Annotated in this window: 103 protein-coding genes, 1 other RNA gene and 1 pseudogene (1 of these 105 only partly in view); 60 read left to right on the top strand and 45 right to left on the bottom strand. The window is 47.1% G+C overall.

Annotation, left to right across the window (positions count from 1 at the left end):
* The 3 genes in view from ACMVP2_RS17755 to ACMVP2_RS17745 are tightly spaced (each overlapping or abutting the next) and all read right to left on the bottom strand, a layout consistent with a single transcriptional unit that may run on beyond the window.
* On the bottom strand, positions 1-2,248 hold the 5' portion of the coding sequence (locus tag ACMVP2_RS17755; protein WP_416864445.1) for an ABC transporter permease. It extends 344 nt beyond the left edge of the window; 2,248 of the gene's 2,592 nt are visible here — the first part of the coding sequence; it begins with the start codon at positions 2,246-2,248; its stop codon lies beyond the left edge, outside the window.
* Positions 2,241-4,847, bottom strand: a complete 2,607-nt coding sequence (locus tag ACMVP2_RS17750; RefSeq protein ID WP_416864444.1) for an ABC transporter permease — start codon at positions 4,845-4,847, stop codon at positions 2,241-2,243. The genes ACMVP2_RS17755 and ACMVP2_RS17750 overlap by 8 nt, the downstream gene beginning before the upstream one ends.
* Positions 4,844-5,125 (bottom strand): PadR family transcriptional regulator, encoded by a 282-nt coding sequence (locus ACMVP2_RS17745; protein WP_416864443.1) that lies wholly within the window; start codon positions 5,123-5,125, stop codon positions 4,844-4,846. The genes ACMVP2_RS17750 and ACMVP2_RS17745 overlap by 4 nt, the downstream gene beginning before the upstream one ends.
* Before the next feature lie 66 nt (positions 5,126-5,191).
* Here ACMVP2_RS17745 and ACMVP2_RS17740 point away from each other — a divergent pair.
* Both ACMVP2_RS17740 and ACMVP2_RS17735 read left to right on the top strand, forming a co-directional pair.
* Positions 5,192-6,270, top strand: a protein-coding gene (locus ACMVP2_RS17740; RefSeq protein ID WP_416864116.1) for an IS3 family transposase whose coding sequence is annotated in 2 segments (ribosomal slippage) — positions 5,192-5,444 and positions 5,444-6,270 — 1,080 coding nt in all. Because the reading frame shifts where the segments join, the coding sequence is not laid out codon by codon here.
* Positions 6,267-6,527, top strand: a complete 261-nt coding sequence (locus tag ACMVP2_RS17735; RefSeq protein WP_416864442.1) for a hypothetical protein — start codon at positions 6,267-6,269, stop codon at positions 6,525-6,527. Before ACMVP2_RS17740 ends, ACMVP2_RS17735 begins: the two co-directional genes overlap by 4 nt.
* A 143-nt stretch (positions 6,528-6,670) precedes the next feature.
* On the opposite strand, the gene ACMVP2_RS17730 is transcribed toward ACMVP2_RS17735, so the two are convergent.
* The 6 genes from ACMVP2_RS17730 to ACMVP2_RS17705 form a co-directional block, all read right to left on the bottom strand.
* Entirely contained in the window at positions 6,671-7,228 is a 558-nt protein-coding gene (locus ACMVP2_RS17730) for a Uma2 family endonuclease (RefSeq protein ID WP_339793145.1), read from the bottom strand.
* A gap of 57 nt (positions 7,229-7,285) precedes the next feature.
* Positions 7,286-9,886: an FtsX-like permease family protein gene (locus ACMVP2_RS17725; protein ID WP_416864441.1), complete on the bottom strand. Its 2,601-nt coding sequence runs from the start codon at positions 9,884-9,886 to the stop codon at positions 7,286-7,288.
* Positions 9,887-9,892: 6 nt separating this feature from the next.
* Positions 9,893-10,228: a PadR family transcriptional regulator gene (locus ACMVP2_RS17720; protein WP_416864440.1), complete on the bottom strand. Its 336-nt coding sequence runs from the start codon at positions 10,226-10,228 to the stop codon at positions 9,893-9,895.
* 115 nt (positions 10,229-10,343) lie between these two features.
* Positions 10,344-12,911 (bottom strand): ABC transporter permease, encoded by a 2,568-nt coding sequence (locus ACMVP2_RS17715; protein ID WP_416864439.1) that lies wholly within the window; start codon positions 12,909-12,911, stop codon positions 10,344-10,346.
* 79 nt (positions 12,912-12,990) lie between these two features.
* A complete protein-coding gene (locus ACMVP2_RS17710; RefSeq protein WP_339793149.1) occupies positions 12,991-13,314 on the bottom strand; it encodes a PadR family transcriptional regulator in 324 nt (107 codons plus the stop codon).
* Between the two features lie 154 nt (positions 13,315-13,468).
* Positions 13,469-14,167 (bottom strand): hypothetical protein, encoded by a 699-nt coding sequence (locus ACMVP2_RS17705; RefSeq protein WP_416864438.1) that lies wholly within the window; start codon positions 14,165-14,167, stop codon positions 13,469-13,471.
* Positions 14,168-14,397: 230 nt separating this feature from the next.
* Here ACMVP2_RS17705 and ACMVP2_RS17700 point away from each other — a divergent pair, with 230 nt between their 5' ends.
* Together ACMVP2_RS17700 and ACMVP2_RS17695 are read left to right on the top strand one after the other, a co-directional pair.
* Entirely contained in the window at positions 14,398-15,678 is a 1,281-nt protein-coding gene (locus ACMVP2_RS17700) for an aminotransferase class V-fold PLP-dependent enzyme (RefSeq protein ID WP_416864437.1), read from the top strand.
* Between the two features lie 84 nt (positions 15,679-15,762).
* Positions 15,763-16,605 (top strand): gliding motility-associated C-terminal domain-containing protein, encoded by an 843-nt coding sequence (locus ACMVP2_RS17695; RefSeq protein WP_416864436.1) that lies wholly within the window; start codon positions 15,763-15,765, stop codon positions 16,603-16,605.
* Between the two features lie 56 nt (positions 16,606-16,661).
* Here the strand turns inward: ACMVP2_RS17695 and ACMVP2_RS17690 are convergent, their stop codons facing one another.
* The 5 genes from ACMVP2_RS17690 to ACMVP2_RS17670 all read right to left on the bottom strand — a co-directional run bounded on the left by ACMVP2_RS17690 (position 16,662) and on the right by ACMVP2_RS17670 (position 21,382).
* On the bottom strand, positions 16,662-17,747 hold the full coding sequence (locus ACMVP2_RS17690) for an alkaline phosphatase (protein ID WP_416864435.1): 1,086 nt from the start codon (positions 17,745-17,747) through the stop codon (positions 16,662-16,664).
* A 6-nt stretch (positions 17,748-17,753) separates the two neighbouring features.
* Positions 17,754-19,676: a tetratricopeptide repeat protein gene (locus ACMVP2_RS17685; protein ID WP_416864434.1), complete on the bottom strand. Its 1,923-nt coding sequence runs from the start codon at positions 19,674-19,676 to the stop codon at positions 17,754-17,756.
* A 241-nt stretch (positions 19,677-19,917) separates the two neighbouring features.
* Positions 19,918-20,178: a hypothetical protein gene (locus tag ACMVP2_RS17680; RefSeq protein WP_339793155.1), complete on the bottom strand. Its 261-nt coding sequence runs from the start codon at positions 20,176-20,178 to the stop codon at positions 19,918-19,920.
* 266 nt (positions 20,179-20,444) lie between these two features.
* Positions 20,445-21,173: a porin family protein gene (locus ACMVP2_RS17675; RefSeq protein ID WP_416864433.1), complete on the bottom strand. Its 729-nt coding sequence runs from the start codon at positions 21,171-21,173 to the stop codon at positions 20,445-20,447.
* Between the two features lie 89 nt (positions 21,174-21,262).
* Complete coding sequence (locus ACMVP2_RS17670; protein ID WP_152000514.1) at positions 21,263-21,382, bottom strand: 30S ribosomal protein THX; 120 nt, start codon at positions 21,380-21,382, stop codon at positions 21,263-21,265.
* A 190-nt stretch (positions 21,383-21,572) separates the two neighbouring features.
* On the opposite strand from ACMVP2_RS17670, the gene ACMVP2_RS17665 reads away from it, so the two are divergent.
* Both ACMVP2_RS17665 and ACMVP2_RS17660 read left to right on the top strand, forming a co-directional pair.
* Complete coding sequence (locus ACMVP2_RS17665; protein WP_416864432.1) at positions 21,573-22,166, top strand: PepSY domain-containing protein; 594 nt, start codon at positions 21,573-21,575, stop codon at positions 22,164-22,166.
* Between the two features lie 50 nt (positions 22,167-22,216).
* Complete coding sequence (locus ACMVP2_RS17660) at positions 22,217-22,693, top strand: hypothetical protein (RefSeq protein ID WP_416864431.1); 477 nt, start codon at positions 22,217-22,219, stop codon at positions 22,691-22,693.
* Here ACMVP2_RS17660 and ACMVP2_RS17655 read toward each other — a convergent pair.
* Positions 22,679-23,230 (bottom strand): GNAT family N-acetyltransferase, encoded by a 552-nt coding sequence (locus ACMVP2_RS17655; protein WP_339810528.1) that lies wholly within the window; start codon positions 23,228-23,230, stop codon positions 22,679-22,681. The two genes, ACMVP2_RS17660 and ACMVP2_RS17655, sit on opposite strands and share 15 nt — an antisense overlap.
* Before the next feature lie 84 nt (positions 23,231-23,314).
* Here ACMVP2_RS17655 and ACMVP2_RS17650 point away from each other — a divergent pair, with 84 nt between their 5' ends.
* The 7 genes from ACMVP2_RS17650 (at position 23,315) to ACMVP2_RS17620 (ending at position 26,580) form a co-directional block, all read left to right on the top strand.
* Entirely contained in the window at positions 23,315-23,482 is a 168-nt protein-coding gene (locus ACMVP2_RS17650) for a hypothetical protein (protein ID WP_193217949.1), read from the top strand.
* Positions 23,483-23,509: 27 nt separating this feature from the next.
* On the top strand, positions 23,510-23,743 hold the full coding sequence (locus ACMVP2_RS17645) for a hypothetical protein (protein ID WP_416864430.1): 234 nt from the start codon (positions 23,510-23,512) through the stop codon (positions 23,741-23,743).
* Between the two features lie 62 nt (positions 23,744-23,805).
* Positions 23,806-23,903: signal recognition particle sRNA small type (gene ffs, locus ACMVP2_RS17640), an RNA gene on the top strand.
* 68 nt (positions 23,904-23,971) lie between these two features.
* Positions 23,972-24,628, top strand: a complete 657-nt coding sequence (gene fsa / locus ACMVP2_RS17635; RefSeq protein WP_152000509.1) for a fructose-6-phosphate aldolase — start codon at positions 23,972-23,974, stop codon at positions 24,626-24,628.
* A 45-nt stretch (positions 24,629-24,673) separates the two neighbouring features.
* Positions 24,674-24,877: a fructose-6-phosphate aldolase gene (locus ACMVP2_RS17630; protein WP_152000535.1), complete on the top strand. Its 204-nt coding sequence runs from the start codon at positions 24,674-24,676 to the stop codon at positions 24,875-24,877.
* A 2-nt stretch (positions 24,878-24,879) separates the two neighbouring features.
* On the top strand, positions 24,880-25,593 hold the full coding sequence (locus ACMVP2_RS17625) for a cell division ATP-binding protein FtsE (RefSeq protein ID WP_317490196.1): 714 nt from the start codon (positions 24,880-24,882) through the stop codon (positions 25,591-25,593).
* 87 nt (positions 25,594-25,680) lie between these two features.
* Positions 25,681-26,580, top strand: a complete 900-nt coding sequence (locus tag ACMVP2_RS17620) for a radical SAM protein (protein ID WP_416864429.1) — start codon at positions 25,681-25,683, stop codon at positions 26,578-26,580.
* Here ACMVP2_RS17620 and ACMVP2_RS17615 read toward each other — a convergent pair.
* The 3 genes from ACMVP2_RS17615 to ACMVP2_RS17605 are packed head-to-tail and all read right to left on the bottom strand — an operon-like array spanning position 26,568 to position 29,759.
* Entirely contained in the window at positions 26,568-27,686 is a 1,119-nt protein-coding gene (locus ACMVP2_RS17615) for a sensor histidine kinase (protein WP_416864428.1), read from the bottom strand. The two genes, ACMVP2_RS17620 and ACMVP2_RS17615, sit on opposite strands and share 13 nt — an antisense overlap.
* On the bottom strand, positions 27,683-28,135 hold the full coding sequence (locus tag ACMVP2_RS17610) for a response regulator (RefSeq protein WP_416864427.1): 453 nt from the start codon (positions 28,133-28,135) through the stop codon (positions 27,683-27,685). The genes ACMVP2_RS17615 and ACMVP2_RS17610 overlap by 4 nt, the downstream gene beginning before the upstream one ends.
* Entirely contained in the window at positions 28,125-29,759 is a 1,635-nt protein-coding gene (locus ACMVP2_RS17605) for a CHASE3 domain-containing protein (RefSeq protein ID WP_416864426.1), read from the bottom strand. Before ACMVP2_RS17605 ends, ACMVP2_RS17610 begins: the two co-directional genes overlap by 11 nt.
* Before the next feature lie 661 nt (positions 29,760-30,420).
* Here ACMVP2_RS17605 and ACMVP2_RS17600 point away from each other — a divergent pair.
* Positions 30,421-32,616, top strand: coding sequence for a DUF5916 domain-containing protein (locus tag ACMVP2_RS17600; protein WP_416864425.1), 2,196 nt, complete (start codon positions 30,421-30,423; stop codon positions 32,614-32,616).
* Positions 32,617-32,664: 48 nt separating this feature from the next.
* Here the strand turns inward: ACMVP2_RS17600 and ACMVP2_RS17595 are convergent, their stop codons facing one another.
* Complete coding sequence (locus tag ACMVP2_RS17595; RefSeq protein ID WP_416864424.1) at positions 32,665-34,017, bottom strand: SPFH domain-containing protein; 1,353 nt, start codon at positions 34,015-34,017, stop codon at positions 32,665-32,667.
* 464 nt (positions 34,018-34,481) lie between these two features.
* Between ACMVP2_RS17595 and ACMVP2_RS17590 the strand changes: the two genes are divergently transcribed.
* The 10 genes from ACMVP2_RS17590 to ACMVP2_RS17545 all read left to right on the top strand — a co-directional run bounded on the left by ACMVP2_RS17590 (position 34,482) and on the right by ACMVP2_RS17545 (position 42,030).
* Positions 34,482-35,234, top strand: a complete 753-nt coding sequence (locus ACMVP2_RS17590; protein ID WP_416864423.1) for an SH3 domain-containing protein — start codon at positions 34,482-34,484, stop codon at positions 35,232-35,234.
* A 62-nt stretch (positions 35,235-35,296) separates the two neighbouring features.
* Entirely contained in the window at positions 35,297-35,836 is a 540-nt protein-coding gene (locus ACMVP2_RS17585) for a hypothetical protein (protein WP_416864422.1), read from the top strand.
* Positions 35,837-36,251: 415 nt separating this feature from the next.
* Entirely contained in the window at positions 36,252-38,054 is a 1,803-nt protein-coding gene (locus ACMVP2_RS17580; protein WP_416864421.1) for a hypothetical protein, read from the top strand.
* Between the two features lie 186 nt (positions 38,055-38,240).
* On the top strand, positions 38,241-38,840 hold the full coding sequence (locus tag ACMVP2_RS17575) for an RNA polymerase sigma factor (protein ID WP_416864420.1): 600 nt from the start codon (positions 38,241-38,243) through the stop codon (positions 38,838-38,840).
* A 4-nt stretch (positions 38,841-38,844) separates the two neighbouring features.
* Positions 38,845-39,123: a hypothetical protein gene (locus ACMVP2_RS17570; protein ID WP_416864419.1), complete on the top strand. Its 279-nt coding sequence runs from the start codon at positions 38,845-38,847 to the stop codon at positions 39,121-39,123.
* Positions 39,120-39,602 carry a hypothetical protein gene (locus ACMVP2_RS17565; RefSeq protein ID WP_339793114.1) on the top strand — a complete coding sequence of 161 codons (483 nt, stop codon included), beginning with the start codon at positions 39,120-39,122 and terminating at the stop codon, positions 39,600-39,602. Before ACMVP2_RS17570 ends, ACMVP2_RS17565 begins: the two co-directional genes overlap by 4 nt.
* 43 nt (positions 39,603-39,645) lie before the next feature.
* The gene (locus tag ACMVP2_RS17560; RefSeq protein ID WP_416864418.1) at positions 39,646-40,470 is read left to right on the top strand and encodes a YHYH protein; all 825 of its coding nucleotides are present in this window, start codon (positions 39,646-39,648) and stop codon (positions 40,468-40,470) included.
* Positions 40,457-41,053, top strand: coding sequence for a toxin-antitoxin system YwqK family antitoxin (locus ACMVP2_RS17555; RefSeq protein ID WP_416864417.1), 597 nt, complete (start codon positions 40,457-40,459; stop codon positions 41,051-41,053). Before ACMVP2_RS17560 ends, ACMVP2_RS17555 begins: the two co-directional genes overlap by 14 nt.
* The gene (locus ACMVP2_RS17550) at positions 41,025-41,705 is read left to right on the top strand and encodes an SCO family protein (protein ID WP_416864416.1); all 681 of its coding nucleotides are present in this window, start codon (positions 41,025-41,027) and stop codon (positions 41,703-41,705) included. Before ACMVP2_RS17555 ends, ACMVP2_RS17550 begins: the two co-directional genes overlap by 29 nt.
* 10 nt (positions 41,706-41,715) lie before the next feature.
* Positions 41,716-42,030: a Spy/CpxP family protein refolding chaperone gene (locus ACMVP2_RS17545; protein ID WP_416864415.1), complete on the top strand. Its 315-nt coding sequence runs from the start codon at positions 41,716-41,718 to the stop codon at positions 42,028-42,030.
* Positions 42,031-42,176: 146 nt separating this feature from the next.
* Here the strand turns inward: ACMVP2_RS17545 and ACMVP2_RS17540 are convergent, their stop codons facing one another.
* The 5 genes from ACMVP2_RS17540 to ACMVP2_RS17520 all read right to left on the bottom strand — a co-directional run bounded on the left by ACMVP2_RS17540 (position 42,177) and on the right by ACMVP2_RS17520 (position 47,683).
* Positions 42,177-44,582, bottom strand: coding sequence for a PAS domain-containing protein (locus tag ACMVP2_RS17540; protein ID WP_416864414.1), 2,406 nt, complete (start codon positions 44,580-44,582; stop codon positions 42,177-42,179).
* 323 nt (positions 44,583-44,905) lie between these two features.
* Positions 44,906-45,976: a hypothetical protein gene (locus tag ACMVP2_RS17535; protein ID WP_416864413.1), complete on the bottom strand. Its 1,071-nt coding sequence runs from the start codon at positions 45,974-45,976 to the stop codon at positions 44,906-44,908.
* Positions 45,977-45,986: 10 nt separating this feature from the next.
* The gene (locus tag ACMVP2_RS17530; RefSeq protein WP_339793121.1) at positions 45,987-46,538 is read right to left on the bottom strand and encodes a hypothetical protein; all 552 of its coding nucleotides are present in this window, start codon (positions 46,536-46,538) and stop codon (positions 45,987-45,989) included.
* Complete coding sequence (locus tag ACMVP2_RS17525) at positions 46,531-47,154, bottom strand: RNA polymerase sigma factor (protein ID WP_416864412.1); 624 nt, start codon at positions 47,152-47,154, stop codon at positions 46,531-46,533. The genes ACMVP2_RS17530 and ACMVP2_RS17525 overlap by 8 nt, the downstream gene beginning before the upstream one ends.
* A gap of 76 nt (positions 47,155-47,230) precedes the next feature.
* Positions 47,231-47,683, bottom strand: coding sequence for a hypothetical protein (locus ACMVP2_RS17520; protein WP_339793123.1), 453 nt, complete (start codon positions 47,681-47,683; stop codon positions 47,231-47,233).
* 218 nt (positions 47,684-47,901) lie between these two features.
* On the opposite strand from ACMVP2_RS17520, the gene ACMVP2_RS17515 reads away from it, so the two are divergent.
* The gene (locus ACMVP2_RS17515) at positions 47,902-49,545 is read left to right on the top strand and encodes an amidohydrolase (protein ID WP_416864411.1); all 1,644 of its coding nucleotides are present in this window, start codon (positions 47,902-47,904) and stop codon (positions 49,543-49,545) included.
* 16 nt (positions 49,546-49,561) lie between these two features.
* Here the strand turns inward: ACMVP2_RS17515 and ACMVP2_RS17510 are convergent, their stop codons facing one another.
* Entirely contained in the window at positions 49,562-52,003 is a 2,442-nt protein-coding gene (locus tag ACMVP2_RS17510) for a TonB-dependent receptor domain-containing protein (RefSeq protein WP_416864410.1), read from the bottom strand.
* Between the two features lie 189 nt (positions 52,004-52,192).
* Here ACMVP2_RS17510 and ACMVP2_RS17505 point away from each other — a divergent pair, with 189 nt between their 5' ends.
* Positions 52,193-52,927, top strand: a complete 735-nt coding sequence (locus ACMVP2_RS17505) for a ceramidase domain-containing protein (protein WP_339793126.1) — start codon at positions 52,193-52,195, stop codon at positions 52,925-52,927.
* On the opposite strand, the gene ACMVP2_RS17500 is transcribed toward ACMVP2_RS17505, so the two are convergent.
* From ACMVP2_RS17500 to ACMVP2_RS17480, 5 genes are all read right to left on the bottom strand, one after another.
* A complete protein-coding gene (locus ACMVP2_RS17500) occupies positions 52,906-53,598 on the bottom strand; it encodes a tetratricopeptide repeat protein (RefSeq protein ID WP_339793127.1) in 693 nt (230 codons plus the stop codon). The genes ACMVP2_RS17505 and ACMVP2_RS17500 overlap by 22 nt on opposite strands.
* Positions 53,599-53,750: 152 nt before the next feature.
* The gene (locus tag ACMVP2_RS17495; RefSeq protein WP_339793128.1) at positions 53,751-55,163 is read right to left on the bottom strand and encodes a CCA tRNA nucleotidyltransferase; all 1,413 of its coding nucleotides are present in this window, start codon (positions 55,161-55,163) and stop codon (positions 53,751-53,753) included.
* Between the two features lie 87 nt (positions 55,164-55,250).
* Positions 55,251-57,161 (bottom strand): ATP-binding protein, encoded by a 1,911-nt coding sequence (locus ACMVP2_RS17490; RefSeq protein ID WP_416864409.1) that lies wholly within the window; start codon positions 57,159-57,161, stop codon positions 55,251-55,253.
* 138 nt (positions 57,162-57,299) lie between these two features.
* Positions 57,300-58,379, bottom strand: a complete 1,080-nt coding sequence (locus tag ACMVP2_RS17485) for a dipeptidase (RefSeq protein ID WP_416864408.1) — start codon at positions 58,377-58,379, stop codon at positions 57,300-57,302.
* Positions 58,380-58,435: 56 nt separating this feature from the next.
* Positions 58,436-59,401, bottom strand: a complete 966-nt coding sequence (locus ACMVP2_RS17480) for a S41 family peptidase (RefSeq protein WP_416864407.1) — start codon at positions 59,399-59,401, stop codon at positions 58,436-58,438.
* An 85-nt stretch (positions 59,402-59,486) separates the two neighbouring features.
* Between ACMVP2_RS17480 and ACMVP2_RS17475 the strand changes: the two genes are divergently transcribed.
* The 4 genes from ACMVP2_RS17475 to ACMVP2_RS17460 all read left to right on the top strand — a co-directional run bounded on the left by ACMVP2_RS17475 (position 59,487) and on the right by ACMVP2_RS17460 (position 62,073).
* Complete coding sequence (locus tag ACMVP2_RS17475; protein ID WP_416864406.1) at positions 59,487-61,013, top strand: arylsulfatase; 1,527 nt, start codon at positions 59,487-59,489, stop codon at positions 61,011-61,013.
* A 113-nt stretch (positions 61,014-61,126) separates the two neighbouring features.
* Positions 61,127-61,594, top strand: a complete 468-nt coding sequence (locus ACMVP2_RS17470; RefSeq protein ID WP_416864405.1) for a hypothetical protein — start codon at positions 61,127-61,129, stop codon at positions 61,592-61,594.
* Positions 61,595-61,617: 23 nt separating this feature from the next.
* Entirely contained in the window at positions 61,618-61,914 is a 297-nt protein-coding gene (locus ACMVP2_RS17465; RefSeq protein WP_416864404.1) for a putative quinol monooxygenase, read from the top strand.
* Between the two features lie 9 nt (positions 61,915-61,923).
* The gene (locus ACMVP2_RS17460) at positions 61,924-62,073 is read left to right on the top strand and encodes a hypothetical protein (RefSeq protein ID WP_416864403.1); all 150 of its coding nucleotides are present in this window, start codon (positions 61,924-61,926) and stop codon (positions 62,071-62,073) included.
* A 25-nt stretch (positions 62,074-62,098) separates the two neighbouring features.
* Here the strand turns inward: ACMVP2_RS17460 and cysM (ACMVP2_RS17455) are convergent.
* Positions 62,099-62,293 (bottom strand): annotated as a pseudogene (gene cysM, locus ACMVP2_RS17455) (cysteine synthase B); the annotation flags it as partial.
* 276 nt (positions 62,294-62,569) lie between these two features.
* On the opposite strand from cysM (ACMVP2_RS17455), the gene ACMVP2_RS17450 reads away from it, so the two are divergent.
* Together ACMVP2_RS17450 and ACMVP2_RS17445 are read left to right on the top strand one after the other, a co-directional pair.
* Complete coding sequence (locus tag ACMVP2_RS17450) at positions 62,570-64,753, top strand: PAS domain S-box protein (protein WP_416864402.1); 2,184 nt, start codon at positions 62,570-62,572, stop codon at positions 64,751-64,753.
* Positions 64,750-65,154 carry a response regulator gene (locus ACMVP2_RS17445; protein WP_416864401.1) on the top strand — a complete coding sequence of 135 codons (405 nt, stop codon included), beginning with the start codon at positions 64,750-64,752 and terminating at the stop codon, positions 65,152-65,154. Before ACMVP2_RS17450 ends, ACMVP2_RS17445 begins: the two co-directional genes overlap by 4 nt.
* Positions 65,155-65,343: 189 nt before the next feature.
* Here ACMVP2_RS17445 and cysM (ACMVP2_RS17440) read toward each other — a convergent pair whose 3' ends face one another.
* Both cysM (ACMVP2_RS17440) and ACMVP2_RS17435 read right to left on the bottom strand, forming a co-directional pair.
* Entirely contained in the window at positions 65,344-66,222 is an 879-nt protein-coding gene (cysM, locus tag ACMVP2_RS17440; protein WP_416864400.1) for a cysteine synthase CysM, read from the bottom strand.
* Positions 66,219-67,058 carry a serine O-acetyltransferase gene (locus tag ACMVP2_RS17435; protein WP_339793388.1) on the bottom strand — a complete coding sequence of 280 codons (840 nt, stop codon included), beginning with the start codon at positions 67,056-67,058 and terminating at the stop codon, positions 66,219-66,221. Before ACMVP2_RS17435 ends, cysM (ACMVP2_RS17440) begins: the two co-directional genes overlap by 4 nt.
* 178 nt (positions 67,059-67,236) lie before the next feature.
* On the opposite strand from ACMVP2_RS17435, the gene ACMVP2_RS17430 reads away from it, so the two are divergent.
* On the top strand, positions 67,237-67,704 hold the full coding sequence (locus ACMVP2_RS17430) for a hypothetical protein (protein ID WP_416864399.1): 468 nt from the start codon (positions 67,237-67,239) through the stop codon (positions 67,702-67,704).
* Between the two features lie 8 nt (positions 67,705-67,712).
* Here ACMVP2_RS17430 and ACMVP2_RS17425 read toward each other — a convergent pair whose 3' ends face one another.
* On the bottom strand, positions 67,713-69,452 hold the full coding sequence (locus tag ACMVP2_RS17425) for a family 43 glycosylhydrolase (RefSeq protein ID WP_416864398.1): 1,740 nt from the start codon (positions 69,450-69,452) through the stop codon (positions 67,713-67,715).
* 110 nt (positions 69,453-69,562) lie between these two features.
* Here ACMVP2_RS17425 and ACMVP2_RS17420 point away from each other — a divergent pair, with 110 nt between their 5' ends.
* Positions 69,563-70,000 carry a PH domain-containing protein gene (locus tag ACMVP2_RS17420; protein ID WP_416864397.1) on the top strand — a complete coding sequence of 146 codons (438 nt, stop codon included), beginning with the start codon at positions 69,563-69,565 and terminating at the stop codon, positions 69,998-70,000.
* A gap of 90 nt (positions 70,001-70,090) precedes the next feature.
* Entirely contained in the window at positions 70,091-71,710 is a 1,620-nt protein-coding gene (locus ACMVP2_RS17415; protein ID WP_416864396.1) for a sulfatase, read from the top strand.
* 9 nt (positions 71,711-71,719) lie between these two features.
* Here ACMVP2_RS17415 and ACMVP2_RS17410 read toward each other — a convergent pair whose 3' ends face one another.
* A complete protein-coding gene (locus ACMVP2_RS17410; RefSeq protein ID WP_416864395.1) occupies positions 71,720-73,006 on the bottom strand; it encodes a hypothetical protein in 1,287 nt (428 codons plus the stop codon).
* A 189-nt stretch (positions 73,007-73,195) separates the two neighbouring features.
* Between ACMVP2_RS17410 and ACMVP2_RS17405 the strand changes: the two genes are divergently transcribed.
* Entirely contained in the window at positions 73,196-73,876 is a 681-nt protein-coding gene (locus ACMVP2_RS17405; RefSeq protein ID WP_416864394.1) for a DUF6962 family protein, read from the top strand.
* Between the two features lie 103 nt (positions 73,877-73,979).
* On the opposite strand, the gene ACMVP2_RS17400 is transcribed toward ACMVP2_RS17405, so the two are convergent.
* Positions 73,980-74,495, bottom strand: a complete 516-nt coding sequence (locus ACMVP2_RS17400) for a hypothetical protein (RefSeq protein ID WP_416864393.1) — start codon at positions 74,493-74,495, stop codon at positions 73,980-73,982.
* A gap of 219 nt (positions 74,496-74,714) precedes the next feature.
* Here ACMVP2_RS17400 and ACMVP2_RS17395 point away from each other — a divergent pair, with 219 nt between their 5' ends.
* The gene (locus tag ACMVP2_RS17395) at positions 74,715-75,548 is read left to right on the top strand and encodes a TIM barrel protein (RefSeq protein WP_416864392.1); all 834 of its coding nucleotides are present in this window, start codon (positions 74,715-74,717) and stop codon (positions 75,546-75,548) included.
* 96 nt (positions 75,549-75,644) lie between these two features.
* Here ACMVP2_RS17395 and ACMVP2_RS17390 read toward each other — a convergent pair whose 3' ends face one another.
* The 3 genes from ACMVP2_RS17390 to ACMVP2_RS17380 form a co-directional block, all read right to left on the bottom strand.
* Complete coding sequence (locus tag ACMVP2_RS17390; RefSeq protein WP_416864391.1) at positions 75,645-78,122, bottom strand: TonB-dependent receptor; 2,478 nt, start codon at positions 78,120-78,122, stop codon at positions 75,645-75,647.
* Positions 78,123-78,159: 37 nt separating this feature from the next.
* Positions 78,160-79,065, bottom strand: coding sequence for a FecR family protein (locus tag ACMVP2_RS17385; RefSeq protein ID WP_416864390.1), 906 nt, complete (start codon positions 79,063-79,065; stop codon positions 78,160-78,162).
* A 66-nt stretch (positions 79,066-79,131) separates the two neighbouring features.
* Positions 79,132-79,647, bottom strand: coding sequence for an RNA polymerase sigma factor (locus tag ACMVP2_RS17380; protein WP_416864389.1), 516 nt, complete (start codon positions 79,645-79,647; stop codon positions 79,132-79,134).
* Between the two features lie 87 nt (positions 79,648-79,734).
* Here ACMVP2_RS17380 and ACMVP2_RS17375 point away from each other — a divergent pair, with 87 nt between their 5' ends.
* The 7 genes from ACMVP2_RS17375 (at position 79,735) to ACMVP2_RS17345 (ending at position 87,575) form a co-directional block, all read left to right on the top strand.
* The gene (locus ACMVP2_RS17375; RefSeq protein ID WP_416864388.1) at positions 79,735-81,210 is read left to right on the top strand and encodes a DUF4382 domain-containing protein; all 1,476 of its coding nucleotides are present in this window, start codon (positions 79,735-79,737) and stop codon (positions 81,208-81,210) included.
* A 37-nt stretch (positions 81,211-81,247) separates the two neighbouring features.
* Positions 81,248-82,102, top strand: a complete 855-nt coding sequence (locus ACMVP2_RS17370) for a DUF4382 domain-containing protein (protein ID WP_416864387.1) — start codon at positions 81,248-81,250, stop codon at positions 82,100-82,102.
* Between the two features lie 298 nt (positions 82,103-82,400).
* Entirely contained in the window at positions 82,401-83,849 is a 1,449-nt protein-coding gene (locus tag ACMVP2_RS17365) for a hypothetical protein (RefSeq protein WP_416864386.1), read from the top strand.
* 231 nt (positions 83,850-84,080) lie between these two features.
* Positions 84,081-84,884 carry a DUF1444 family protein gene (locus ACMVP2_RS17360; protein ID WP_416864385.1) on the top strand — a complete coding sequence of 268 codons (804 nt, stop codon included), beginning with the start codon at positions 84,081-84,083 and terminating at the stop codon, positions 84,882-84,884.
* Between the two features lie 529 nt (positions 84,885-85,413).
* Positions 85,414-85,881, top strand: a complete 468-nt coding sequence (locus ACMVP2_RS17355; protein ID WP_416864384.1) for a hypothetical protein — start codon at positions 85,414-85,416, stop codon at positions 85,879-85,881.
* Between the two features lie 173 nt (positions 85,882-86,054).
* On the top strand, positions 86,055-86,822 hold the full coding sequence (locus tag ACMVP2_RS17350) for a hypothetical protein (RefSeq protein ID WP_416864383.1): 768 nt from the start codon (positions 86,055-86,057) through the stop codon (positions 86,820-86,822).
* 231 nt (positions 86,823-87,053) lie between these two features.
* Complete coding sequence (locus tag ACMVP2_RS17345; protein WP_416864382.1) at positions 87,054-87,575, top strand: hypothetical protein; 522 nt, start codon at positions 87,054-87,056, stop codon at positions 87,573-87,575.
* Between the two features lie 259 nt (positions 87,576-87,834).
* On the opposite strand, the gene ACMVP2_RS17340 is transcribed toward ACMVP2_RS17345, so the two are convergent.
* On the bottom strand, positions 87,835-88,605 hold the full coding sequence (locus ACMVP2_RS17340) for a family 16 glycosylhydrolase (RefSeq protein ID WP_416864381.1): 771 nt from the start codon (positions 88,603-88,605) through the stop codon (positions 87,835-87,837).
* Between the two features lie 301 nt (positions 88,606-88,906).
* Between ACMVP2_RS17340 and ACMVP2_RS17335 the strand changes: the two genes are divergently transcribed.
* The 4 genes from ACMVP2_RS17335 (at position 88,907) to ACMVP2_RS17320 (ending at position 94,374) form a co-directional block, all read left to right on the top strand.
* Positions 88,907-89,968 (top strand): sialidase family protein, encoded by a 1,062-nt coding sequence (locus tag ACMVP2_RS17335; RefSeq protein WP_416864380.1) that lies wholly within the window; start codon positions 88,907-88,909, stop codon positions 89,966-89,968.
* A 353-nt stretch (positions 89,969-90,321) separates the two neighbouring features.
* Positions 90,322-91,305 carry a hypothetical protein gene (locus ACMVP2_RS17330; RefSeq protein ID WP_416864379.1) on the top strand — a complete coding sequence of 328 codons (984 nt, stop codon included), beginning with the start codon at positions 90,322-90,324 and terminating at the stop codon, positions 91,303-91,305.
* A 438-nt stretch (positions 91,306-91,743) separates the two neighbouring features.
* Positions 91,744-93,261, top strand: a complete 1,518-nt coding sequence (locus ACMVP2_RS17325; protein WP_416864378.1) for a TolB family protein — start codon at positions 91,744-91,746, stop codon at positions 93,259-93,261.
* A 27-nt stretch (positions 93,262-93,288) separates the two neighbouring features.
* Entirely contained in the window at positions 93,289-94,374 is a 1,086-nt protein-coding gene (locus ACMVP2_RS17320) for an amidohydrolase family protein (protein WP_339793077.1), read from the top strand.
* Positions 94,375-94,455: 81 nt separating this feature from the next.
* Here ACMVP2_RS17320 and ACMVP2_RS17315 read toward each other — a convergent pair whose 3' ends face one another.
* Genes ACMVP2_RS17315 through ACMVP2_RS17305 form a run of 3 tightly spaced genes read right to left on the bottom strand, consistent with a single transcriptional unit; the run spans position 94,456 to position 97,362 of the window.
* The gene (locus ACMVP2_RS17315; protein WP_416864377.1) at positions 94,456-95,901 is read right to left on the bottom strand and encodes an NAD(P)(+) transhydrogenase (Re/Si-specific) subunit beta; all 1,446 of its coding nucleotides are present in this window, start codon (positions 95,899-95,901) and stop codon (positions 94,456-94,458) included.
* A gap of 7 nt (positions 95,902-95,908) precedes the next feature.
* Positions 95,909-96,223 carry an NAD(P) transhydrogenase subunit alpha gene (locus ACMVP2_RS17310; protein ID WP_339793075.1) on the bottom strand — a complete coding sequence of 105 codons (315 nt, stop codon included), beginning with the start codon at positions 96,221-96,223 and terminating at the stop codon, positions 95,909-95,911.
* Positions 96,223-97,362: a Re/Si-specific NAD(P)(+) transhydrogenase subunit alpha gene (locus tag ACMVP2_RS17305; RefSeq protein WP_416864376.1), complete on the bottom strand. Its 1,140-nt coding sequence runs from the start codon at positions 97,360-97,362 to the stop codon at positions 96,223-96,225. The genes ACMVP2_RS17310 and ACMVP2_RS17305 overlap by 1 nt, the downstream gene beginning before the upstream one ends.
* A gap of 450 nt (positions 97,363-97,812) precedes the next feature.
* Between ACMVP2_RS17305 and ACMVP2_RS17300 the strand changes: the two genes are divergently transcribed.
* From ACMVP2_RS17300 to ACMVP2_RS17285, 4 genes are all read left to right on the top strand, one after another.
* The gene (locus tag ACMVP2_RS17300; protein WP_416864375.1) at positions 97,813-100,317 is read left to right on the top strand and encodes a cation-translocating P-type ATPase; all 2,505 of its coding nucleotides are present in this window, start codon (positions 97,813-97,815) and stop codon (positions 100,315-100,317) included.
* Between the two features lie 112 nt (positions 100,318-100,429).
* Positions 100,430-100,822 carry a DUF302 domain-containing protein gene (locus ACMVP2_RS17295; protein WP_339793071.1) on the top strand — a complete coding sequence of 131 codons (393 nt, stop codon included), beginning with the start codon at positions 100,430-100,432 and terminating at the stop codon, positions 100,820-100,822.
* Positions 100,823-100,989: 167 nt separating this feature from the next.
* Entirely contained in the window at positions 100,990-101,355 is a 366-nt protein-coding gene (locus ACMVP2_RS17290; RefSeq protein WP_416864374.1) for a type II toxin-antitoxin system RelE/ParE family toxin, read from the top strand.
* Entirely contained in the window at positions 101,352-101,663 is a 312-nt protein-coding gene (locus ACMVP2_RS17285; RefSeq protein ID WP_339793069.1) for a helix-turn-helix transcriptional regulator, read from the top strand. Before ACMVP2_RS17290 ends, ACMVP2_RS17285 begins: the two co-directional genes overlap by 4 nt.
* Positions 101,664-101,736: 73 nt before the next feature.
* Here the strand turns inward: ACMVP2_RS17285 and ACMVP2_RS17280 are convergent, their stop codons facing one another.
* Positions 101,737-104,013 (bottom strand): BamA/TamA family outer membrane protein, encoded by a 2,277-nt coding sequence (locus ACMVP2_RS17280; protein WP_416864373.1) that lies wholly within the window; start codon positions 104,011-104,013, stop codon positions 101,737-101,739.
* A gap of 4 nt (positions 104,014-104,017) precedes the next feature.
* Positions 104,018-109,036, bottom strand: coding sequence for a translocation/assembly module TamB domain-containing protein (locus ACMVP2_RS17275; RefSeq protein ID WP_416864372.1), 5,019 nt, complete (start codon positions 109,034-109,036; stop codon positions 104,018-104,020).
* A 346-nt stretch (positions 109,037-109,382) separates the two neighbouring features.
* Between ACMVP2_RS17275 and ACMVP2_RS17270 the strand changes: the two genes are divergently transcribed.
* From ACMVP2_RS17270 to ACMVP2_RS17235, 8 genes are all read left to right on the top strand, one after another.
* Entirely contained in the window at positions 109,383-109,712 is a 330-nt protein-coding gene (locus ACMVP2_RS17270; RefSeq protein WP_350094023.1) for a metalloregulator ArsR/SmtB family transcription factor, read from the top strand.
* Entirely contained in the window at positions 109,705-110,196 is a 492-nt protein-coding gene (locus ACMVP2_RS17265) for an SRPBCC family protein (RefSeq protein ID WP_416864371.1), read from the top strand. The genes ACMVP2_RS17270 and ACMVP2_RS17265 overlap by 8 nt, the downstream gene beginning before the upstream one ends.
* A 119-nt stretch (positions 110,197-110,315) precedes the next feature.
* The gene (locus tag ACMVP2_RS17260; protein ID WP_416864370.1) at positions 110,316-110,729 is read left to right on the top strand and encodes a VOC family protein; all 414 of its coding nucleotides are present in this window, start codon (positions 110,316-110,318) and stop codon (positions 110,727-110,729) included.
* 25 nt (positions 110,730-110,754) lie between these two features.
* Entirely contained in the window at positions 110,755-111,129 is a 375-nt protein-coding gene (locus tag ACMVP2_RS17255) for a hypothetical protein (RefSeq protein ID WP_416864369.1), read from the top strand.
* A 34-nt stretch (positions 111,130-111,163) separates the two neighbouring features.
* Positions 111,164-111,610 carry a YdeI/OmpD-associated family protein gene (locus ACMVP2_RS17250; protein WP_416864368.1) on the top strand — a complete coding sequence of 149 codons (447 nt, stop codon included), beginning with the start codon at positions 111,164-111,166 and terminating at the stop codon, positions 111,608-111,610.
* 196 nt (positions 111,611-111,806) lie between these two features.
* Entirely contained in the window at positions 111,807-112,310 is a 504-nt protein-coding gene (locus ACMVP2_RS17245) for a hypothetical protein (RefSeq protein WP_339793061.1), read from the top strand.
* Between the two features lie 11 nt (positions 112,311-112,321).
* On the top strand, positions 112,322-112,660 hold the full coding sequence (locus tag ACMVP2_RS17240) for a PadR family transcriptional regulator (protein WP_339793060.1): 339 nt from the start codon (positions 112,322-112,324) through the stop codon (positions 112,658-112,660).
* Complete coding sequence (locus ACMVP2_RS17235; protein WP_416864367.1) at positions 112,657-115,287, top strand: ABC transporter permease; 2,631 nt, start codon at positions 112,657-112,659, stop codon at positions 115,285-115,287. Before ACMVP2_RS17240 ends, ACMVP2_RS17235 begins: the two co-directional genes overlap by 4 nt.
* The last annotated feature ends 56 nt before the right edge of the window (positions 115,288-115,343 follow it).

The following is a 115,343-nucleotide window of genomic DNA, read 5'->3' as shown; positions in this document are numbered from 1 at the left end:
TGATGGCCAGGCTGGCGAAATACCCGGACAAAGTACTCACCCTTTTCTCAGCTTGATACTGCCCCTGATAGTCCTGATCAAGGAACCGGGGCTCAAATGGGAAACCGGGGTTGAAGCTGGTATGAAGCTCGGCGAGTCTGCCTACTACCTCCTTTTCTCTGCCCGCCGCAATTTTGACCATGAAGCTTTCACCATCCTCGCCTGTGAGTATAAAGAAAACCGGCTTTATTTCTGAGTGAAGAGATTCGAAATGAAAGTCTTTTACCACGCCAATTATCTGCCGGTCTTCACCCCAAAGCTTGATGGTCTTTCCCAGGGGGTTTTCAAGGCCCATGTAGCGGATGGCGGTTTCATTGAAAATAATTTTGGAGCTGTCGGCACCAAAAGACCTGTCGAAGGTACGGCCTTCTCTGAGCTCTATTCCAAGCGTTTCCATCAGGTCATAATTGACGGGCAGGTTTTCAAACTCAGACCTATCGTTCGGATCTTTTCCTTCCCAGTAAATCCCTGAAGTTCCACTGTTATGGCCTGTCATGTCGTGGTCCGTGCTGGAGCCATTGATAACTCCGGGTATGTTTTTCACTTCAGCCAGGAAGGTAGTCGTCGCCGAAATACTCTCAAGCTTTCCTTCCCTTGGGAAGATGAGCACCTGGTCTTTGTTGTAGCCAAGGTCTTTTGATTGAAGCATGTCCATTTGTTTGTACACCACTAGCACAGAGGTGATGAGCACTATGGTAATCGCAAACTGAAAGATGACCAACCCCCTCCGTGCCCATAGTTCACCAATCGAGCGATGCAGCTGCCCCTTCAGCACCGTCGACGGATTGAATCCGGACAGGTAAAAGGCAGGGTAGCTACCAGCCAAAAAGCCTGTAACAACGGCTATGAGCAATGCCCCGGCGACCATTTTTAAGTCAAAATCAATGACCATTTGTTTGCCCGTGACGACATTGAACTGAGGCAAAAGGAGATAGGCCGTCAGCAACGCAAGCATCAGAGAAATGATGGCAACCAAAATTGACTCGCCCAGGTACTGATAAATCAGTGCCGTACGACCCGAGCCCATAGCTTTTTTAATGCCCACCTCTTTCATCCTTCGTGACGCCCTGGCGGTGCTTAAATTGGTGAAGTTGATGCAGGCGATCAGCAGAATAAACCCAGCGATGATGGAAAACAGCTTTACATAGGTAATTCTCCCTCCCACCATCTGTCCATTCTCATACTTTCCGTGCAGGTAATAGTCCGGATACAGTGCCACAAACGCCGTCCGGTTGGTCTCTCCGTTGACCTTGCTGGCAATATATCCTTCGAGCTTTTTATTGAGTTCGTCTGCGTCAGTTCCGGGCTTAAGGAGCAGATACGTCTTCACAAATGTGTTATTGTAGTTCCAGACACGTGCGTACTGGTCTTTTATCAGATCAATAGAAATGATGATATGATGCTGAAATGAAGAGGTGAGCGGTGCTGTTTCGAAAACACCAGACACCGCAAAATCCTGTTCGTGCTCGAAGCGAATAGTTTTACCGACAACGTTGCTGGCGTCGCCGAACAATCTTTCGGCCATATCGGCCGATATTACCATGGAGCTTTTATCTGCTAACACATGATCAGCCTGACCTTCCAGCAGCGTGACGGAAAAGACTTTGAAAAAATCCTTCCCCGCATATATGTAATCACTCTTGATATTTTTCTCCCCTACCGTCAGCGTGGCTTTGCCTCTTGAAGCCACTCCAGTCACGTATTCAACCTCCGGAAAATCTGCCTGCATGTCTGCAGCCATGGGCCCCGAGTTGGTTTCAGCCGTCCATATTCCGTACGATTGCTCCCTGTTTTCGAAAACCTGATACAGGCGATCGGCATGTTTGTAAAACTTGTCGACACTCAGCTCATGATTCACCCAAAGATAAATGAGCAGCACACAGGTCAAACCTGAGGTCAACCCGGCAAGGTTGATAAGAAATGTAGTTTTGTACTTCCTGAAGCTGCGGAAAGACAAAATAATGGTGTGTTTTAACATCGCAGTATAATTTGAGCTTTGACTTTTACTAAATGATCTGATATTTCTCCACCGGAACGACTTCATCACATCCCACACAAATCTCCTTCTGGCTTTTTTCGGCGACTTCTCAGCCCGCTTTTCAAAGAGCTCAATAAGGTCTCCTTCTATCTCATCGAGGTAGTCTTCCCTGCAAAACCAGCGCAGGAAGCGGAGGGGCCAGGCAGGCGGTGTACTTTTATTACTATTCATCCATCAGGCTGTTTACTGGGTTGGCAATGGCTGAGCGAATAGTAACCACTGAAACGATGGTCATTAGAATAAGCCCTGAAACCAACGTGGCTGCCAGAAAGGGCCACGGGCCAGGCGAGATATGATAGGCAAAAGAATCAAGCCATTTCATGCTCAGGTACCAAGCCAGCGGTAATGCAAAAATTAGCGCCACAACAAAAAGACGGACATAGCCTTCGGTCATAAGGTACCAAAGTTGACTCACCCTGGCTCCAAGCACTTTGCGAATAGCGATCTCCTTTCGCCTTGACAGCGTTCCGTTTACCAGCAAGCCCAGCTGCCCCAGGCAGCTAAGAATAATGGCCACAACTGCAAAAACAGTTGATAGTTTACCCTGTCTTATCTCCTCCAGGTGAAATTTTTTGAAATGCTCATCAAAAAACTTGGCATCTACCACCCATTGCTGATCCAGCTTTCCCACTTCTTCTTCAATAGCGGAGATGACCTCCAAAACGTCACTGGTTTTTGCCTGTACTACCAGAAAGTTGTACCCCATCCAGTCGTATGGTGAAAACTGAAACAAGGCAGGCGCTATTTTCTCTTTAAAAGACTCGAAATGGAAGTCTTTGGCGATGCCTATAATCTTCCCTTCCTTCAGTTCTTCACTGCCAAAAAAGATCGTCTGACCAATAGCACTCTCTGGCGAATTAAAACCCAGCATCCTGGCACATGTTTCATTCACAACGAACCCAGCTTGTTTGTCGGAAGCAAGGCTTTCATTTAGCTGACGGCCTGCCACAATTTGGTATGACATCAAGTCGAGGTAATTGCCTGTGATGACAAAGTTTTCTGTTTGTAAAGGGTCGCTCCCAGGGCTTAGCCTCACCGGCCAGCTGTCGCCATAGAAACCAGGCACATGAGAGCTGGCACCTACGTCAAGAACTGACGGATGCCTGACCAATTCCGATTTCAAAAGGTCGAATTTTTCAGCCAGGCCAGAATTGAGAGGAATCACAAGTGTGCCTGCTTCAGAACTCCCTTCTATCGAAGACTCCACGAACTGTAACTGTCTGAAAATAATAATACTTCCCACCAGCAGTAGCACCGACACGGCATACTGAAAAATTAACATCAGGGACTTGCCAGCTCTCCACCGGCCGGCCTCCACGACTTTGTTAGACTTCAGCGACTGCACAGGTGTCATTCCGGTGATTCCGAGCGCAGGCACAATACCGGCTCCCAGTGTGCAGACGGCTAGTAGAACAACTACTGTCACCACAGTTTCCTTTTGCAACAGCCATTCCGGTGTGAAATCTTTACCTGTGAGATCGTTGAAGAGCGGAAGAAACAGCACCAGAAGCACGCAAGCGATAATTAGAGAAAAGGCAACGACAAGGAATGCCTGAAAAAGTAATTGAAGGACAAGGCCCGACCTGCTGGCTCCCATCACTTTTCGGATGCCCATTTCCCTGAGTCGCACCAGGTAACGGCTTGAAATGAGGTTCACGAAGTTAAAGACACTTACCAGCAACACGGTGAGTGCTATTACTCCAAACATGAGCAGCGACGACCTGCTTCCCTTCGTATCAAGCTCTCTGTTGAGTCCCTCTTGAAAGTGGACATCGGCGAATGGAGTCACAGTCAGCTTATAGTCACCTCTTTCAATATCGGAAACGTAAGACTGCTTGATCATGTCCAGCTTGGCTTCAAAGCCGGGTACATCGGTGCCGGGATATAGGGCTACGTAAGTGTAGTTGCCCGGCATTTGCTGCCAGAGGTCTGATAGCCAACTGTAAAGCTTCTCCAGAGTGCTGTACGACATGACCAATTCGAACTGGAGCTGTGAATGGGATGGTACGTCCCTGAAGACGCCTGTTACCTGCGAATCGTAGTTACCTGAAGAGCCTATTGTTAGTTTTTTGCCCAATGGATCCTCATCTTTGAAGTACTTTCGGGCCAGGGTTTCGCTAATGACAACTGAGTTTGGCGCTTCCAGCACCGTTTCAGGGTTTCCCTGCAGAAGTTCAAAATCGAACATCTTGAAGAAGTCAGCGTCGGCTGAGTTCACAGTTTCAAAAAAAGCAGCGTCTCCATTGCGAACGGTCAACCGGCCATTGCTGCCGAACCTGCTCATGAATTGAACTTCTGGAAAATCCTTTCTCACAGCAGGGCCAATGGGGTAACTAGTGGTAGCGTAGGGCCCAAGATCAAGGTATTCGCCAAAAGCTAGTCTGTAAATATTGGTTCTGTTTGAATGAAAGCTATCGAAAGAGGATTCTTCAACGGCATACCAGGCAAAGAGTATAAAAAACAAGGCACCAATCGCCAGGCTTGTAAAGTTCAGTAAAGAGTAGCCCTTTTCCCGGGCGATATACCTGAGGCTTTGGCGGAATGATAAATTGTAGAATAGATTTGGCGTAATAACACGCTTTTTTAGGTTTCTCAGCCGGAACGACTTCATCACATCCCATACAAACCTCCTTCTGGCTTTTTTCGGTGACTTCTCAGCCCGCTTTTCAAAGAGTTCAATCAGATCTCCTTCTATCTCATCGAGGTAGTCTTCCCGGCAGAACCAGCGGAGGAAGCAGAGGGGGTATTTGGGAGGGCGAACTACGTTCATCCGAAGGATATTTTGGGAATTTGCTGATACAGGCTGGTGCGCAAGGAATACTGAGTGTCGAGCGTCTTTTTGCCCAGAGCAGTGATCACATAATACTTCTTTCTGCGACCGCCCCGCTCACCAGTAATTCCGCCATACCTGGAAATGACAAAGCCTTTGTCTTCCAGTCGCTTCAGCGTTACGTGAATCGCACTTATGTTGACTTTCTTGTTTTGCTTTTCTTCCAGGTTTTCGAGGATTGTGACCCCATAGGCTTCGTCGTGCAGGGCTGCTACCATTGTAAGCTCCCCTGAAGTTCGACCATTTAAAAGTTGAGAAAAAATAATCAACTTTAAATGGTAGATATGAAAAAGTCACGATTCACAGAAACACAGATTGTAAGTGCGATTAGAGCGCACGAAGCAGGGCGTAAGGCCGAGGACATTTGCCGGGAAATGGGCGTCACCACAGCGAGCTTTTATAAATGGCGTCAACGTTATGGAGGCATGGAACCCAGTGATGTAAAGAAGATGAAGGATCTTCAGGAAGAGAATGCACGCTTGAAGCGCATGTTTGCTGACCTTAGCCTGGTGCATGAGGCTTTGAAAGATGCTGTTTCAAAAAAGCTCTGACGCTTGATGAAAAAGGCGTACTGGTTCAGTTCATGGTCGAAGCGCATGGAGTGAGTCGGCGTCAAGCGTGTAAAGCAGTGAGTATGCCGAGAAGCACATACAGCTATGTACCCAAATTTAGGGATGACGGTGCGGTGATAAGAGAGCTGGAAGAACTGGTGAACAAGCACCCTTCGATAGGTTTTTGGCAATCCTATTACAGGATCAGGAAGAAAGGCTATGTATGGAATCACAAGCGTGTTTACCGAGTCTATACCGGGCTGCATCTTAATATTCGCCGCAGGTATAAAAAGCGGATTCCAGCCAGGGTAAAACAAGCTTTGTATAGGCCAGAAGGTATCAATCAGGTTTGGTCTGTAGACTTCATGAATGATAGTTTATGGGATGGTCGAAGGTTCAGGCTTTTGAATGTGATGGATGACTATAACCGGGAAGTACTAGCACTGGAAGCCGACACATCACTTCCAGCATCCAGGGTAATCAGAGTGCTAGAATACCTGAAAGAGTTCCGGGGCCTACCTAAAATGATCAGAGTGGATAATGGCCCCGAGTTTATCTCCAATCAGTTGGATCAATGGTGTCGGGGTCATCAGATCAACCTTACCTTCATCCAGCCTGGTAAGCCTATGCAAAATGGCTATGTCGAGCGATGTAACGGCAGCATTAGGAAAGAGTTACTAAATGCCAACGTCTTCCATAACCTCACAGAGGTGAGATATAAGATTGAAGAATGGCTCGATGATTACAACCGATACCGCCCCCATGAGTCACTTGGGTATCGATCTCCTGTCGAGCTATTACAAACAATATGAATACTATTTTTCCTTTTCAGCCGATGATCATTACCAAGGTGAATGCGCACAGCCTGTCAAGACCGGTTGATGCCATTGAAAATAAACAAAAATCAACCGCCTGCTTGGTCTTGACTGGCTGCCAGCAGGCACCTATTTTTGATCAGCCGGTGAAACGGAAAAGTCAACTTTTGAGTGGTCCAATTTTAGGGGGAGCTTACACCATCAGCAGCACCAGCTCTTCAAATTCACCTAATGATTGCTCTTTCATTTCATGATTTATTTACTTAACAAACGTGAATATAATATATTAGTTTCAGTTTTGTTAAGTAAATAATCATAAAAAATTATAGCCTCATGGTGAGGCTATAAATCACTTCCGGGGAGGAATGGCTTCATTACTTCTGTAGCCATATGAACCTCAAATCATTATTTCACTAACAGGTATTTCCATATCAATGAATGAAAGGGACACTTTGCTATCCTTATTTTTGACTGAACTTGTTCGGTATCTGCCTTTTTCCGGATCGCTATAAATTTCCAGAACGTTTTCTTTCAGATTAATAACCCAATAATCGGGGATGCCCGCTAGTGCGTATGTAACGCTTTTCACGTCCCTGTCAAACTGAAGTGAACTATCAGCCACTTCGATAATAAGTAAAGCATCATTAGGCCCTGGAAATTGATCAGCATAAAAGTCGCTTCGGGGCTTCAGCAAACAAATATCAGGCTCTGGTTCATTTCCCTCATTAATTCTAATTGGGTTCTGCACACTGACAATCACACTTTTCAGCAAGACCTCTTTCAAAAAATTACTGACCTTATTAACAGCACTATAGTGCTTATTTCCTATTGGACTCATCTCATATATTTCTCCATTGATTAATTCCACACGATCACCCGGCTTTAATATGCCCACCTCTGCCATCTTGTAGTACTCGTCTACATTAATCAACCGCTTCATTACTTCTGTAGCCATCGCTATACGCTTTTTCTAGTGAAATATACAAATTTTTAACCTTCCGGGAAGGGAGAGCTACTCTGTTCTCAACGACTTCACCGGGTTAGCGGTCGCAGCCTTCAAAGCTTGAAAGCTTACAGTAGCCAGGGTAATCAGCAAGGCAATGGCACCAGTGACGGCAAAAACCAACCAGCTGATGGTAGATCGGTACACGAAGCTATCCAGCCAGCTGTCCATGAAATACCAGGCCAATGGCATGGCGATAAAGCAGGAAATGACCACAAGCACCACAAAGTCTCTGGACAGCATTTGCCAAAGGTTCGCTACTGACGCACCCAACACCTTTCGAATGCCAATTTCCCGAATGCGTTGCTCCGCCACAAAAGCCGACAGCCCCAATAATCCCAGGCAGCTAATCAAAATGGCCAAACCAGCAAACACAAACCCCAGTTTGCCGATTCGCTCTTCTTCCTCAAATTTTAAAGCGTAAGCTTCATCAGCAAAGGTGTAGTCGAAGGGTGTAGATGGGGTGAGTCTTGCAAACACTTCCTGAATTTTCGGGAGGGCTTCGTGCATGCTTACGGCAGGATTGAGGCGGATATACAGCCAAGACATATCAAACTCCCCTAAGAAAATGACCGACGGATCGGTGGGTTCGTAAGGCGAACCTTTCACCATATCTTTTACTACGCCCAGAATGGTATAGGAACCTCTGTCCTGCCAAGCTAATTCTTCGCCAACTGGGTTTTCGAGTGCAAATAGCTTAGCGGCTGACTCGTTGATGATGATGCCACTTTTATCGCTTGTTATGTCTCTCGAGAAATCTCTGCCATCAACGAATTGCAAACCGACGGTTTTGCCATACTCATACGTCACAAAAATAGTATTGAATGTCTGCTCATATTTTTCTCCATGCCAGGCAAATCCACCATTCCAACCACGGGTGTCGGTCACCGAATAGTTTGCTTCGGCAATTTCCTCCACCATGCCTGTTTGCTTCAGTTCATTTCTTAGCACCAGGTACTTTCCTTTGAACTCCTTCGAAGCACTCCTCAGCGAGATCAAACCATCCCTGGAGTAGCCAACGGGCAGGCTCTTGGCGTATTCCAGTTGCTGATATACTACCAGCGTGCCAATGATCAGGCTGATCGATACTGTAAATTGGATAACCACCAATACTTTCCGTGGCAACGATGCCAAACGACCGGCCTTGAACGTACCCTTCAGTACCTTTACCGCACTGAGTGATGAAAGGAAAAGAGCAGGATAGCTGCCTGCCAACACTCCGGTCACCAGCACAATCGACAACACAGCCAGCCAGAAGAGGGGGCTTGCCCATGGGAATACCATGGCTTTGGCTGCCACCGAATTGAACCAGGGCAGCGTCAGCACTACTAAGAAAATGGCTACTATAAAGGCAAGCAGGGTGACCAGCATGGACTCTCCGAAAAACTGCTGTATTAGCTGACTGCGGTGCGAACCAAGGGCTTTGAGTATCCCGACTTCCTTGGCACGTTTTTCGGACCGGGCTGTGCTGAGGTTCATGAAATTGATGCAGGCCAGCAACAACACGAATGCGCCAATGATGCCGTTGTACCAAACAGCTTTCAGCCTCTGGCTTGTCACCGGCTTGCCGTTCTCAAATTCCGAATAAAGATGCCATTGGCTCATTGGCTGAAGAAATATTCTCGGCTCTGACTTTGCTGTTTCCTCGTCAACATGAGGCATCATTGCCTCAGCTATGGTAGCTGATATCTCATCAAACGAGTGCTCTGGTTTGATTTGGAGATAGATGTAGGTAAAATAATTATCCCACACATTGAGTGTTGTCCAGCCATTTACATATAGCTCGGCAGGTGCCAGGTAGGACGGTTCACTGAATTCAGTGTTTTTCGGAAGGTCTTCGTACACACCAGTCACTTGCAGGCTGGTGGTGGCATCCATGGTCACCATCTCCCCAACAGGGTCTGCCTCGCCGAAAAGCTTGCCAGCAAGTGAGGAAGACAGCATAATGGAGTTCATTTCTTTCAAGCCGCCCTGGCTGCCGTACTTCATATTCAGAGTAAGGATTTGCGGCCCGCCGTCCTGCATAAAATACCCGCTTTGCGAAAACTTCTTTTCTCCAACAGCAATAACCCGTTCCTCCAGCCTGGCTCTCACAAGTGCCACATCCTCAAAAAAATCTCCATAGTCGGTCTTGAGCACAGAGGCAAGCCCCGGCGCATGAACTGTATTGGCGAAACTGTCAAATTTATTGGTACGGTAGACTTTAGCGATCGTGTCGTAGTTTATGTGATACTTATTAAAAGAGAGTTCGTCGTAAATCCACAGGCTGATGAGGATGGCTACCGTCATCCCGACCGCCAATCCACCAATGTTGATGAAAGAGTAGCCCTTGTTCCTGAGAAGGTTCCTCCAGGAGATTTTGAAATAGTGCTTAAACATGGTTGTATAATTTGAGTTTGACCTTATTATTCTTTTCAGTGCAAATGGCCTCAGAAAATGAAGCACATGAAACCAGTAGAAAAGGCTCTTTTTCCAGTGGGGTTGATCTGCCAGCTCAGTGTGGTATTCATACAGGTCTCCTAGGATTTCGTCCAGCAAGTCGTCTTTGATGAACCATGCAAGAAATCGCTCTGCCGACCTTGGGGGTTGTTGATTTTTGAATGCAGTCATGGGCAATTAGCCTAGCTTGTTGATGGCCAGTTCTGGAATCTGCATCCAAAGGTTGACCTTCACATCCCGGCTTCTTTCCAGCACCTTTTTACCAGAGGCAGTGAGACTGAAAATCCGCTTGTGCCTCCCTCCTCTTGCCTCGGTGGCGCCACCAAGTCTCGATTCGATAAAGCCCTTGCTCTCCAGGCGGTTCACTGTGCCGTGCACTGCACCAATAGTAACGGTGCGGCCAGCTTGTTCCCTCAGCGCCTTTCTAATAGCCAGCCCATAAGCATCTTCTTTGAGCATCACTATCAGGAGCAGCACCAACTCTTCCAATTCACCGATGTATTCCTTTTCCATTTGCCATTAGTTATATATAGTATAACAAATATACGGAAAGAATTGACATATGTTATATAAAGTATAACATATGTCAATTATACCTTTGTGGCAGGAACGACAATAATGTAGTAGCCTATTCTCTTCTCAGCGATTCCACAGGATTAGCTGTCGACGCTTTGATAGCATGATAGCTCACCATCAGGCATGCCAGTAGCAATACAAGCCCGCCAGCCAGCGCAAAAATCCACCACGAAAGCTCTATCCTATAGTCAATATTGTCCAGGCCGGTATCTAATAGCCATCCTGCAAGGGGAGCTGCGAGGAGAAAGGATAAAAACACCGGTTTTAGGAAGTCCAAAGAAAGGGCAATGCTGATATTTGAAATGGTAGCTCCCAGCACTTTACGAATACCTACTTCCTTTCTACGTCGCTCAGCTACGTAGGCTGAAAGGCCAATTAATCCCAGACAAGCAATAAAGATGGCTAGTCCGCTGAATAGTGTAGCCATTCCCCGCATAGATCGGATTGTCGCAAATCGCTTTTGATACTCGTCTTTTGTGAAATGAACTTCGAAAGGATAAGTAGGGAAATAGCTGGCAAATATTTGCTCTACCTGGCCGAGTCTATCCTGCCAGGCCTGGTCGTTTTGGAAGCGTATGAAAATGTGTTTGATTTGATTTGTTCCAAGATAAATAACCAGAGGTTCCGGCTCGCTGGTAGGGTCGTTAAATACAAAATCCTTTACGACACCGATAATATAGCTATTGCCACCTATATGGGTGCCAACAGGTTGCTCCAGCCTCATGCGCCTGGCAGCAGTTTCATTGATCAGGCATGCCAATGAGTCGCTGCCGTATGCCTGGCTAAAGTCTCTTCCCTCGGCAATGGCCAAACCAGTTGCCTCTATCCAATCGTAGTGAACCCAGGTAATATTAATGGGGAAGTCTTCATCGGGGCCTTTTCCCGGCCATTGAAATCCTGTGAGGCCACCACCAACCTTGAGGAGGTTGTCTCCTCCTGCAGACATCGCCGTTACGCCCGGCACCCGCAGAATGTCGTTCTTAAATACATCAAACTCCTTTCCCATATCCCCACGCACTGGCAGCTCAACCAGGTTCTCCTGGTCATATCCTAATGGTCGGCTCTGCACGTGTTCCAATTGGACATAAGTTACAATAGTGGCTATAATCAGGAAAATGGAAACGAAAAACTGAAACGTTACAAGAACACGCCGGAAAACAGACGCTCCTTTGCCTGCGCTGCCCAGCCCCGTCACGGCCTGTACAGGCTTGAAACTACTGAGGAAAAATGCAGGATAGCTCCCGGCCACCATCCCGGTGACCCAGCCAAGCAGCAACACTGATGACCACAGCCGCCAGTTGGCCAGCGACATTGAAAGGTCTTTGCCTGTAAGTTCATTGAAAGACGGCAACAAGAGTTTGACTGCCACAACGCTCAGGAACAGCCCCAAAAATGTGATCACCATTGCCTCGGTCAAAAATTGCCCCACAATGATTCTTCGCTGTGCCCCTATCATCTTCCTGATCCCTACTTCCTTTACCCTCCGTTCGGAGCGTGCCGTGGCCAGGTTCATAAAGTTCACGCAAGCAAGGAGCAAAATAAACACGCCAAGCGCCCCCACGAGGTAGACGAAGTCTATTTTGCCACCATCGGGCTTTCCGTTGGCAAAGTGGTTGTAGAGGTGCAGGCGTTCGAGGGGAAAAGCAAACAAATGAACTTCTTCGTTGTCCAAATGCTCTTCAACCATGCCATCTATTTTTTCATTAAAAGCAAGCAAATCTGTGGACGGAGCAAGCAGTATCCATGTCTGGAAGGAATTATTGTCCCACTTAAGCTGTCTGTTTTGCTCATAGGTGCTGAAAGGAATAACGATATCAAATCGGATCGAGCTATTGGTTGGGACGTCCCGGATAACGGATGCTACCAAAAATTCGTCGGTATTATTAACTGTGATCGTCTTTCCTATTGGGTCTGCGTGCTCAAATAGCTTTTTGGCAGTTCGCTCGGTAATGACTACGCTGCCGGGAGAATTTAAAGCTTCTATGGCATTCCCCGTAACAGACGGGAAGGTCATTATGTTAAAAAAATCGGGATCCGCATAAAGTACCGCTTCATAGGTATTTTCGTGCCCTGCGTTCACCAGCTGTTTACCAGCCCCAAGCGTACGAGTCGCATAAACTACTTCGGGCATGCCACTCTTGAGGCTCGGCCCCAATGGCGCAGGGGTAACATCGCCTGTGAAGTATTCACCGCTCATTACCTCATGGCGCATCAACTGGTAGATGTTTGACTGGTTTTTATGGAAAGTATCGTAACTCAGCTCATGCGAAATCCACAATAGGATCAGTATACCACAAGCCAGGCCAACGGCCAGCCCGGAAATATTGAGCAATGAGTAAAGGCGGTTGACCCGGAGGTTCCGCCACGAAATGGTTAAATAATGATGAAGCATCGTTGTATAATTTGAGTTTGACCTTTTCTTTTCAAGTGCAAATGGCCGAAGTGCACTTAGCACATCGAACGCATAGTAAATGTCCGCCAGGAGTTCCCCCTTTTTCTCCCTCCGCTTTTCATACAGCTCATACAAGTCCCCTTGGAGTGTTTCCAGCACGTCTTCAGAGCAGAACCACTGCAGGAAGCGGTCAGCGAGGCGGGGAGGGTGTATTTTTCTATTTGACATGGCTCTTTCTATAAATCGTGCCGCCAGCTTATGACTGAACTGACAGCGAAAAAATCTGATGTGTCGCTGTGGGCTCGACTTACTCCGTGCTTAAGTTGAGCCCGGGCACCTGGCGGGCAAACTCCATTCGCAACTGGTTGGCTTCCTCCAGCATGGTAATGCCATAGGCCGTCAGCTTATAAAATTTCTTCCGGCGACCACCCCGTTCCGTTGTTGCACCGCCCTCCTCAGATGTTACACAGCCCTTATCCTCCAACCGGTAAAGAGCGGAGTGTAGCGCACCAATGCTGGGGTTCTTACCCATTTTCTGCTGAAGTGTTTCCTTTACAGTAACCCCATAGGCCTCCTCGCCAAGCGAACCTACCGCCAGTAATACCAATTCTTCAAATGCTCCTAACTTCATAGTCTACGTATTATATTCCTAAAACCAAATCTAATGTAAGCAGATTTGATTCCTAAAACCAAATGATATAGAAACTATTTATTTCCTGTTTGCAAAGGAAATGAGGAGAACAAGTGAAGTGTACCTAGCTGAAAAGAAACGATGCTGTGTTAGCCTAGAGAGAATTGTAATACTGAAAAAAGCTGATCAGCTCCCTCTCATTTTTAGGAGATATCTTTTCCTTTTTGGCGAAAGCACTGAGCTCTTCCTGTTTGTCAGGAAACTCTTCGATCAATTTCTTGATACTGCCGATTTTCATTACCCCACCATCTCCTATTTTGTAAAAGTACTGATCTGGCATCTTCTGATACCTGGCCGGGGTAGACGCCGCCTGCATGGCCTGAGCCGGCTGAGCTTCTCTGAACGACACCGCTTTTTTCATCAACAACTGGGCCTTGCCGCTGTCAAGCCGAAGATAAAAGCTGTTATTCATCTTCCCGATTATTTCTCCTTTTTCTACCACAAACACATTTTCGCCTATCACCACTTTCTTTATCCTCGGCTCAGGGTCAAGTGCGTATACTGCCTCGTCCTGGCTGAATTCAATCACATCTGTATCAATATTGTATCGCAACGGCACCTCGGTATAATTCCCCTTGCTGGTGTACACCTCACCTTCTGTAAACTCTGGGTTTAAGTAGGGAGAGCCATCGACAGGATATTCCTGTTTGTACAGGCTTTTGTCCATGATCTTGATCAGCATATGATCGGCAAGGTTTCGTCCGTTAAAAGATTGCGAAATAGCCGGAGAAAAAAGGAAAGCCAGAAGTGCCGTAAAAAGCAGCTTGTTAAGGTTCATAATGATGTAGTTCAAACAGGAAAAATATTTTGAAATATAACGCAATATCATTTGCGAAAGATATGTCTTTGCAGAAACTATCAGGCAAAAAAATACCACCCGCTAATGCATGGGTGGTATTTATACAGAAAACAAGAAACCTATGTATTTCTTGGAAAGTAACTATAAGACAAACTTTCTGCGACATACCCCTAAACGACTGTGCTTACCTCAGCAGAATTTGCTTTATTGAATAAAAAACATTCATGATTGACAGGCGATCGTTCTTAACAAAGACGGGTGAGGCGGCTTTCGTCGCCACTTTCCTTCCACTGGCAAGTTCACAAAAGACCTGCGCCACGCTGAAAAAGCCAATAAATAAGTCTGATGCCGATCTGGTGGCAGACGAATCGTTTTGGTATCAGGTGCAGCAATGCTACGTTCAGAACCCTCATTTTATCAACCTGGAGGCTGGCTATTTTAGCCCCGCTGCCAATGTGACCCTGGAAGATCAAATTAACAATGTCCGGATGATCAATGAGTCGCCCAGTTTTTATATGAGGCGCAGGCAGTTTGAAGAAAGAGACGACCTAAGGAAACAGCTGGCGGGCTTTGCAGGCTGTGGCGCCGATGAGCTCATCATGACCAGAAACACCACTGAATCTCTTAACATCATCATTCAGGGGCTAAAGTTGAAAGAGGGCGAGGAGATTCTCCGCACCAACAGAGAGTACCCGAGCATGATTCAGGCGCTGGATCAACGGCAAAAGAGATTTGGCACGTCGGTAAGGGTGGTCTCACTTCCATTGGTTCCCGATTCGCAGGAGCAAATCGTGCAGCTTATAGAGAAAGCTGTTACCAGCAAGACGAAAGTGATTCTGGTATCGTTCATGACCTACCTGACAGGCCAGGTGCTGCCAATCAAGGAAATTTGTACCATGGCACACAAAAAGGGCATTGAAGTGATCGTAGACGGAGCGCATGCATTTGCCCATGTGCCGTTCAAAATTACCGATTTGGACTGCGATTACTTTGCCTGCAGTTTGCACAAGTGGCTATGCGCACCTTTGGGTAACGGCCTACTCTATGTAAAAAAAGGGAAGGCGAGCAATGTTTGGCCACTTTTTGGCGACACCGATTTTGCCGAAGACGACATCAAGAAGTTGGAGCACTTCGGTACGCAACCATGCGCCAATCAACTATCGATAGCTGCTGCCATCAGGTTCCACGAGAGTATAGGCAGCGGCCTGAAGGCGTCACGACTGAACTACCTCAAACACTACTGGGTGAGCAAGGTAAAAAGCTTACCCAAAATAAAAATTAACACACCATTGGGAGAAGGTCAGTCTTATGCCATTTGCAATCTGGGCGTTGAAGGCATGTCTCCGACTGAATTAGTAGATACTCTTTATTCCGAATACAAGATATTAACTGTGGCTATCGACAACGATGACATACATGGTGCCAGAATTGCTCCGCATTTGTATACCACCATTAAAGAGCTCGACAAACTGGTAGACGCTTTGACCAATATAGTTTCAAATTAAGCTTAATTTCTGTTTACCTTTAGGTAATTGTGTAGAGCCAGAAATTGTCATTGAATTAAAAAGCCACGGGCCATATTTAACTGAATGAAAAACCTGGTATTGTTATTATTTGTTTGCATGTTTCAACAGTCCGGCTGGGCTCAGCTGGTCAACAACAAATCATTTGAAGGAGCCAATCGCCCCAACAGACCACCTGCGTTTTGGTACCCGTGTTCATCCGAAAGCACACCAGATACGCAACCATTCTCGTATGGAGTGACTTTACCAGCCGATGATGGCAAAACCTATATGGGCATCGTTACCCGGAGCCTTCCTGTCGAACCGTTCGAAGTACGGGAGGACATGGAAACCAGACTCAACCTTCCGATGATTGCAGGTTTTCCTTACTTGATCAGCGTAAGCCTGGCTCATGCCGATGACATGGGATACGATGATAACAACACTTTCATATGGGTGAACCGGCCAATTAAGTTGACAGTTTACGGAGGAACGGAAAGCTGCCTTACAGAGGAGCTTTTATGGCAATCCCCCTTGGTGGATAACACAGATTGGATTCATTTTGAGGAAGTAATCCGGCCTGAAATGGACAACTTGAGGTACCTGGTGTTTGTGGCAACCCCTGGCGGCAATCGTGCAACCAATGGCAATATCCTTATAGATAATTTTGACTTGATTGAGGAACCACTGATTATTCCCTCAGCTTTTACGCCTAACGGCGACGGGTTCAATGATCAGTTTTTTATCAAAGGAATCAAGCCTTCGTCTTCTCTTAAGGTAGTGAGCAGAGATGGCGACATGGCCTTTGAAACTGACGACTATCAAAATGACTGGGCTGGCGGAGACTGGCCGTCAGGTGTCTACTTTTATACGCTTACCAATTCGATAAAGGGTAAAACGTGGAAAGGCGAAGTGAGTATTATCAGGTAAGAAAATGTTTTGAGCTTCCGGTGAAGATGTGCCAGAAGCTCAAAACATTTTGCAAGTTATTGCCAGCCGTAGGCCTTCATCATCTTGTGGTAAATCTCCGTGTTTTGGTAGATGCCAGCAAAATCTTCCGAACCGGCTCCGAAAGCATACACAGGAACCATAGTAGCTGTGTGATGCCCGGTAGTGAACTTGGGCTCAAACTTCCATGGATCTTCTGACTCGGTGAGCGAATAACCGCCCGTTTCATGGTCAGCAGTAATCACCACAAGCGTATTACCATCTTTTGCTGCGAAGTCGAGCACTTTGCCTATGGCGTTGTCAAAGTCAATCATCTCGGAGGTGATATAGTCGGAGTCGTTGGAGTGGCCACCCCAGTCAATCTGAGAACCTTCTACGACCAAAAAGAAGCCCTCTGGGTCGCTGGCTAATTTTGGAAGCATCGCCTCTACCGCATCGCTCAAGATCGGCCCTCTGCCTTCAGCCACGGGAGCAGGCTCCCCGTCAGCTATGAAATAGCCAATTTTCTCCGATGCACTGCTCTTGAACGCTTCAAGGCTTTCGACAAAACTGAAGCCTTTTTCCTCCAAAGCAGGTAATATACTGCTGCTGTCTTTGCGAGCGGCGAAGTACTTTCTTCCGCCACCAACAAAATAGTTGAGAGGTGAATCGATCATGTCGGAAGCGATTTCTTCATGCATGCTTCTTGACGGCTGGTGGGCATAAAAGGAACCCGGAGTGGCATGGGTGATGGTACATACCACAGCAAGACCAGTGGCAAGCCCCCTGGCTCCGGCAGTTTCCAAAATTGTTTCTCTGGAAGTTGAGTCGGGCATCACACCGATGGCTCCGTTATAGGTTTTCTCACCAATAGAAAAAGCAGTGGCTCCGGAAGCTGAATCAGTAACCAAAGCATCGCTCGAAAACGTTTTGCTTAATCCCACATACTGCACCCGCTCAAGGTTGAGCTTAAAGTTGTTGGCGACAAGACCAGCGGTCACCTGGGTTAATCCCATACCGTCACCCACCATGAAGATTATATTCTTCACCGCCTTTTTCTCAGGTTGAGTGGAAACCTCCTTTGGAGGATTGCAGGATGCCACTATTACCAACAGCAGCACAAGAATTCTTTTAGCTAGATACATTGATGTTTATTTGTTTGAATTGGAAGTTACTTTTTCAAATGACACGAAAAATTCGGCACCATTTCCTTTTGTGCTTTCACACCACACCTCTCCGTTCATGGCTTCAGTGAATTTTTTCACCAGCGACAACCCAAGTCCGATGCTTTCCTCCCCACCTGTTGGCTGAGCACTTAGTCTCTGGTATTTTCCGAAAACTCTTGTCATATCTTCTTCACTTAGCCCAGGCCCTTCGTCTTTCACCGAAGTGACCACTTTGTCAGCTTCAAACCGAAGGATCAACTTGATCTCTTTTCCTTCGGGAGAGTACTTCAGCGCATTGGAAAGCAGGTTCTCTATTATATTCCGGTAGATATTTTTATCAACCCTGGCGCAAGCTGGGTTACCCACCAGTTCAGTAGTCAGTATTAATTTCTTCTTATCGGCATATAACCGGTAATTCTTCTTCTCCTCTTCAATAATTTCGCACAGGTCGACATTTTCAATATCCATATTGAAAGTCGAGTTTTCTATTGCTTCCGCATCAAGAATCTCGCTCACCATGAATTTCATTCTCGTCGTAGCCCGTTCCATAATACTCAGATAGGAAACCATATCGTCGGAAAAGGCTTCCTTTTCATAGTGCATAAGGTTAACCACCGACATGACCTGGTTGATCGGGGCTCTGAGGTCGTGCGCTACCATGCCAATGATCTCATTTTTTTCTTCATTGATAATTTTCAGCTGTCGGTTCTTTTCTTCCAGGCTTTCGGTCTGGTGTTTGATTTCCTCCTGCTGAGCAATCAACTTGTTGTTTACCCTTTGCTTTGAAATGTAGTTTCTATAAAACACCAGTGCCAAAATGATCAGCAGTATAACCGCTGTAATCAGCCATTTGAGCTGAACAGACTGTGTTTCAAGTTCTGCTTCTTTCAATAGTATTTCACTGTCTTTCTTCTCCGATTCAAACAAAAACTGCAGTTCCGATATTTTGCGAACAGACCTGACGTCGAGCAGTGAGTCCTGAAACTTGGAATACAACATATGACTTTCAAGCGCCTTGTCATACCTGCCCACCCGTTGGTACACCTCCGCAAGGCTGTAGTAGGCTTCCATAAGCTCCTCAGTAAGCCTGATTCTGCCGCTTACCGTGGCTGCCAGCTTGGAGTAAAACAAAGCAGTTTCCAGATCGTTTTTTGCAGCATAAGCCCGGCCCAGTTTATTGAGGTTGTCTGCTACCTCCAGCTGGTTATTCATTGACTCAGCCAGCCTCAGTGCACGATTATAATACGATATGGCCTGGTCATAGTCCGCCAGATAGAGATACACATCGCCCAGGTTATTATAACCATCGGTTACGCCATATCCATTGTTTATTTTCAGATCAATTTCGAGTGCTTCGTTATACCGAAGAATTGCCGCATCGTAGTCTTTTTGATCCCTGAAAACGTCTCCAAAATTGTTGATATTCTCCGAAACGAGTGCCGAGTCCCCTATTTCGGTGGCTAACGCAAAGGACAAATCGTAGTTTCTGCTCGCCTCCTTGTAGTTCTTTTGCCTCCTGAAAACGTCACCAATGCTATTATAACACTCAGCAACACTTTTTTTGTCTTTCTGAGCATCATGAAGTTGAAGCGATTCGTAAAAAGTCCTGTAGGCTAACTCAAGCTGACCTCTGTTTTGATAGTAGTTACCCTGTAGAAATAAAGCCCTCGCAACGCCTGCGGTGTAGTCGTACTGTCGGGAAACTTCCAGTGATTCGGTGATTAATGCCTGGGCGGAATCAGGTTCCGTTCTAAGAAAAACACTGGCAAGATGGTTAATGCTGTCGACAAGCGAGACGTGATTGTGAGATGGTTTCGCCGGTTCCTGATAAAAGTGTCTTCCGAACAAGGGGGGCACCGACCCGCTCATTAAGAACAGTAGTATAAAAAGTATCTTCCTTCCTTTCATTGAAGCATGGGTGCGCCTAAAATCACTAACAGAACAAAAATAGCAATTATGATACAGTACGTAACAGAACTGTGATTAAAGGTTTGTGAATTCCTGGGATGGGAAGTAAAGAAAAAGCTGTTTCAAAGGTAGTTGCCTGACCAACCTGACTGAAAGGTAGGCTCGCTCTTAAAATTTGACATTTGGTTTACGCCAAACTCGCAACCGCCTATTGAAACAGCTCTGTAAGTAGCAAAAAAGTTTATTTCGTTTTCAATGCCTTTTCAAGCTCATCAATCATTTTCTTGGTAATGGCTTTGGGTTTGTCTTTTTTATATTTCACAAGAGCCTTTAGGGCCTTTGCTCCTATCTCATACAATCCGGACGAGTTTTGGTCATTCCTGAAACTTCCAAGTACCCAGTCCAGCTCTGCTTGAATTTTCTCTTCAATCCCAAGTTGTGCGAGTTTCTCACGTGCCTCAACGCAAGCCATCTCAATTTTCTCATTAGCTGAAGTAGCCATAATAGTAATGCTTAATAGAGTGATGATATTTTTATTAATTACGCACAAAATTAATCATTTCATTAGATAATATACAAAAAATAATAAATAATGTTAACACAAATTTAATTCAGCAAACGATTTCGTAGCCATTTACAGGCTCACTTTTGCTTTAGAAATTTTCAGCAGGGTAAAAAAAGGAGATTGTAACGAACCAGCCGCAAGTCCCGACAGCCTGCCGGGATGCTCTGTTCTTGATGCTTGCGCTTTAGATTGAAAACCTAGGATTACTGTCCGGCAGTGTCAGGCTTTTTGCCTATGGGAATCATGTAGGCCAAAGACACAAAGCCTACCAGGTGCTTGGAGCTGTCGGGGATAGTAGAAATGAGCCTGTTTGAAAAAATCATATCGCTGATGGTGACCTCTAGGCCGCCCTCCAGTTGTAGCAGCCCGAAGCTGAAAAGTCTATTGAGCCCTCCCGATGCTCTCAGCCCATAGCCAATGGTGCGATCAACATTCGGGTCAAACCGATAAAACTCTTCACCATCTTTTACCACTCCCTGCAGTTCGTCCTTCTGATTAAGGAATATCTCCAGATAGGGACCCATGTTCACAAAAAATTGAGTCTTTTGCTTTCCAAGGTAGGCATTCATCAGCAAGGGAATCTCCAAATAATTCATTTTGGTGGTGTAAAAACCTGAGTCGAGGAGCTGTTTGTAACCCTTCTCGATGTAGTTCACTTCCATTTGAATGCCCGCATGTTCCGCCAGAAAGAGTTTTCCTACAGCGCCATATTGCTTACCGTAAACAAAACTAGTTTGCATAATCACAGGCCTGAACGTGTCGCTGAAAAGCACTTCACTGAAATGCGCACCTCCACGCAAGCCAAAATAGCCCCATGCGCCTCCTTTACTGCTGCCAGTGGGCGCTGTAGCCGTTTCATCAATTTCCTGGCCCGATACAGAAACCCCGGACAGACAAGCCGCAATGAAGATCAAAATCCGAAAAAACCTCATTTGGATTCCTTTTAAATTAAAATGTCTCAAAGGCAAGATTTATTGTCTTTCCCATGAGACATTCATACGTACCAAAACCTGTAAAGACCTTACGACTCCTTAGGACTTTGGATTTTGGTTTTCTCATTCTTCTCTTTAGCTGGCCTGGAATTGCCGTGAGAAGCAATTGTAATTTTTCCTTTTCTCGTCTTTTTATCTCCTCTTCCCATTGTAATTATGTTTTGCGGTGCAAATTTAAGTTGAAGTGCAATATTAGCAAATTTTAGTGGTTCCTTCACGACGAATGTACCATTGCCGGTTTCCAGCCATGAACTCGCAACATCCTTTCACAATTTCCATAGCCGGAAGGGAATAAATTCTCGTATCCGATAGTTTCGCAGAAACAGAAAGGAAATTAAAATGAGCAACTCCGAAGCCAACGCATCCCGCAAGGCGCAAGCAAAAGTGTTGAGAGTTTTCCGAAAGGTGCATCGCCTAACTGGCGCATTCCTCTTCGTATTCTTCTTCTTTGTTTCCATATCAGGCCTGGTGCTCGGGTGGAAAAAACATTCGGGCGATTTGATCCTGGCCAAAACCCGAACCGGGCAGTCAGCCAACCAGCAGAAATGGAAACCAATGAGTGAAATAATGGCAATTGCCCAAACCTACCTTCACGACTCCATAGATGCCTCGCTTTCCCCTGCTATTGACAGACTTGACATCCGGCCCGACAAGGGGATAGTGAAAATCTTGTTTACTGATCATTATAAAAGCCTTCAGATCGACTGCACCACGGGGGAGGTACTGCACACCGAAACCAGATTATCAGATTTGATCGAGCACATCCACGACGGTTCTATTGTCGACGATGCTTTTGGCTGGCAAAAAGGCCTTTTTAAGCTCACATACACTACAGTTATCGGCCTGGCTCTCCTCGTGTTCACAATCACCGGTTTTTGGCTTTGGTATGGGCCGAAAGCCATGAGAAAGCAAACAAATAAGGCGCACGCTTAGTTAGCAAAATCTCGGGGAGATGATTAAATTTTCCATCAAAAAAGAGAAGAATGGCTAAAGCAAATGCGGCCCTGATTCAGGCGATTCGTCGGACGGCCGAAAAACTAAAAAAGGGCAACGACTATATGTGGGGCCATATGGGAAGCTGCAACTGCGGCAATCTGGCTCAGGAAATCACTCAGCTAACCAGGGCCGATATCCATGCCTATGCGATGAGAGGCCACGGCGACTGGTCGGATCAAATCAACGACTTCTGCCCCACCAGCGGCATGCCAATGGACTTGCTTATTAGCGAAATGCTGAGCGCAGGGCTTGACAGAGAAGACCTTGTTCACCTCGAAAGGCTTTCTGACCAGGAAGTGCTTGGCATGCTTCCCCTGACGGAACGGAACCTTCGCCACAACCACAGAGACGATGTGGTGAAGTACCTGATGACCTGGGCATCCGCTTTGGAGGATGAACTACTCGACAAAGTGAATATTTCCGATGCTACTCAGCCCTCGCTGCAAAAGCTATCTCTTCTTTAACGGATAGTAAAAAAAGAAACAGTCTTTGCTCTTGAATTTTTGATTGGGAAATATGGCCCAGTCGGCAATTCGCCCTTCAAATTGAAGTCCAGCCTTTTCCAGCACCCGCTTCGAGGCGGTGTTGTCCACATCGCAGCAGGCCCACAGGCGATACACCCAAACCTGGGCGGCAAACCAGGGCAGCATTTCGTTCAGCACCTCCACAATAAAGCCCTTACCCCAAAAAGCCGGCCCAAGAATATAGCCAAAAGACACTCTGCCCTTTTCATTGATAAAGCCAATTGAGCCAACAGGGGTGCCACTCAGGTCAAAAATCAGGTAAGTGAAGTCAGTGCCTGCATTCCATGCTTGCAGCGCATAGTCTACAAAAGGCAGCGTATCTTTTTCTACGGACTTGTGAGTAGGCCACGATATGTACCTTGTGGATTTTTTAACGGACGCATAAGTATTGAACACATGGGGCGTGTCAGTGGGCACAATCTTTCTTATTTTCAGTCTTTCTGTCTCAAACTGTTCCTTCACTTGAGGTGTGGTCATTGTTACCAATATTTCACTTAAGATTAAAAAATAATTTCGATAGTTGTAAACCACCAACCATACCTTGCTTCCAAACAATAGCACATGGAAGCAGAAAGAGAACTCGACGATTTATACTTTGACCTGTGGGACAACACATACGAAAAGACGGTGGTTGTAACCAGCGAAGACACGGACGATGAAGACGACGACACATTTTACGATGTGTCGGTTAGCCGAGAGAGCAGTTACAGAAGAATAGACGATCTGTAGTTTCCATTTCATACCTTTACCCCAGGTATGAAAGACATCATTCATCAATATTATAAAAAGGAGCTTGAGGGCTTCAAAATACTGGTTCAGGTCAACCCGGAGAGCTTTAGAGGCACGGAACTCATTGTCCATACCAATGGGCAAATAGAAAAAACCAAAAGGGTATTCGACAAAGATATTTTCGAAGACCTGGCGGCGGATGAATTCAAAGAAGGCAGCCCTCTCGAATTTAATCTGTACCTCAAAGGCCTGGTGGAATAAGGCAATCCCATCAAAGTTTGTTTTCTATTTGATTTTACCATTAATAATTCCATAACTTTGCAGCGGCAAATCGGTACGACCAGCTCCTGCTGAATCCCCCAGGTCCGGAAGGAAGCAAGGGTAAGCGGTTGTAGCGGTGCGATATTCGGTTTGCCATTTTTTATTTCCCTCCTTACAATTTAGCAGAGATTAACTAGCTTTGTAAGCATTCTTAAACCCCCTCATACTATGCAATTTTTCATCGATACAGCGAACCTTAGCGAGATTAAAGAAGCCAACGACCTGGGCGTGTTGGATGGTGTAACCACCAACCCAAGCCTGATGGCCAAAGAAGGCATTACAGGCAAAGAAAATATTCTGGCTCACTACAAGGCCATTTGCAAAATTGTGGATGACAACGTAAGCGCCGAAGTTATCTCCACCGACTTCGAAGGCATGATGAAGGAGGGAAAAGAGCTTGCCAAAATCGATGATAAAATTGTAGTAAAAGTGCCGATGATCCGTGACGGCGTGAAAGCCATCAAAGCTTTCTCTGCTGAGGGCATAAGAACCAACTGCACATTGGTATTTAGCTCAGGCCAGGCTATTCTGGCAGCCAAAGCCGGCGCCAGCTATGTGTCTCCTTTCATCGGAAGACTCGATGACATCTCTCATGACGGGCTTGACCTGATTGAGCAAATGGTGCAGATTTACACCAACTATGCTTTTGAAACGCAGATCCTGGCTGCATCGGTTCGCCACACCATGCACCTGATCAAATGTGCAGAAATAGGCGCCGACGTGGTTACCTGCCCGCTGAATGTTATAACAGCGCTGCTGAAGCACCCGTTGACTGACAGCGGTCTGGAGAAATTTCTGGCCGACTACAAAAAAGGCAACTCCTAACAAATGAGTGTCTCAGCAGTTGTATCTTCATCTACCATTGAAGATATGTATATTATCAAAGTAAAAGGCAAGGCCAAAATTCCAGACTACATCCAGCTGAGGGATGATAATTTTGTGCTTATTGCCTATTTCAGGGCTGACAGGCCTTTGAAAAACATTGAAAAGTACGGATTGGAGGGGAAGGAAGAAGCACTTCAAAAATTGATCACTGAGCTGCCTTTTGGCAAGCTCCAAAAGCTAAGCCTCTGAAAATGTCATTTAGTTCTGAACCCGTTGTTGCGATAAGTAATGCTACTGTGTTTCAGGAAAACAGCACGGTGCTAAATGACATTACGTTTGAGATTGAAAAAGGCGAGTTTGTTTACCTGATTGGAAGAACAGGAAGCGGAAAGTCATCTTTGCTAAAAACCCTCTACGCCGACCTTGCTTTAAGACTTGGTGACGCCACAGTGGCAAGTCACTCAATACGAAACATCAAAAGCTCAAAAGTACCTTACCTTCGCAGGAAAATAGGCATCGTGTTTCAGGACTTTCAGCTTTTCAGCGACAGAACGGTGTCGGAAAACCTTAACTTCGTGATGAAGGCCACCGGGTGGACTGACCGATCGAAAATGAAGGCCCGTGAGTCGGAAGTGCTGATGAAAGTAGGCCTGGGGTCAGTTGGCAACAAAATGCCTCACCAGCTTTCGGGTGGCGAACAGCAGCGGGTAGTGATTGCCCGGGCGCTGATCAACGAGCCTGCTATACTGCTGGCCGACGAGCCCACAGGTAACCTTGACCCAGACGTTTCTGATGGCATTTTCAAACTTTTTCTGGAAATCAACAACAGCGGTACCGCCATTCTGATGGCGACTCACAACCACGCCTTTCTGAAAAAATACCCCGGCCGGGTACTCAAATGTGAGGCCGGGCGCCTGCTCGATTCCAAAAAAGACAGCTTTAGTCTCTCCACAGAAGACTTCTAGACAAGCCTGAATTGCTTACTTTTAGCAGTTAGTTTCTGCGTCCAAATAGTTGGGGACAGAAGAAGTAATCAATGTATCCCAAGGCCCATGCCACAGCTTATCCAGGCAAAAACCATCCTCAACAAAACCAAAAGGCGTGACCCCTGGTTTCTGGACGACTACACTGTCAATCCCTACAGCGGCTGTTCTTTCAACTGCCTCTACTGCTATATCAGAGGTAGTAAATACGGCACGCACATGGAGGAAAAGCTGGCTGTAAAGGAAAATGCAGCGGCACTGCTTGATAAGGCCCTGGCGCTGCGAGCCCGAAAAGGACAATACGGCTACATAGTACTTTCTTCTGCAACAGACCCCTATTTACAAGCAGAAAAGACCTTTAAATTGACCAGAAGCCTGCTTGAGGTAATCTTAAAGTACAGGTTCCCCCTGCACATAATCACCAAGTCGGATCTTATCTCCAGAGATATTGATTTGCTGGAGGAAATAAAATGCAAGGCTATTTTGCCTGATGACCTCAAAGACAAAGCTCCCTCGGGCCTGCTGATTACCTTTTCATTCTCGACAGTTAATGACCAGCTCGCACATATTTTTGAGCCTGGCGCAACACCACCATCGAAAAGGCTCGTCACTCTCAGCGACTGCCTGAGCCAGCAATTTCATGCGGGTGTGAGCCTCATGCCGCTACTACCCTACCTGTCCGATACTGGCGAGCACCTTCATGAAATGATGGCTGCCTTTCGAAAGGTGGGTGCCCGGTACGTGATGCCAGCTAGCCTGACGCTGTTTGGCAATAATGCTGCTGATAGCAAGGTACTTGTGATGAAAGCCATTGCACAGCACTTTCCACATCTCACTGAGAAGTATTTGCGCTTCTTTGAGCACCGAAATGAAATGCCGAAATACTACACGGAAGCGCTTAATAAAAAAATGAAAGAACTGGCAGCAATGTACGGCCTGCCTGATCGGATTATTCCTCAACCTGCGTGATTGGGGATTTGTATGGTCAGCTTAGTGCCTTTATCAGGCTCTGAACTCAAAATTATGCTGCCCTTCAGCCGATCTACAGTTTCCTTTACAATGTACAATCCAAGACCAGCACCCGACTCAGATGTTTTGAAAAACATATTGAAGATCTGATTCCGGTATTCGGGGTCAATACCCACTCCGTTGTCTTCCACAGAAAAGATCGCCTTTTCTTCATCAACTACAGCCGATATTTTTATAAAGCGAGGCTCATCTGATAGCTTTTTCGAAAACCTGATAGCATTGGATATGAGGTTATCAAAGATAAAAGTGAGCCTCAGCGCATCAGAATGAAAGGGAATATCTTGTTTGATGTCCTTCTGAATGTCAATTGACTCAAACCTCTCCAGGTACCTGAAATTGAATATGCTTTCAGTAACAACCTTATCGAGATCGACCGCCACATACTCAAGGGTTTTGCGGGTGTTTTGAGAATAATCAAGTATGCCTCGTACAGTATTATCAAGCTTGACTATGCTTTGCTCCATCAAGCTCAGGTATTTCTCTACCTCAATTTGAGACACCCCATTTAGCTTTGATAACTGAATAAGGCCTAGCACCGAAGTAAGCGGCGCCCTGAGATTGTGTGACACCCGATAAACAAAACTATCCAGCTCTCCATTGATTTTCTTCAGTTGCCGGTTCTGCTTTTTCAAGTTATCCTCAGCTTCCTTGCGTTTTCTTTCTCCTTCCTTTTGATTAATGGCATTGTAAATAGCTGAAGAAAGGCGTGCCAGGTTATTCTTAAGTATATAGTCGTCGGCGCCCTGCTTGAGGCACAGCACGGCAAACTCTTCCGATACCGTACCAGTCACAAGTATGAAGGGTATATCTCCCAGCTTTTCTCTGCAAACTTTGAGCGCCTCAGTAGAATCAAACTGAGGAAGCAAGTGATCGGACAGCACCAAGTCCGGTTTGAAGTCAATCAGTTGGGTTACATAATCATCCCTGTTGTCCACCACAACGTCTTCAAATACAACGCCTTGCTTCCTAAGATTTATCTTTAAGAGATCAGCGTCCTCTTCAAAATCCTCCAGGATCAATATTCGCAAAGAACTGGGCTTGTTCATTGGTCAGTTAGGTTGTGATTGCCCGGATAGTAGTTGGTTCTCAGCCAGAAATCGCCAACGCACAGCATCTCCTGTTTGAATCTTTCAAACTGCACGTGTTTCCTCACAAAACCGTTCACCCCGAGGGAGTAAGACTCCCGAACCACGTTATCGTCGCCACAAGATGACATGATCACGATAGGGATGTGTTTTTTCAGCTCGTCTTGTTTTATTTTTCGTAAAACTTCCAGCCCACCCACCTTTGGCATGTCCAGATCCAGCAACATGAGAATAGGAGGCCTTCTGAATGAAGCTGAAAAGAAATAATCAAGAGCCGCCGCTCCATCAGAGAAATGCACAACACTCGTGATCAACTTTCCTGATTTGAGCACCCTGGTGGTGAGCTCGGCGTCTTCTTCGCTATCATCCACAATCACCAGATATCGTTCTTCCTCTGTTTCAGATATCATCTTTCATATTTTTTATCGGTAAACTGAAGTAAAATGTTGATCCTTTGTCAGGCATAGACTCTGCCCATATCTCCCCCCCATGCCTGGTAACAATCCGATGGCTCAAAGCCAACCCAACACCAGTGCCCTCATATTCCTTTGGGCTGTGCAGTCGCTGGAAAACTGCGAATAGTTTATCATAGTAGGCCATATCAAAGCCTACACCGTTGTCCTTTATAAAGTACACTTGCCGGTGTGATTCGGAATAACAGCCAAATGTTAGCTCAGCCCGGTAAAGTTTGGAGGAGTATTTGATGGCATTTGAAATAAGGTTGTTCCAAACCTGCCGTATCGTTTTTTTATCCCCCCAGGCATCAAGAGCTATTTCATTTTTCAAGAAAATCTTGGGATCATCGTTCCGCACCTCCATTTCTTCCAGCACACTTTGCACCAGCAATTTCATGTTAAAGGTAGACTTGATCAGCTCCTTCCGGCCCAGACGTGAAAAATCAAGCAGGTCGTCGATAAGCCGTGACATCCGGGCAGCGTTTCGCAGCACAATATTGATCAGTCTTTTACCCTCGTCGTCAAGTTTGTCGTTGTACTCTTCCGCAATAATCTTCGTATAACTATCAATTGACCGCAAAGGCGCCCGTAAGTCGTGCGAAACTGAGTAACTAAACGCTTCCAATTCCTCATTCAAAAAATGGGCTTTATCTTCTGCCTGCTTTCTGGCAGTGATATCGAAGATAGAAGCACGGTCTTTAACAAATTTTTTATTTTCATCGACTACAGCCGTTGCATTCAATATAGCCGGGAAAGAAGTACCGTCACTTCTAACAAGCTCGAATTCAACAGCATCCGCCCTCCCACCTTCTTTGAACAATTGGAAATTCGATCTGAAAACCTCCCGCTCTTCCTCCTTCAATAAATCTGAGAAATTCTTCTTGTGTAATACCTCCTCCTTGCTGTAGCCCAGCCAGCGCACCAGCGTGTTGTTTATCTCAATAAAGTTACCCCTATCATTAAGAGAATGATAGCCGCAAGGTGCATTGTCGTACAAATCCCTTATTTCCTCGGAGCGTTGCCGTAGTGCATTTTCAGCAACCTGACGCTCCTTCATCCGGCCCCGAAAAATATACAATGTAATCATAATGATCACCAGAATAATCAACCCAAAGGCGACATACAATTGGTAGAACTGGCGGTTGGCAGCGTTAGCAAGACCTACCCGTCTGCTTAGCAAATCTCTTTCACGGCTTTTCATTGCCTCCGACACTTTTCTGATGGCATCGGTAAGCCGCTTGCCAGTCAGCGAATTTCGATTCGGCGGAGTTGGCAGTTGGTCAATACCCGCACTTTCTATGGTTCCCAATGCAATCTTTTGTGCTATCAACTGCCCCAGAGTATCCAAGCTTCCAAGCTGCCCGGCATTATCGGCGACCAACTTTTTCAGGCTATCCAGGTGTACGGCAATATCCCTGCTTCTCTGTTTGTAGGTATCCTCAAAGGATTTATCCCCATAGATGATAAAGCCTCGCCGGCTCGACTCAATTTCAAGCAGATTTGAATAAATCTCTTCAATTTGAAAAAGCACTTCGTGTGTGTGCGACACTTCAAAGGTGATGGAACGAAATTGTGACATATTCCGGTAGGAAAAGAACATGGTGACAACCAGAAGCAAAAAAGCCGTCGCAAATCCCCCAATAATACGTTTATCAACTTCTGATAGCATTTTGTCTTCTCATAAAGGCTGCGGAATGAATCAGAAGCCACAGCCCACTTTTCTGTTATTTTGTCATAATTATTAATCTTTCAAAAAGCCAATCCACACCACAAAAAGTCGGCTAGAAGTGATATGGGGTAATTATTTATAATAAAAATTGCAAAATACCAACAAATAAGATAAATATTACCAGACTAAAAACACCGAATTACTTCTGACACCTGTTATAAATCTATAGAATTTACAGAAACAAGTTCCAACCACCCATCAATTAAGACAATGCGTTTCATTTCATAATATTGAATACCAGCCACTAACACGAATAACTTTTTTTTATATAAAAAGTAATAATCTTCAATATTTGCCTTGAAAAAAATGCAGCCTCATTGCAGCTAAATATGACTAATGCCGATGGAGGTAATGGCTTTAAAAAAACATGGAACTTGTTATCTCTCATGCGAACGAAAATGCTTTCAGGTTCCGTAATCAACTGACTTATGGCCGCTGGTCAAATCCGTCGTTCAAAACTTGAAATAAGGTTTTACTTTTGCCGGAACCTCTTAAACAATACCCCTACTACGTGAAGTATTTTTTACTCCTGGTTACGCTGTTGAGTTTAACACGGCATGTCACCTTTGCTCAGAAAAAAAATGAAGACTATAAGCTCCACATCCAAAAGGCATCTTCACCAATAGTTATCGACGGTGCCATGGATGAGCAGGCCTGGCTCGACGCCGACGTCGCTACCGACTTCTTTAGTATCCTGCCCATGGATACCAGCTTTGCCAGGGTGCGCACCGATGTGCGCATGACCTACAACGACCACACCCTTTATCTGATAGCCACTTGTTTTCATGGGCCAATAGAAGGCCCGTACTACGTGGAGTCACTGCGACGGGATTTTAGCTTCGGGAAGAACGACAACTTCCTGCTGTTTATGGATCCTTTCGATGATCAGACCAATGGTTTCAGTTTTGGTGCCAATGCGGCCGGAGCACAATGGGATGGCATTATGTACAATGGGGGTTCGGTAGATCTAAGCTGGGACAACAAATGGACGTCCGCAGTAAAAAACTACGACGACCGCTACGTGTTCGAAATGGCCGTGCCTTTCAAAAGCATCCGATACAAAAATGGCATTACCAACTGGGGCATCAATTTCAGTCGTCTCGACCTGAAAACAACCGAGAAGTCGAGTTGGGCGCCTGTGCCACGACAGTTTCCCAGTGCTTCGCTGGCTTACACCGGCATACTCGTTTGGGATCAGCCGCCACCGGCTGCCGGCCCTAACATCTCGGTGATTCCCTATACACTCGGTCGTGTGACGAAGAACTATGAAGAAGACACCGACGCCGACGTGACTGGCGATGTGGGGGCCGATGCCAAAATAGCGCTCACCTCATCCCTCAACCTCGACTTTACTATCAATCCCGACTTCTCGCAGGTTGATGTAGACAGGCAGGTAACCAACCTCGATCGCTTTGAATTGTTCTTTCCTGAGCGCCGACAGTTTTTTCTGGAAAACGGTGACCTCTTTGCCAATTTTGGCTATTCTTCCATTCGCCCCTTCTTTTCCCGGAGAGTTGGGCTGGGAGTGCCCATTCAGTTTGGTGCCAGGCTCAGTGGAAGAATTAACCGCAACTGGCGGATAGGATTGATGGATATGCAAACGGGAAAGGTGGAAAAGACCGCCCTTCCATCGCAAAACTTTGCCGTGATGGCGCTGCAACGGCGGGTGTTTGCCCGTTCTAATATAGGCTTCCTGTTTGTGAACAAAGAGTCGATCAACTACACGCCTGACCTCAGCTCGGATAAGCCGGTTTACTCGCAGTACAACCGCAACATGGGGCTGGAGTATAACCTGGCCACGTCAAACAACAAGCTGACCGGCAAAGCACTCTTCCTCAAGTCGTTTAGCCCCGACGTGAAAGGGCAGGACTTCACCCAGGCGGCCAACCTGCAGTATTCCGGGAGGAAATTAACCGTTGCCTGGCAGCACGAATATGTGGGCAAAAACTTTACTGCCGAGGCAGGCTACGTGCCCCGCAAAAACTTCGTTAGACTGTCGCCACAGGTGAGCTACAACTTTTTCCCGAAAGGCAAGCTACTGCTCAGCCACGGGCCTACATTGGGCACCTACACCGTGTTCAAACCGGACTTCTACCTGACCGACAACACCACCTTCGGTAGCTACAATTTCGTTTTCAGAAAGCAGGAGAGATTTACCGTGTGGCGGGGCTACGATTATGTGGAGCTGTTATTTCCATTTGACCCCACCAACTCAGGCAAGGACAGCCTGCAAACAGGCAGCAAGCACAATTGGGCCTCGTGGGGCACCGAGTTTAGCAGTCGGCCACAAAGTGTTTTTACCTACGGGTTCAGCACCCGCTACGGTGGTTACTATAACGACGGCATCCGGTTTAACTTCACCACCGATATTGGCTACCGGTTCCAGCCATACGTAAGCATTGCCCTCAGCTCGAGCTACAACAAGATTGTGATGTCAGAACCATGGAACACCACCAAATTCTGGCTGATTGGCCCACGCCTTGACGTGACCATGACCAACAAGCTTTATCTCACAGGCTTTTTGCAGTACAACGACCAGCAGGACAATGTGAACCTGAATGCACGGATTCAGTGGCGCTATGCTCCGGCGTCAGATTTGTTCATTGTGTATACCGACAATTACCTGCCCACGCCTTATGAGCCGGGGCTGTTCAATGTAAAAAACAGGGCCATCGTACTGAAGTTTACTTACTGGTGGAATATTTAACCCAACAAAAAAGCCGGCTGTTACACCGGCTTTTGTTTTGCCTTAACCCTAGTTTTTAAAACTATTCGGCTGCGTTAGCTGCTTCGACATGGCCGCCCCAATGAGTGCTTCCAGAGGTGTGCCGCCTTTACCGTCGTTCCCCATAATCATTGTTTGAGGGAAGTTTAGCTTGGCTATTTCACCTGCCACACCAATGGCAGTCTTGTATTCCCATTCGGCCCTTTCCTGTGGCGTAAGACCAGCCGTTACCAGTTTGGCGTTTTCGTAGGCCTGTGCATCGGCTGCCACTCTTCGCTGCTCGGATTTCAGCCTTTCAGTCTCGAGAGCAATGGCCGCCAGCTCTTTATTGGTGCGCTCCTGCTTCAGCTTGGTTTCTATCGAAATCAGCTGCTTCACCTGCTCCTTTTCCTGCGTAACCCGCTCGGCTGACTTGTCTCTTTCACCCTCGGCAATGATCCTCGACTGTGCGGCTTTGGCAGTTTCTACCTTTTGCTGCTCAATCTGCCGCTTGGCCGATTCGTCACGCTGGGCCTCCAACCGCTGCTTAAAGGTGGGCTCCAGCTCCACGTCATCCACAATCACCTGAGAAACGATGATGTTGTTTTCTGTCAGCTCATGTGGAATTCGCTTTGGCACCCCATTTTCCAACACTTTCTCCACTGTGTACCTGGCACGTATTTCCTTGATCGTCCGGTCTTCTCTGTCCATCTGTATTTCGTTGAAAACAGTATCCTTCGATTCTATCTTGATCACCGCATACGCTCCATCTTTTAGTTGCTCGTCCAGCGTCTGCCTGAAGCTTTGTGCCTCACCCGAGATGTAGTCCTGCGCAGCGAACATATAGCCAGTGTTGTTGGTCTGCTCCCTGATGGTCGGTATCAGTGTGTTCTGCACCAGGTTCTCCATGCTTCGGTATTTGATAGCGATGTTGATGAAGTCCTCCTCGTTAGAAGGCAACTGAAACCGGCCTGAGATCATTACAGTGGCTGTTACCTGATCGATAAAGCGGATAGGTATCGGACGCATTACACCCTCTATCTCCTTGCTGTCGGCGCCTTCAGCTAACACCTTCACGTCAATGAACTTTTGCCAGGGAGTGATTTTCGCAAAACCTCTCCATTTTATACCCTGATCCATTTCCACCCCGGTGTTGCCTGTGGGGTAGACCAGGAAGTACTGATAACCCGGCTCTGCCCAGAAAAACATGTAGGGGATGGCGACCAAAAGAGCGCCTGCCAGAACGGTGGCCAATGCTGTTCCCCGTGAAAAGAGCATAAAAAAAGCCGGTAACCGGCTGTCTGAATTTGGATCGCTAAATGACGACATTCGCCCCGACAGCGCAGATTTAAAGAAGAGCATCAAAAGCCCGAAGATAATTGCCAAAATTCCCAATATTGTCATAGTTTTATGGTTTTAAGTTTAACATTCATTTCAATATATTATACTGAATATTGAATATAAATGTTACTATAATTTCGACGAACTGATATTTTTAAACGATTATTCTGAATATTTAAAATATAATAGAATTTTATCTCACAGACATATTACACTGAATATAAGCATATTACAATATGACTTTTCGAAGGTAACCCCTTGTAAAGGAATATTTCTTCTTTTGACAAAACCGGGGCAGGCCTTGGCGTTCATCATCGGCAGAACGCCTGATTTGGAGCGCAGTACTTTCCTGGTGTAGCCTATTTTCGCTGCCTTTGCATAGCGTCATGGGCATACTAGTATTTCAATCCAATTGATCTGGCCGTAGTTTTTGTACGGATTTTTTAGAATAGATGATTCATTACATCTTAATTATTTCTATTTTGAAGGAATAATTATCTAACTATTACAACCAAACCAACCTAACTATGAAAAAGATAGCATTCTTTTTTCTGTCAACCTTTCTCCTGGGAGCATGCTCACAAACAGAAAAAACTTCCGCCAGCGATGAGGCTACAGTGGAAGGCGTGGCCAGCTCCGACGAAAGCGAAGCAGGCGCACAGCCACTCGCCGCAGTTTGCGTATGGGACAATCTTTCCGTAAGAGCTGAGCCTAACTCGAAAAGCAAGTACATCACCTCGATCAGCATAGGGGAAACACTGACCCTGCTGGGAGAATCCGCCGTTGACTCTGCCGACAACAACCGGGCATATGCCAAGGTAAGCCTTGCCGATGGCAAGGAGGGCTGGGCACAGAGCCTGTTGGTGATTGAAGGAGGTACTGCGGCTGTATTTACAGATGATGTTTCTATATACAAAAGACCCGATCTACTCACCAAGTCCGACAAAAGCTTCAGCCAAATGGACATCGTAGCCATCAAAAGCCTACAGGACGACTGGGCGGAAGTTGTTGGCAAACGCAACGAAGGCACCTGGATAGAAACAGGCTGGGTGAAAAAAGAGAATTTGTCGCCAAAGCCTGTTGATATTGCTGCCGCCAAATTTGGCAGGATCGCACTCAACGAAAAAGACATGGAAAAAAGAAAGCAGGCCATTTCCGACATTATAAACAACCCTGATTTCTCTGGCTCCACGTTTATTCCCAGGCTGGAGGGCGAGTTGGAAGGAATGGATATTGACCCACTGGCTGAGCCAGCAGACAGTGCTAGCACACAGCAGTAATTCCCACTTTTATATGGCTCGCTCTACCGGGCGGGCCACATATTTGCTTCTTTTGTGGAGTGATGCAAAAGCTATATACCTCAGGCGATTGGTCGTTCTTCCTCAGTGAAGTATTCCACCCCAGGTTTCTGGCTCCCACCGGACACTACGTGCAATGGAAACTCGCCAACGAGTGGGACGACTACAATGAGCTGACCCATGCTACCCGTTTTTTTGATGAGGCGCAAAAGAAAGCGCCCCTGGAGGTAGATTCACACTTGCTAATGAAGGGAGAAGAACTGAAGGGCGCTCTTTTCATAATACATGGCGACCTGCCGTCCGTTGAATCCAGGTATCCGATACAAGAGCCGGAAAAATCCCTTATTCTCAAATACTTCCACATCATGGAGCGGGGCCAGGGCATTGGGCAACAGTGGCTTAAAGAAGTAGTGATGCCCGTCTACGGAACACTGGGTTACACTGACATCTACCTTAGCTCCAGCCACCCAAAATCATTTGGTTTCTATGAGAAGTTTGGAGAGGAAATAGCCAGCTACACCTCCCCGAGCGATAATGGACTATTTACAAGGGAGGGGAAATGTTTTAGGATAGCGATTGAATGACAACGGGAAGCCGAAAAGCCTCCCGCCCAACGTCATTCTTGCCTGCTGAAATGAAAAATAGGCATGGTCGATCCGACGATGGGGGAAAATTCCTCATTCCAGTTAAGTGCTAACCTGAAAGGAATAAGTAGAAGTGGTGTACGCCGAAGTAAGAAACCAGCAAGAAGGACACATCGGCGGAGGTTATGTGCCTCAGACTACAAAAGCTCAGATGAGCCCATAAGGACTCTCTTAAGTAACCCAGGTTTAATAGGCTACTGCGCTACTTGAGTAAATTTTCGTAGTCTAAGCGTCCGAGCCGAGGCAAAGTTCACCCTACTGTAACGAATACTCATCCACCCCGGGCACTTCCTCATTTACTGAGATTAGTGACTAAACCTGCCCTATTTTAGTTTTCATAAACATCATCCGTCTTATGAAAACCAACGTATTGAGATTTTTTGTCATGCTTCTTCTGCTGGCAGGTTGCCAGGAACAGATCGAGCTCATCGAGCCGCAGGACATCAACCTGCTGACCGAGGCTTTGACCGACGACGACCTTGAAATGAACGACCAGGGCATCCCCACCGTGGTCTTCAGAACGACCAATAAAGGCAAGCACAAAGTAGTGGTTAGAGACTACTCGGTGGTGCCCGACGAGAAGGGAAAAACGGTGCTTACGATCAGCTCCAAAGACAATCATGGAGGAAGCGAGCACCTCACCTTAAACTTCGGGAAAATTGACACACAGTACTCCATCCCCTACACCCCGGCCAGCAATGGCTACGAGGGCTCTGTGATCACTATCGACTTGAAGTATTATGACAGCAAAGGCAACCTGGTGCAATCACATCAATACGATGCCTATGTGGATGAAAAAGGCAAAACTACCTTGCAGGCGCCCATCCTTGGTGACCTAACTATTCTCAGCACAGGTGCCAGCGGCAAAGAGGGCTTCCAGCTAGCTGTATCCATTCCCATTTACAACGACCCGGCAAGCGTGGTGAGCAAGATAGACATCGCCTTCACGGAATCCATGAGCGGCATGAAGCCGCCGGAGAAGATTACACTAAGCGAGCTACAGAAAAAACTTGGCACAGTAAACAGTCTTGTCTGGACACCCACTGATCCTACAGGCGGCATCTTCAACACTACTGTGACCATGGCCGACTTGGAAGGAATAATTATCGGGGAACCAGGTGGCGGACAAACCACCATTCAAAAAGCCGATTTCACAGGCCGTATCAAAAGAATCAGGATCAGAAAGCGCCGTGAAGACAGTTACTTCAGAACGTCTGTGGTGCTTGATGGCAACGGTGCTTCAAGCATCGTAGAACACGTCGATTTCATGGTCAAAACTGAAAACGGTGTGATAGAGCAGGTTGCCTACCCCACAGCCCAAAGCATTGATAACGATGAAAACGGTGGCACTACCTACGTGGCCAAAGGTGCTGGTGACATGTTGGAAACCGACAAGGCTTACAGCGTAACGGCGATCCTAATGGGCTTCGATGGAAAACCTTTGAGCGCCTTTACTGAATATGTGGTGGTGGAAGGGCCCTGCTGCGGCCGGATTCGCAGGATAAGGATCAGAGAAAACAACAGCGGCACTAATTTCAGGGTCATTGTTGATGAAAACGCCGACCCAACGAATGAGCCCGCTTCCTATGTGCAAGTGAAGTTCAACAACTTATACGGTAATCCGGCACCCACGCCCGAAACAGCTATCCTAACCTTAACCAAATCCAACTCTGAAAAAGGACTCAACACCTATGTGTATAAGCCGCTCACTTTTGAGGGCAAAGCCAGGCCAATTGAGACAATCTATAGCATTACTGCTACCATGCTTCGTGCCGACGGTAGTGCCACTGGCGAGCCTTATACAAGTGATGTGATAGTGGAGGAAAAGGAGCAGGAGATTTCCATTATCACCACCACAACAGACGGAGGAAAAACATGGGACTTTCAAATGGAAATCGCTGGTTTTAATCACAATGAAGATGTTTTGAAAGTGGGTTTTGAGCAACCATACCCAGGCCCTGAGCCCGTTCAAAACACCGTTTCCTTTGTGAAACAGGTAAATTCAGACAACCGCAAGGTTTACGTATTGAACGGATTTGAATTCAAGGGCGACGCCACAGGCACCGAATACCCAGTAGTGGTGTACCTCAACAAACATCCTATCGGATTAAAGTTGGGCATCAGCAAAGGCTGGGAAAGCAACTGGTACGGCGGATGAGCAGGTTTTATTCGAATAAAATCTACCAGATAAATAAAGGCCTCAATAAAAAGGTAATTACAATAAACAAGTTGGCAGCACAGGTAAACCCCGTATCATTTTGATGCGGGGTTTTTTATTTGCCTCCCCTTTTAAACTCTGTCATAAATTATCCATCTTAACGCCAAATCACGTGAAAAGCGGTGAATGGTTGATGAAAAAAAATGGCTGGAGGAGATAGCAGGCGGCAGCGAGGAAGCACTGGAATTGCTGTACCAGCACTACTCGAACCGGGTTTACAACACCATCATCAGCTTCACCAAAAGTGCTGAAGACGCCGAAGAAGTGCTTCAGGATGTGTTTGTCACCGTTTTCCAAACGGCAGCTGGCTTTCGGTTCGACTCGTCGGTCAGTACCTGGATTTACCGCATTGCCGTTAATAAATCTCTCGATTTTCTCAGAAAAAAGAACAGCCGCAAGCGCCTCGGCATCTTCAGTTCCATCTACATACGTGATTCAGCAGAGGTCAAGCATGATATCGCCGACTTTGCGCATCCCGGCGTCAAAATGGAGAATGCCGAAGAGAGTAAATTACTCTTCAGGGTGATCGACGAGCTGTCGGAAAATCAACGAACAGCTTTCATCCTTACGCAAGTGGAGGGGCTGCCTCAGCAGGAGGTGGCTGACATTATGAACGTGAGTCGAAAATCAGTGGAGTCGCTATTGCAGCGGGCAAAAGCCAATTTGAGGGTTGCTTTAGAAAAATATTACCCCGGCCGAGGGAATTCAAACAAAACAACGTCATAACGATATGGAAGATTGGAAAGACAAAATTATGAACAGCCTGGAGGGCTTGGAGAAAGCCCAGCCACCTGCCAATGCTTTTTCAAAAATTCAGCAAAAAATCCATGCGCTTTCACCAAAGAAAAAGCAGCGAAGCGACAATTGGATGGCGGTAGCAGCAGCGATAGTGTTGATGGTTTGCAGCAACATATTCTTCATTTCCAGTTATGTCAGCAGCACCGAAACCAATAGTCAATTGCAAAGCTATACGGATTTGATTTCGAGCTATAATATTTACGCAGAATGAACACCCACAGAATTTACCAGATAGGCCTTTTTGTTATGCTGGCGATGAATATCATCCTTCTCTTCCTCATGTTCAGAGGGCCTAAGTTTCCGCCTCGCCCTTTAGGTAAAGAAGATATGATGAAAAGGATCAGCCAGCAGTTAGCCCTTACAAGCGACCAGGAGCAGCGCTATTTCAAAATGGCGCAAGGCCATCAAATGGCCATGATGGATATTGAAAGAGAGCAGCGGTCACTATTGAAAGCTTATTTCTCTAACCTCAGGGAGGCGTCTTCTGACTCACTTACCCAGGCAACCCGGATGACACAGCTATCAGCGCTGGAAGAAAAAAAAATTACTTTGACCTATCAACATTTTGAAGCGCTAAAGGCCCTGTGTACACCAGCTCAGTTAACTCATTTCGATGATATTACCGAAAAAATAACTCAGGTGCTGACCGGCGCTGAAAAAAACGCTCCCCCTCCTCCGAGGGATTTCTAAAAGGTTTGCGTCTATAGCTGAAGTACAAAAAAAAAAACTAAATATGCACTTGATTAAACTGAATGTCTTCACCCTCGCCCTAAGTGGGGCAATTTGTGTCTCTTGCGGAAGCAATGACTCGTCGGGTACCGACCCTAAGGGTGCCACGGTAGAGCTGCACGCAGCCTTTGCGGCTTTCGACACCGACAATACCACCATCATGCTCGATGGTGAAGAGGTAATCATAGAGTCGAACGGGCTACCCAATCACACGTCGCCCTACTGGTCCAACACCACTACCCGCACGGCAATAGACCCGATGGGCAACACTTTAACAACCCCTGCTGCAGCGGTAAATCATCCGCTGTTTGTGGAGCCTACAGTCACTTCTTACAAGCAAATGGCTCCCGGCAACATCGACGATTTCAATGGTTCGTACACCCTTACGGTGCCTGCTGTTCCTGCCAAAGCTTCCAGGTCGTCGGCCACCGGCCTCGGGGCGATAGGTATTGCTGTGAGCGGCGCCATGATTTACAACGACGAGGAAGGGCCAAATGTGCCGCTGGATGGTGCAGCTCCTTCGCTCGACTACAATGGCGCACACACCGGCCCTCAAAGCTATCACTATCACCTGGAGCCCGTGGCCTGGTCAAAAGATGACGACAACCTGATAGGTATCATCTCCGACGGTTTCTTCCTTTATGGCAGAAAGTGTACCTCCACCGGCACTTACCCAGCTGATTTGGATGCTTCGGGTGGGCATACCAGCACCACAAAGTACAGCAGTGATGAAGAGTATCACTACCACATTCAAAACGAACTCTACCTCAACAAGTACTATATCCTTTTCCCTGGCGACTATCAAGGCACAGCTAATGCCATTAACTAGCATTCATATCCTTCTGATCATTGCTGGTCTGTTGTCGGGCCAGTCGATGAAAAAAAGCAATCACACTGCGAGTGCAAACAGCGGGGTTGAAGTAGCCGATGAATTGGTGACCCTGCATGCCAATGAAGGGATGGTGTATTACAAAGGCACTCCCTTCACAGGCATCAGCGTGGCGCAATATCCCACCGGCAAGACAGCTGAGAAAGTCTCCTACGTCGAAGGCCGCAAGGAAGGCCTTCAGCGCAAGTGGTTTCCTGATGGCACCCCAAGCTATGAGGCTCAGTACCACGCCAACAAACTTCACGGAACGGTGAAATCGTGGTGGGCCAACGGACAACTGCGCACAGTATCCCATTTCAATGAAGGAAAAGCCCACGGCCTGCAGCAACAATGGTTCGCCAGCGGCAGTCTCTTCAAAGAGCTCAATATGGTTGACGGCAAAGAGGAAGGGCTTCAGCGTGCCTGGCGTGAAAACGGCAAAATCTACGTCAACTACGAGGCAAAGAACGGACGAATATTTGGTCTGAAACGAGCCAACTTATGTTACGAGCTAAATGATGAAACTATTCAATACAGTGAATAAGGCACTTCACTTTTCGGTTCTGATATTGTTCCTGTTCGGTTGCGAATCGAAGCAGCAAACCACCAGCAGAGTGGAAGAGCTCCCCTACTATGAGGAGGCTACCTTCACACCCAAGTGGTTTGACTCGCCAGCACAGCTTCCCGCCGACTTTCACCAGGTACCAGCGTTTGCACTCGTCAACCAGCTGGGCGACACCATTACCGAAAAGGACATGGCGGGAAAAATCTACGTGATAGATTTTTTCTTCACCACCTGCCCAGGCATTTGCCCTAAGCTTACAGGTAATATGGCATTGGTGCAAGAGGCATTTCTGGAAGACGACCAGGTGCTACTACTTTCTCACTCTGTAACGCCCGACTACGACAATGTGGCTGTGCTGAAAGAATACGCAGATGTGAAGGGAGTAGTGGATGGGAAATGGCACATGCTCACTGGAGACAGAGACCAAATTTACAACCTGGGCCGAAATGCCTATTTTGTAGAAGAAGACCTCGGGCTTGAAAAAGACCCCGACGATTTTATTCATACCGAAAATATGGTACTGATCGACGGCAACAGGCACATACGAGGCATCTATAACGGACTAAACAAAGCAGCCATCAGTCAACTGATGGCTGACATTAAAACACTTGAAAAGTCGAACATTCTTTAAAAACATTCATATGAAAAAATTAGCGCTGATCGTCGGATTCATTGGTCTTAGCTACCTGAGCCACGCTCAACCCAACCAACAAAGACAAGGCCCTCCTTCGGTAGAAGAAAGAGTAAAGCGTGCCACCAAAGAGCTCGACTTAACAGACGCCCAGGTGGAACAATGGACGACGATTCACAAAAAATATGAGGCTTCAATGAAAGACCGGTCAAAAGCTGAGGCTACGCAGAAGGCTATGAGCAAGGAATTGGAGGCCACTTTGACCGAAGAGCAGTTAAAAAAGTTCGAAAAAATGAAGAAGCAAGGGCCTCCGAAACGGAATTAGCCAATGCTGATAAGGTTTTTCGGCTGCGCCTTTCATTGAAGAGTCAACGATTCGGTTCCTTTTATAGTCACACTTGGCGGCACTTTCTTCTTAGCTGTTAACACACTGAACAACCGGTGGCACATTCAGGCAGAACTACGCTTACATCAATGAAGCGGCAGCTCGACGGTGAACTCTGTGCCACCGCCCGGTTCACTTTGGAGATGAATTCTACCTCCCAGCGATTCCACTTGCGTTTTGGTCATAAACAATCCTATGCCTTTTCCCTCGACGCTTTCGTGAAATCGCTTATACAGTCCAAAAACCTTTTCCCCATTGGTTTTCAGGTCTATGCCCGTGCCGTTGTCTTTGAAGGTAAGCAGGGTGTAACCGTTTGATTGATCACTTTTTATGTCGATAGTCAGCGGTTGATCACGTTTTCTGTACTTAACACTATTAGTAATGAGGTTGTGAAAAATGCTATGCAGATAGCTCTTTAAACTGTACACCTCGTCTGTTTTTGAAAAGTCAATGTTTATCCAAATGTCATTGTGCCCCTGCTCGTGCCCTATCATCAATTGAATTTCCTCCACCAGCCCACGCAGGCTTATTTTTTCCTTTGTTTGGGTAAGCTGCTGACGCACCTGTAATACCTGATCCAGGTCTTTGATCACCTGATCGAGTTTTTTTGTAGTGGACTCCATGGAGGTTAAGCACATCTGAAAGGACTGCTCGTCGAGTGCAGAGGACTTTAGCAGCCCTGAAAGTCCAAGTATATTGGCCACAGGCCCTCTCAAATTATGTGAAACAATATAAGTAAACTGCTCAAGTGCTACGTTTCGTTGCAGCAGATCGTTGGTGATTTTGTCTCTTTCCTTTTCAAGCAGCGTTTGGGTGGTTATGTCTCTCATGGCTCCAACCATTCGCTCCGCCTGGCCCTGGCTGTTGCGAATAATCAGACCCCTATCGCTTACATAGGCCAACTCTCCGTTTTTCCGATAAAACCGATACTCATCTTCCCACACATTCGCTCGGGGATCCTCTATGCAGCTCATCATGTGCTGGTGCACACGAGCCTGATCCTCCTCATGCACCTGTTCTATCCATCCATCTTTGAGCATTTCATCGGCTACGCTTATTCCTCCAAACACTTCAATGAAAGTATTTGAACGATACACCATATCATCCATCAGATTCCAGTCCCAAATCACATCTTTCGTAGCCCTGGTGACCAACTCGTACCTCTCATTGCTCACCTTGATTTGTTCAAGATGATTCTTCTCGTTCGTAATCTCGTGGGTGGCTACGCTCATGCCGATGAGCTCATCATTTTCACTTAAAATGGGATGTATGCTTACTGAAAACCAGCATTCCGGGCGGTCAGCATTTGCATAGTGGGACTCGTAGACCAACTTTTGCTTCGAAAGCGCTACACTTTCCAGTGCTTGCCTTACTATTTCCTTCCTGCCTGGCAGCACGATGTCTTCATATTTGGCACCAATTGTCATGGTGTTGCCTGCTTCTCTTTTAGTTAGTTCATCGGCTTGTCTGTTGAACAATAGAATTCTTCTTTCAGCATCAAGCAGTACAAATGCTGTATCAGTGTTTTCCAGAACATTTTTAAAATTGGCCTTGGCCTCTTCCAGTGACAGAGATGCTCGCTTCTGCTCGGTTACGTCCTGCAGTATCCCGATCACCTTCACTGGTCTGTTGCGCAAGCCGTTAATGATTATCTCACCACGGCCAACTACATGAAGCAACTGGCCCTGTCTGGTAATCACTCTGCATTCTACCTCAAAAGGCGACGATGCCGCCATAGCTTCCCCAACTACTGAGTGCACTCTTTTCCTGTCTTCCGGATGGAGGTGTGAAGTGATTACATTAACGTCAGGAACAATCTCCCCTGGTTCATAGCCTAGAATGCGATAACACTCGTCAGACAACCGAAGAGAGCCGGCAAGTGAATTCAGCGGCTGCTGAAGGCCCATCTCCCAGCTACCCACCCTGGCAATACGCTGAGTCATACTAAGATGAGTCTCCTTATTCTGTATCTCCTCCTGGGCTCTTTTTTGGTCTGTAATATCGTGCACTATGGCAATCAGTCGCAGAGGCTCGCCACTTTCCTCATCACGCACGAGCGTTCCCCTCTGACACACGAAGCATTCGCTACCATCCTTTCTAATCAGCCAGTGTTCCATGCGGCAATCTTCTCCCGATGCAATCATTTGTCCAAGCGTGGCCTCCACCAACCTTTTGTCGGCAGGCAGCAAGTGAGCAAAATAGAGTTCCAGGGTCACCGGCACCTCATTTTTGGCATACCCGAAAATACCGTACATCTCTTCTGACCAATCCAACTGTCCTCTCAGAGGGTTCTGGCTGTCCAAAGTCAATTCCCAGGTACCCATACTACCAATTTGCTGAGACACGAGCGAACGGATTTCTTCGCCAGGCAGTTGCTTTTCAAAATTTTCGTAGGTTTCGCTAACGGTCTGCAGGAACCCTTCAAGATGCGGGGCTATCGTTTCGCCGGCAGAAAGAAACTGCTCAAGCTGGCGCTGTAAAAGCTTATTCAACTGACCAGGTTTTAGTAAATCAGGAGCGTGACGGTCGTTCTCCTCGGGTATATACATAGTGGTTGCACGAAAATTCTTGATAGAACTTTTAAAGAAAAAACTTGATGGTTCCAGGGGAAAGCAATTGCTAGCATAAGCCCGCTCGCAATTTTAGAGAAATTAGCTGAACGAGCAAACATAATGGAAAGGTATAGTTCCAGGCATAACTACATAAAGCCTAGCAAAGGGTCGAGTACTTTAAGCGCCGGTTGTGCCGGGAGAAGAATAAAAGGCCACCCCAGCTTATACTGGCATGGCCTTTCAGGACTTGAATTATATGCTTATTACTGTACTGTTCTTACTCTTACGTCGCCGTAGTCACTGCTGACATTGATGGTGCCGCCCTGGCCGGTGCCCAGCTTACCACGATACTCCTTGCTGTTGTGGTCTTTCACCACGTAGTTGAATTCGAAGGGCACGCCTGAGTACGACATGTCGCAGTACTTCAGGTTGGCTTCCACCGAGGCGTTGGCTCCGCTCTCAAGCCCAAGATCAAACGAGCCAAACTTGCCGTCGAGGCTGATGCGCTGAAAGCCCTTGCTCACCTTGCGTATGGTGAAGTCCCCGGAATAACTTGTGGTCAGGTCCATCGACTTCCGCAGCAGGTCGAGCTCAAAGCCAGAGAAGCTCACCCTGCCGGTAATATTGTTGAGCGAGCCAAATTCCACGCTGCCATACTTAGCGTCGAGGTTCACATCCAGCAACTCCTCAATATCAAGATCCGAAAACTGGCTATTGATAGTGGCGTTGCCCACCTTGCCTATGTCGAGCTTGCTGTACTTCACGGTCATGTCGGCTTTTTTGGTGCTGGTAATGTCACCGCTACCAAACGACAGCTCGAGTCTCAGGTCGTTGGAAAATGTTTCTGCTTTGATATTACCGTAGGCAATGTCGAGGGTGGCCGGGCCATCGTAGGAACCAATGTAGGTGTCGCCAAAGCTGTTCTTCACTATGAGCGGCAGGTTCGAAGGCATTTTGATCGTGTAGTTGATCTCGAACTCTTCGTTGTTGCGGTTGTTCAGGCTACCATCAATCCTCGTCTCAAAAGAAATCGCCTGCGACGACTCCATGATGGTAACGTTGATCTGGTCGAGCATCTTCATGGCCCTGGATTCATTTCGGTTGTCCACTTTGATCACTACTTCCACATCTATCTGTGGCTTGTCCCAGGTGGAAATCTCCACTTTCCCGAACTTATTCCTTACCGAAAACTCCAGGCGGTTATCATTTACCTGGTACGATTTCGACACCCTCTTCTCCTTTTCCGAACCCTGAGCACTCGCCAGGCCTGCCACAAACAGCAGACAAAGAGCCAGTGCCGAATATTTCAAATGTTTATACATGTTCTGTTTCATGGTCTTTCTCTTAAATAGAAACTGTTTCCTCCTGCGCTTTTTTCTGCTGAATCCGCTGCAGAAGACTGATTTGTTGATTTAGAATTTCGACACGCAATTGGAGATTGCGAATCACTGCATCCATCAGTTTCTCATTATATTGAAAGCTTTTCAATTCCTTTTTCAAGTCCATATACATGGAGTCAAGTTTCTCCACATCCTGCAAAAACTCTTCTTCGAGATCGCTATTGGCGAGGCGAAAATCTTCGATCTCCTGTTTCTTCTGGCTGATCAATGTTGTGTAATAGTGATCAGCTTCCACAAACTCTTTGTACTCTTCGCTTACAGCCACTTCATTTCCACCGTTTTCCCTGTACTGCATTACCTTTTCCACTGCAAACCAGGAGCTGGTTAGAAAGAAAAACACAGCTGCCACTCTCCAGGTCCAATTCCACATGGGAACGGGTTCCTTTTTGTCTTTATCAAGCCCTTTGCTAATGTTGGCCCATACCTTATCGGAGGTTTCCTTGTCATCAAACTCCTCCTTGTGGTTGCGAATAAATTCTTCTAAACGACTACTCATAATTCACCTCCGACTTCAAAATTTCTCTCAATCTGCTTTTTGCCCTATTAAACTGCGACTTCGATGTTGATTCTGTTATGCCCAATATGTCTGCAATTTCACGATGATCGTAACCTTCCAACAGGTAGAGCGACAACACTGCCCTAAAACCGTCCGGAAGTTGTGGAATGGCTCTTTTGATCCTCTCCACACTTAACAAAACTTCAGGATCATTTTCAAACGAATTTTGCTCATCGGCAACATCCACTTCGCCGATTTCCTGGTCGCTCATTTCCAACTTTCGTTTGCGAATGTGGTTGATCGCCTTGTTCACCACTATTCGCTTCAGCCAGGCACCAAAGGTGGCGTCACCCTTGTACGACTGAATATTACGAAAGGCACTTAGGAAAGACTCCTGCAGGATGTCTTCAGCATCAGACTGGTTGTTCACAATGCGCCAGGCAACGTTGAGCATGGCTTTGTTATACAGTTTGTAAAGCTGGTATTGCGCCTCTCTGCTCCCCTCCCGACAACTGTCGATAAGGGACTGATGGATATTGACAACGGCGCTTTTCCCTTCCTCCGTCACTGTATATGCTTGTGAATCCTCCAACCTGTATGCAATTGCTTTCTCCAAAACTTTCGAAATTCTATACCAAAGACCTTAGGAGAAATAGAGGGTTGCATGAGGAGGTTAAATGTGAAAAATTGTTCTATTGTTTTTGCTGAATACCGTCGTACTCGTCGTCCGGTTGGCCGTCATTGTCCCAGTCGAGGCGGGAAACGAACCTGGCCTGGTTGTTTTCCAACACCTGAAAAAAGTAGCTATTGTCACCTTCGTCGGATGACAGGTAGAGGCTGTCGCCAATGAAATGCCAATGCCCTCCCGCCTCAAAAATCAGAGAGTCTTTAAGATTATAGTAGCGAGACATGTAGGTACCATTGCTGTTAAAGGTAGTTCGGATTGGCCTCATTTGAAGAATGCTATCCCAGTCACCATTTTTAATAGTCAGCGTGGAATCGGTGGTGCCGTTCGCGATAGTATGCTGAATCAGTTTCAGCGACACATTCCTCCATTCGCCTTCGAGGAGTTCGTAGTTGTCGGGTTGGCTTGCGCAGGAAGCCAGCATGCATGCGAGGCAAACAAAAGAGTAAATAGCCTTCATTGGATCATGATTAGGACATACTAATGGTTCAGTTCGTGTAAAACCCAGGGCATTCGCAACAGCTCACCAAAAAATAAAGCAAACGACGCTTACTAAAAGACACTCCTTCCAGTTGAAAGCTTCCATTTTTTTACAAAAAATCAGGAAGCGTTTTCTATTTATTCAATCACAGTTTTATTGCATATTTACTCAAAGTCTACTACTTATTCCTTATAACTATGAATAAATTATTTGCACTTATTGCCATTTTAATAATTAGTGTTGGATGCTCCAGGGGCATTGAAGCCGATTTGATCGTAAGTGCGAAGCTTATCTGGACAGGCGATGATAGCAACCCACAGGCAGAAGCCATGGCCATCAAGGCCGATACTATACTTGCGCTGGGCAGCCTGCAGGAAATAATAGCCTACAAAGGCCCCAATACTATTGTGGAGGCTTACGACAATAAGATGATCATCCCTGGCTTCATCGACGCTCACACCCACTTTATGGACGGTGGCTACAACCTGCTATCAGTGCAGCTCAGAGACGCCGGCACGCCCGAAGAATTTATTGAACGTATCAAAGCCTATGCAGCCACCATTGAGCCGGGCGAGTGGATCCTGGGCGGTGACTGGAACCACGAAAATTGGGGCGGCGAGCTGCCGCAAAAAAGCTGGGTCGACAGCGTAACAGCCAACAACCCGTTGTTCATCAACCGACTGGACGGCCATATGGTGCTTGTGAACAGCAAGGCCATGGAGCTGGCAAATGTCACCAACCGGCAGGCAGATATTGCCGGAGGAACTATTGTAAGAGATGAAGCCGGTAATATCACTGGCATTTTTAAGGACAACGCCAGGAGACCTTTTTACAAAGTGTTGCCTGACCCTTCTCTCAAACAACAGCTGAGAGCGGCCAAAACTGCAATGGAATATGTGGCCTCTCACGGTGTAACCTCGGTGCATGCACTTAACGATATGAACGATGCCTATGCTCAGCTTCACGAAAAAGAAGAAATGACCACCAGGGTGTATGTGACAGGTTCGCTGGCTAGCTGGCGCAATGCCCTGAAAGATGCAGAAGCGTACAAAGGTGGAGACAAGTGGCTGAGGTTTGGTGGCGTGAAGGGTTTTGTGGACGGCTCCCTGGGTTCGCACACAGCCGCCTTCTACGAGCCTTTTTCTGACACACCCACCGACTCTGGCTTTTTTGTCAATACACCAGACAACCTCCATCGGTGGATCAAAAGTGCCGACTCAGCCGACCTGCAGGTGATGGTACACGCCATTGGCGACAGGGCCATCCACACGCTGCTCGGTATTTTTGAAGAAGTAGAAAAAGAAAATGGTTCAAAAGACCGTCGTTTCCGCATTGAGCACGCACAGCACATTCTTCCTGACGATTTCGCAAGGTTTGCTGAGCTAAACATCATTGCCTCAGTGCAACCCTATCACGCCATAGACGACGGGCGATGGGCTGAAAAAGTAATTGGCGCTGAGCGCATCAAAAGAACTTACGCCTTCAAATCATTGCTCGATGCCGGAGCCAGGGTAGTTTTTGGCAGCGACTGGTTTGTGGCACCTCCCATTCCACTGGAAGGTATTTATGCTGCTGTCACCCGCCAAACCCTGGACGGCGCCGACCCGGACGGCTGGGTGCCTGAACAAAAAATAACTGCGGAGCAAGCGCTCCGGGCCTATACTGTCGATGCTGCTTACGCCTCCTTTGAAGAAGATATAAAAGGCAGCCTTGAGCCGGGAAAACTAGCCGACTTTGTGGTGTTGGATAAAAACATTCTTTCGATACCGGGCGACGAGATCCGAAGCACCAAAGTGATAGCTACGTTTGTGGGTGGAAAGCTGGTATTTATGAAGGAGTGATAAAAACGGCTGGAGTCTAGAAGTCGCCTTCACCACCTTCGAAGTCCTCTCTTTCCTCCCGGCCTCCACCTCTTTTCTTCTGGTTGAGCCGGTACACAAAGCTGACCATAAACTGGCGGGAGCGCCACTGGAATTCGCTCTCCTGATAAAATGTCTCTCCCTGAGTGATGCCTCTCCACTTTCTGGAGTTGAGGATATCTCTCACACTCAGGTTGATCGTGCCATTTCCATTGAGGATGTCCCGGTTCAGGCCCATGTCGATGGCATAGTAGGCCAACCTTTCACCTTGAGGTGTATTTTGAGGCGCTCTGTAGAAAGCATTCACCTGATAGTTGACTTTCTTCCAAAGTGTGACCCTGGAGTTTACCCTCCCGCTCCAAGTGTAGGTATCGGCGTTGAGCGATTCCCCATTGAAGTCACCTTCGATGATCCTCCGATAGAAGTTAAAGTTGAGGCTTGATGTCCACCAGTCAAACCAGTCTTTGGAAATATTTGACTCCACGCCAAAGGCGTTTTCGAAAGCGAGGTTGAGCGGCTGCGAAAACGTTACACCATCGGCATCCACGTAATTCACCCGCTGACTGACGTCGCTAGTCCGGCGATTGTACACGCCAGCGTATACGGTAGACGTTTTGCCATTGACAAGGTAGCCGATTTCATAGCTGTTGGTGAATTCGGGATTCAGGTTCGGATTACCGGTGCGTATGTTCCTTGCATCGCTAAAAGAAGAAAACGGGTTGAGTTCCCGAAACCTTGGTCGGCTGATCCTGCGGCTGTAGCTTACCTGCCAGGAGTGGGTTTCGTTGAGATGATAGTTGGCATGGATGCTTGGGAAAAGGTTGGCGTAAAGCCGGTTGTTTGTTTCGTCGGTTTGCAGCAACAACGTCTGGATATCGGATAGCTCGGCTCTCAAACCAGCCTGATACGACACCTTGCCATGGCGATTGGCAATCAGTCCGTACACAGCATGCACATTCTCGGTATATCTGAAATCATTGGTGAAGTTCACAAGATTATTCCAGGTGCCAATGGAATCCTGCTCTTCCACAAGATAGTTAGTTGAAATTTGTCTGAAAGTACTTCTGAATCCGGCTTCGAATTTTCCGTCCTTAGAAAAAGGGTGTACGTAATCCGACTGAACCAGGAGGTTCCTTTCTGTTTCATCGTTTAACGACCGCTGACGCAACATGATCATTTCTGGATCCTCGCCGTCGAGCAAGCGTTGTTCAATATCGGCATCTTCCGACTCGTTATTGTCCCGGAATTGGGCATATGCCGTTAGTTTGCGGTCTTTATCGTCAAACGACCGCTCGTAGTTCAGCGTCACCTCTGAGTTCAGTTCATTTTCCTGCTCGGTATTGACCCGACCAGTTCTGTTCTGCAACACGTCGTTGCTATTAAAGTCTTCGTAAATCAGATTATTCACATTCTCGCCGTCTTCGTACCTCACCACTCCCGATACGGTAATGATGTCTTTTGGGGTCACAAAGAAATCGGCTCCGGCTCGCAGGTTGTGAGCCCAGCCGCCCCGGGTTCTGTCTTCGGTTCTTCTTGTGATAAATGAGGTGTCAGGAAGCGTATATCGCTGAAAGGAGCTGCCTCCGCCCGGGCTCTCCCGGTAGTTGGCCCCGTAGTTAACAAAGTAGTTTATTTTCTCCCTGCGAAAATTGACATTGGCACTGGCTCCATAGTTGGCCGGGTAGCCAGCATTCAACTCAAAAGATCCATTTACTCCGTTTCTATCATCCTTTTTCAGTACGATGTTGATAATACCGGCCGACCCTTCTGCCTGATAGCGAACCGAGGGATTGGTCACTACTTCAATGCTTTCGATCAGGCTTCCCTGCAACGACTGGAGCCCGTTGGAGCCGCTGATCCCCACCAGCCCGGATGGTTTTCCGTCAATCAAAATTCTTACGTTCTGGCTTCCCCTAAGCGCCACATTCCCATCGGTGTCAACAGTAACAGACGGCACATTGTCGAGCAGTTGCGTGGCAGTTCGTCCCACGTTGCTTGGGTCTTTGCTCACGTTAAATATGCGTTTATCGAAGCTCATTTCCATTTGGCCTCTCTCTGCCTCCACCACCACTTCCTGCAAGGTTTCACTGTCTGCTTCCACAGCTATGGTGCCCAGATTCATGCGTTTCTGCCCCTCCGCTAAGGTTATTCCCGAGAAATACTTGTCTTCGTATGAAACAAACTGCACCAGGCTGTAATAGGACCCGGGTGCCAACTCAATTTTAAACTGGCCCTGGAGGTCGGTAACAACGCCGGATACAAGGCTGGAGTCGGGCGTATAGAAGGAAACCGTAGCGAATTCCAGAGGGTCACCGCTACCCGCATCAACGATCTTCCCTACAACATCCGCTTTTCCTCCTTCCTTTTGAGCGGCAATATCCGCTGAAGTAAATAAAATGAGTCCTGCAATAAAGAATATTGTTGGGCGTGATAAATTCATGATAACTTTGTGTTGTTAAGCGAATGAGAAGTGCGAAAATTTGCCTGAAACAAATGATGAACATCACTTCTTGTCGCCTGGTATACTATTTAGTAAGTGTTTTGACGTCTATTTTGTTCAGAACTTTATGTGTTCGGCACATATACCCGATCAACGGGGCGCAAGTTGAAGTAAATGAGGTGATTAACTATGCAGGTAATTGATTTACCCAACAACACAGAGCATGCACGGTATTTTGCCAGCCTGCCTGACGGGGGGCCCGTGTACCATGAATTTCATCCTGAATGGATCATAGTAGAGCCATGGAATGCCATTTCCTCACTGCTTATCCTGCTTCCGGCAGTTTATTGGGCATTCAAGCTTAACAAGGAGCTAAAGAACTACCTTTTTCTTGCCTACTGCATGCCGTTGCTGTTTTTGGGCGGGCTTGGCAGCACACTCTTCCATGCATTCCGCAATAGTGAGTTTTTCCTCTGGCTGGATGTGTTTCCCACAGCCGTCTTAACCATCTCACTCAGCATCTACTTTTGGATCAAAGTGTTACCCAAGTGGTGGCAGATCATCTATATCATCGTGCCTGCCGCCGCTATCAGGTATGGCATGTATTTTCTTGTGTCACCTCATACCGCACTCAATATTTCCTATGCTATTACGGGCACCCTGCTTTTTCTGCCAATTTTGCTATTGCTAAACAAGATAAAGTACCGTTATGCGGGAATAATTGGTGCTTCGATAGCGCTTTTCGTGCTGGCGCTTGTTTTCAGGGAACTCGATGCCTGGAAGGAAAATGCACTGCCCATGGGCACGCATTTTCTATGGCATATATCGACCGGCGTAGGCGCATTTTACCTGGCAGAATTCCTTTACAGGTTCCGTAGACTGGAGAATTTAAAAGGCGAGATTTACTTAGAGGCTGCCTCCTGAGCGTTTTTCAAAGCTATTTCAAAATCAGGGGACACCTCCAACGCTTTATCAAACATAGCTTTGGCTCCTACATTATCGCCTTGAGCCTTAGCAGCCAGCCCTTTGAGGTTATATAAAGCGGCATGCATGCTCACTTCCTGCGTGGTTTCATCTGCTTTAGGAAACACGATTTTGGTCTCTTTCAATTCCGGCTTTGCCAGCAGAATGTCGGCTGACGTGTTTACTTCCACGTAGTGCTTCACCTGTAGCTGAAGAAAAGCCATTTTGTACAGTGTCAAAGGATTGTTTTGTTTCATGTAAAGCGTCTCGTACTGTGCGAGTGCTCTGTCGGGCAAGCCAAGGCTTTCGTAGCAAATGGCAGAAAGCTCCAGCATCAATGGATTGCTGGGGTTAGCCCTAAGAGCTGCCTGGGTCACAATAGCAGCAGACGAATAATTCTGAAATTCGTAGTACAAAAGAGCCAGTGAGTCAAGTAGCGCTGGGTTTTGGCTATCAATGGCAATCATGTTATAAAGGGCTGTTCTGGCTACGGCAGCATCGTTGAACAAAGAGGCCATCTCAAACACCTGTTTGTTTCTTTTGAACTCGGGCGTAGACTGAGGCGAATCCTGAGCAAAGGATGCAATAGTTCCAAAAAACACCAACATCAACGTACCAACTACTCTTTTCATATTTTTCTTAGTTAATAAGCTTCTTTAACAATCCCGAAATTAACTTCCTCAGTTGAATCACGAAATATTTACGCACGATTTAACAACATTTAACCGATCCTGCTACCTGAATCGATCGGCAGCCAGCCCGGCTACACGATTTAGTCAGGCTGCTAGTTTTTCAACTCCTTTACGGGCTTCAGGCCCATCTTCAATCCTGTTTTCAGCATCAGCTCATAGGCAGGCTCAAATTCATTGCGGATTTCGCCTTCCATGATCGCTTCCTTGATCACTTCCTTGATCTCCCCAATGGGCTTGGAAGGGGGAATGCCAAAGGCCTCCATGATCATTTCGCCTGAAACTGGCGGCTGGAAGTTGCGCACATGGTCTTTGCCTTCTACCTCAGCCATTTTCTGTTCCACCAGTTCAAAATTACTGAGATAGCGCTGAACCCTGTTGTGGTCTTTGCTGGTGATGTCGGCTTTGCAAAGCTTCATCAAGTCCTCCACATCGTCTCCTGCTTCGAACAGCAGCCGACGAATGGCAGAATCAGTTACCTCCCTCTTCACCAAAGCGATGGGTCTCAGGTGCAACCTGACCAGCTTCTGCACATATTTCATTTTTAAGTCCATGGGCAGGCGCATTCTTCTGAAAATCTTGGGCACCATGCGAGCACCCCTGTCTTCGTGGCCATGGAAAGTCCAACCTACCTTGTCGTTGAAGCGCTTTGTGGCTGGCTTGGCGATGTCGTGCATAATGGCCGCCCACCGCAACCACAGATCGCTGGTGACCTGACTAACATTATCGAGCACCTTCAGCGTATGAAAGAAGTTGTCTTTATGCGCCTTGCCATTGATCACCTCCACGCCATAAAGATCTACCATTTCGGGAAACACATATTTGAGGACTCCCGCATGGAACATAAGCTGAAACCCATAAGAAGGCGGGTTCGACAGAATAATTTTATTAAGCTCGTCAGTTACCCGCTCCATTGAAACAATCTCTAACCGATGGGCATTTCTGGTAATGCCTTCCATAGTGTCGGGAGCAATGTCGAAGCCGAGCTGCGCCGCAAACCTGATGCCCCGCATGATTCTCAATGGATCGTCAGAAAAAGTAATATCGGGATCAAGCGGTGTTCTGATTGTTTTTTTGCGCAGGTCTTCAATGCCATTGAAAGGATCAACAAGCTCACCAAACCTTTTCTTGTTCAGGCAAATGGCCATGGCGTTGATGGTGAAGTCCCTGCGGTTTTGGTCGTCCTGGAGGGTGCCATCTTCCACAATCGGCTTGCGGCTGTCAGTCCGGTAGCTTTCCTTGCGGGCGCCAACAAACTCAAGCTCATACTCGCCCCACTTGACCTGAGCAGTGCCGAAATTTTTAAAAATACTAAGGTTGGATTTGCCCTTGAGGCTGCGAGCCACTTGCTCTGCCAAGGCTATGCCACTGCCAACACACACAAAATCAAGGTCTTTGGATGGACGATCCAGGAAAATATCTCTCACAAACCCACCAACAACGTACGCCTCCACACCCAGCTCGTCTGCAGCTTTACCAACAATGGCAAACGCTGGGTCGCTCTCCATAACGCTGAGTATTTTATTCACATGCTCACCCATGGCACAAAGTTAGCCCATTCTCAAGAAAGAATAGCATAAGTAAGAAAAGCTGTATCAGGCTTTTTTCATATCAAAAAAGAAGGTAGTCCCCTTGTCAAGGGCCGTTTCTACTTCCAGTCGGCTGCCCATGTTTTCCACAAATTCATAGCAGAGAAGCAAGCCCAGACCGGTTCCTTTTTCGTCGTTGGTTCCCGATTCGGAATAATGGGTTTCATGCTTAAATAAAAGTTTGAGCTTGTCTTCAGGAATACCCACACCGTTGTCTTTCACACAAATTCTCACAAAATCGCCCATGTCTTTTGCCCGGACAACGATGGCGCCGCCAGTTTTGGTGAACTTTATGGCATTGCCCACCAGGTTCCGGAGCACCACAGTCAGCTGTGGAGCATCACCCATCACAGTGATGCTTTTTTCTGACTCGAAGGTCAATGTGATGTTTTTCCTTTCCACAAAAAGTGTAAAGTGAGACACGATTTCGGCTAGGATGGGTTGGAGCAAAACCGGCTCTATATTGGTTCTAATTCCGTTCATTTGCGTAAGCCCCCAGTGCAGGAGGTTATCGAGTACGTCAAATGACGCATCTACGCTTTGCTTGGCTTCTGGCGCTACTTCCCTGAGCTCTTTCAGGGTTATTTTCTTACTATTCAGCAGGTCCAGCAGCTGTTTCAGGTTGGCCACCGAATTCCGCAGGTCGTGGCCAATGATCGAAAAAATCTTCGATTTTGTGGCATTCATCTCTCCGAGCTTTTTGGCTTGGGCCGCTATCTCAGCGTTCTTGGCCTGCAGTTCGCTATTGTGTTCGTTCTGAAACCTGGAAGCTCTGAACAAAGCAAAAGTTAGCGCAATCAGAAGTCCAATGGCTACAAGGGACAGAATGATGTAGTAATTCTTGGCCCTCGACTCCTGTTCATTAAGTGCTCTTTCCGTTTCGAGCAGTTCTATTTCCCCCTGCTTGCTTTCGAGGTCATACACAGCCTCAATGGACGCTATGATACTTTCCTTGTCAGCGTTGTAAGTGCTATCGCTGATCTCAATATATAGCTTGTAGTTGGTGAGGGACTTCTCATAGTCTCGTTTGCCTTCATATCCCCTGGAAAGCACCATATAGGCTCGCATGGCTATCAGGGACGACCCAAGCTCCTGCCCCATCTCAAGGGTTTCTTTTCCTTTGCGGATGGCTTCATCGTACAACCCCTGCTGAAGATCGATATTGGCCAGGCGCTCAAAGCCAAGTGCCACTATGCGGCGGTTGCCTGTCAGTCTCCCTTCCAGTATAGCTCGCCAATTATAATCCACCGATTGCTCCACGTCGCCCTGATTAAAATGGATGAGTGCTATATGGCTATAAAATATCGGAATAGATGACCTCAACCCCAGCCGGTTAGCGATCGCCAGGCCACGTGTGCAATAGTCGAGGCCTTTTTCATAGTCGCCAAGAGAGATTGAAATACCCCCAAGGTCTCTGTAGGCCTCTATCAGTGGCTTCTCCAGCCCCAATTCTTGTGCTAATGCTTCCGACCGTTGATAATAGGTCAGTGCCATGGTGTAGCTACGTTGCTCAAAAAGGTTTCTCCCGGCAGATAAAACTGCACTGACGAGACCTTCGGAGGGGCCGTACTGTTCGAAAATCCTGATGGCGTCCAAAGCATTTTTCAGCCCGTCAGCGTAATTTCCCTCCACCCAGTGTGTCCAGCCAAGCTTCTCATACCCTCTCGCCCTGGCATAGTCAAATTCTTGTTGCTCGCCAAGCTCCAACAGCTTTTTGGCATAGAAGAAGCCCGAGTCCACATTGGACAGCATGGCAACATCTGCCTTTGACGAAAGCTCATCGACAATGGATGAATCAGGCTTGTCCGCACCTTGGCCAGCACCTCTTTCAGGGAGAAAAAGAGTCAGCAAAAGAAGGCAGACAGTAGGCTTACTCAGAAAGATGAACTGTCTAAAATTATCTCTCTTAAAGAACATGAACTATTTGGTTGATGGTGCTTTTTGGCTTGTAACACCAAATGCTTTTGGGGCACTTAGCTTACCTGCTTTCAATTCCCACTTTTTTCTGGGTTGCTAAATATATGACTTAAGCACCTTGAATAAAACTTTCGCTCTTCAATCTTTCCCGGCCCAGGCCTTTTGAAGAAACCGAAGCCAATTTCCGTGCATTACTTGTTCAATTTCTTTTTCCGAATAGCCTCGTTTTGTCAGCAAATCTGGCACTGTTTGCAGATCAGCTATCGTGTTTAAATCGTAAGGGCATTGCTCTTTCCCAAAGGCACCATCCAGGTCGGATCCAATGCCTATGTGCAAAGCATTGCCGGCCAGCTGACAGATGTGATCCATGTGGTCAATCATTTTTTCAAGGTTGCAATCCATGGCCCGGGGAGTCGATTGGCCCCGCACCCAGCCGGGCACCATCATCCAGGCGTCGAGCGCTCCCCCTATCACAGCGCCACGGCCAATTAGCTCTTTGATTTGCTCGTCGCTGAACTGGCGGTTGTGGTTAACCAGCGCCCGGCAGTTGTTGTGGCTGGCCCACACCGGGCCATGATAATTATCCAAAGCTTCCCAAAAGCTGTCGTCGCACAAGTGAGTGGCATCCAAAATAATCCCCAGCCTCTCCATTTCTTTCAACAGCTCCCGACCTTTTGGACCGAGCCCTCCAGCGGCATCGGTGCCCTGAGCATAGCGGCCAGGCCCATAATGCGCCGGGCCCAAAGCTCTGAGACCGTAAGCATAGGCTCTTTCTAGATGACCCACAGTAACGATGGAGTCTGCCCCTTCCAAACTCAAGATATAGCCTACCGGCTTGCGCTCATTTGGCAGCCCATTCCCCCACAAAGCAGTGTGTTTATTGAGCAGGGAAAGGTTAGTGATTTGAGTCATTTCACCAGCCTCTTCCATGGCTTTGTACCAGGCCAACTGCCCTTGGGTTTGCGCCCAGGCTTGCTCAGCCGAATGCCACCCGGGCAAAGGATTTCCAGGTGCTACATAACGGGCAATTTGCGTGGCCACCACCAGGCCGATGTTTCCCCGGCGTAGCTCCGGCAGCGAAACTACGGCTTTCGCTCTGTCAGGCTTGTCGGTTAGCCCTTCCTCCCTTTTATTAATGTCAGCTACTGGAAGTCTGATGTCCCTGTTCCATTCAATGGCGTTCATGGACAGGTCAAGGTGGGCGTCGATGGTGAACATAGAGGATTTGAAATTTGTCGATTTCAAATTAGGAATTAGTCCTTGCTAAAAAAAAATCAGGAGCCGGAAAGCAGTTCTAAGGCTTTATCAAGCGCACTTTCTTCATCAACCTCCACGTCAGGCTTTATACCGACACCTTCCCAATTGGTCTTTGTTATGGGATTGATGGCCCGACCGACTGGAATGATGGCCACAATTGCTTCAGAAATGGTGTACCGGTTAACCGGATGTGCCCCGCCGCCAGTAGTTTCACCCACAATGGTGGCTCGCTTAAGCGATTGCATATTGTAAGTAAACTCCTCAGCCGCTGAAAAAGTGTAATCGCTTGTAAGTATCAAAAGTGGCTTACTTTGGAGGTCGGGCCCTTCAATTTCCTGCAGGGTGTAATAATCGGTACTGGAATCGCTGTTTCGGAAATAAAGCGTATTAAGGTGAACAGTCTTGCTTCTATCGAAAAAATAACTGGAGATAAGCTGTACTGCTTCTGGTGAGCCGCCACCATTATTTCGAAGGTCAAGAATCACGGCTTTGGCTCCTGACAGCAGCGTCATTTGTTTAGTCAAGTCGGCCCGGAAGGCACTAATCGGGTTATGAAAACCAGTGATTTCAAGGTAGCCTATGTGATCAGCCAACATCTTCGCCTTCCCAAATCCATGAGGATAACCGGGCACTTCCCTTCGATTAGAAACGCTTCTGCCCCGGCTGCTCAGCCAGATTCGCAAATGCTTGTCGTCGACTACCGACCTCACTTCCTCGTGCAACAGATTGGCCAGCTGTTCGTCGGTCATTTCTCCATCAAACTTCCCTTCCCGCAGGCGTTGGAGCAGGTGGTCACTCATTTGCTCAGCCTTGTCCTCGTAGATGTAATTATCTTTCAGCGCAGTCGCCAGGGCTTTCACTGTCGACTCTACATGAGGGGCTGGCGTGGCGTCGCAAGCAAAAGCAGCCACTAAAAGACTGAAATAGAAGCATTTGATCATAAAGGTAAATATAAAACCATCTGCACTCGAAATGGCCCCCATTCCGGGGGATTTTTTCCCTTCCAGTTACCTTAACGAGAAAAACATAAAATGGCTATATTGGCTCCTCAACACCAAACCATCTATCATGCGGTCTTTCATTATCCTGCTTTGTATCAGCGCAGTGCTGTTATCTTGTTCAACAACTCCGGAAGAGAAGAAACCCAATATTATTTACATACTGGCTGATGACCTTGGCTATGGCGATGTAGGCGCTTACGGGCAAAAGTTGATTCAGACGCCCAATATTGACGCATTGGCGAAGAATGGTATGAAGTTTACCCGCCATTATTCCGGAGCCCCTGTTTGTGCCCCATCGAGGTATGCACTGCTCACCGGGCTGCACATGGGACATTCGTTTATCCGGGGCAACGACGAATGGCGGGAGAGAGGCGACGTGTGGGACTTTGCTGCCATGCTGGCCGATTCGACCCTGGAGGGGCAGCGCCCGATACCCGACAGCACGCTTACGATGGGCGAAGTAATGCAGCAAGCTGGCTACAAAACAGCACTTATTGGCAAGTGGGGGCTGGGTGCACCTGCCTCCGAAAGCACGCCCAACGCACAAGGGTTTGACTACTTCTGTGGTTATAATTGTCAGCGCCAGGCACATAATCTGTACCCCACACATATTTGGGAAAATGAAAACCGGATTTACCTGAACAATGAGTTCATGGCTCCCGGAGAAAAACTGGCAACGGGTTCAGACACGCTGGCGGAGTCGAGCTTCGACAAGTTCTACCAGGCTGACTACGCTCCCGGTGTTATGCATGATAAGGCGCTGGGCTTTTTGCGTGAAAACAAAGACAACCCCTTCTTTCTGTACTATGCTTCTCCCCTGCCACACTTGCCTTTGCAGGTACCAAAAGAGTATGTGGAAAAGTATCATGCCATTTTTGGTGAGGAGCAGCCCTACCTTGGCAACTTAGGCTACTTCCCTCACCGCTACCCAAGGGCAGCCTATGCCGGGATGATCAGCTATCTGGACGATCAGGTGGGCGAGCTGGTGGCAACACTGAAAGAATTGGGGCTTTACGAAAACACGCTGATCATTTTCACCAGCGACAATGGGCCTACCTACACGGCGGGCGTGGACTTCGAGTATTTCAACAGCACCGGCCCCTACACGAATGGCTATGGAAGAAACAAAGGGTTTGTGTACGAAGGGGGCATCCGGGTGCCGATGATTGCCAGCTGGGAAGGTAAAATCAAGCCAGGCACTACCACCGACCTTGCGACAGCTTTTTACGATGTGATGCCGACATTTTGCGAACTCGTTGGCATAGCCGCTCCTGCCAAAACAGATGGCATCAGCTTTTTACCCACTTTATTGGGAAAGGGCAATCAAGCTACGCATGAGTTTCTCTACTGGGAGCTGCTGGAATACACCGGGCAGCAGGCTGTGCAAATGGGCGACTGGAAGGGCATTAGGAAAGGGATGTTTGAAGACAACCTGGAAGTGGAACTGTATAATTTGAAAAGTGATCCTCAGGAACAAAATAACGTAGCAGCAGAAAACCCCGAAGTAGTAGCTCAAATTGAAGCCATCATGAAGCGGGAGCATGAACCGGCGGCGACTGAGAAATTTAAGTTTGAGGCGCTGGGGGAGAAGTAGGGAGCCACGGCTGAATGGTCGGCCATCTCGGAAGTGGCGGACGCCAGTCAAGTATACATCACAAGGGAGACCCTTGCGATATTGAAGGGTACTTTACTTCAATTGAAAGTGAAATGAAACAAATTAAACTCTCTTTGTTAGGACTGGTATTTTTGTCTTCCTGTAGTCTTAGTGGTGACAAATCTCGCCAACTGAAGACTAGCGTCAATCCTTTGGTGGGTACCTGGCAGCTGGTGGCTGGTATACAGATTACTGGCGATGATACTGTCATGATTGACTATACCAAGGGTCAGGAAATGATCAAAATGTATAACGACACGCATTTCGCCTTTTTGCGGCACGACCTCAGTCAGGGAAAGGATAGCACTGCTATTTTCGTTTCGGGCGGAGGAAGATATGAAGTAAAAAAGGACAAGTACTTCGAGCACCTCAACTACTGTAATTACCGTGAATGGGAAGGCCAGAAATTTGAACTGGCATTTACGATTTCAGGCGATACTCTAACGACCAATAGCATCGAAAAAATTGATGCGATAGACCTCAACCAAATCAATATTGAAAAGCTGGTAAGATTGCAGTAACAGATGACCAAACAACCATTATTATGACTCAACCACCTATCTACCTCATCGTTACCTGGAAAGTGAAACAAGGCCAGGTCGATACAGTCATCAAACACCTCAAGGAAATGGTTCCGAAGACAAGAGCGGAAGCGGGCAACCTGTTTTACACTTTGCATCAGGGCAAAGACGATGACCACACGATTGCGCTCTACGAGGGCTACAAAGACGAAGCAGCGCTACAGACACACCGGGATGCAGGCTACTTTAAGGAAATAGTGCTGGGCAAAATTGTGCCGCTGCTGGAATCCAGAGAGGTGTTGCTGGCGCATCCTTTATAAGGTATTAAAATGAAGAATAGCGCAGGTATAGAAAAGGTATCAAAGAAGCTTCGGGTACAGATCGAAAACCTGAAGAATCGTTTAGAAAAGACTGACAAGGCGTCCAAAGAGGCCGTTATTCTCAGAAATGAAATTAATAGCCTCAAACCCACCAAATGAGGTAGTAATGAAGTGTTGAGTGCTTTCACTCAAACAAATCGGAGCTCAGGTACCGATCACCCCTGTCGCAGGTAATGCAGACGATCACACCTGACTCCAGCTCAGAAGCAATTTGCAAGGCGGCATACAAGGCACCACCACTGCTCATGCCCGCCATAATGCCTTCCTCTCTGGCCATGCGGCGTGTCAATTTGGTGGCCTGATTCTGGCTGATATCCACTTATGTTCTGAGGCCTCTGCGGCATCCTCTTTATTTCCATAATAAGTTACCTAACTGTTAAATGCACAATGGCGGCAGGCTTGGCTTTCATGATCTTTTCATGCGGAAACAGCGTTCTATTCGAGCATCTAAAACGTTTTTATAACCATATCACGTCTTGCTGTGTTATAATTTAAACGTCAAAAAACGATGAATTTTCTCTAAAAATAACCAATTTATGAATCAGCTCCGTTCCAGACACTGGAAAATTACCAACAACAACCCCGGCAAATAGCTATGCAAGCTTCAACACGGTATGGTCCATTGCAAAGCCTGGCTTCGGCAATCGAAGAGGTTGTGATTGTATGTGATCTGGAGGGTAAAATTGTTTTTATTAACCAAGCAGGCGAGCAACTGCTCAAATACAGTCCGGGGGAACTCACCGGGAAAACGATTGATACAATTACTCCGAGCGAGTGCACCGAGAAGGAAATCGGTTTGGTAAAGCAAATTTTGAATGGGAGAAGTGTAAAGAAATTTGCCTCCAAAAAAATAGCTAAAAACAGTCAGGAAGTAGAAGTCACCAGCACACTACATCCTTACACTGACGAAAAAGGAGTAATTGCTGGAATAATTGAAATATTTCAGCCCGTCGTGCACCACAACAGCCTTGGTCAGCTAACTGAATTTTTAACTGCACTGCCTTATGCGACTATCATATTGGGGGGAAATAGCAGAATATTGCTGGTCAATCGCCGAGCGGAGACACTGTTTGGCTTCTCTAAGAATGAGTTGACGGGAAAGCACCCAAATTTCCTTTTGGCAAACGACCTCACTGCCGAACAACAGACTTTGTTTGGCACTGGCGACAAGTCTCCAGCGCCTAAATCAATTGAAGCGATTGGAAAGAAAAAGGAGGAAGAAACGTTTCCAATAAAAATTATTTTTAGTCCGTTGAGTTTCGGCCAGGACAAACTTGTATTGGCGTCGGTGCATGACCTAACTTCCGCCAAGCGTGTAGCGAGTGACCTCTTAAAGAAAAATAAGTTACTCACTACCGCAGAACAGGTGGTGATGATGGGGCACTGGCAGTGGGATTTGATATCAAATGACGTCGTTTGGTCTGAAAACCTGTTTCCAATGTTCGGGCACGACAAGGATGTACCACTTACCTACGCCACCTATTTTGGGTACGTTCACGACGACGACAAAGACTATGTTACGGAGCGTGTACAAGAGTCTCTTCGTGAGAAAAAATTCAAAGGTTTTTTTCATCGGATCATAACCTCTGGAGGTGAGGTAAAAATGATTCACCTGCTCGGAGAGATTTATACCAACGAGAACAATGATCCCATCGAAATGGTGGGGACCTGTCAAGACGTCACAGAACAGAAGGCATTTGAGGTTAAACTTGCCGAATCGGAAACTAAGTTCAAGTCACTACTAGAGTCTGCCCCCGATGCCATGGTAATAGTAAATACTTCCGGCCAAATCATTCTGATTAACGCCCAGACTGAAAAACTATTCGGCTACAAAAAAGCAGAGCTCTATGGCAAAAGTGTTGGCATCCTATTTCCCGAACGGTTCAAGGCGGACAACCCAATCAGCAATAGTAGCTTTGGCAACAAAGCTAAACCGATATTGGCTGGAGCCGAAAAAGAACTATTCGCCATCAGAAAAAATCAAAGCGAATTTGCCGTGGAGATAAGCCTAAGCCCGTTAACACTTGAAGACGGGCCCGTCGTTTCGGCAGTAATCAGAGACATTACAGAAAGAAAAAAAATCGCCAAAACGCTTGAAAGGCAAAACGTGCAGTTAGTTGACTTTTGTAACATAGTTTCCCATAACTTGCGTGGGCCAATGATAAACATCTCCATGCTGGTTGATATCATTGAGAACAACAAGCATATTGACAGGCGCAAGGAGGCCTTGAAGCGACTAAAACCAGTTGTACATCACCTAAATGAGGTTTTTAACGAATTGGTAGAATCTGTACAGGTGCGCAACGACGTTGATATTGAGCAAAGTGAAATCCATATCAAAAGTAGCTTTAGTCGTGTGTTAGTTGGCTTCAGAAATCAAATAGATGATTGTGGAGCAATAGTTAATACGGACTTCGATTCTGCTCCTGTCATTAAGTTTCCTCAAAAATATATTGACAGCATTTTCAGCAACTTCATTAGTAACTCACTAAAGTATAGATCGCCAGACCGTCGGCCGGAAATCAACGTGAGAACCGATAATAGCGGCAACAGCGTGCTGCTTGCTTTTACGGACAATGGACTGGGCATAGACTTAAAACGTCATCAGCAAAATTTATTTAAAATCCGAAAGGTCTTTCACAAGCACCCTGAAGCAAAAGGGTTTGGACTATACATGACCAAAACTCAGGTGGAGGCGATGGGAGGGAAAATTTGGGCAGACAGCCACCCCGGTAAAGGAACCACATTCTATGTAAAATTTGTTAATCAACTTTTATGAATAAAGTCAAAAATCTTTTTTTGGTAGACGACGATGATATTTACACTTATCTCACTACGGCTACAATCAAGGAAACCAGTTTAGTTGAAGTCATCAAAGTCTTCGGCAATGGTCAGGAGGCTATTGACTTTCTCACTGAAAACAAAAACAACCCGGACAGCCTTCCTGATGTTATCTTTCTGGATCTGGCCATGCCAATCATGGATGGCTGGGGGTTTTTAGAAGAATTCATAGAACTGCATCCTTTCATAGGAAAAAAAATTGAAATCTATGTTTGCACGTCATCGATTTCGCCGGATGACCTGGAAAAAGTCAAAAGAATCACTCTGGTTTCCGACTATATTATCAAGCCTCTTTCTCAAGAAATACTAGTTAAACTGATTGGTAAACTAAATAGCTAAGCCTGAAATAATTCCCAACCAGGGACACTGGATCGATTAAAAAAATATATCGGCGGGTTGCTTTACGTAACGTTTAAATTACATTATTAATCAACCTCATCCTTTCTCTAACTCGAAGAATTGCAATAGAATTCATTGCCCGCAGTTAAAGCGGAAACTAAGGCCGCAATGCCTTATTGGCAGAAACTTTCACCCAAACAAATCGGAGCTCAGGTACCGATCACCTCTGTCGCAGGTAATGCACACGATCACACCTGACTCCAGCTCGGAAGCAATTTGCAAGGCGGCATACAAGGCACCACCACTGCTCATGCCCGCCATAATGCCTTCCTCTCTGGCCATGCGGCGGGTCATTTCGGTGGCCTGGTCCTGGCTTACGTCCACAACCCGGTCAACTCTGTCGGGCTCAAATATCTTGGGCAGAAACTCCGGCGACCAGCGGCGGATACCCGGAATGCTAGAGCCGTCTGTCGGCTGAGTGCCTACGATCTGGATATTCTTGTTCTTTTCCTTCAGGTAGCGGCTTACTCCCATGATGGTGCCTGTGGTGCCCATGGCAGACACAAAGTGCGTCACTTTGCCGTTGGTATCGTTCCAAATCTCGGGGCCCGTGGTCTTGTAATGGCCTTTCCAGTTGTCGGGATTGGCGAACTGATTGAGGATGGTATATCCATCCTCAGCTGCCATTTTATCGGCCAGCTCTCTGGAGTATTCGATGGTTTTGGCAGCAGGAGTTAAGATCACTTTGGCTCCGTAAGCTTCCATCGACAGCACCCGCTCTTTGGTGGAGTTGTCGGGCATGATCAGTGTCATGTGCACCCCCATTACCTGGGCAATCATGGCAAGGGCAATCCCCGTATTTCCACTCGTTGCTTCCACCAGCTTATCACCCGGCTTGATATCGCCACGCTCCAAAGCGCTTTTGATCATATTGTAGGCTGCCCTGTCTTTGACACTTCCGCCGGGGTTTTGTCCTTCCAGCTTGGCGTATATAGTTACGTTCTTATTGGTTGGAATTTTTTCCAACGCTACCATTGGCGTGTTGCCAATCAAATCAAAAAGCTTCATTGAGCAGATTCTTTGAAGATGAGCAGATCAGTTTCCTCGGTATCACTGTTGTACATGCGGGCCTGGTAGTAGACTTTCGTGTTCGGAGCTACGCTGCGAGTCAGCCACACATTACCACCGATCACACTATCATGGCCAATAACGGTTTCGCCACCTAAAATGGTGGCACCAGCATAAATCACCACATTGTCCTCAATGGTAGGATGTCTTTTGATCTCCGCATCTTTTTTGTCGACGCTAAGGGCTCCCAGGGTTACGCCCTGGTATATTTTCACATGGTTTCCAATGATCGTAGTTTCGCCTATCACCACGCCAGTGCCGTGGTCAATGCAGAAATGCTCTCCTATAGTGGCGGCCGGGTGAATATCGATGCCGGTTTTGCCATGGGCATGTTCAGTAATAATTCTCGGAATCACCTTCACACCAAGCTTGTGCAACTCGTGGGCTATTCTGTAGGAGGCAATGGCGTAAAAGCCTGGATACGTGCGAATAACCTCACTTTGGCTCTTTGCAGCCGGGTCGCCTTCGTACAACGCTTTGATGTCGTCAACGATTTTTGAATGAACTTCCGGCAGCTTGTCAAAGAAGAGCTTCGCCACATCTTCCAGGTCCACCACACCCTTCATTGGATTGAGCGTGAGCATTTCATCCAGCTCAATCTGAAGCTTTTTCAGGTGTATCTCCAGCTCTCTTTGCGAAGAAAAAGCCCGCATAGAAAAATCGGGAAACAGCGTTTCAAGCAAGTCCACAAAAAACTGCGACACTCTTTTAGGGCTTGGGCACCTGGGACACTCCTGGTGATCCTTGTATAATTTATCTAGAAATTCCTTCTGCATGATGTATCAAACTGTTTTTAGAGAAAAGGGTTCCCTTCAATTCCATGAAAGGACAGGAATTGTCGCAAACTGGCATTCCGTTGATGCCATTTGACTATGCACCCTTCTTCCGATAGTAGTAAATATCGTGATAATTGTTATTTAACCCAGAACATCCGGCTACTTAAACAAATTCGCTATGAGCACATCAAACAAGCCATTGAGTAAAGCTATTGTTTCAGCTGGCTTTGCTACAGGCACACTGGATATCCTCTCCGCATTCGCCAGTGCCTGGCTCCGAAATTCCACCAGCCCCTCAGCCGTGCTCAAATTCGTTGCCAGTGGTGTTTTTGGCGTTGAAGCGCTCCCCGGTGGAGCAATGATCGCAGTTTTCGGCCTGATGTTCCACTATCTGATAGCCTTCTCATGGGCTACCCTCTTCTTTTTGCTTTATAGCAGAGTGTCAATTTTGCGAGCTGGGGTTGTTCTTCCGGCGGTTACTTACGGCCTCTGTGTGTGGCTGGTAATGAATCAGGTAGTGCTCCCGCTATCCAATACGCCTAAGTTCCCTTTCAACCTGACCTCAGCCATCATTGGTTCATGTATACTAATTGTGGCCATTGGCCTGCCAAATGTGTTGCTCGCCAGAAAACATTTTGGTTCCTGACAGGGGCATCAGTCTACTTTCATGATTTCACCTCTTGGCCCGACGCCCGCCTCGTTGAAAGGCTCTATCTGGAAATAGTAGCTTTTGTCCAGGTCCATGGCTGTGAAATAATACTCATTGGCACCGTACACCATCACGCTGTTGTAAAGCTTATCGGGTGCAATACCTGTGTAAATGTTGTAACCAGTGGCATCGGGCATCTGCTCCCATTTGAGCCAGGCATTGCGACGCTCGCTGTCGCCACGGAGCACGATAAAATGCCGGACAGGTGCTGGAAGTGGCTTGTTCTGCTTACCAAAAACCCGGAAACCGCTGAGGGCGAACTTGCCTGTGGGCATATGAATGTTTTCCATCTTCAGGTAGCGAGCCTTAATGGGCTCACTGAATTCTATGTAGTCGTGAGGCACATCTGTTTTGTTTTGTGCCTTGTTGGCAGCCACCTTCCATTTCTTACCATCCTCTGAAACGTAGATAATGCACTGATGGTAGAAACCGGTCGGCTTGCCAAGGAAGTCAGCATCCTGATCGGCATAATTGATTTGAATGGCATTCACCTGGCTCACCTCCCCCAGGTCAGTTTGAAACCACTCCCCTTTGTTGCCGGTAGCCGCACTCCAGTACGTTTTAATGCTTTCATCCACCGCCTGATTAGGCGCAAAACCTCCCAAGGTCGATGACACCTGCACAGGTTTGTTGTAGTTGAGCAGCATCCACCCGGTGAACCTGCTCTTCAAATGGTCGGCCGGGCCATTCGGCAGGTAGTGAGGGTAGTCGCCGAAAGTGGTATTGCAATACAGGATGCCGTCGTCATCAAACCCCGCTGGCCAAATGCCAAGGCGGCGTTCGAAGTTGTTCTTCACACCGATGACTATCGTGGAAACATGCCACCAGTTGCCCGACAAGTCCTGATAGGTGGCACCATGCCCGGCCCCTCTGGCGAACCCTCCCGGCTTATAGGCAAAAGGATTGTGCGACTGGTACGTCCATGGCCCTAACGGTTTGTCGCTGGTGTAAACGCCGTCGGCATAACCACTAAACTCCGTACCCGGGGCACCGTATTGCAGGTAGTACTTGCCATTGTGCTTGTTCACCCAGGCCCCTTCCATAAATGGAGCAAGAAAAGTATTGTCGGCATGCTCACCAAAGCGCTCCCAGCCATGGATGCTGTCATTCAGGTGGATCATGTCCACTCTTTCTCCTATTGGCTGCAAGGTTTTTCTATCAATTTCTATCCCGTACATAGGGTAAAAGTTGCTTGAACCGTAGTAGAGATACACCCTGCCATCGTCATCTTCCAGAAAGGCCGGATCCCAGGCGGCACCTTCAAACTTGTCCACCGCTTCTGTCCAGTCGTCCACCGTAGGGTTGGTGCTCATCCACAGTGGAAACTCTTTGGTGTGAGTTGAGCCAATAACGAAGAGCGTATCGCTCAATACGAGTGTGGCCGGAGCGCATAGCTCATCATACACATCGTGCCACGGCTTCAGAAATTTACGTGGCACAAAATTCCAGTTGTACATATTGTCGCTCCACCAGTAGCCCCATTGGTTGGTCGAAAAGAGATAGTATTTTCCTTTGAAAACAGTAATGACAGGATCGGCCGTGGCCCGGTGTCTCCCCATTTCGCTGAAGTTGGGAATGGGCGTGTAGCCGTAGTCGATATTGATAGGGTTACAGTAAGTTAGCTGTTGGGCATACACAGATAAACTAAAGAAAAGCCCGATGAGTATGACAAAAAGGAATCGCATGGTAGAAGTATGTGTTGCTAAACAAATGTAAGAAAACGTCGCAACGATCATTTACCCAATTCAATATGAGTTTAACAGTTATATTAGCTATTGGAATACATTAAGCCGACATGACGTCACTACCGAATAATTACTACCCCTCCCGCAAAAGCTTCCTTGTCTGGCTCATTGTACTGCTGCTTGCGTACCTGGGCACAGCTAACATCTATCGGTCTATCGTGTCGATGCACACCAGCTCCATCCTTATCTCGTTGGCTATTTGGATTCCCATTCTGGTCTTCATTCTCACCATATTTTTCGGCACCGGCTATGCCATAAAAGACCATGTTCTGATTGTAAAAATCGGGCCGTTTACAGCTGACAAAGTCGATATCAAAGATATCTGGACAGCTCATCGTACTTACACCCTGCTGTCGGCACCGGCGAACTCGGTCAAGCGACTTAGAATAAAGTACAAAGACGGAGAAGTAGTCATTTCACCCGAAAGGGAAAACGAACTCCTGGCGACCCTGAAGCAGCTCAATCCAACCATCGAAGTGCTCGTTTAAAACCGTCTTACTGCCGATCATCCATTCCACATCTTAGGTTTTTGATCATTATTCCTAAATTGAGTTTTACTCAAGCTTAAACCGTTCCCAATGAAACTCGCTAGTCAGCTGATCTTCGGCCTTTTCTTTGCCACTATCCTTTACTCTTGCAGCCCTTCTGCTCCCAAAGAAGCAGAGAAAAAGCGCCCCAATATCGTGTTCATCATGTCGGATGACCACGCCTACCAGGCCATTAGTGCCTATTCCAATAAGCTGATTGAAACACCCAATATTGACCGGATTGCCAAACAAGGCATGCTGTTTACCAATGCCAGTGTTACTAACTCCATTTGTGCGCCATCTCGTGCCGTTATTCTCACAGGCAAGCACAGCCACCTGAACGGCAAAATCGACAACAACTTTCCGTTTGATACTACCAATGTCACCTTCCCGCAGCTTTTGCAAAAGGAAGGCTACCAAACGGCCATGTTCGGCAAGCTGCACTTTGGCAACAGCCCCAAGGGTTTCGATCAGTTCAAAATTCTGCCGGGCCAGGGGGCTTACTATAACCCCGATTTTATCACTAAAAACGAGGGCAATATTAAGGTAGAAGGCTATGTGACCGACATTATTACCGACATGACGCTGAACTGGCTCGACAAAGAAAGAGATGCTGAGAAGCCTTTCCTGCTGATGTACCTGCACAAAGCGCCCCACAGAGAATGGCTGCCTGCAGAAAGGCACTACACAGAGTATATCAACAAAACATTTGAGGAGCCTGCTACGCTGTTCGACAACTACGAAGGCCGTGGCTCCGCAGCCAAAGAGGCTGAAATGAATCTGCTCACCCACATGAACTGGGCGGGCGACTCCAAAATTTATCCGGAGGTAATGGATGAGCTTGGCATACCTGAAACTGCCAACTGGGACAAAGCCGCCTTCAAAAGAGAAGTAGGCCGCATGAATCCTGAGCAAAGAGCCAAATGGGACGCCGTTTATGGCCCCATGAACGAGGAGTTTAAGAAGAACTACCCCAACATGACCCGGGAAGAGAAGATGAAGTGGCGCTACCAGCGCTACATGCAGGACTACCTGGGCTCCATTGCCTCGGTGGATGAGGGTGTGGGCAAAGTGCTTGACTACCTGGAGCAAAACGGCCTGGCAGAAAACACCATCATTGTTTACACGTCCGACCAGGGCTTTTATCTGGGCGAACACGGCTGGTTCGACAAGCGATTTATTTACAACGAATCGTTCAAAACCCCATTGCTGGTGAAATGGCCGGGTGTGGTTCAGCCTGGTACCACCAACACCCAAATGGTGCAAAACCTCGACTTTGCTCCTACGTTGCTATCAGCCGTGGGCGCAGAAGTGCCCGCCGATATGCAGGGTGAGAGCCTGATTCCCCTCCTCAAGGGCGAAAATGATAGTTTCAAACGAGATGCTGTTTACTACCACTACTACGAGTATCCAGGTGTGCACATGGTGAAGCGCCACTATGGCATTGTGACCGAAGGCTACAAGCTGGTGCATTTTTACCACGATGTGGACGAATGGGAACTCTACGACCGCAAAAAGGACCTGCAGGAAATGACCAATGTGTACGACGATCCGGCCTATGCCGATGTGGTGAAAGACCTGAAGGAGAAGCTGGCCGGACTAAGGGTGAAGTACAAAGACTCGGAGGAGTTGGATCAGATGTATATTGAAAAATACAAGGAACTCAAGTAAGCCTGCCGATCATAAATGAAACCGGAGCCCAGTAGCAATGGAGAAAAGATTCGGAGCGATCCTGAGTGGCTTTGTGGTGTAGTTTACCGGCTCACCCAGGCTCAGGCCTGTAGTTGAGGCCCTTGTATATACATCCTGCTCAAGCAATAGTTGGACCGATAAGTTTGGGTTGATGAAGTAAGATGCCTTTGCCATGAAGGCAAGACCTGGCACAAGCGTCGTGCGCCTTGCTTCGTCGTACACAAAAACATCAGGAAACGACGAGGAGCCGTACGTTTCCGTCGCCAGGTAAGTGTTACTAAAAATCAGTCCGGCACCTGCCGACAACTGAAAAGGGGTGCCAACAGCGCTGTAGTAAGGCTTGAGGTGGTACATGCCGTATAATTTGTGGCTACTCTGGAACATGTAAACGGATGTTCTGATCTCGTAACCATTCCTGCTGCCGTACAAGTTAACCACATCACCATACTCATTCTGGAAGTCATAACCCACTTCGAGTGTATCGCTGAGCGAGTAAGAAACGCCTATTCTAAATATACCATCATGCCCTCTTCTGCTGTCACCATACCTGCTGTCAAACTGCAAAGGGCTGTAGTTCTTTTCGATTTTTCTAACCATGCCAGTTAGCCCAAGCCCATAGGAAAGGCCATAGGAAAGGCCAAAGTGAAACCGGGGGCTATACTGCGGATGCCGTCTCGCAATTGGCGTCTCAGTGAAGCTATAGTTACGAAGCCTTCTCTTACCCTTTTCCGATGGCCTTATCAAATGCATATCCTGGTTGGTAAACCTTGTAAGCCGGTCTATCGGAAGTTGGAAGGCAGCCTTGTCTCCTCCTACCTCATAATCAAGCTGCACGCCTTTGGCTCCATCCACAATACCCGCTACTATGCCTACCGGCGTAACAAACAGCACAGACCCCACCACCAGGTCGAATCCCCGACCAAAGTAGCCAGGTTCGTTGCTAAACACGTAGGTGGCCCACAATGACTCCCCAACTAGTGCCCCCCAACCGAAGCCTCTCCAGAAACTGCCCTTCTTGAAATAAGCAATTCTATCAATTTCTTCGGCCCTCAGCTCCTCCACCAGCAGTTCATCTCGTTGTTGAAAATGAAGAAGCCCGTTTTCCTTGTCGAAATCAAGTAAAAAACCCGCAACCTCGGTTCCATCTGTCTTTATCGCTTTTATCAGCACAATTTTCCTGTCATCGACAGGCAATGCAATCTGACCAAAGGTAGCGCAGCTATGCCACATAGCGACACAAAAAAAGGCGCATTGCGTAAAAATGTGTTTATGCATTTTCGGAAGAAACTAATGAAAGAGTCACCGGAAATTAATCATTAGCCAGAAATAAAAGCCGTTCAGTGAAAAAATAAAATACTAGCATAATCGATCTCACATACATTATCGGGCGCAACTCACCAAAGCTGAAGATTGTGGAACTAAAGCCCGAAAGGGCCGTTATGAAGTCAATAGGATTGCCAAAATATGGATGCTATAAATACCATTCATCTGTTTGGACTTAGGATAGATGAGCCCATTGTTACCATCACCGATCTGCTGGTGTCGGCGCTGTGTATTTTTTACTTCTACAAGCTTCAGAAATCGGGCAAGACCGGGAAAGTATTTACCTGGTTCAAGTACTATTTCTTGCTTATGGGTATTGCCACAGCGTTCGGCGGCTTGCTTGGGCATGCGTTTCTCTATGCCTTTTCCTTTGGCTGGAAGCTGCCCGGCTGGATCATCAGCATGTTCGCCATTATGCTGATTGAAAGAGGCGCAATTGAACACTCCGGAGTGCTTTTCAAGGAGTCAGCCGTCAAAGTACTGAAGGTGATCAACATCCTTGAGCTGCTCACCTTTCTATCCCTCACTATATTCACGCTCAATTTCTTTTTTGTTGAGTTCCACTCCGGCTATGGCTTGATGTTCGTGGTGTTGTCGTTTGAAGGCTACCTCTACCTGAAAACCAGAAATGCTGCCAGTAAAAACATGCTCATCGGTATTGCCTTTGCGGCAGCTGCCGCACTGGTCTTCATGAACAAGCTGTCGCTCCACCAGTGGTTCAATCATTTGGCGCTTAGTCACGTGCTGATGGCTGCGGCTACCTTCTTTATCTATAAGGGAGTGCAAAAAATAGAAGTGAAGTATAGTAAGACAATGGCATAACCTAAGTTACATTTGGATTCCTTTTGGAAGTCTTGGTACTCCTGTCATCGGCTCAAATAGAATAGGATCCTAAACCAAGTACTTGCATTCTCATCACCGAAGATCACCCAGGTTTCTTTCCTAGACGGATCATTCCTCCAATCCCAAGACCTGATAAACTACCAGATAATTGCAGGGCCTCACTCTTAAATCCGTACGATAGGCCTCCCGTGCGTAACTTCAGTATGATCCGATCATGAATTCGGTAACCCAGGGAGGGCAAACTGACTCCGATAAGAACATCGTTGACATAAGCATCGTTTCCTCCAGTAAAGCTGATCGTACTAAAGGCACCTACCCCCCATAATAACTTTTCACCCAAGCTAAAATTCCATGCAAAGTTTGGTCCAAAATTAAAAGACGTAGCGTTTCCAGAGATGTCATTGTAACCTACTCCCACTCCCAGCAATCGATTATTTTTGACGGCGTATGAGTAGCCCGCACCTACTTGAAACACATGTGCCTGGTGGACTAATAAAGAGCTGAGTGATCCGTCGATAAACGATTCTCCTTTGTTGATTTGGGCATGGCCTGCAAAGGCAAACAAAACAAATAGTGCTGCGATAGAAAGTCTTTTCATGCTGATTTTCGTTAGTTTTTTAAACGAAAAATTAAAGCAATTATAGTGCCTAAAAGGCCTAAAGTTCAGTTTATTTAAAAATATAATATCAAACTTACCAGACTATTTCCCAGCAATTTCTCGGCTCCTTACGATACCACTGAACATAGATTTTGTAAAACCTGTAGCCCTTTCTGTCGCTATCCCTTATATTTAAATTCCACTTAAACTTTTGATCAGATGACATTGAATAGAAAAGACTTTCTAAGAACGGCCGGCCTCGCTGGTGCAGGGATGGTACTTACCCCTGCTCTTAGCTCCTCCAAACCGGCCAGAGCCAGCAAATACACCTTTCAGCTTGGCCTTGCCAGCTACACCTTTCGTGAATTTTCGCTGGACACCACGATAGAATACACAAAGCGCCTTGGCATTTCCAAGATCGCCCTAAAAAGCATGCACCTGCCGCTTGATTCTTCAGAGGCAGACATCAAAGCGGCTGCCAAGAAAATAGCCGATGCAGGCCTTGAGTTGTACGGTGCTGGTGTTATCTACATGAAAACCGAAGCAGAAGTGAACCAGGCGTTTGCTTATGCAAAAGCTGCCGGCATGAAAATGATCATTGGCGTGCCCAACCACGACTTGCTGCCCCTGGCAGAGAAAAAAGTGAAGGAAACTGACATTAAACTGGCCATCCATAACCATGGCCCCGGAGATGACCTTTACCGCAGCCCCAAGGACGTTTACGAAAAAGTGAAAGGGCTCGACAAGCGTATTGGTCTTTGTATGGACATTGGCCATGTGGTGCGTATTGGGGAAGACCCGTCTGTGTGGGCAGAAAAATTCAAAGACCGTATTTACGACATCCACCTCAAAGACGAAGACAAAGCTCAGGAAGATGGCAAGCCGCTTGAAATCGGCCGTGGTGTGACTGACATACCGGCGTTTCTGAAGACGATGATCAAAGTAGGCTACACCGGCTATATGTCGCTGGAGTATGAGAAAGACGGCAAGGACCCACTTCCTGGAGCCGCTGAATCCTTCGGCTATGTGAGGGGAGTGCTCAAGGTGATTTAATAGAAATTTCTCTTAGTTGCCACATCTGGATAAGTTTGACTCTCCCGGTGTGGTAACTTTTTTTTAGGCTGCTTATCAAAACCTGCCTTTCATTGATTAGAAAAATACCCTGAACATCATGTTGGGTGTAAGCTTTAATCCAGCCTGGTTGATAGTTTCCAGGTTTCCGTCGGCAATGCGGTAATAGGTTCCTAACACATTTTCATACGCCGACAGGTTCCAGATAGAAAACCCGGCCTGGCCTCGTACACCAGCTCTCAAATTAAAGTTATATCTGGCTGACAAGTCAATGCGGAAGTAAGGGCTCACTCTGGCTGCGTTGGGGAGGTCGTAGCTGATAGTCCCATTAACTATTGGGTTGGAGGCATTTACAGCCGTATAAGGCCGGCCTGAGTGCCAGCTAAGGCTAGTGGACGCTTGAAAACTATCCCTGGTATAGCCCGCACCAATCGTCAGGTTGTGCAAAATATCAAGGTTATTGGGAAAGGCGCTTACCGACAGTTGAGGAAAATCATATCGATTTTTAGCCACAGCATAACTCGTCCAGGCAGAAAGCTCTTTAAAGTCTCTTTTCACCAGCACGTCCACACCAAACACCTGATAGCTACCATTTGACCTTAGGTACTGGAACTGGTTTTGGAACCCCTGGCTGGAGGTAATTATACCTTTGACCAGTTTTAAATACGGCTCTGCACTAATCAACCACTTGTCGGGAGAATACAGCAAGCCCACCGAAGCCTGCTTGCTGCGAATAAGTGGAATACCCACTCCATTGGAAAGAACCCACCTTCGTTTTTCGACACCTAAAAAGTCGTTTTGCAAATCGATCACCTGGGTAGTAAACTGGCTTTTTTGTTCAGCCAGCAGTTCAAGTGCAACATTTTCGGCCAGCTTCTGATGAATGGCAAGGCGAGGTTCCAGGGTAAATTGATCGAGTGTAGAGTAGTAGTTGGCACGAAGCCCTCCACTTATGTTGGTATTGTTTGATGGCGTAGAGTGATTGACATCGGCAAACAACACCTGGCTTCTGTTAACCTCCTTTATATACCTCCTGAAAGCCGGGTTATTCAGAACTTCCAAATTACCAATGCCTACCTCTGTAAGTTGCACACCTCCCGTTACATCGGTAGTTTCATTAATAAGCAGTCTGGTATCGATTTTGAAACCGATATCCAGCACTTCATTTTCTTGCTCTAGCCGTTGGTTATTGGGAATGTTGTTGTTAACGCCCCTGAGTTTGTACCACGACACAGGCACACTTAGCCTTGATTTCACCGACGGACTCCACTCCTTTTCATACCGAATGCCTGAAGCCATACTCTGCTGAGTAAGACTACTTGCCTTTGACTCCCTTACCCCATTTACTTCAGCATTTTCGGTGTAAGTCAGGTCGTTAAAAATTTGCAGGAAGCTGAGACTTAGCTTGTCGCTTGCTGAAATCTGATAGTTAACTTTTACCGTTAAATCGTAAAAATAGAAGTCTTCGTTGCTATTCAGCAGGCTATCTCCAGCCGAAACCCTGGCGACGTCGGTGTTGCGAAATGCCCGGTCAAAATAGTTGTCGTAGGTAGGTGTGCTGACAATATCAGCCATCGACCTGCGGCCAGCCACACTTATCGAAGCCCTGGAAGATAGTGGCGCAGTAAGGTAGCCGTCGGCACTCAGCAGATTGATGCCGCCACCGCCACTCCACTCTTTGGCCACTTTGTTGTCGGGTTTGATCTCGATGGTGCCTGAAACTCCTTCCCCCAAACGAGCGCCGGTACCATTTTTTGTCAGGATTACTTTGTCAACGAAATAGGGATTAAATGCGGTGATAAGGCCATAAAAATGACTGGACTGATACATTTTTATATCGTCCCAAAGTATCAGACTTTGATCGTTACTCCCGCCTCTAATGTTGATATCGGAAACCGACTCGTTGGCACTTTGTATGCCTGGCAAAGCCTGCATGGTATACAGCACATCGGGCTCGCTCATGCCGGGAAGCACCTGCAATTCCCTGGTTTTCACCTCAAATGCCCCCGAAACGGTTTTACCCACTCCTCCAACAAGGTAATTGGAGATAAGAACCTCTTCAAGCTCCACTGTTTTGGCTGTGAGACTGATGGTCAGACAATCCGTAGCTTTTTTTTTAGTCAGATCTATTTCCAGAGGTTGATAGCCCAGGTGCCTTACACGCAAGACGGATTCTGGCTCCTCAAGAGTTAACTCAAAATATCCTTCCACATTGGTAACAACCGAAGTTGACAGATGGCTTACGACGGCCGACGTCACGGGCTCGCTGGTTCCCACGTCTTTCAGGTAGCCACAGAGCACCCTGGCGGTGGTCTCCAACTTTCTTATAGCTACAAATCGATCGTCCAACTGCTCGAATTCCAGATCGGTGGCCTGTCGCAGGTACGACAGACATTGAGCCAGGCTTAAGGCATCATCCGGAAGATCAACATAGAGGTGGGCAACATTTTTATCTGCATAGGAAAATGCAATTTCATACCTGGCCTCAAGAATTTTGAGAACTGATAACAACGGCTGCGCATCTTCTTTTTGCTGGCCAAAAATGTGTGCTGCCAAAAAAAGGAGTGGTAGAAGGAGAAAAAATTTTACTTTTCTATTGATCACCAGACAAACGAACCAGGTTCTCTTCACGGTCAAACTTTATATTGAGCGGAAGCGTGATTGACTTAAGAGCAAGATTTATGTTGTCATGCGTAAAGCTGCCAGTAAACATTTGATTGGCATCCACACGAACCAGTTTTACTTTAACGCCATACTGCCTTTCAAACTCCTCCACCACCTGACTATACGGCACACTTTCAAATCTGCTTTCGTTACCTAACCAACCCGGGCCATCGCCGGTACCTAACTCCAGAGCCGCTGACAAACCGCCTATCAAACGCCACCCCTGGCCTTTCTTTAATATTTGCTCGGTGCCTTTTGACCGAACTTTCACCGTTCCTTCATAGCATTGCACTTCAAAATACCCTGTTCTGCTCTTCACATTGAACTGCGTACCCACAACAGTTACCGTACCTAAAGACGTCTTCACATCGAAACGGGAGCCGTGAGAGACTTTAAAAAAACCTTCGCCACTTAGTTCAACTACTCTGGCTTTGTTCCACCCGCTTGTACTATAGGTGAGGCTTGAGGCTTTGTTCAGCGCAACCTCTGAAGAATCAGGCAGATAAGTGGTGGTTTTCGTGGCCGCCAGCACCCTGACCGTCTCATCTCTCAACAAGAGATAGCCTATGACAAGTGCTGCGCTGAGCACTAGCAGCAAAGAGGCCGCAACCTTTAAAAAATTTCGTTGCCACAAGGAGACAACTCCGACTTGGCGGGGAGCTATAGGCAATCTTTTCTCTTCAGCCTCAACATCGTAATCGGGGGCTTTCATCCGTTGCAAAAGACCTTCCGTCCGCTGCAGCTTTCGATACGTTTCGGTTTGCTCGAACGACAGCCGTTCCGACTCCGAAAGCGTTTCGGCCAGCCATTTTTTCACCAAGTCTTCTTCGTCCATAATTTTTACTTCTTAATAAAAACAGATGAATGCAAGAATCTCCTACCTGACACATTTTTTACACGATCAAAAATCGCCCAGCTGCTCCCTTATAATTTTGTATGCTGTGTATATCCTCTTCTCAACTGCCTTGCGACCTATACCCAGCATATCGGCAATTTCCTGGTGCTTTTTTCCTTCTACCCGATTCAACATAAAAGTCACCCGCTGATCCTCAGTCAAGCTTTCGAGAGCAGCGTGAAGTCGCTGCCTGTATTGCTCTTCCTCCATCGCAAATTCAGGCGACTCAATTGTGTATCGCTTGGCTTCTGCGGTCTCCTGATACCGTAACGCTGTCTTGCTTTTTGCCAGCTCATTTAACATTTGGTTGTTGGCCACTGTAAAAAGGAAGGCCCTGGCCTTTTCAGGTGGTACGTTTTTGCAGTTATTCCATAATTTCACAAAAGCTTCCTGCACAATATCTGCGGGATGGTTTCCGGCACCGTACTTATAGTAGAGAAAATCATGAAGGTCTTTTGAGAGCGCTCTGAAAAGTGTTTTAAACCTGCCTTCATCACAAACATTTCGCTTCTCATGGCTCATATGAACCCCAATTTAACAAAGTTTAGGTTTACAGGTAGGAGTTTTCAGTGTCAGCCGGTTTTATTACCGAAAGCGGGGCAAAAACCTATGCAGAGGCAAATTTCATTTTTGAAGCAGTCCATTTTATTAGTGAGCCTGGTGATTTTGGCGATCTCTTGCCAGGAGCCTTCGGAGGATATTACGGAGCCGGACAAAGAAATGGCTTTCACCAAAGGATCGGCCCTCGGGCAGCTGCTGCAAAAAATGTCGCTAAAGGATGGCTCCAACGACAATGTAATTGACAATGCCAGTTGTCTGACGCTGGTGCTACCGGTAAAAGGAAGCTTCAGAGGAAAGGCATTTACTGTTGGCAAAGAGGCTGATTTAGCTGTTTTACAGGACATATATTATTTAAATCCTTACCAGTCAGACCGTTTTCTTTTAGACTTCCCCCTGCGTGTGATCAAATCCGATCACACGGAGGTGGCAGTTTCCAGTCAGGAAGAGTTGGACGTGCTGGCTGCCCTATGCGTTGCCAACGGACTTGACGACGACATCGAGTGTGTCGACATCGAGTATCCGATCTCCATGGCCACCTATGACCTGCAAAATCAGCTTGCCGACATCCGAACAGTAGCCGACGACGCCTCTCTTTTTCAACTTTTAAATGAATTCAATGACGACGACCTTCTTTCTATCCAGTTCCCTATCCAGGTTGCTACGAGCATAGGGGCGCAAGTGATTGAAGGAAATACTGCGCTACAAAATGCATTTGACACGGCTCAGGACACCTGCGACGAGGGGGATAGAGTCTTTTACAATACAGGCCTGCCACTGGCCACGGGAAAGCTGGAGCTTTTGTTAACTGACGCCCCCTTCCCGATTGATTTAATTGAAGAAGCCAACGTCACAATAGTCAAAATTGAAGTGAAAACCGGCGAAGCAAATGACACCATACCTTTTATTACAGTTTTTAACGAGCCGACAACCTTCAATTTGCTCGACTTGAGTAATGGCATCACCGCAAAGCTCAGTGAAACAGCATTGCCGGTTGGCTCCTATTCATTCTTTAGCGTATACGTTAGCGAGGGAAGTGTGTTACTGAAAGACGGGCGACTATTCGATCTCAAAATCCCATCAGGCGACAAGAGCGGCATTAAAGTAAAACCAGCCTTTGATATTGAAATAGAAGAAGGTGAAAGTGCCAGCTACTTACTGGACTTTGACGTTAGCAGCAGCTTTGTGGTGAGAGGCAATCCAAACACTCCTGCGGGCATCAATGGGTTCAACTTCAAGCCAGTCATCCGGACTTCCAATCAGCACGCTACCGGCACTCTTTCTGGTACCGTTAACGACCAGAACGGCACCGCTCTGCCCGGAGCCCAGGTCTCTCTGTTTGCAGCCGACACACTTCACACAACAGCACTGAGTGGTGAGGACGGCAGGTTTACCATTCTCGGCCTGACGCCGGGAGGTTATCAGGTGCAGGCAGAATTAGTCGACCACGAAACCTCAACACTTGACGAGGTATTGATCGAAAAAGGAAAAGAAACTACAGTTACTATCAATCTGACTACCAATTGATTAAACCAGTTATTCTTATACAACAAAACAAAAATTCATGAAAACGAAGAAGATTTTATTACCATTTATTGCCATGGCTATTATTGCGGGACTTGTGGGATGCAACAACGATGGCGACTCGGGCGGAACCGGACAGTTGGTAGTAAAAATGACAGACGCCCCTTTTCCAAGCGATTTGGTGAGTGAAGCAAACGTAACTGTTACTAAAATTGAAGCCAGGCAAAAAGGCGGAGACTCAGAAAGCGCATTTATTACCATTATGGAAGACGAGGTTTCAGCCAATCTATTGGATCTTACGAATGGAGTGACTGAAAACCTGGCCGACGTCGAAATTCCCGAAGGTACTTATGACCTCATCAGGGTGTATGTAGCCGATGCCACTGTGGTATTAAAAGACGGCACATCGTATGATCTGAAGGTACCCAGCGGCTCTTCCTCCGGCATTAAAATATTTGTAAAGCCAGGCATAGAAGTAGCGGGGGGCCTAACTGCCGAACTACTGCTGGACTTCGATGTGGCCAGCTCATTTGTGGCCAAAGGAAACACCAGTTCACCGTCTGGCATCACCGGGTTCAATTTCAAGCCTGTTATCAAGGCCTCCAACCAATCTTTTGCAGGTCGGCTGGTGGGTGCTGTAACAACCGAAGTGGAAGGGGAAACGGAAACTGAAATCATCGCATTGGGGGGAGCCACGGTATCGGTTTATGCTGCCGACACCCTCAACACCACGGCTCTTACAGCCGAAGATGGCACCTACACCGTGCTTGGCTTACAGGCTGGCCTCTACAACGTAACGGTGGAAGCGCAAGGATACGCAGCTACTACCTCCGAGGGAGTGGAAATTGTGGCAGCTAATGCAACCACACAAGATTTTGTACTCAACCCCGAATAAAAAGAAGTTTAAGACGCCGTATTAGTGCGGTAAATCTCTTAGGTTAGAGGGGGAGGCAAGCTTGTAGGCTTTGCTTCCCTTTTTTTGTTGCCCCAACCAGCCCGGCCACCATTGCCCTCTGCCTCAAATAAAGAGGCTTCTAATTGGGGCAGAATGGCGTTCCTGCAACGGCTTACAATGCAGGAACGGTTTTTCTACCAGCATAACACATCAGCATTAACTTTGGCTATCTTTATATTTACAAAAAGAACATTCACCGCCCCTCACCAAACGGTGTTAACTGCAACAAATATCATTTATGAAAGTCGCTCATATACGCTCCATTTTTCTAGGCTTGCTATTAGCCACATGCTCAGCCCAGGCTCAAAACATCTTGCAGCTTCACCCCCAAAACACTCACTACTTTCAGTACCAGGGAAAGCCGATGATCATTATCGGCTCAGGGGAACACTACGGGGCGGTAATGAACCTCGACTTTGATTACAAAACCTATCTCAACACCCTGGGAAAGGAAGGCCTCAACCATACCCGCTTGTTTACAGGGGCTTACCTGGAGAAGCAGGGCGACTTTGGCATCAAAAAGAACACCATGGCACCGGCAGAGGGCAGGGCCATCCTGCCATGGAAGCGGAGCAACCAGCCCGGCTATGCGCTGGGCGGCAACAAGTTTGACCTCGACCAGTGGGACCCGGCCTACTTTGCCCGACTGAAAGACTTTATGACCCTGGCCAGCACCAACAAAGTGATGGTGGAAGTATGCCTTTTTTCGGCTCATTATGGCGGGGGGTGGAACTACGCTGCCTTCAACCCCAGCAACAACATCAACGGCACGCCCGAGCTGGAGGCTAAAGAGGTGAACACCCTGAATAACAAAGGGCTACTGGCCCGCCAGGAAGCTTATGTGCGAAAACTGGTGAGGGAGCTGAACGGGTTCGGCAACTTTTACTTTGAAATACAAAACGAGCCCTGGGCGGACAATACAGAGATTATTTTCACCAGAAACGACTACGGCGAAAGCCCCTGGACGGACAAAATTCAGGTGGTGTCGCAGGCGTCGAACGAATGGCAAAAGAAAGTGGCAAGCTGGATCAAAGACGAGGAGAGCAAGCTGGCCAACAAGCACCTGATCTCACAAAATATCTCCAACTTCTACTACCCCATCACCGAGCCTGACCCGCAGATCGACATTTTCAACTTCCATTATGCCTACCCAAGGGCGGCCAGCGAAAACTATTACCTCAACAAGGTGCTGGGCTTCAACGAGACGGGCTTTGCCGGAGGCGAAGACGACACCTATCGCCGCCAGGTATGGCAGTTTGTGATGGCGGGAGGGGCCCTGTTCAGCCACCTCGACTATTCCTTTTCGGTAGGCCAGGAAAACGGACAGGACACCACCTACGAATCGCCGGGCGGAGGCAGTCCTGACTTGAGAAAGCAATTTGGCATTCTGAAAAACTTCATGGAAGCCCACGACCTGGTGAACCTGAAGCCCGATGCCTCGGTGGTGAAGGCAGCGCCCGGCGCCACCACGCTGGCCATGAGCAATGGCAACGGCATGTGGGTGGTGTATTGGGAATCGCTGGCAGTGAAAAGCTATGACATTACGCTCACCCTGCCCGCTGGGAGCTACTCCACGGAGTGGATGGATGTAACGACGGGGAAAGTTATATCGAAGGGAGCAGTGAAAGACAACAAAGTGGCCGTGCCGGGAAGGGCTGATATGGTGCTGGTGGTGAGGAGGAAGTAACGAAAACCGCACCCCCATATTATGATGATAATATACGTATATTATGGGTTTACAAACGGATAATATGGCTTTATGAGGTTCATTGTGCTATTTTGATAAATAATTTAAAAAATAGTTATAATTGGAGTATGGCTAATAGCCATACCGAATTGTTATCTTCAATTATCTTCTATGCGTAATAACCTTTTACTTCTAATCATTCTTGTTTGCTCCTGTCGTAATAACTCAGTTATGGACGAAAAACAGTTTACAGACTTATACAAAACGGAGCTTGAGAAGAGGTTTCCAGACATCGAATATGAAATAACAGACGTTCTCAAAATCACAGCCAGTAACGACGGAGGAAAAGTTCAGCACTATGTTGACAATGCTTTTAGAGAGTATATTTCTAGGCCGTCAGACCTATACGAAATTATTGGTAAGTATGTAGACGCTTCTGGTGAACTTTACAGTCCTAGCGAAAAAATTGACGTTAATCGGATCGTTCCTGTAATAAAGGACGTCGGCTACCTTTCACACATTATGGACTTGGCTAAAGGTGACTCTGCTAAGATTGATCTCGTGTATGAATATCTCAATGATGAACTGGTGATTCTTTACTCAGAAGACTTGGAGACAAGTGTCTCCATCTTTAATAAGGAAGATTTCTTAGCAACCGGCATCGACTTCGCCGATTTACGCCAGTTATCAATTTCCAATCTACAAAGTGTATTGCCCGATATGGAAAAAAGTGAAATAGAACACGATATCTTTATGGTAACTGCTGGTGGTTACTATGAATCCAGTTTGTTGCTACTAGATGGCATTTGGAACAAAGATAATTTTCCAGTGGATGGAAATATTGTAATTGCAATTCCAGCTAGGGATATTCTCCTGGTGACTAGTAGCGATGATAAGGAAGCCATGGACAAGTTAGAAAAAATGGCCTTGAGCATAGTCGAAACAGCTGACCACTACCTGCTACCAACTCTTTTCGAACGATTGGGAGACTCATGGATCGCAATAGATAAAAAAGAGGCTAACACGAGGCTATAGCGAATGGGGGCTGTTCAGGTTAGTTGAGTGAAGTTGGCTTGGAATCTCCGCCACATAATTTAATTTTATCATCGGCGTGGCTAGGTGCGAGTAGTAAGCGAAGTGCATTACAAAACCCCACTCGCCATAGCCAGGTTAGGCACCATTTATAAATCATGACAAGGACTATCGGAATTCTCGGACTTCTAATTATTATTGTGCTTTTGATTTATTACGTATATGACAAGTTTAACTATGGCCCATTATTTATGGGTGACACAAAGGAAGTAACTGCTATTGTTATTGAAAATAGATTAGCTCCCCATGGCAAAGGTGTTGTTCATGAAATCAAATATGAGTATAAGATTGACGGTCATACTTATTCTGACTCGTATTTCTCTAACAAAGAAATATCTAGATTATTGACAGGGGACAGTCTGATAGTCGAAGTATCGATTTCTACACCATCAAAGACCAAAGTCCTACGATATTTCAAATCGAATTAAAAGGTGCCTAACACACACGGGCGTGGTAGCTCACTCCAGAACGCATGAAACTGAGTACTGATACATTTAACTTTCAAACCTCTCTGAACTCGTCAGAACTGACCAGCCGACTTTCGGAACGGACTCTTGCAAGCAGTAAACTGGTGATGAGAACCACCTCCAAGGACTTTATCGGAGCGGTATCAGGACAAGAGTTTAGACTTATCAGCTCATGGTTTCCAATTGGTGCTGCTTGTGTTGTATCTGGACATTTCGATAGCGAAAAAGGGCAGATAGTGCTGGCCACAACGCTTCACAGAGCGTTTCGAATCCTTTACAACATTTGGGCTATAGTAATAACCGCTCTCGTAATTTTTGGGCTGACTGCAACTAGCGAACTGACTAGCTGGGTGATCGGAATTTTCGGTTTCATTTTTATGGCAACTCTGTTCAGGTTTTTTCTCCATGGGGTTTATGTGATCGCCAGGAAAAAAGTGATCCATAAACTCTCTGGACTGCTAGCCACCGACTAATAAAAGAGCTACAACACAGCGGTAAAATGAATTTGGGCTTCACAGGTTGTCAAAGGTCAGTTGGCTTGGAATGTCCGCCACAAATTATAATTTTATCAGTTGAGTGGCTAAGTGCTAGCGGCGGGGGAAGTGCATAACATTCCACCACTCATGCTAGTCAGGCGAAATGGACTATGGAAAGAATGACTTTTTTATTCTTAGTTGGAATACTCTTTATGAGTTGTGATAAAGATTCGGAAGTACCATCGGTACCTGAGACAAGAGAGTTCATGAGTTCCTTTGAATCGGTAGATGATTTTAACGACTTTTTTATAACACCTCAAGGACATTTAGGCACCACTTATCATGATCTGTCCGATTCTATTGTGCATAGTGGTGAGTTTGCACATAGAGCCTGGATCAATGGTGCAAATCCTGCTTCAATTACGAGCAATAACAACCACCGAGGATACCCCACTATTCAGTTTCAAAAAACATCTGAGGGAGTATTCCAAACGCCATGTTATATTACTTTATGGGTATGGCTTGATATTGAATTAAATCCAACTAACTCAGGAGGAATAGACGATTGGTTTAGTTTTGCCACTTTTACTGATGATGTATCAGATAATTGGGATAGAAGTGTTTTAGTGAATTTGAGTTATGATGGACTGGTTCACCTACAAAACACAATCGATCAAGGAGATCAAGCACATGTTTACAGTACCAAAAATGTAACATTCCCACAAAGAGAATGGGTAGAATTAAAAATCTATCTAGACTTTCGTGAAAATGGGTATGCGAAAGTTTGGCAAAACGGAAATTTAGTGGCTCATGCGGAGATTGGTAACATTCAAAACAAACTTTCTCAAGCTCACTTTGGAATGTACTGCCCCCCACAATTAATCAGTGGAATGGTTTTAAATGATGATTTGCTTATTGAAGAAGTAGATGGCGAATAAAAACTACTTCCAACAAACTATAAAACATGACGGCAGAAATATTTTGATTATTTTAACTGCGGACTACCGACACGCTATATAGCAGAGCGTTGGCTTGAAGGTTCCTACATGAAGAAAATAATATTGCCTTGTCTGTTATGGCTTTGTTTTTCGGCAAATTGCCAGCCTCTAAAAGTTGTATCAGCCAAGAGTGTGTTTGTTGACGGAAGACGTGTAAAGAAAAATCAAATTTTGACCAATGAAATTGTCTTCGTTAAAAATGAGTTGATAGTCGAAGATGGGCACGGTCGGCAAACTTTTCACAAAGCGAACATAGGAAAGAACACTATTGACTCACTTCACAGCTATCGGTTAACATGGCAGCCCGCTAATGATAGCATCAACAATATCATCAACTGCAATTTGCAAATCATTGGGGTACCGACCAGAGGAGCTGTTGAGGCGTGTGACTTCAAGTATAAAATACAAGTATTGACAGAACATTGGGACTTTGATTTTTCAAAGGTTATGCTGAGTTGGAAGCCCGTCACTGACACTACCCAACCAGGCATTCTCGATGACTTGGCGTATTTCGTAGTTGTTGCGGATGAGTCTGACCTAAATCTAAGATTGTTTACCACGACTGAAAATCGGCTGCAAATGGATTTGTCGGATTTTCAAAGCCATCGATGGCTGACCCTTAACGTTAGGACAGTAGATCCATGTGGGACAAGCGACTCATTTCCCATCAATAGCCTTGTAAAGGACAACTGAAAATCAAGCTAACACAAATAGTGAACGTGAGTTTCATCGGTTGGTATTGGATAGTTGGCTTGGAATGTCCGCCACAAAGTATAATTTTCACATCGCCCTACCTTCGCTTAAGCTGCGGCAGGCAAGGCGTGGCTAAGTGCCAGTAGAAGCGGAGTTGCATAAAACTCCCACATTCATTTTTGGCAGGGCTTAGGGAGAATATGGCTAAAGTATTTTACATACCGTAGCAGCTCCAAAAATGCCACTTTGAGTTGAAAGATCACTCGCAGGCTTTATAGACCCTGACATAATCTACCTCAAATTGATCGGGCAGGTCTGCATCGGACCCCTCATAATCTGGCGCTGCAAACATCTGAAAAACGATCCTCATGGGGTGATCAAACGGCCATTTCCTCCAGTTGTTGCTAAACTTGTTGAAAGTCCAGTAATGGCTCCCATCGATATAAAACTCCAAACGGTCTCTATACCATTCAAGTCCATAAACATGAAATTGTTCGCTAGCATCCGGAAGAGAAACTGAAGTTGAATGCTTTTCTCTGTTCCTGCCATTCTGCCAATTCGAATTTTTGGTGTGAGTATTAGTGTAAACGTCAGGCGCATTGTACCCCCAGTACTCCAAAATATCGATTTCTCCACAATTTGGCCACTCTCCGTATTCATCGTACGATCCCAACATCCAGAACGCAGGCCAGGATCTATTGGCAGTCGGGAGCTTTGCTCTGCACTCTATTTTTCCGTATTGATAATAGTCAACAGAGGCGATATCGGATCCGGTGTAGGCATATCCCTCATAATCTTCTTTGTGAAGTTCCATGATGAGCAAGCCATTTTCTACTCTAACATTTTTCTGGCGATCTGTTCTGTAGGTGATACCATTTGGTGCTACTGAGGTTTCCCAGACCGCTTGATCTAAGGAATCAAATTCATCCTCAAAAACCAGGCACCAGTCCTCCACCGAAGGATCGGGCTCTTCTTCTTTGCAAGAAACCAAAGCGCAAAGAACAATTAGAAAGGTTAACCGCCTGATCATAGCATGTAATTTACAACCAAAATACAAAAACCATTAAAACTAAAGCTACACAGTAAAAATGAATGCATGCCTCACTGGCAATCTGGTGGCGGTTGGCTTGGATTGTGCGCTACATAGCTTAAATTTAGTCACGGCCCCACCCGAACCACGTTCAGTGCATAGGGGCAAATGCCAGTGGAAACAGCGCTGCACATAGCTCACTTCACGAACCATGCATTCAAACAATCTTAGCACAATGAAAGGACTGCTTACCCTACTTTTTTCAGCGGTGTCACTCATAGTTTACCCTCAAACTGAGCGGGTGCAAACTAAAAATGAAGCCGTTGATTTTAAGGATTTGTTTAATGCGACCAGACGGGCCGGGGTTGCATGTTACAGGATTCCGGCAATTATTACCGCTCCAAATGGAGATTTGATTGCTGCTATTGATGAAAGGGTGCCCTCCTGCGGCGACTTAAAATTGAGCAGGGACATAAATATAGTGATACGAAGGAGCGCTGACGGTGGCGATTCCTGGTCTGAGATTGAAACTGTGGTTGATTACCCTTTGGGTAAATCAGCCTCAGATCCTTCAATGATCGTTGATAAAGTCACAGGTGCAATTTTCATGTTCTTTAATTTCATGGATTTAGACCATGAAAAAGATGTGTATTATCTGAAAGTAATTAAAAGCATAAATAATGGGCAAACGTGGAGTTCGCCTGTCGATATCACCTCACAAATTACAAAATCGGAATGGCGCAATGATTTTAAGTTCATTACTTCCGGACGGGGTATACAAGCCAGTAGTGGTAAATTATTACACACACTGGTGGATTTAGAAAAAGGCCTTCATCTTTTTGGAAGTGACGATCACGGTGAAAGTTGGTATTTAATTGACACCCCAATTATACCAGGTGATGAATCCAAAATAATCGAGCTTACCGACGGCACATGGATGATAAATAGTCGTGTGAATAGCGGAGGGTTTAGGGTTGTTCATACTTCAACTGATGAAGGGGCAACATGGCTCTCTAAACCCGACTCATCGCTTATCGATCCGGGCTGCAACGCCAGCATTATCAGGTATACTTCGATTAATGAAGGGGCTGACAAAAACAGAATACTGTTTTCAAATGCAAAAATGAAAGACGAACGAAGCAATATGACCATAAGAATAAGCTATGATGAAGGAAAGAGTTGGACAGATGGGAAAACCATTTATCATGGAGGTTCGGCTTATTCTTCAATGACCATACTTGCCAATGGTGATATTGGTTTATTATTTGAAAAGGATGATTACCAGGAAAATGTGTTTGTCCGGCTCACATTGGAATGGTTAACCGACGGCAAGGACAAATACAAAATACCTCAACCTGAATAACCTGCGGTAACAGATCGGTTGACTATGCGCCCATCCGTCAGCCGTTGGCAGGCTTGCTGCGGGACTGAACCGTCCACCTGAATTGGGTGCCAGGGCACCCTGTAGGTACGCTGAGCAAGCTTAACTTACTGTCCAGTCAAATGTAGCAGCTCCAGTAGTTAATCATTGACACCCTCACTTCATGCCTCACCAGACTTCAAGACCGCCCTCTAAACGACTAAGCATGTTCATTTTTATTACCATCTCTGTTCATGAACGGGCACTGCGTTGCACACCGTGTATCAATTGCTCGACAGAATTAACGTTTTCTGTTCGGGCATATTAATTGTGGCCGGATTTCCTTCAATCGATGCATGATGACGAAAAAAATTTTACTTATCCTGACAGGTCTACTGTTACTCGGATCTACTGCAATCACCCTATTTGTCGGTCCCTACTTTTTGAACGTCAGTTACTATCCTGCAAATGCAGGCAAAGGGTATTATGCCGGTTTTTATGTTTACATTTCACCGGGCGCCAAAAAATTAGCCGCAAGCGGCAAAGCTGTTACCTTTCTTGTTCAGCCTAATAATTCGGGTATCACTTCAGACGATCCTGCTGTCCATAAAAAGGATGCCTGGTGGACTGGCTTTGAAAGATATAAAATAGCCAATGATCTGGATGTGGTCTTGCTGGTTCCGGCATTTATCCGGCCCGGCACCGATTGGCATATTTACACCCATGCGCTTGACAGGGATGTTTTGACTACAGGCCGCAAGGACCTTGCTCGAACCGACCTTCAATTAATAGCCATGATTGATGAGGCCAGGGCTTTTCTCAAACAAGACAGCATACATTCAAATCCAAAATTTTTGATTCAGGGATTTTCCGCCAGCGGAATGTTTGCCAACCGGTTTACGATGCTGCATCCCGACAGGATACTGGCCGCTGCGATTGGCTCGCCAGGTGGCTGGCCCATTGCACCTCTAAAAAAGTATAACAACAACCTACTGCCTTATCCGGCTGGCGTCGGTGACCTGGAAACACTGATCGGCATGCCCTTCGATAGCATCACCTATGTTCAGGTTCCGCAGCTTTTCGTGATGGGGTCAGCAGACAATAACGATTCTCTTGACTTCACCGATGGCTGGGAGAAAGAGTCGGCAGATTTGGTGGATACTCTTTTTGGGAATGATCCCCAATCAAGGTGGCCAAATTCAGAAGCCCTGTACAAAAGCGTGAATTCAAACACCAGGTTTATTCTGGTCAATGGAATAGGCCATGATCGCAAAAAACTTCAATCTTATACTACTGATTTTTTCCTTCGTATTCTTAACCAGAACAATCCCTCCAACTGACGTAAATATCTCTCATGCCAGGCTGCTGAATCACTGGCGACTACAGCCCACTTGCACGGTCTCGTAGACTCCGCCAGGGTGGGACGGGGTCATCTCACCCTAACGATCCGCCGAAGCGGTTGTAATTTTAAGTAGTAGCGCCGCATACTTTCATAGGCTTTGCTTCTTAGCAGTGACAGGCCGACAGTAGTTCCCGGAACAAGACTTTAGGGGTTTCCCCATCCGAGCACACCACCCTTCCTCCCGTCAATAATTTTGACTACATTTAATTGTTCAGCGGCCACACAAGGCGCTGTTTAAGTTTATGGTGGAACTTACCCGTGAGGCATTCACAGCGCCATCCACGGGAAGTTGTTTTTTATACTCACTTATCAAACCCGTCGGCAGTTCAGCCGGTGGATTATCTATCTTTTTACCTCAGTGATTAACAACACCATTATGAAATGTAACACACCACTATTGAACCTTTGCAGCACTTTCATCTTTGTGCTATTCCTTCACTCGGCCATGGCGCAGCCTGCTGCACTCGGAGTATTCACCAACAATGCAGATGTAGGCGCTACAAAAACAGCCGGAAAAACCAGCTATGACCCCGACAAGCAGTCGTATACCATTTCGGGCTCAGGGCAAAATATATGGGGCCAGAAGGATGAGTTTCAGTATGCCTACCGCAAAATGACAGGCGATTTTATTCTCAGGGCAAACGTTGCCTTTGTTGGTGAAGGCGTTGACCCACACAGGAAAATTGGCTGGATGGTAAGGCATAGCCTCGAAGTGAACTCCCCTTGTGTATCGGCAGCTCTGCATGGCGATGGACTTGTGTCGTTGCAGTTCCGTGAAAATCCGCAGTCGGACATGGATCAGAAGGCGTTCGCCATGACCCACGCCGATGTCATTCAATTAGAACGAAGAGGAGACACCTTCATCATGTCGGCAGCTAAAATGGGAGAGCGATTTTTTGAGGAGCAGGTATCGGGCATCGAGCTGGGCAACGAGGTGTATATTGGCCTGTCGGTGTGCGCCCACAACCCCGACGTGGTTGAAACAGCCACATTCAAAAATGTGCGGGTGATTGTTCCGCCAAAGCCAGACTATGTGCCCTACAGAGATTATATAGGCAGTCATATTGAGCTGATGGACGTCGCCACGGGCGATCGGAAAATCGTTTTCAGCGCAGATAATTCCTGGCAGGCACCCAACTGGATGGTAGACGACAATGTCTTTACTGTTAACTCCGATGGATTGCTCTATGATTTTGATTTGAGAACCGGAAAACCAACAAAACTGGAAACTGGTGCTGCCGTCAGAAACAACAACGACCATGTGCTGTCATTTGATGGAAAGCAAATGGGAATCAGCAGCACCCCGCCGGAAGACGGGCATTCGATTATTTTCACCATGCCCAGAAAAGGCGGCAATCCGAAACGGCTCACCCCAAATGGCCCCTCCTACCTTCATGGCTGGTCGCCAAATGCCAAAGAGCTGGTATACACTGCCGTGCGTGACAAAACATGGAATATCTTCAAAATACCTGCTTCAGGAGGTCAGGAAGTGCAGCTTACCAAAACTCCCGGCCTCGACGACGGGCCGGAATACACCCCGGATGGGAAATACATTTACTTCAACTCCAATCGGACTGGCATAAGCCAGATTTGGCGCATGAAGCCCGACGGAAGCAATCCGGAGCAGGTCACGTTCGACGAGTTGAACGATTGGTTTCCACACATTTCTCCCGACGGCAAATGGATCGTTTTCATTTCCTTCCCAAGAACGGTGGACTCAGGACAGCACCCATTTTACAAGCACTGCTATATCCGGCTAATGCCGATTACCGGGGGTGAGCCAAAAATTATTGGCTATATTTATGGAGGCCAGGGTTCAATGAATGTGCCGAACTGGTCACCCGATGGAAAACGCATCGCCTTCGTGAGCAACAGCGCTTTCTTGAACTACTAGCCAATAATTAATCTGTGTCCAATGTATATGAAAAATGCAGTTTCTTATCTCTTCCTCGTGTTCATCCTTGGGGCTTGTAGTCCCGCTAAGGAAAAGACTAGCAGCAGTCAGGCCGAAGCCATCGATCAGCAAACGATACGAAAAATAGATGTGCATGCCCACTATCGCTATCCCCGTCCCTACCTTCCCTCCTTTTTCCAGGATTGGAACATGCAAGCGGTGCTGGTGGATGTGGCTCATGAAGATACTAGTGGCATCGACCGCAGCTGGGAGCAGTATGTGGACATGAACATTGAAAACCCGGAGGTATTCTATCTGTGTAGCTCCCTGGTGGGCGCTGGCATTGATGACCCATACTTTGCCGCCAAAAACATTGAACGGCTGAAAAACGAGATTGCCACCGGGGCCAAAATGGTGAAGGTGTGGAAGAACTTTGGCATGGTGACGAAAGACGCTGCTGGCAATTTTATCCAGATTGATGATGCCCGCCTGCAGCCTGTTTGGGATTTTCTAAAGGAAAAAGGCATCCCAGTCATGGCCCATATAGGTGAGCCAGTGCAGGCATGGCGGCCGTTGGACAACCCAATGAATCCGCACTACGAGTACTACAAAAACAATCCGCAATACCATGCGTTTGCCCATCCTGAGATTCCAAGCTATGAAACCATCATTGCTGCCCGTGACCGGTGGATTGAAGCAAATCCGGATTTGCCCATTTTGTGCGCCCACATGGGCAGCATGTCGCACAGCGTGGACATGGTGGCCGAGCGCCTGGACAAGTATCCAAACATCATGGTAGAGCCTGCGGCCCGGTTTGGCGACCTGGCCAGCCAGAACAGCGACAAGGTGAAGGCCTTCTATGTGAAGTACCAGGACAGGATCATGTTCGGTACCGACTTCGGGAATTACGATCCGGCTGAGGGCTGGACAGCCGAACAACTCGATGCTGAGCAGAAAGACCTCAATGCCACTTACAACGACCTGTGGCGGTACCTAAGCACCACCGATTCGCTGGTCATCAGGAAGCAGCATACGAGGGGCCTGGGCCTACCCAGGGAGGTATTAGAAAAGGTTTACTTTCAAAATGCGAGTAATTTCCTGGGGCTTGAATAAATAGCACTGCATCAGGCTCTCTTTTGAAACCAAGGCCACCTGTGATGGCCTTGGCTTAAAAAAAACGCCGGCGAGATTTTCCTAATGCAAACTCTTTACTTCGCTGGCAAGCTTCTGCAAAGTGTCTTTGGCATTGCCGAACAACAACCTGGTTTTGGGATCAAAAAAGAGTTCGTTTTCGATGCCAGCATAGCCCTTGCCCCTGCCTCGTTTCATCACAATGATGTTCCTGGCAAAATGCGCATTGATGATAGGCATGCCTGCAATGGGGCTAGCCGGGTTATTAATGGCCGCCGGATTCACAACGTCGTTGGCACCTATGACCACTACCACGTCGGTGTTGGCTATTTCGGTGTTGATGTCGTCCATCTCCACCAGTTGGCTGTAAGGCACGTCGGCTTCGGCAAGCAGCACATTCATGTGCCCGGGCATGCGGCCGGCCACTGGATGGATGGCATAGCGCACATTGGCCCCCTTCTCAGCCAACAACATATCGAGCTCATGGCATACATGCTGTGCCTGCGCCACTGCCAGTCCGTAGCCAGGCACAATCACCACGCTTTTCGAATAAGAAAGCAAAATGGCAGCATCGCTCATGCTGATTTCCTTCATGTCGCCTTCCGGTCCGGCGCCAGTACTTGCTCCTGCCCCGCCAAAGGCCCCCAGTATTACATTAAGCAGCGACCGGTTCATAGCATTGCACATGAGCACCGTAAGGATAGTGCCTGCAGCGCCCACCAAAATACCTCCCAGGATCATTGCCTGGTTGCCGTAAATAAATCCAGCCATGGTGGCTGCGATGCCCGTGAGGCTGTTGAGCAGGGAAATAACAACCGGCATGTCGGCACCGCCGATAGGCATTACGAAAGTGACCCCATACACCAATGAAATACCGAGCAGCAGATACAACGCCCAGCTCAGCTCACCCGCTGTTTGGCCTGACGCCATCATGTAAGCCGACAGTCCCACCACCACGAGCAGCAGAAGCAAATTCAAGTACTTCATCCAGCCAGCAAGGGTGTCGCCAACTTTTCCGTCAAGTTTGCCGTAGGCCAACATACTACCACTGAAGGCGACACTTCCCACTATCAGTCCCAGCAGTGTGGCCAGCGCCGAGCCCACATTGCCCATGTCGGTATTCGGAAACTCCAGCATCGCCACCAGGGCCGAGGCTGCACCGCCTGTGGCATTGTAAAACGAAACCATCTGGGGCATTGCCGTCATCTGAATGCGCAGCGCCATCACCCAACCCAGTACGGTGCCAACTCCCAGCGCCGCCAAAATGATCCATACATTGGCCAGTGGAATAGCCGCTCCCTCGCTGTTTTTGTGCAGCAGCAGTGTGGTGACCATGGCCAGAAACATACCGGCAGCCGCATAGAAATTTCCCTTTCTGGCCGTTTCCGGATGGCTTAGCAGCCTTAAGCCCACCACAAAGAGGAGAGCAGCCAGTAAATAACTTAGTTCGAGCAAAGCCCCTCCCAGGGTGAAGTCGACACCATTTAAATTCCCGATTACCTGATCCATAGGTGGTTTATTTCTTTTTCTTTTTGAACATTTCCAGCATGCGGTCCGTCACCACGAAGCCCCCGACCACATTGAGCGTGGCAAAAATGATTGCAAGAATTCCTAGTATCAGCTCCAGCGACACTTTTGACGCATCGGCATGGCCAACGAGGATAATCCCGCCAATGATGATGACACCGCTTATGGCATTGGCACCCGACATGAGCGGGGTATGCAATACGGATGGCACGTTGGAAATCACTTCAATTCCCAAAAAAACAGACAAGGCAATAATGAAAATGGCCTCTCTATAAGTGAAAAAGAAAACAAATACCTGCTCCATTAAATATCAATTAGCTCTCCAAAAAGTGATTTTACCCGGCTATTCAAAACTTCCCCTTTGTGGGTGATGCACGTGCCGGCCACGATGTCATCTTCAAAATTGAGATTGAGCGACCCGTCGTCGGCAATCAGCAATTCGAGAAAATTAAAAACGTTTTTTCCGTACATCTTGCTGGCATCTACCGGCATCAGCGAAGGGTAATTTGATTGCCCGATGATTTTCACACCATGATGCACAACGGTGTCATTGTCCCGTGTCAGCTCACAATTGCCACCACTTGAAGCCGCCAAATCGACAACCACAGACCCTGGTTTCATTCGCTCCACTGCCTCTTTCGGCAAAAGAAGCGGTGCTTTTCTGCCTGGAATCTGAGCTGTGCATATCACCACGTTGGCTTTTGCAGCATGGTCGTTGATGGCCTGCTGCTGCTTTTGTTTGAATTCTTCCGTTTGTTCTACTGCATATCCGCCTGCAGCAGCGTCTTCCCTGGCCCCTTCCACTTCCACAAACCGGGCTCCCAGGCTCATCACCTCCTCCTTCACTGCCGAGCGCACATCGAAAGCCTGCACCTGAGCACCGAGCTTTCGGGCAACCGCTATGGCTTGAAGGCCGGCTACTCCCGCTCCCAGCACCAATACCGTGGCCGGACGGATGGTGCCTGCTGCCGTCATGAACATGGGGAAAAAGTTGGGCAGCTGGCTGGCTCCTTCCAACACAGCTTTGTAGCCTGAAACAGTAGCCATCGACGAAAGCACATCCATTGCCTGCGCCCTCGACGTCCGGGGTATGGAGTCCATACTGAAGCTGGTAATGCCCTTTTGGAGAAACAGCTTCACCAGGCCTTTATTCCACAGTGGGTGGTACTGACTCAGCCAAACCTTATCGCTCCCCAACTGCTGAACCAGCTCGGGCGATGGCTCACCGATTTGCACAAGCAAATCAGATTTAGCCAACACTTCTTCTCGTGAAACTATTTCCGCTCCTGCTTCCTCGTATAATTGATTGGATTGAAATGCCGTTAATCCTGCATCTTTTTCTACAAAAACCCGAACTTTCTGCTGAACCAATTTGGCTGCGATTTCCGGTAAAAAAGCGATTCTCTGTTCATTTCCGCTTTCTTTTAGAAGGCCTACAATCATTGTTTTGCGTTATTAGCTATAGGGTGTACTATTATTCTCAAGGCGAGTGAACCGCATGACTCAAAAAGCCATGCAATCATATCACTCGCCGACTTTCAAGTCACTTTTGCATCACATACCAGAAGCTACTTACCAGCAAATATGCGGTAAAAAATTCCAAAGTTTTCAATTACCATTTGGGCACCACCGCCATGTGCACCCACTTTCCCTATCCCTCAACCTACGATAATAGCTTCAATATGAGTCTTTTGCAATTATTTCGCCCACTTATGACATTGCGCTTCCCTTTACAGACGCAGTTTGACCAGCGACCATGTACAGCAGGCTTCTATTTTCAGAATTCTTTATTCATTTCTGTTTAATGAACCGATTCTTTCCACTACTTTCCTAAACGGCCCGTAAACATCACCAGGCTGATGACACAAGAAACTACTGCGCAACGAATCCACTATGGCCAGCAATCACTTTAATATTCAAGGCCTTTCGTCTGAAGAAGTCCTCGAAGCCAGGAAAAAGCATGGTGCCAATACACTGAACTACAAAAAGGAGAGCGGCCTTATCGAAGCGCTCAAAAGCATCGCCGCAGAGCCCATGGTTGTGCTGCTGCTGGTTGTCTCCTCCATTTATTTTTTTACCGGCAATGTTGGTGATGGCCTTTTTCTGGCAGCTGCCATTGTGCTGGTAGCGGGCATTTCCCTGTATCAGGACTCCCGCAGCCGCAACGCCCTGGAGAAGCTCAAGAACTTTAGCCAGCCCATGTGCAAGGTGATAAGGGGTGGCGAAATGACAGAGATAAAAAGTGAAGAACTGGTGGTGGGCGACAGCCTGATGATTGAAGAGGGTAATACCATTGCTGCAGATGGCGTTATCGTGCATTCCAATGATTTTTCAGTCAACGAATCGATTCTCACTGGAGAGTCGATGGCAGTGTATAAAGATGCTACCAAAGAAGACAACAAGGTTTCGCTGGGCACAACAGTAGCCAGTGGATTGGCTGTTGTTACCGTTACTGCCATTGGCAACGCCACCAGCCTGGGCAAAATTGGAAAAAGCCTCGAAGACATTGCTGAAGAAAAAACACCACTGGAAAAGCAGATAGCAAACTTTGTCAAGAAGATGGTGCTGATCGGCGCAATTGTCTTTCTGATTGTATGGGCCATCAATTATTTCCAGTCGTACAATGTGTTGGACAGTCTGTTGAAAGCGCTGACACTGGCGATGAGCATTTTGCCGGAAGAAATACCCGTGGCCTTCACCACGTTCATGGCGCTGGGTGCCTGGCGACTCATGAAGCTGGGCATAGTGGTAAAGCAGATGAAGACCGTCGAGACACTGGGCAGCGCCACGGTGATTTGCACTGATAAAACCGGCACACTAACCGAAAATAAAATGAGCCTGGCAAGGTTGTTTGTGCTGTCTTCGCAGGAAGTAGTGGATGCCAGTCAGCCGCTTTCAGCAGATGCTCAGTCCCTTGTTCGGTTGGCCATGTGGGCCAGCGAACCGATTCCTTTCGACCCTATGGAAGTGGCGCTGCACGAAGGTTACGGACAATTTACGGTGGCTGATGAACGGCCTGCTTTCAAGATGATCCATGAATATCCGCTGGGTGGAAAGCCACCCATGATGACACATATTTTTGAAGACAACAAAGGTACCCGCATCATTGCAGCCAAAGGAGCCCCCGAAGCGATGATAGCTGTATCTGGCCTGTCGGCCGGTGAAAAGGAGCAAGTGCATGAAGCCATTAACACCCTGGCAAAGGATGGTTACAGGGTGCTGGGGGTAGGCGAAGCCAGCTTTAATGGCAACGACTTCCCTGCTACTCAGCAGGAGTTTACCTTTACTTTCAAAGGCCTGGTGGCTTTTTACGATCCGCCAAAACAGAATATCCCACAGGTGCTGGAACAGTTTTATGCCGCTGGCATCCAGGTGAAAATTGTGACTGGAGACAACGCCCTCACCACCGGGGCCATTGCCCGACAGGTGGGGTTTCGTGGTTTCGATAAAAGCATCAGTGGTGATGAGTTGATGCAGCTAACGGAAGAGGAGCTGGGGGAGAAAGTGGAAGACATGCAAGTGTTCACCCGAATGTTCCCCGAAGCCAAGCTGAAAATTATAAACGCCCTGAAGGCGAGGAATGAAATTGTGGCCATGACAGGCGACGGCGTGAACGATGGGCCTGCCCTGAAAGCCGCCCATATTGGCATAGCCATGGGCAAAAAAGGAACCGAAATCGCCAAGCAGGCTGCCTCACTTATCTTGCTGGAAGACGACCTTTCCAAAATGGTGGAAGCAGTGGCCATGGGACGAAAAATCTATACGAACCTGAAAAAAGCCATCCAATACATTATTTCCATACATATACCCATCATCCTGACTGTGTTCCTGCCGCTGGCCCTCGGATGGGTATACCCAAATATCTTTTCGCCTTTGCATGTTATTCTGTTGGAGCTGATCATGGGCCCCACCTGCTCCATTATTTATGAAAATGAGCCGATTGAGAAGAACACCATGATACAAAAACCGAGGCCGTTCAGCAGCACTTTCTTTAACTGGAGAGAGTTGGCGACCAGCGTACTTCAGGGGTTGACTATCACTGTTGGCACGCTGCTCACCTACCAGCTGGCGGTCCATGCGGGAGCCAATGAAGATGTCACCCGCACCATGGTCTTTGTGGCGCTCATCTCTTCTAATATTTTTCTCACATTGGTCAACCGGTCGTTTTTCTATTCCATCCTCACTACGTTAAAGTATAAAAACAAGCTGGTTCCACTCATTATCGGCATCACTGTCCTCATTTTAGGGTTGCTTCTTTTTGTGCCTCCGCTTACACGATTCTTTGGCTTTGAGCCCCTTGGGTTGGGGCAGTTAGGCACAAGTGGTGGAGTTGGCTTCCTGTTTGTTATCTGGTACGAGGTGGTGAAGTGGCGAAAAAGGAGAATGGCTTCAAATTGATGGGGCTTGTCCGGATTGTTTAGGCAGCAAAAGTCGGCTTCCCTGAATGATATCTCCCCGCTTTTTGTTAAACGAGTAGGAACAATTAACAACACTATTTAATCGTAAAGCCATGAGCTACAGCATAAATAAAATACTAAAAGGTAAAAGCTTCGATGAAGCAACGGAGCAAGTGACCGCCGAATTGAAAAAAGAAGGATTTGGGGTATTGACCGAGATTGACATCAAAGAAACGCTGAAAAAGAAGCTGGATGTAGATTTCAGAAAGTACAAAATTCTTGGTGCTTGCAATCCTCAATTCGCTTACAAAGCCCTGCAAAGTGAGGATAAAATAGGCGTATTCCTCCCTTGTAATGTGGTGGTGCAAGAGCAAGCCAACGGAGAAATTGAGGTGTCGGCAGTTGACCCAATTGCTTCTATGGGCTCAGTAAAAAACACAGACCTGGAAGGCATAGCAAAGGAGGTTCAGCAAAAGCTAACGAGGGCAATCAGTAACCTCAATTGATCGCTGAGGAAACAGTATTGCATCCCTCAAGCGTCCCTGGGTGCTTTGCTTCGGCGTCCTGCTGTTGTGATCGATAGTCAACAACATATCATCCCGCTTGGTGGTAACACCAGTAGCAAATTCATCGCTATATTCGCAATTGTTTCTTAATAAGGAAACAATTACCTTTGAATAAAAACGTTATGGCGGAACGTTTTCGGGTTGAATTTATGGAAGAAGCGGCTGACTTTTTGGGCAATTTACCAATCAAAACCCGAGAAAAAGTGCTTTTCAACATTTGGAAAGCACGAAATAGTAATGATAGAGAACTCTTCAAGAAACTCAATGATGACGTTTGGGAATTCCGAACACTCTATCAGAAGACCTATATCCGGTTCTTTGCATTTTGGGATAAGCATGACAGTTTTGATACAGTCGTGATTTCAACGCATGGAATAATTAAGAAAACGGGAAAGCTGCCAAAGTCGGAAATAGAAAGGGCAGAAAAACTGAGATTAAGATATTTTGAGGACAAAAAGAGAAATAAATCATGAAAACTTATACGCTTGAAGCACTCACAGATAAGCATATTGGCAAGAAGGGCAGCCCAAATCGTGATGCTTTTGAATATGAATTAAGTATGGAATTATTAGGGCAAGCGATCAAAGACGCTCGTAAGGAACGTCATCTGACGCAAGAGCAGCTTGGAGAATTAGTAGGGGTGAAAAAGGCTCAAATTTCTAAACTTGAGAACAGCCTGACCGATGCCCGGTTTGAGACAATCATCAAGGTTTTCAAGGCTCTTAATGCCAAGATAAACTTCAATGTTGAGCTTCTGAATCAAAAAATGGACATCGCTTAAAACAGCGTAGCGTCCTGTAAGGCATTGAGGTAAAATGCTCTTGACTAATCGACATTGTATCAAATTAATAGAACTAGAAAGGATACCCAATAGCAAAATTGAGTACAGGATTTTTCCAGTCAAATCCGAAGCGCTCACCCTTTGGTAAGTAGGGCTTCTGAATGGGGGCTGCCAGGTCGAGTCTGATCACAAAGTTTTGAATATCCAGCCTAACGCCCGTTCCTACGCCAACGCCCAGCTCCCTAATAAAACCGGAAGTGAACTTACCACCGGGCAATGCCTCATTTTCGTTGGACAGCCATACGTTGCCTGCATCGGCAAAAAGTGCCCCTTTCAGGTAAGAATAGATGGGAAACCGATACTCCAGGTTGGCTTCCAGCCGGATGTCTCCAGCCTGATCGAAGAATGAACCAATATTTTCGCTATCGGGATAGTAGGTGCCTGGCCCAAGCGACCTCACACGGAACGCCCTCACACTGTATGCCCCACCGGAAAAATACTGTTTGGAAAACGGCAAGGTCACCGAATTTCCATAAGGAAAGCCGAAACCAGCAAAAAGCCTTGTCACAAGCTTTTGTGTTTTGCTGATGTAAGCATAATGCTGAATGTTGATATCGCTTTTATAATACTGCGCATACTCCAGACCCAAAAACGTGTTCTCCTTCTTCGCTGCCGTTAGTTTATTGAGCAAACCCAGTCCATTGCCCGCCATATCTACGTTGAGCGTTACAAAGAAGGGGTTTCTGATACCTGAGCTTAATAATTCGTTGTAGGTAAAGGTGTAGGTGAGACCTCCTATAAACTTCTGGTCAAAGCTGCTTTGCAAAAACTCGTTTTCCGCCAGTATGGTCTCAAACGCCGGCGACGTGCTGGCAAGGTTCACAACATTGACACTCACAGGAGTCAGCTCATGATAAACATACCTGCTGGCATTCCAGTTGTAGCCAAAGGAGCCTGTGACTGATTGCAGCGTATATAGTTTACTCCGATTCAGGTACTCAACTCCTGTGCTTAGCCGGGTTTTAGGCACTGCATATTTAAACTTCCGCCCTACTGCCACAGGAAACAGCAGCCGTGGAAAAACAAGGTCACCTTTCAAACCCAGCTGCACACTGCTTAAGCCTGTATTGTCGCCCTTGATCAACTGCTGCTCATAGCCAGCTTGCCCTGTAACGTTCAGCGTTTCTCCACCCCGGAAAAGGTTACGATTGCTGTAGGTAAGCGACAACGATGGCCCCACAAAGTTGTTTGACTTCGTCACTCCCTGAAGCTCTGCTCGCAGGGCCCGCTTTTTCAGAGGCGACAGATAAATATTGGTTGCCAAATAACCCAAAGTATCACTGGCATTTTCTTTGCCCACCTCGTCATAGCGAATGTTGACAAACTTGTAGGTGCCTATCGACGACAGCCGGTTGCTTGTGCGCCGTGAGTCAGTCGGATTATACCTCTTGTCCTTTTCAAGCAAAATATAGGGAGCCAGGCGCCTGGGCTGGAAAAACCCTGAATCCTGAATAAAATTGATTTGAGAAAGTGTGACTGTGTCGTTCTCCCCACTTTCATCCAGCGAATAGTGTGGAAACACATTGATAGAAGCAATTTCATAGGGAATCACTGACTTTGGAGGCACATCTTTCTTGAGCCTTAGAAACAAGTCTACCGATTTGTCTTTGTGTCCATTGGTATCGGCTTCAAAAATCAAAAAATCAGCATTAAAGTTGTAGTAGCCCCTGCCTTTCAGGAAGAGATCGATCCGCTCCCGTTCTACTTTGAAACGCTCCAAATCGAACCGGGCACCTGGCTTAACAAAGCCGCTGCGGTTCATGTACTCACCAATCTCCTTGTAAATGGGAAGGCTGCCGCTGTCGAGCTGGTAGGCTCTGATGGTGTACGGTGCCTTTACCTGCACTGCGTACAGAACCGATCCGGTGCGCTTTCCTTTTTTTTCCAACGAGTTAATGTCGCTTCTGAAAAACCCCCGGTTTTCCAGTCGATTGTTCATCAGCTCCTCTACCCGCAAGGGATTCACATCCGAGAGATAAACAGGCTTTTCGCCTATTTTCTTGTTCAAGAATCGGTAATACAGGCCGGGACGCTTCCTTTGTGCCTTGTAGTAAGCCAGCAGCCCCAGGCGAATCCCCAATATTTTGGAGTTGGGTTCAGGCCTCATCACAGTTTCCAGCTCGGCCTCTATTTCACTAAGGTGCCGCACTTTGGTCTCCGCCTTCAAGTCGATCTTTGACCCTGTATAGAGCAATTCACCTTCCGGGATAAATTTTTTCACCCGACAGGAGACCACGCCTGCAAAAAAGCACGCCGCAACAAAGACCGGTATTTTGATGAATGCCTTCAAATTCCTATTTCTTTTCAGCTTTGTTTTCTTCTATCTCGTCTTCCACTCCCTCGTCTTTTGCTATTTTCTGCCAAAGCTCTCTGAACTTGTTAAATTCCCTGTTATACATAAGGGCGATCCCGGTAGCGATCAATTGCCCATCGATGACACTTTCAAATTCATTTTTTCTAAAACCCTTTAGTCGATACCGTCCGTCCTCTGAAAGCAGGTACTCCAGGCTGATATTGCCAACAACAGGTGTGGTGCCTTCCGTTGTTTGACTGCTTCCTTCAATATCTACGGCGCTGCCCACCTGCACAATCAGCCGGTCGTTGAAAAGCTTCTTTTGTGCGTTGATATCCAATTGGGTTCGGTCCTGCGGTGTTTCTCCCTGGTAGTCGGTGTAGCTGTCCAGACCAAAATTCAGGTCGAGGCCTGTCTTACCGACGAGTTTATCCGAAAAATTATTGAGCTGCCCCGACAACACTTTGTTTACGTTGCCCCGTGCGATGGATGCCACGCCGCCGCCGCTCCCGTCGCTCCCCGACCCAGGAAAGAATCGGTTAAGCACCAGCAGTGAGAAAACTTGCTTATTCAGTTCGCTCTCCTGGCTGTTCAACTGCTGCAGCCTGCCATACACATCACCGCCAATCGACCCCTGCGCATCCTCAGGCATATCCAGTGCAAACGACAACTCAGGTTGCAGCAGTTGCCCATCCACATTCAGATAAACAAGGAATGGAAGCTTCTGCTGGTATTTGTTAGCGAGACCGGTGCTTTCACCCGAGGTCCTGATGGCCATCAATGGAGCTGCTGAAGTTTCTACCTTGTAAATGGCCGTTACATTTAGTGAAGCATCCAATGGGTCGCCCCGCCAGGTAATCGTGCTCTGAGGGGAGATTTCAAATCGTTTTTTAACCAGGTTGTACAGGCTCGCTTCATAATGCCCGTTGCTGATCGAATAAGTGCCGGAAAGTGTCGTCCGACCATTTGGTTCAAGCCCGACTATCAAATCGCCGGTGCCGGACACCTGAAAATTATCGCCAGTCTTCTCGTCAATGATAATTTTGAATATCGCATTCTTGTCTACCGACAAGCTGGTGTTCACATCATAGCCAATCAGCTGCGCCGACGCTGCCCTGGCCTCTCCCCGGGTCAGGATATCGTCGGGATTTTCTCTGTTGACGAAAAGCACCACGCCTTCTCTTTCCATCACGTCTACTTGAGATTCAGGCACCACAAAAGTGAAATCCGTTCCTTCTTTGATGGCAAGCTTTCCCCTGACAACAGGGACTTTCAGATCGCCTCCCACCGTCAGGTCAGCATCCATTTTCACTTTTCCGTAAAAAAGCTCATTGTCTTCTTTAGCGGCATTGACAGGCTGGAAATTTCTTGCGTTGATCGTCAACTGGAAAGACGGATTACTGATGTTTTCTGTCAGCACTTTTCCGTCAAGCCTGAAAGCGTTGTTGTCATCGTCGACGACAGTAAAATTATCGAGGTACAATCCAGTGTTGTCAACCTTGAGCGTTTCGCTGGGTAATGTAAAGCGGGTGTCTAAGCTATTCACAATAAGGCTGGCTGTGTTAAACCGAATTGTGCCGGTGTATTCCGGAGAAGCAGTAGTGCCCTTGATTTTGACAACGCCGGCCATGCTTCCGCTGGCTTCAGAAACGGCCTCCTTTGCAAATCCTTCTATCACACTGGCTTTCACCTCATTGATTGCCAAATCGAGATTCATTTTGGCTCCTCCCTCATCAGCCAGGTAGTCGCCTGTCAGATCAAGGTCGGCATTCCCGCCTTTGAGGGCCAGATTGAAGTCATAGCCTCCGCTTCCAAGCGATTTGGCATTAACCGCCATGTTGCCAAGATCGACCTTCATGACATCAAGCTGATCTATCCTGAGGCTGGCCAGCATGCCCGTGTTACCAAAAGGATCCTCCACAATGAAATCTCCCGAAAGAACTCCCGTAACGAGCGGCTCCTCAGGGTTAAGCGGACTAAGCAATGTGGCCAGGCTAAAATTCTTAAAATCAATGCCAACATGCGCTTTTTCGATGTTGGGTAGGTTGGAGCTAACAGTGAGCGATTGCTGATTTTTGCTCAACGTGAAATCCTTGAACGTAAGCAGTCTGTTGGCATAGCGTATCTCATTGACCTCTTCAATTGACCAGGGGCTTTCATCGAGCACGAAACCCGATGGAACCACGTGGTAAATGATGGTGTCGCCCTCAAACCTAACCTCAGACCGCACGTGTGCGATGGTCTCCTCTTCATGGAAGCTATCGACGTTGAACGTCAGGAGCCTGTTCGTAAGTGTGCCAGCAATGGTGGTTCTCTGAATGGCCAGTGGACCCGCTTCCACCCCCAGCCAGCCAAAATCGAATATCACGCTGTCTTTCCTGCCCATCAAGGCGAAACGAAGATTGTCCACCTTGCTCCCGCTATAGGCGATAAGTGGGGCTCGCAACTGTGCTTCCAGGGAGCTATTGGCTTCGTCAAACGTTGCGGTGATGTTAATAGAATCCAGGCGTTCGAGCCCGGGCAACAGCACTTCATTAAGCAACGGTGACTGCCGGATCGTTAAAGCCATTTCCATGGTAGTCTTGCGCAAAACCGTGTCGGTTGCCACTGAATCAGCAAAGTAAGCATCAAGCTGCCTGTTAATGGCAGCTGTTAACAGCGCTGGAGAAGTGTTTGATGCTACAGTCATTTGCAAGGAGCGACTCGCCACCCGTAAACTGGTGCTGTCATGCCTTACGGCCCCCTCTGCGCTAAAGGCATCCAGTGGGAAGGATCGGCTATCGTAGATGACAAGACCATCTTCTATGTCTGCTTTTAGGTGAAATGCATCTGCATTTCCTTCAAAATTGGCCTCCAGCCTTAATTTTGCCCTAATGTCTTCTTTGGTTATTCCAAGTGCCAGCAGATCGGCCCCTTTCAAGTCAAGCACCATGTTGACCGTTGATGATGAAGAATCCAGCTTCATCAGGGCTTTCAGCGAAACGTCGAGGTTCTCATCTTTAAACAAAAGATCTATATCGCCTTTTCCATCTTTGATGCCGCCTGCCAGTGTCAATCCTGAAAAGTCGTAATGGTTGAACTCCAATGTTTGAAAGTCAGACTGGAGCGATGCATTAAGTGACGAAAGGCTTGTTCCTGATCCGGAAGCCTTCGCAGAGAAAGTCAGCATGCCTATCTGATCACTTTTCAACAGCTTACCGAGCCGGAGTTCCTTCACGTCAATATCAGCGTCAAATGATACTTGTTCTCTATTAGAAAACTTACCGTTTAGGTGAATCCTACCATCCAGAGTAGTCAGGTCGGCGAATATAGTTGACTCTTCAAGCTCTCCGTCGGCCGTCAGGCTCAGGGTGATTGTCTCGGGAATGGCCACGCCGAGCTCGCCTTCAGAAATGAACTTAAGCACATCTGCTCTCTTCGTTTTAAAAGTAAAAGGTGCCGCTGTAAACTGAAGGTGTTCCAAGCCCAGCATATTTTTTAGTACTCCGTTGCATGTCAGGGATGTTTCATCGCCCCAATTCACCTGGGCGTTTTTAACATCCAAGGCAGCCAGCGACCCGGTTAGTTGAAAATGACCACTCACCTCTTGCTCAGCCAATGCAGTCAGATACTTATTTTCTGCCAGGGCTGGCTGAAAAATGAAGGCGTCGCTTACATTGATGCCCAGCCGAGTAATATCGAGATCGAATGCTAATGCCTCAGGTGAATTGAGTGCTTCTGCAATGGAAGGATAAGAAACGCCCAGGCTACCCTTCACACTGCTTTTGCCTGTTTCGAGTTCCAGGTTTGTCAACGACAAGGTCTTGTCCTCCACCTTCAAACCAAAAGCGAGTTGCGTCAGGTGCAGGCCACTTGTTTCACTAAAGGAAAAGCTATTGACTTGCGCTTGCGCCAAACCCGGATGAAGAGCCACATTTGAGGCTTCGAACGCAAAGTCAGCGAAAGCCATGGCCTTGGCATTGAACACTCCTTCCCGGGAGCGAATTGTGTCTGCCTGATAAGCGAACCGATTGTTCGCCAATGTAATAGCGCCCACCTCCACCTGCCAGTCAGGCCATACAAAGGTCAAAGGAGACTGGTTGTCAGCCGTGTCTACAGGCTGGACAACAGGCTGCTGACGTTTGGTGGAAACATAGGACAGATCCGACTGCCGGAAAACAATAGTTTCGATGTTGATTATGTTGTTGGCTAAATCGATTTTCGGCGCTTCAACTAAAAAGTGACCTATCTGCGCCTTCACGGCTATGGCATCTGGCATTGATACATAGCTGCCTTTCACATCGTCCAGCGTCAGCTCGTCCACGATTAAAAATGGAAGCACAGACGGTGACCCAGTCGCATCTACGGACTGCGTTAAGGGCTTTACCTGTTTATACGTTACTTCGGAATGCTCCAGCGCAACCGATTCAACATGAAACCTCATTTGGTCTAAGTCAAAATCGTCCATTTCGAGTTGAAGGTCACCGATTTTCAATGATGCCAATATTCCAGAGACCTCATCATCATAGGTAATGTCAAAATCATTGAAAGCGATAGTACTTACGTCAATAGTGAAAGAAGACTGCGCTTCAGGTGCTTTTGGAAGACTGGTCGTGTCTGGTTCCGCAACAAATGCGGCTATCAGAAAGTCGAAATTGTAGGCTCCACTGGGCTCTTTTCTGTTCACCCTGGCAGTAAGCCCCGACCATTCCAGCATTTTCAGGTTGAGACCATCTCCTTTGATTAGCGGAATCAGTGCTACCGATATCTCCAGGCTCTCCGAATAAACCAGTGTGTCGCCCTGCTGGTCTTCTACATAAAGGCCTTCCAGAAAAGCGTTGCCGGAGAAGGTGACAAAGAGTCTCTTGATATCCACTTTTGCCCCCGTCTTCTCCTCTACAAAGCCAACTGCCTTGCTCACAATGATATCCTGGCCCCAGGGACTTCGGATGATCAAAACGACAATAATGAAAAGCATCAATATGCTCAACACAATTCCGGCAATGATCTTTATGAATTTATTTCTTTTTGTTTCTGGCATATAGTCCAGTCATCCCTGCCTGTGCAAGGCGGCAATGTGGCAAAATCTTGTCTCAGGGTTGGAAGGTGCAATATAACAACGTAAGATATCACCGAACAGCTATTTTCAAACTCAATGTGGCAGGGGCATTTTTTGGAAAAAGGGAGTTTCGCAGCCGAGTCGGCTAGCATTACCAATGCAACTTAGAGAATAAACAGCTTCTATTTATTTGACTGTCAATGAATTGCGATCAGCATCGACACACTTTCGCTCGCCACTACACATGCTGCTGGAAGAAAAATTAAAATTATTTGCGTAAGCAAACACTTACATATATATTTGTAAGCACTTACTTACGTAATATAGAATGGAAATCAGAAGAGACGTTTTTCAAGCCATAGCCGACCCCACCAGAAGGGACATATTAAACCTGCTTACACACAAGTCGCTTAACCTGAATAGCATTGCTGAAAACTTTGAGGTTAGCCGACCTGCGATATCTCAGCACATCAAGATACTGACTGAGTGTGGGCTCATTATCATTGACCAAAAGGGACGGGAGCGCTATTGCCAGGTGCAGCCGGAGAAGCTAAGGGCTGTGGCAGACTGGCTTGAACCCTTCCGTAAAATGTGGGAAAATAGATTTAACCAACTCGATAATTTGCTTAACCAATTAAAAGAAGACAAAGATGAATAAGACAGTTTTCACCAAAGATTTGACTAATAAGAAAATATTAGTCGAAAGGCATTTTGATGCACCCGTAGCACTGGTTTGGAAAACCTGGACCGACGCCACGCTGCTGGATCAATGGTGGGCCCCAAGCCCATGGAAAGCCAAAACAAAATCGATGAACTTTAAGGAAGGTGGCTACTGGCACTACTGCATGGTGGGGCCTGAAGGAGAAGTAGCCTGGGCCAGGCTTGACTATGACAAGATCAAAGTTCATATCAGCTATTCGGCCAAAGATGCATTTTGCAATGAGGCTGGGAAGATCAATAAAGACTTTCCGGGAGCGTACTGGGAGGTCAGTTTTTCTGCGACGGGAACCGGCACTAAAGTCAATGTAGTCACATCATACAACTCGGTGGAAGAGCTTGAAGCCATGGTGAACATGGGCTTCCAGGAGGGCTTCGCCATGGCGCACGACAATCTGGACGAGCTAATCAAAACCCTTGTCTAAAAACCATTTTTACGAATGCGGCAAGTCGCAGACTCCCCTTGTGTTTGTCGCATTCATACCGTAGTGTCATTGTCAAAAAAACTGATATTTGACTCTCACAAACCCAACCCAATACCGATATGACAAAGCAACTTTGGCTCAACCTGCCTGTGAAAGATGTAAAGAAGTCAAAAGCCTTTTTTACCAAACTTGGTTTTCAGTTCAGCACCGGACCTGGAGATACTGAAACCTCTGCGGCTCTTTTAGTCGGAGAGAAAAATGTGGTGGTGATGCTGTTTGAAGAGCCTGCGTTTAAGGGCTTTGCAAATGCTGACATTGCCGACACAAGCAAAGGCTGCGAGGTGCTGCTTTCCATAGATACCGAGAGCAAAGAGGAAGTAGATATTTTGACTCAAAAAGCGATTGATGCGGGCGGAAAAAGCTCTCACAAACCGTCCGCAATGAGCGGCTGGATGTATGGCAGTCTTTTTATTGATCTGGATGGCCACCGCTGGAATGTGCTCTACATGGACATGAGTAAAATGAAGAATTAACGTTCACCAACCTAAACCTACTACTATGAACTTCTTTAAAAGCGCAGGGGCTGTTCTGCTTGGACTGGTTGTCATTTTTGCATTGTCTCACGTCACCGATGTTGTTTTGGAGAAATCGGGTTTGATGTTGCTGCCATTCGACTCAAATCCGCTTTGGCTAAAGCTCTTCGTCACTTTCTACCGCACCTTTTATGTGTTTGTCGGCGGTTACGTGACGGCAAAAGTGTCCCACGCTAACCCCATGCGACACACCATTGTGCTTGCCTCCATTGGCACAGTGCTTGGCATCCTTGGAGCCATCGCTATGTGGAGTGAGCCACCTCATTGGTATCCTATCGCCCTTATTATACTTGGCTGGCCCAGTGCCTGGCTTGGCGGAAAACTTAGAGTGAAAAATTAGTCTGCGCTTATCACTTTTTCAAACCATTTCCGATATGCTAAAATTCAAAACGGCCATCCTGCAAATGGGCAACAATACCGGCATTGAGGTGCCACCGGAAACCGTTGAAGCACTTGGTGCTGGCAAAAAACCACTGGTGGTAGTCACCGTCAATGATTACACGTATCGAAGTGCCATTGCAGTGATGGGAGGAAAGTTCCTGATCAGCTTTAGCTCAGCCCACAGGGCAGCGTCAGGCCTCGGGGGTGGTGACAAAGTCGAGGTTTCACTTGAAGTGGATACTGCTCCTAGAATAATGGATGTACCGGAAGATCTTCAAAAAGCCCTTGAAATGCATCCACTTCTCAAAATCAAATTTGATGGCCTCTCTAATAGCAAAAAGAAGCTGCTGATACAACCGATTGAAGATGCGAAAACAGAGGAAACCAAAGCCAAGAGAGTAGAAAAAGCCATTTATATGCTTCAGGAGGATAGCATCTAATCTCTCCTTCAAAACATACGTAGCTTCCTGTAGCTGGCACCACAAATCTCAATACTACAATTAGGATATTGAACAAAATTTCCTACATTTACCAATACTACAAATAAGACATTGAAAATTTAGCTTGGTGCAGATAATCGGTGAGCAACCTGTTCAATGCCTGTCAGACGAAGAAAACACACGAAACGGACCCAATATGAAAAGATCACAATTTATCAAAGGACTTGGGCTGGGCACTTCTGCCTTCCTGGTTGCTCCCAATACTATTTTGGGACAGGAAGACAAGCCGGCGCAGTACCAAAAGGATATTGTTTCACAGTTTGTGGGGGCAGGCCACAGCAACCTCGACAAGGTGAAAGAGCTGTTGGCTGAGTTCCCCAACCTCATCTACAGCAGCCATGACTGGGGCAACGGCGATTTTGAGTCTGCCATTGAAGCCGGAGGGCATGTAGGGCATAAAGACATGGTCAACTTTCTGATCGACAGCGGTGCCAGGCCCACCCTGCATGCCCTGACCATGCTGGGAAAAACTGACCTGGTGAAGCCAATTTTGGAAGCCTACCCACAGGTCATTCATTCGCTCGGCCCTCACGGGTTTACTTTTTTGCACCATGCGCAGCGGGGAAAAGAGGATGCGCTGGAGCTCCTCGCCTATTTTGAGTCAAAAGGATTAACAGAAACCAAAGTCGCCATTAAATAAGAAGAATTCATATGAAGGAATATCAAATGGGGGAGTTCGAAGAGATTGTACTCCTCACCGTGGGAGTGCTTTACCCGGAGGCATACGGTGTAGCGCTCAAAGACGAAATAGAAACTCGACTGAAACGTAAAGTGAGTGTGGGCGCCCTGCAGTCGGCCCTGCGAAGGATGGAAAAGAAGGGATACCTTCACTCCAAAGAAGGCGAGCCCAACGCAGAGCGGGGTGGCAAGCCCAAGCGCTATTTCACTATTACAGCCTACGGAAAAAAAGCGCTGGACCATTCCAAAGACGTCCGTCTGGCGCTCTATAATGCCATCCCACCGGTTGCCCTGGATTTTAAGTTCACATGATTAAAAAGGCTGCCAACCGGCTCTTGAAGTGGTACCTCCACCCCGACTTTTACCCCGACATCAGCGGTGACCTGGAGGAGCTTTACCTGCGCCATGCAGCTACCTCCTCACGAACGGCATCATGGAGGTACGTGCTTCAGGTGATTGTACTCTTCCGGCCATCACTCATGCGACCATTATTCAAAAACTCAATTATAAAGGACACAGGTATGTTAAAGAATTATTTCAAAATAGGTATCAGGAGCCTGCTGAAACAGAAGGCCTTTACCTTTATCAATGTGATGGGATTGGCTGTTGGCCTTGCAGCCTTTCTGCTCATCCAGCAATATGTACAGTTTGAGAAAAGCTACGACAGGCACTATGCCGATGCTGATCGGCTGTATCGCCTCACAACCGATCAGGTGGTCGACAGTGTGCTGGGCACCAGAGATGCCATGTCGTTCGCCCCGTCAGGCAAAGCGCTGGTGGAAGAGGTTCCCGAGATTGTAGCAGCCACCACAACACAGAATTTTGGGGAGCTCATTTTCCGGAAGGGCGAAAGCCTGGTAACTGAAGAGCACGTGCTGGCAGTGGACGAACATTTCCTGAAGTTGTTCACATATCAGGTACTTGAAGGCAGCTCAGAAAGCCTGCTCACAGAGCCCAACACCCTTGTACTGTCAGCGTCAAAAGCGAAATTCTATTTTGGAGACCAAAACCCAATAGGCAAAACCATCTACCTCCAAAGCGCTTTCGACAGAGACTTTAAAGTGGTCGGTGTCGTTGAAGACCCGCCGCAGAGCACACACTACAAATTCGACATACTCATGTCCATCAGCACCATCAAAGACCGTTTGGATGATGATGCATGGAGCGGCTACAACTACTACACTTACGTGAAACTCGATCAGGGTGCCAACATAGAGAACGTTAGACCGCTGCTGCCAGCGCTGTCAAAAAAGTATATGGGAGAAGAAAGCAGCCTGGTATTCTATCTTCAACCTGTGATCGACATCCATCTCTATTCTGATTTTACATTTGAACCCGAGATGCATGGCAGCGCCAAAGCCGTCAGTTTCCTTGGCCTGATTTCAGTTTTCATACTCATCATTGCCTGGGTCAATTATGTGAACCTCTCTACTGCGAGGTCATTTGACAGAGCCAAGGAAGTGGGTATCAGAAAGGTAGTGGGTGCCCGCAGAAATCAACTCACATTCCAGTTTATTACCGAGGCATTCATGATCAACTTGCTCGGCTCACTGCTGGCCCTCGGGCTGGCAGAACTTGCCCTGCCATTGTTCAACAACCTGATCAGTAAAGAAATTCTGGATCATACCTGGAATGATCCAGGGTTTCTACTGAAAGTGTTCATCTTTTCGATCATCGGCACATTCGTATCTGGCGTGTACCCAGCTCTTGTACTTTCTGGCTTCCGGCCTGTAATGGTGCTGAAGGGCAAATTCAGAAACTCAAAGCAAGGTATTTGGTTGAGAAAAGGCCTGGTAGTGCTTCAGTTCGCTTCCTCGCTTTCGCTGATTGCCTGCACCTTCATTGTTTACCAGCAGGTCAACTACATGCGCTCCAAAGACATCGGCATGTCGATCGACCAGGTGGTTGGATTCAGAAACCCACGGGTAAACGACGCCGACTACGAGGCCCACAAACAAAAGCGGATGCTGTTTGCCGAAGAACTAAAGACCTATCCTGCGATTCAGGGAGTTGCCATGATTTCCAACCTCCCGGGTGGGGGCAGCTCCGACGTGAATTCAAGCAGCGGTGGGATAAAAATCGTCGGTAAAACAGACCGGCTGGACGCAACTACCTATGTGTTGTCTTTGAATGATGAGGTAATCAGCGTTCTGGGTATGGAAATTCTCCATGGTCGTAACTTTGATAGAAACAGAGGAGTGGATACTGCCACTGTACTGGTCAATGAGGCATTTATCAAGCGGTTTGGTCTTGTGCCCGATGTGTCACTGATCAATGAAAAGGTGCAGTTTGGAAAAAACCCGGAAAATAGAAAGCATGACATCGTAGGTATTGTAAAAGACGTGAACAGAAGCTCGCTCAAAAATGAAGTGGAGCCGACGGTTTATTTTTACAATGACACACCCTCTCAGGTGATGGTAAAACTGGCAGCCGGGAAGTACAGGGAAGGGCTGGAAATCCTTGAAACCACCTGGCAGAAGTTCTTCCCAAATGACCCTTTGAGGTATACATTTCTCGATGAGCGATTTGAAGGACTTTATCAGGAAGACAAGCGATTTGGTGCGGTTTTCGGTGCTTTCGCTGTACTCGCCCTGGTGGTAGCCACGCTCGGACTCTTTGGGCTTTCGTCCTTCATGGCCATCCAGCGTACAAAGGAGGTGGGTGTCAGAAAGGTGTTGGGAGCTTCGGTACCAAATATTATTGGCATCTTTTACAAAGATTTCCTGTCGCTGATAGCAGTTGCATTTTTGGTTGGCGCACCGCTGATCTACTTTGGGATGACTCAATGGCTTGATGGCTATGCCTACAGGATTGGCTTCCCCTGGTTGTTTCTCGCCTTGTCTCTGCTCATTGTGCTGGCAATTGCGCTATTCACCGTGGGCTACCAGGTATATAAAGTGGCTGTTTTGGATCCTTCAAAAACACTGAGATACGAGTAAAGCCTCAAAACAGCATTCAAAACATCGAAAAGCCATCCCCCCGGGGGTGGCTTTTT

The sequence above is a fragment of the Imperialibacter sp. genome (assembly GCF_048007035.1).
Lineage (GTDB): Bacteria > Bacteroidota > Bacteroidia > Cytophagales > Cyclobacteriaceae > Imperialibacter.
This window is presented reverse-complemented; position numbering and strand designations above follow the sequence as displayed.

Coding starts and splice junctions, on each gene's coding strand:
- ACMVP2_RS17700 (WP_416864437.1), top strand. CDS start 14,398: ATGATTGACAGGCGATCGTTCTTAACAAAGACGGGTGAGGCGGCTTTC.
- ACMVP2_RS17660 (WP_416864431.1), top strand. CDS start 22,217: ATGGCTAAAGCAAATGCGGCCCTGATTCAGGCGATTCGTCGGACGGCC.
- ACMVP2_RS17355 (WP_416864384.1), top strand. CDS start 85,414: ATGAAACTGAGTACTGATACATTTAACTTTCAAACCTCTCTGAACTCG.
- ACMVP2_RS17260 (WP_416864370.1), top strand. CDS start 110,316: ATGACAAAGCAACTTTGGCTCAACCTGCCTGTGAAAGATGTAAAGAAG.
- ACMVP2_RS17565 (WP_339793114.1), top strand. CDS start 39,120: ATGAACACCCACAGAATTTACCAGATAGGCCTTTTTGTTATGCTGGCG.
- ACMVP2_RS17415 (WP_416864396.1), top strand. CDS start 70,091: ATGAAACTCGCTAGTCAGCTGATCTTCGGCCTTTTCTTTGCCACTATC.
- ACMVP2_RS17250 (WP_416864368.1), top strand. CDS start 111,164: ATGCTAAAATTCAAAACGGCCATCCTGCAAATGGGCAACAATACCGGC.
- ACMVP2_RS17245 (WP_339793061.1), top strand. CDS start 111,807: ATGAAAAGATCACAATTTATCAAAGGACTTGGGCTGGGCACTTCTGCC.
- ACMVP2_RS17555 (WP_416864417.1), top strand. CDS start 40,457: ATGCCATTAACTAGCATTCATATCCTTCTGATCATTGCTGGTCTGTTG.
- ACMVP2_RS17460 (WP_416864403.1), top strand. CDS start 61,924: ATGAAGAATAGCGCAGGTATAGAAAAGGTATCAAAGAAGCTTCGGGTA.
- ACMVP2_RS17645 (WP_416864430.1), top strand. CDS start 23,510: ATGAAAGACATCATTCATCAATATTATAAAAAGGAGCTTGAGGGCTTC.
- ACMVP2_RS17685 (WP_416864434.1), bottom strand. CDS start 19,676: ATGAAAGGAAGGAAGATACTTTTTATACTACTGTTCTTAATGAGCGGG.
- ACMVP2_RS17485 (WP_416864408.1), bottom strand. CDS start 58,379: ATGTTCACCATCGACGCCCACCTTGACCTGTCCATGAACGCCATTGAA.
- ACMVP2_RS17745 (WP_416864443.1), bottom strand. CDS start 5,125: ATGGTAGCAGCCCTGCACGACGAAGCCTATGGGGTCACAATCCTCGAA.
- ACMVP2_RS17625 (WP_317490196.1), top strand. CDS start 24,880: ATGTCATTTAGTTCTGAACCCGTTGTTGCGATAAGTAATGCTACTGTG.
- ACMVP2_RS17405 (WP_416864394.1), top strand. CDS start 73,196: ATGGATGCTATAAATACCATTCATCTGTTTGGACTTAGGATAGATGAG.
- ACMVP2_RS17255 (WP_416864369.1), top strand. CDS start 110,755: ATGAACTTCTTTAAAAGCGCAGGGGCTGTTCTGCTTGGACTGGTTGTC.
- cysM (WP_416864400.1), bottom strand. CDS start 66,222: ATGAAGCTTTTTGATTTGATTGGCAACACGCCAATGGTAGCGTTGGAA.
- ACMVP2_RS17720 (WP_416864440.1), bottom strand. CDS start 10,228: ATGGAAAAGGAATACATCGGTGAATTGGAAGAGTTGGTGCTGCTCCTG.
- ACMVP2_RS17595 (WP_416864424.1), bottom strand. CDS start 34,017: ATGACAATATTGGGAATTTTGGCAATTATCTTCGGGCTTTTGATGCTC.
- ACMVP2_RS17510 (WP_416864410.1), bottom strand. CDS start 52,003: ATGAATTTATCACGCCCAACAATATTCTTTATTGCAGGACTCATTTTA.
- ACMVP2_RS17425 (WP_416864398.1), bottom strand. CDS start 69,452: ATGCGATTCCTTTTTGTCATACTCATCGGGCTTTTCTTTAGTTTATCT.
- ACMVP2_RS17580 (WP_416864421.1), top strand. CDS start 36,252: ATGAAAACCAACGTATTGAGATTTTTTGTCATGCTTCTTCTGCTGGCA.
- ACMVP2_RS17370 (WP_416864387.1), top strand. CDS start 81,248: ATGAAAACGAAGAAGATTTTATTACCATTTATTGCCATGGCTATTATT.
- ACMVP2_RS17715 (WP_416864439.1), bottom strand. CDS start 12,911: ATGTCAAATAGAAAAATACACCCTCCCCGCCTCGCTGACCGCTTCCTG.
- ACMVP2_RS17710 (WP_339793149.1), bottom strand. CDS start 13,314: ATGAAGTTAGGAGCATTTGAAGAATTGGTATTACTGGCGGTAGGTTCG.
- ACMVP2_RS17410 (WP_416864395.1), bottom strand. CDS start 73,006: ATGCATAAACACATTTTTACGCAATGCGCCTTTTTTTGTGTCGCTATG.
- ACMVP2_RS17495 (WP_339793128.1), bottom strand. CDS start 55,163: ATGGAGAGCGACCCAGCGTTTGCCATTGTTGGTAAAGCTGCAGACGAG.
- ACMVP2_RS17670 (WP_152000514.1), bottom strand. CDS start 21,382: ATGGGAAGAGGAGATAAAAAGACGAGAAAAGGAAAAATTACAATTGCT.
- ACMVP2_RS17435 (WP_339793388.1), bottom strand. CDS start 67,058: ATGCAGAAGGAATTTCTAGATAAATTATACAAGGATCACCAGGAGTGT.
- ACMVP2_RS17620 (WP_416864429.1), top strand. CDS start 25,681: ATGCCACAGCTTATCCAGGCAAAAACCATCCTCAACAAAACCAAAAGG.
- ACMVP2_RS17315 (WP_416864377.1), bottom strand. CDS start 95,901: ATGGATCAGGTAATCGGGAATTTAAATGGTGTCGACTTCACCCTGGGA.
- ACMVP2_RS17320 (WP_339793077.1), top strand. CDS start 93,289: ATGAAAAATGCAGTTTCTTATCTCTTCCTCGTGTTCATCCTTGGGGCT.
- ACMVP2_RS17265 (WP_416864371.1), top strand. CDS start 109,705: ATGAATAAGACAGTTTTCACCAAAGATTTGACTAATAAGAAAATATTA.
- ACMVP2_RS17325 (WP_416864378.1), top strand. CDS start 91,744: ATGAAATGTAACACACCACTATTGAACCTTTGCAGCACTTTCATCTTT.
- fsa (WP_152000509.1), top strand. CDS start 23,972: ATGCAATTTTTCATCGATACAGCGAACCTTAGCGAGATTAAAGAAGCC.
- ACMVP2_RS17750 (WP_416864444.1), bottom strand. CDS start 4,847: ATGAACGTAGTTCGCCCTCCCAAATACCCCCTCTGCTTCCTCCGCTGG.
- ACMVP2_RS17695 (WP_416864436.1), top strand. CDS start 15,763: ATGAAAAACCTGGTATTGTTATTATTTGTTTGCATGTTTCAACAGTCC.
- ACMVP2_RS17330 (WP_416864379.1), top strand. CDS start 90,322: ATGATGACGAAAAAAATTTTACTTATCCTGACAGGTCTACTGTTACTC.
- ACMVP2_RS17490 (WP_416864409.1), bottom strand. CDS start 57,161: ATGTTCTTTAAGAGAGATAATTTTAGACAGTTCATCTTTCTGAGTAAG.
- ACMVP2_RS17305 (WP_416864376.1), bottom strand. CDS start 97,362: ATGATTGTAGGCCTTCTAAAAGAAAGCGGAAATGAACAGAGAATCGCT.
- ACMVP2_RS17585 (WP_416864422.1), top strand. CDS start 35,297: ATGCAAAAGCTATATACCTCAGGCGATTGGTCGTTCTTCCTCAGTGAA.
- ACMVP2_RS17730 (WP_339793145.1), bottom strand. CDS start 7,228: ATGGCTACAGAAGTAATGAAGCGGTTGATTAATGTAGACGAGTACTAC.
- ACMVP2_RS17235 (WP_416864367.1), top strand. CDS start 112,657: ATGATTAAAAAGGCTGCCAACCGGCTCTTGAAGTGGTACCTCCACCCC.
- ACMVP2_RS17475 (WP_416864406.1), top strand. CDS start 59,487: ATGCGGTCTTTCATTATCCTGCTTTGTATCAGCGCAGTGCTGTTATCT.
- ACMVP2_RS17445 (WP_416864401.1), top strand. CDS start 64,750: ATGAATAAAGTCAAAAATCTTTTTTTGGTAGACGACGATGATATTTAC.
- ACMVP2_RS17420 (WP_416864397.1), top strand. CDS start 69,563: ATGACGTCACTACCGAATAATTACTACCCCTCCCGCAAAAGCTTCCTT.
- ACMVP2_RS17430 (WP_416864399.1), top strand. CDS start 67,237: ATGAGCACATCAAACAAGCCATTGAGTAAAGCTATTGTTTCAGCTGGC.
- ACMVP2_RS17380 (WP_416864389.1), bottom strand. CDS start 79,647: ATGAGCCATGAGAAGCGAAATGTTTGTGATGAAGGCAGGTTTAAAACA.
- ACMVP2_RS17470 (WP_416864405.1), top strand. CDS start 61,127: ATGAAACAAATTAAACTCTCTTTGTTAGGACTGGTATTTTTGTCTTCC.
- ACMVP2_RS17675 (WP_416864433.1), bottom strand. CDS start 21,173: ATGAGGTTTTTTCGGATTTTGATCTTCATTGCGGCTTGTCTGTCCGGG.
- ACMVP2_RS17610 (WP_416864427.1), bottom strand. CDS start 28,135: ATGATATCTGAAACAGAGGAAGAACGATATCTGGTGATTGTGGATGAT.
- ACMVP2_RS17575 (WP_416864420.1), top strand. CDS start 38,241: ATGGTTGATGAAAAAAAATGGCTGGAGGAGATAGCAGGCGGCAGCGAG.
- ACMVP2_RS17310 (WP_339793075.1), bottom strand. CDS start 96,223: ATGGAGCAGGTATTTGTTTTCTTTTTCACTTATAGAGAGGCCATTTTC.
- ACMVP2_RS17590 (WP_416864423.1), top strand. CDS start 34,482: ATGAAAAAGATAGCATTCTTTTTTCTGTCAACCTTTCTCCTGGGAGCA.
- ACMVP2_RS17570 (WP_416864419.1), top strand. CDS start 38,845: ATGGAAGATTGGAAAGACAAAATTATGAACAGCCTGGAGGGCTTGGAG.
- ACMVP2_RS17735 (WP_416864442.1), top strand. CDS start 6,267: ATGAATACTATTTTTCCTTTTCAGCCGATGATCATTACCAAGGTGAAT.
- ACMVP2_RS17500 (WP_339793127.1), bottom strand. CDS start 53,598: ATGAAAAGAGTAGTTGGTACGTTGATGTTGGTGTTTTTTGGAACTATT.
- ACMVP2_RS17240 (WP_339793060.1), top strand. CDS start 112,322: ATGAAGGAATATCAAATGGGGGAGTTCGAAGAGATTGTACTCCTCACC.
- ACMVP2_RS17650 (WP_193217949.1), top strand. CDS start 23,315: ATGGAAGCAGAAAGAGAACTCGACGATTTATACTTTGACCTGTGGGAC.
- ACMVP2_RS17560 (WP_416864418.1), top strand. CDS start 39,646: ATGCACTTGATTAAACTGAATGTCTTCACCCTCGCCCTAAGTGGGGCA.
- ACMVP2_RS17680 (WP_339793155.1), bottom strand. CDS start 20,178: ATGGCTACTTCAGCTAATGAGAAAATTGAGATGGCTTGCGTTGAGGCA.
- ACMVP2_RS17480 (WP_416864407.1), bottom strand. CDS start 59,401: ATGGGGGCCATTTCGAGTGCAGATGGTTTTATATTTACCTTTATGATC.
- ACMVP2_RS17450 (WP_416864402.1), top strand. CDS start 62,570: ATGCAAGCTTCAACACGGTATGGTCCATTGCAAAGCCTGGCTTCGGCA.
- ACMVP2_RS17270 (WP_350094023.1), top strand. CDS start 109,383: ATGGAAATCAGAAGAGACGTTTTTCAAGCCATAGCCGACCCCACCAGA.
- ACMVP2_RS17365 (WP_416864386.1), top strand. CDS start 82,401: ATGAAAGTCGCTCATATACGCTCCATTTTTCTAGGCTTGCTATTAGCC.
- ACMVP2_RS17465 (WP_416864404.1), top strand. CDS start 61,618: ATGACTCAACCACCTATCTACCTCATCGTTACCTGGAAAGTGAAACAA.
- ACMVP2_RS17295 (WP_339793071.1), top strand. CDS start 100,430: ATGAGCTACAGCATAAATAAAATACTAAAAGGTAAAAGCTTCGATGAA.
- ACMVP2_RS17725 (WP_416864441.1), bottom strand. CDS start 9,886: ATGACTGCATTCAAAAATCAACAACCCCCAAGGTCGGCAGAGCGATTT.
- ACMVP2_RS17340 (WP_416864381.1), bottom strand. CDS start 88,605: ATGATCAGGCGGTTAACCTTTCTAATTGTTCTTTGCGCTTTGGTTTCT.
- ACMVP2_RS17395 (WP_416864392.1), top strand. CDS start 74,715: ATGACATTGAATAGAAAAGACTTTCTAAGAACGGCCGGCCTCGCTGGT.
- ACMVP2_RS17285 (WP_339793069.1), top strand. CDS start 101,352: ATGAAAACTTATACGCTTGAAGCACTCACAGATAAGCATATTGGCAAG.
- ACMVP2_RS17530 (WP_339793121.1), bottom strand. CDS start 46,538: ATGAGTAGTCGTTTAGAAGAATTTATTCGCAACCACAAGGAGGAGTTT.
- ACMVP2_RS17615 (WP_416864428.1), bottom strand. CDS start 27,686: ATGAACAAGCCCAGTTCTTTGCGAATATTGATCCTGGAGGATTTTGAA.
- ACMVP2_RS17515 (WP_416864411.1), top strand. CDS start 47,902: ATGAATAAATTATTTGCACTTATTGCCATTTTAATAATTAGTGTTGGA.
- ACMVP2_RS17665 (WP_416864432.1), top strand. CDS start 21,573: ATGAGCAACTCCGAAGCCAACGCATCCCGCAAGGCGCAAGCAAAAGTG.
- ACMVP2_RS17275 (WP_416864372.1), bottom strand. CDS start 109,036: ATGCCAGAAACAAAAAGAAATAAATTCATAAAGATCATTGCCGGAATT.
- ACMVP2_RS17360 (WP_416864385.1), top strand. CDS start 84,081: ATGGACGAAAAACAGTTTACAGACTTATACAAAACGGAGCTTGAGAAG.
- ACMVP2_RS17550 (WP_416864416.1), top strand. CDS start 41,025: ATGATGAAACTATTCAATACAGTGAATAAGGCACTTCACTTTTCGGTT.
- ACMVP2_RS17350 (WP_416864383.1), top strand. CDS start 86,055: ATGGAAAGAATGACTTTTTTATTCTTAGTTGGAATACTCTTTATGAGT.
- ACMVP2_RS17690 (WP_416864435.1), bottom strand. CDS start 17,747: ATGTATCTAGCTAAAAGAATTCTTGTGCTGCTGTTGGTAATAGTGGCA.
- ACMVP2_RS17505 (WP_339793126.1), top strand. CDS start 52,193: ATGCAGGTAATTGATTTACCCAACAACACAGAGCATGCACGGTATTTT.
- ACMVP2_RS17605 (WP_416864426.1), bottom strand. CDS start 29,759: ATGTCACAATTTCGTTCCATCACCTTTGAAGTGTCGCACACACACGAA.
- ACMVP2_RS17375 (WP_416864388.1), top strand. CDS start 79,735: ATGCAGAGGCAAATTTCATTTTTGAAGCAGTCCATTTTATTAGTGAGC.
- ACMVP2_RS17385 (WP_416864390.1), bottom strand. CDS start 79,065: ATGGACGAAGAAGACTTGGTGAAAAAATGGCTGGCCGAAACGCTTTCG.
- ACMVP2_RS17545 (WP_416864415.1), top strand. CDS start 41,716: ATGAAAAAATTAGCGCTGATCGTCGGATTCATTGGTCTTAGCTACCTG.
- ACMVP2_RS17535 (WP_416864413.1), bottom strand. CDS start 45,976: ATGAAACAGAACATGTATAAACATTTGAAATATTCGGCACTGGCTCTT.
- ACMVP2_RS17655 (WP_339810528.1), bottom strand. CDS start 23,230: ATGACCACACCTCAAGTGAAGGAACAGTTTGAGACAGAAAGACTGAAA.
- ACMVP2_RS17400 (WP_416864393.1), bottom strand. CDS start 74,495: ATGAAAAGACTTTCTATCGCAGCACTATTTGTTTTGTTTGCCTTTGCA.
- ACMVP2_RS17300 (WP_416864375.1), top strand. CDS start 97,813: ATGGCCAGCAATCACTTTAATATTCAAGGCCTTTCGTCTGAAGAAGTC.
- ACMVP2_RS17630 (WP_152000535.1), top strand. CDS start 24,674: ATGTATATTATCAAAGTAAAAGGCAAGGCCAAAATTCCAGACTACATC.
- ACMVP2_RS17520 (WP_339793123.1), bottom strand. CDS start 47,683: ATGAAGGCTATTTACTCTTTTGTTTGCCTCGCATGCATGCTGGCTTCC.